We start from the raw sequence: 84620 nt of genomic DNA, 5'->3' as shown, positions 1-84620 counted from the left end.
GTTTCGGCGGGGCGGCCGCGGCCGAGCGGACCGGCGCGGCCTCCTGCGGAGCGGCTGGAGCGGGCGGGGCCGGCGGCGGCGGCGCGGCGGGCGCGTTCGCGGTCGCGGGCGCCGAGATGGGGCCGACCTCGCACCTGACCTGCCACTTCCCGCCGAGGACCTCCGTGAGCGCTTCAGTGAAGACCGTCATCGCGGCGTCCTTCTTCAACGCACCCGCGTGGAACGCGTGCTTGAACGACAGCACCAAAGTGGAACCGTCGACCTCGGCGACCTGCGCCTCCATCAGGAACGCGCCGACGGTGCGCTTACGGTTCTTCGTCGCCTGTTTGATCTGCTCCCATTTGGCGCGGATCTGGCTGACCTCGGGCGACGTCGCCTCCGACGACACGACGGGAGCGGCGGCGACGGGAGCGGCGGATGGCACCGATCGCTCGGGGGACGCGGCGGGCGTCGACGGGGCCGTCGGTGTCGGCCATCCGGTGTCGACCGGCGGAGCGGAAGCGGGTGGTGGCGCGGCGGGCTCGGCCGCCACGGGAGCGGCGGGCGCGGCCGTTGTGGACGCCGGTGGTGTCACGGGCGCGGCCACCGGCGGCGCCACTGCGGCGACCGGCGGAGCGACGACCGCCGGCGCGGCTTGCCCGGCCCACGCCCCGGCCGCCCGCTGCTCGACCTGTTCGAGGCGTTGCAGCAGGCCCGCCGCAGAACCGTCCACGGCGGGCAGGATCGCCTTGGCGCACGCCAACTCCAGCAACAGACGGGGCGCGGTCGTCCCGCGCATCGCCGACAGTGCCTCGTGCGTGATCTCGGCCATCCGGGACAGGGTGGCCGTGCCCATGCGGATCGCCTGGCCCGTCATGCGTTCCAACTGTTCGGAAGGGACGTCGATGAGGCCCTGCCCGGCGGCGTCCGGCACCTGGTTGAGAACGATCAGGTCGCGCAGGCGCTCCAACAGGTCACCCGCGAAACGACGTGGGTCGTGCCCGGCGGCGATCACGCGGTCGACGCACGCCATCGCGGCCGAGCCGTCCATCGCGGCGAGCGCGTCGCACATGTCGTCGAGGAGCCCGGCGTCCGTCACGCCGAGGAGCGCGACGGTGCGCTCGTATGTGACGCCCTCGGGCCCGGCCCCGGCGATCAGCTGGTCGAGGACGGACAGGGTGTCACGGGCGGACCCGCCGCCCGCGCGGATGACGAGCGGGTACACGAGCGGATCGACCGTGACGCCCTCGGACTCGCACAGGCGCTCGCAGAGTCCGCGCATTGCGGCGGGGGGAACGAGGCGGAACGGGTAGTGGTGGGTGCGGGACCGGATGGTCGGGAGGACTTTGTCGGGTTCGGTGGTGGCGAACACGAAGACGACGTACTCGGGAGGTTCCTCGACGAGTTTCAGCAGGGCGTTGAACCCGGCCGAGGAGACCATGTGCGCCTCGTCGATCACGTAGACCTTGAACCGGGAGTTGACGGGCGCGAACACGGCGCGTTCACGTAGTTCGCGGGCGTCGTCGACGCCGCCGTGGGAGGCGGCGTCGATCTCGATGACGTCGATCGACCCGCCACCGCCCGCCGACAGCGCGACGCAGGAGGAGCAGGTGCCGCAGGGCTTGGACGTCGGCCCGTTGACGCAGTTGAGCGATCGGGCCAGGATGCGGGCGCTGGACGTCTTTCCGCACCCGCGCGGACCGGAGAACAGGTACGCGTGATTGAGACGTCCGTTGTCGATGGCCGAGATCAACGGGGTTGTCACGTGTTCTTGGCCGATGACCTCCGCGAAGGTCTGTGGGCGGTACTTGCGGTACAGCGCCAACGACATCAGCTTCACCTCCTCGCTGCGGGATCGATCATAGGGACGGGTTGTGACAGTTCGTGGTGGCGTTCATCGCCCGGCGGCGATGTCGGTCCGGTGCTGGGCGCCGTCGAGGGTGACGCCGTCGACGAGCGCGTACGCGCGGCGGCGGGCGTCGGTGAGGTCGGTGCCGTGTGCGGTGCAGGCGAGGACGCGTCCGCCCGCGGAGACGAGGGTGCCGTCGGCGTCGAGGGCGGTCCCCGCGTGGAGGACGCCGTCGACGTCGGCGCCGGTGATGGGTCGCCCAGTGAGCGGTTTGTCGGGGTAGCCCTCGGACGCGACGACGACGGTGACGGCGGCGCCGTCGTGCCAGTCGAGGGCTGGCTGGTCGGCGAGGCTACCGGTCGCGGCGGCGTACAGCAAGCCGCCGAGCGGGGTCTTGAGCAGGCTCAGGACGGCTTGGATCTCGGGGTCGCCGAAGCGGCAGTTGAACTCGATGACCTTGACGCCGTCCTCGGTCAGGATCAGACCACAGTAGAGGACGCCGACGAATGGGGAGCCGAGCTCGGCGAGTTCGGCGAGCGTCGGTTCGGCGACGGTGGCCATGACGTCGGCGACGAGCCCGTCGGGCGCCCACGTCAGGGGCGTGTAGGCGCCCATGCCCCCGGTGTTGGGCCCTTCGTCGTTGTCGCGGAGGCGTTTGAAGTCCTGCGCGGGGAGCATGGGGACGGCGGTGCGGCCGTCGGTGACGACGAACAGCGAGACCTCGGGGCCGTCGAGGTGTTCCTCGATGACGACGGTTCCGCATTCCGCGGCGTGGGTGAGCGCGGCGGATCGGTCGGTCGTGACGACGACGCCCTTGCCGGCGGCGAGGCCGTCGGCTTTGACGACGTACGGAGCGCCGAACTCGTCGAGGGCGGCTGCCGCGTCGGCGACGTTGTCGCAGTAGTGGGCGCGTGCGGTCGGGACTCCGGCGGCGGACATGACGCGTTTGGCGAACGCCTTCGAGCCTTCGATGGCGGCGGCGTCGCGGCCGGGGCCGAAGCAGGGGATGCCCGCGGCGCGGACGGCGTCGGCCACTCCGGCGACTAGGGGCGCCTCGGGGCCGACGNCGNCNAGGTCGGCGCGCTCGGCGACGGCGAGCGCGGTGACGGCGGCGGGGTCGGTCGCGTCGACGGGTTCGAGGCGGGCGACGGCGGACATTCCCGGGTTTCCGGGGGCGCAGATGAGTTCGTCGACGGACGGATCTTGGGCGAGGGAGCGCGCGAGCGCGTGTTCGCGGCCGCCCGTCCCGATGAGAAGGACTCGCACGCTGATCGAGTCTAGAGGTGTCGAGTTTTCCCAGCCCGTGCGAGGCGCCGGGCCGCGAGGTGGGGGCTGTGAGGGCATGAAAAAACCTCTCACGCACCCGACAGAGCTCGCTTATCCTTGCTGCCTTCCGGCCCTGGGGAGGTTCACGAGGTGACGCCGCGTGAGAGGCCCGCCCAGCCTACCTCAGGGTCGGCCGGGCCTCGTTCGGCCCCGTCGGGTGCGGCGGAACCGGGGAAGGCTGAAGTCGGTTTCAGCCCTCTTTAGCGTGGCTTCAGCACCTCAGGAGTACCGTCCGACCTGGGGAGGAGGCCGGAGGCCCCCGAGAGTGCCCACAAGGGATTGGAGAGTGGTATCGGCCAGTGGCGACCGACCCACGTCACCACCGCGATCGCCGTGGAGTTCCGCCGTCGGGCGGCGCGTTTCGCCACCCTCGAGCCAGTGGACGGGACATGTAGACTTCCTACTTATGAAGGCTGACACGCTGCGCGGACACCTCGATGCGATGCTGCTCGCCGTGCTCAAGAGCGAACCCCTGCACGGTTACGCGATCATCGAAGCGCTCAAGGACCGCAGCGGCGGGGAACTCGACGTGCCGACCGGCACCGTCTATCCGGCCCTGCGCCGTCTGGAACGGGCCGGGTTCCTGAGCAGTTCGTGGAGCAACGTGGGCGGGCGCGAACGACGCACCTACGCGTTGACGAAGAGCGGAGTCGCCGAACTCGCGGCGCGGCGCGACCAGTGGCGGCAGACGGCGGCGACGATCACGGCGGTCCTCGGAACCCGCTGACGGCTCAGCGGCCACCGAACGCCGGGACGGGGCTCGCCCGCACCCAGTCGGTCGTCTCGTCGAGGCGGCGGGCCGAGCGCAGACAGCCGATGACGAGCCACAGCGTGTACATCGACGCGGCCGGCCCGATGAGGCCCTGCACCAACCCGGACGGCGTCGCCACCGCGATCACGTCCCCGCCGAACAGGAGCGACAACGCCGCCCCGGCGACCGCGAAGACGACGAGCTTCACGAGGATCCCCCAAGCGACGAACCGCACACCCCACGCGCGCAACGGCACCCATCGGGTCCCCATCCCGAACAGGACGAGCAGAGCCGCCGCGACCACGCTCAACGACCATCCCCCGATGTCGACGGCGCGCGCCAGGAGGAACGTCCCCTCGGGAGGCATGCGGTCCAATGTGGTGTTCGACCACATGATCCGGTACACGATCTCGCCGACCGGCCCCGTCACGGCCAGAAACCCCAGCGTGAAACGAGCCCTACGCGCGGTCAACTCCTCCTGGTAACCCGCGGCGACCGCACGAACATCACCGAACTCGGCGACGGCCCGCGTCCTCGCCTCGACCGGTGACAATCCCTCGTCCCCGAGGGCGTCGGCCGTATCGCACAGACCGTGCCGGACCTCGCGCAGCATGTCCGCCTTCGCGCGGCGCGGCCCGACGAGCAACCGGCCGAGCCGGTCCACGTGCGCGGTGATCGGATCGACGTCGGTTGACACGAATGACGCTCCTGGAGCGGACGGCCACGCCGGGCGCGGCGGTGAACGGGATCACCTCATAGATATCAGCGCCACGACTCGTGGAGCATCGGGGAACTCCCGGATAAAACACGTAAGAGTCCGGCCGCCCACGAACGCCGCACGCACGAAGAACGGCCATCCACGGAATGTGGATGACCGCTTCGAAGCGTGAGCGCTTAGGCCGCCGGGCCACCGGAGAGGTTGGTGCCGAGGCCGGGGGTGTTGCCGACGGCGTCGTCGCCGTACTCGATGGTCTCGAAGACGCCGTCGCCGTCGGTGTCGGTGAGGATCGAGTCGGGGTTGCCGTCTTCGTCGGCGTCGGTGACGAGGGTGTCGACGAGTCCGTCGGCGTTGGTGTCGGCGGCGAAGGTGTCGAATTCGCCGTCTCCGTCGACGTCGGTGGCGACCGCGTCGACGATTCCGTCGGCGTTGGTGTCTTCGAGGACCTGGTCGACGTCCCCGTCGCCGTCGAGGTCGCTTTCGATGAGGTCGATGTATCCGTCGCCGTCGGTGTCGGTGAGTTCGGAGTCAAGGACGCCGTCGCCGTCGGAGTCGGCGTAGATCTCGGCCACGCCGTCGCCGTCGGTGTCGGTGACGATCGCGTCGGCGTTTCCGTCGTGGTCGGTGTCGACGAGGGTGTCGTCACCGGCCGACATCGTCGCGTCGTCGATGCCATCACCATTCAGGTCGTACGTCGTGTCGTCGTCGTACGTGGTGTCGGTCGGGTCGTCGAAATCGCTCACTGTCATTCTCCCTTTGTGAGTTGCCCTCGTTGTTGTCTGACACCGACATTACGGCCCCCGATGTAGGCGCAACTCCCCAAAGCGTGCCACCTCCGACGGCCCCGACGAACGCGTCCGCGCCCGCCGCGACAGAGGTGGCGCGATACTCGACGGGTGAGTGATCATGAGGAACGCCCCGTCGGTCTGTTGAAGGCGACCATGAGTCCGTCGACGCTGCGGGACACCGGCACGACCCCGGACTACCGCTTCTCGCTCGCCAACGAGCGGACGTTCCTCGCCTGGTTGCGAACGGGCCTCGCGCTCACCGGCGGCGGGCTCGCCGTCGCGCAGTTCCTACCGCCGTTCCGCGTCGACCACCTACGGGAACTCATCGCCGGCGTGCTGATGGCGCTCGGCGCGGCCTGCGCGCTCCGCGCGATCGTGCACTGGGCCGCGTGCGAACGCGCGATGCGGCTCGGGCGGGACCTGCCGTCGTCCCGATTCCCGACGATCCTGGCGATCCTCGTCTTCATCGGCGCGATCATCCTGATCGGCGCGGTCGCGTTCGGACTGTTCTCGCCATGACGGGCCGACGCGACCCCGGTGCGCAGCCCGAACGCACCCGCCTCGCCTGGCGGCGCACGATCCTCGCCGCGACGGTCCTCCTCGTCCTACTGGTCCGGTTCGTCGTCGACGACGGCGTCGACGCGACGGCGGCGGTCCTGATCGGCGGGTCGGGTCTCGTGTGGGTGGCGCTCCTGACGGGCGCGCAACATCGCATTAGGACACTCGCATCCGCTCGGCCTCAGGCGATGTCGTCGCCGTGGCCGCTCGCGGCCACGATCGCCGTCATGACTCTGGCGGCGCTGTCGGCCGCGACCCTGGTCTAGCAGGACGAGCCCCCGATCCGCGTCCTCGCCGAGCGGCCCTCGATGCCGTACGGGGCCGGCGAAACCTTCAGAAGGTGTCGGGGAGCACCAGGACTCGGGGTGCGGTGTAGTCGAGCATCGCCGAGGCGACGCCTTCCCGACCGACGCCGCTCGCCTTGTTGCCTCCGTATGGCATCTGATCTGCGCGAACACTCGGGACGTCGCCGATGACGACGCCGCCGACGTCGAGCGTGCGATGCGCGCGAGCCGCGACGTCCCACCGCCGCGTGAACACGCCCGCCTGAAGACCGAACCGGGACCGGTTGATCGCGGCGAAGCCCTCGTCCAGGTCGCGGTAGGTGTCGACGATCAACACCGGGCCGAAGACCTCCTCGGTCGCCAGCTTGACCGACGGATCGACACCGGACACGACCGTCGGCGCAACCGTCGTACCGCTCCGAGTACCACCACAGTGGATGACGGCACCGTGGTCCGTCGCCTCCGCGAGCCACGACTCGATCCTGCGGGCGGCGTCCTCGTTGATGACGGGCCCGACCTGACACCGATCGTCACGAGGGTCCCCGACGACGAGCCCCGCCACACGTTCGGCGAGCATCGGCAGGAACTCCCCCGCGACCTCCTCCGGGACGAGCACCCGCTGCACCGCGATGCAGCTCTGACCGCCCTGGTAGTTGCCGAACAGCGCGATGCGATCGGCGGCATGGCCGAGATCGTCGTAATCGGGGGCGATCAGCGCGGCGGCGTTGCCGCCGAGTTCCAGGATCACCTGCTTGCGCGGCACTGAGTCCTTTATGGACCACCCGACGGTCTCGGAGCCCGTGAACGACACGATCGGCAGGCGCTCATCGGCGACCACCGCGCTCATCTCGTCGTTCGGCACCGGCAGCACCGACACGGCCCCGTCCGGAAGCCCGACGTCGGACAGGATCTCGCCGAGCAACAGCGCCGACAGCGGCGTCGCCGGAGCGGGCTTGACGATGATCGGCGCGCCGACCGCGAGCGCGGGCGCGACCTTGTGCGCGACGAGGTTGAGCGGGAAGTTGAACGGGGTGATGCCGAGGACGGGCCCGATCGGGAAGCGGCGCACGAGGGCGGCCATCCCGGTGGCGGCGGCGTTGGTGTCGAGGCGTTGCAGTTCGCCGCCGAAACGGCGGGCCTCCTCGGCGGCGAAGCCGAAGGTCGCGACGGCGCGGCCGACTTCGGCGCGGGCCCACTGGACGGGTTTGCCGGACTCGGCGGTGATGACGGACGCGATCCGCTCGGCGTCGGCGGCGATGGCGTCGCTGGCCGCCCGGCAGGCGTCCGCGCGGACCTGGGCGGGGGCCGCCGCGAAGTGTTCGGCGGCGTCGCGGGCGGCCGCGATCGCGCGTTCGCGCTGGTCGGGGGTGGCGTGGCTGTAGGTACCGACGACTTCCCCGTCGTAGGGGTGGCGCACCTCGATGGGCGTCGTGCCGGTCTCCGGTTGTCCCGCGATCCAGAATGGCGTCACCGTCATGGGCGTCAGCTTACGAGAGCCGTATCGGTGGTTGGGCCGGTGTGCGGCGACCTCGCTCCGGCAGGTTTCCGCCCGATCATCCACCGCACCGACACGAACGGGCGACGACCGGAGCGCTCGACGCGCCCGATAATCATCCGGTGAGCACAGTTCCCAATGGACAATTCGACGCCCCGAGCACCGGCCCCATCACTGCGGCGCCCGACGCGCGGAGCTATACGCTGGCGCGCCCGCCGAGTGGCTTCCTCAGCCCGATACTCGGTTTGGCCGGGGTGTTGACCTGCTCGGTCGCGATGCTGCTGCCACCCCTGGCCGTCAGGTTCGAGGGCGAGGGACAGCTGCTGTACGGGCCGATGTTGCTCGACGCCCTCGGCTTGGACGAGGATCACAACCAGTTCGCGGTCGGCCCCGTTCTGATCGCGCTGGTCGTGGCGGTGGCGACCGCCGTCGTGGCCCATGGTCGCCTGCGGGTCGGCGCGCAGTTCGCGGCCGTGGCGCTCGTCGTGCTCGGGGTCGTCGAAGTCCTCGCGCCCATCACGACCTTGAAGGAGAGTCTGGCGCTGTTCATCGAGAGCATGGCCGATGTCGACGGTGAGCGAGTGGAGGACCCCGTGATCGACCACGGGTCCCAGATCCAGACGGCGGTCGTGGGTTATGCGTTGTTGCTGCTCGGCGCGCTGACGGTGCGGACGCCGCGTCGTCCGCGGCCGGTCGCGGAGGACGAGCACGGTCTGACGGTGTCCGCCGACGATTCGATCGAGTCCTGACGCTCGGCATTCGACGAGTGGCTCACCGTCGGCGAATCCCTCGGCGAGGGCGGGCCCCGTCACACCTGCCCGCTCTCGATGTGCGCGCAACCGCCATCATGGGGACATGACGGATCAAACACCACCCCCCGCACAGCAACCCGACCCCGCCGCGCAACACGCGGCCGCTCAAGCCGCCGCCGCGCAGCACGCGCACGCCCAGCAGCAGGCCGCTCACGCGCACGCGACGCAGCAGCACGCCGCCTACACCGGTCAGCACCCGCAGCAGTACGGGCAGCAGGCGTACCCGGCGGCGCCGGCGGGGCCGACCCTGTTCGACAACCTCGGCGTGAGCGTCGTGACCTTCTCGCTGGCGGCGAGCGCGCTGCTGGTGCTGTTCATCAGTCAGCTGCTCGGTCGCGCCGGCAAGGACGGCTCGGACTTCAGCTTCGACGTCAGCCCGCTCAGCGCGACGATCGCGGTGCTCGTGTTGACGGCGCTGGTCCTGTTCACGGACAAGGCGACCCTGGCGTTGCGCGCGATCCTGCTCGGTGTGGGCGTGCTCGTCGTGGGCAACATCTTCGCGGGTCTGATCGCGGACAGCAACGCGGCGGCGACGTACATCATCGCGGCGGTTCTCTACGTGGCGGGCATCGGTCTGTTGACGGCGGCGGGCCTGCTGCCGAAGCCGACCGACGCGCCTAAGCCGGCCCCGGTCGCGACGCAGGCCCAGCCGCAGCAGACCTGGCAGCAGCCTCAGCAGTAGGGCCGTCGTCGGGCAGTGTGTAGACGCGCACGTTGATCGAGGTGCGTTGCTGCAACGCGGCCCGCAGGGCCCTGTGCAGACCATCTTCGAGGTACAACTTGCCGCGCCACGAGACGACGTGCGGGAACAGGTCACCGAAGAACGTCGAGTCCTCGGCGAGAAGGCGGTCCAACTCCAGGACGCGCTTGGTCGTGACGAGTTGGTCGAGCCGCACGGACCGTGGCGGGACGGCCGCCCATTCCTTGAGCGTCAACTGATGCTCAGGGTAGGGGCGTCCGTCCCGCACCTCTTTGAAGATCACTCGTCCCCCTGATTGTTCGATTACGCCACGGTGCGATCGACCGACGTGGCGGCGATCGCGTTCGTCACTTCCTGCGGTGGGGTTTGATGCCCCAGTTCCCCGACCATAGGCCGCCGGGTGGCAGGTTGACGAGGCCCTCACCCGTCTTGAGCGCGTTCGGCGGGCAGCTCAGCGGTTCGATCGCGATCGAGCGTCGACGCCGGGCGACCTCCAAGGTATCGCCGGTGTACACCTGTGCCCAACCGAAGGATTCGTCCATCCAGACGTCGACGCCCCAGCCGTCGCCGTCGGTGAGGCGGACGGCGGCCACACCGGCGCCGTCGCGTTGAAAGTCCGTGAAGGTCGTGTCGAGCACGGTGTCGCCGATCGGGCGGGCCTCCGTGAAGTCGGCGTCCGAGTGGCCTTTCGGAAGCCGCCGTTCGTCGGTGGTCAGGGCGGTCTTGGCTCCGATGGCCAGGCTCCACCGGGGCAGGTCGCCGTGCGGGAGGCGGATGTACGGGTGCACGCCGAGCCCGAACGGGCACGGGGCCTCCCCGACGTTGCTGACGTAGTGCGCGGCGCGCAGACCCCACGGCCCGACCGACCATCGGGTCCGCAGGACGAGGGGGAACGGGTAGCCGGGCTGCGCCGGGAGCTCGCATTCGAGGCTGACCGAGGACGACTCGACCTCGACGGCGCGCCAGCGGAGCCAGCCGACGAGGCCGTGCATCGCGGTGCGGGTGTCGGGTTCGTTCAACGGCAGTTGATACGTCCGTCCGTCGAATGTGTATCGACCGTCGGCCAGGCGACCGGGCCAGGGCGCGAGGATGTGTCCGGCCCAGCCGGGCGCGATCTCGTCCTCGGCGTACCCGTCGACGTACGATTGACCATCCACAGTGAATGATCGTAGGCCGCCGCCGACTCCGACGATCACGGCTTCCCTGCCGCCGTAACCGATGCTCCACTGTTCCCCAGACAACGCCATTACGCGATACTCCGCACGCTCGGTGCCGCGCCGCCCAACGTCATCCGGGCCGGCCGACACGCCATTTGAACATCATCCATCGCACTCGCGAAACGACCACGGCTCGCCGTCGACGCGCCGTCGAACTACCCGCCGGTCCGCCGACCACGATCGTGCCGTGGACGAACGCCGAACCTGCCACGCGAGAGAACCGAACCAGCCCTAACGATAGCCCGAAGCAGGTCCGGTGGGGGAGAGCAGACCTGCCCCCTCCGACAATCCACAAAAGACCGCTCACGGCGAGAGTCGCTCCAGTTCCCATTGACCGGATTGCTTGCGGGCGTAGCGAAGCCGATCATGCAGGCGGTTCGCCCGTCCCTGCCAGAACTCGACGGCGGTCGGAGTCACCAGGTAGCCGCCCCAATGTGGTGGTGGTGGCACCTGTCCACCGGCGAAACGACGGTCCGCGTCGGCGTAGGCGACGTCGAGATCATCTCGTGACCCGATCGGCCGAGACTGACGGCTCGCCCACGCCGCGAGTTGCGCCCCGCGCGGCCGGCGCGCGAAATACCGTTCGGTGCGCGCGCGGTCGACCTTCTCGGCCGTCCCGGTGACGATCACCTGCCGGTGCAGCCGGTACCAACCGAACAACAACGACACGTGCGGGTTGCGCGCCAGCTGGAGACCCTTGGCGGATTCGTAGTTGGTGTAGAACTCGAAGCCCGACTCCTCGAAGCCCTTCAGCAGGACGGTGCGCTGGTGTGGGGCGCCGTCCGTGTCGACCGTCGCGAGGACCATCGCGTTCGGCTCGGGGATGCCGCCGCGCACCGACTCGTCGAACCACCGGCGGAACTGCGCCATCGGATCCGGTTCCAGCGTCATCTCTTCAAAGGCGGGACCCTCGTAGTCGCGGCGGAGCCGCCACGGGTCGAACGCGCTGTCACTGCCACTCACCCCCACAGCCTGCCATCGCGGTCACCCCTTCGCGCACCGATCCGCGCCCCTCCCGCAAAGCCTCCCCGACCCGGCCGGGTCGGGAGATCATGACGGGAACGGTCGACGTCCGACGACGATGACCGTTCCCCGCGCGTTCCTGCGCGGTTGCGGCCTGTCTCACACCGAACGGGCACCGCGCCGCGCCTCGCGTACGGGCAAGATGGTCGACACGACTTGTCACACCGACGCGCACCAGCGGCGGCCAACGCGACGATCACCAGGAGAGTCCACGATGTCTGACTTCACGCCGGGCCTCGAAGGCGTGATCGCCTTCGAAACCGAGATCGCCGAACCCGACCGCGCAGGCGACGCGCTGCGGTATCGCGGCGTCGACATCGAGGACCTCATCGACAGCGTCACCTACGGGCACGTCTGGGGGCTTCTCGTCGACGGGAAGTTCGGCCCCGGCCTGCCGCCTGCGGAGCCGTTCCCCGTCCCCGTCCACACTGGAGACATCCGCGTCGACGTGCAGAGCGCCGTCGCGATGCTCGCCCCCTACTGGGGCCTCGGCCAGCTGCACGACATCAGCGACGAGCAGGCCCGCGCCGACCTCGCCCGCGTGTCCGTCACCGCGTTGTCCTATGTGGCCCAATCGGCGCGGGGCGTGGGTCTGCCCGCCGTCCCACAGAAGGAGATCGACAAGTCGTCCACCATCGCGGAGCGATTCATGCGCCGCTGGCGCGGTAACCCGGATCCGCGACACGTCCAGGCCGTCGACGCCTACTTCATCTCCGCCGCCGAGCACGGCATGAACGCCTCGACGTTCACCTCCCGTGTCGTCGCGTCGACGGGCGCCGACGTCGCCGCGTGCATCTCCGCCGGAATCGGCGCGCTGTCCGGTCCCCTCCACGGCGGGGCGCCGTCGCGCGTCCTGCACTCCCTCAACGAGGTCGAACAGGCGGACGACGCCGACGCGTACGTGCGCGGCGTCCTCGACCGTGGGGAGCGCCTCATGGGCTTCGGGCATCGCGTCTACCGCGCCGAGGACCCGCGCGCGCGGCTCCTGCGGCGCACCGCCCGGCAGCTCGACGCGCCCCGGTACGAGGCCGCGATCGAGCTGGAACGCGCGGCGCTGGCGGCCTTGGCCGAGCGGAAACCCGATCGGGTCCTATCGACGAACGTCGAGTTCTGGTCGGCGGTGGTGCTCGACTTCGCGGAGGTCCCCGCCGACATGTTCACGGCGATGTTCACCTGTGCCCGAGTCGCCGGGTGGAGCGCGCACATCCTCGAACAGAAACGGCTCGGACGGATCGTGCGCCCGTCCGCCGCCTACATCGGTCCCCCGCCGCGCAAACCGGAGACGGTCGAGGGCTGGTCGTCGGTCGTTCGGTGACCAACGGCACGCCGCGTCCATGAACAGCCGAAACACTACCGACATCGTGCCGTTTCATTGATATCGACTGGTATCCGGTTGACGTTGCCTTCTAGGATCGCAAGCCAGGTCGTGTCGCGGAACGGCGCGACCGGGAACGTTGCCCGGCGTCCAATGCCTGGCCGCGTCGACGAGTTCCACGAATCCCCGGGAGGGCACCCTCATGAATCTCCGCAAAGCCGGCCGGCTGGCCGCGTCCGTCGCGATCGCCGCAGGTCTGACGCTCGGCGCCGCCGCGTGCAACGACGACCCCACCAGCGACAACGGTGACAAGGACAACACCACGACGCCGCTCGACCCGCAGGCCGCCGTCGCCGCCGGTTTCGAGAACCTGCAGAGCAAGACCTACTCGATGACGATGACCGCGGGCGACGTGATGTCCGGGACCTTCGACGTCGACATGGCGAACACCGCCATGCAGGGCACCATGACGATGGACGCGGGCGCGACCGACCCGAGCATGGCCGGCATGGGCGAGATGTCGTTCGAGATGATCTCGATCGACAAGGACGTCTGGATCAAGCTCACGGGCGAGGCGTTCGAGGCCGTCGAGGGCATGACCGACTCGTGGCTGCACACCACCGCCGAGAGCGAGGACATGGCGGACATGGCCGAGATGGACATGACCAAGATGACGCAGCAGATGATGGACTCCTTGAAGGACGTCAAGGAGACCGGCGACAACACCTACACGGGCACCGTCGACCCCGCCGCCATGGACGACACCCTCGGCAGCGACGTCGAATCCGACGCCCCGATCGAGGTCACGGTCAAGCTGAACGACGACGGTCTGCTCGAGTCGTTCTCGACGACCCTCCCGAAGGCCATGGAAGGCAAGGACCTGCCGCTGGAGGTCTCCTTCAGCAACTACGGCAAGGCCATGGAGATCGCGGCCCCGCCGGCCGACCAGGTCAAGGAACTCTCCGAACTGCTCGGTGGCGGCACCTTCTAGTCACACCACCGACGCCGCCCGGTTCGCCGGACGCGTGTCGGTCACCACAGGCACCCCCGATGGCCCCGCATCATGTGATGCGGGGCCATCGGCTTTCGCCGTCGACGGCGTGCGAAGATCGTCCGGTCGGCAGCGCCGCCGCGACCCCTTCATCGACATCCACGCCAAAGGAGAGTCCGCGGTGGCTGATATCCGCATACCCGCCGAACTGTTGCCCGCCGACGGCCGTTTCGGCTGCGGCCCGAGCAAGGTGCCGTCGGCCGCAGTGTCGGCCTTGACGGCCGCGGGCGCGTCGTTTCTCGGCACCTCGCACCGACAGGCCCCCGTCAAAGACCAGGTGGGGCGGCTCCGTGCGGGGCTGGCGGACCTGTTCTCGCTGCCCGACGGCTACGAGGTGATCCTCGGCAACGGTGGCACGACGGCGTTCTGGGAGTGCGCCGTCTTCGGCCTGCTCGACGGGTCGACCCAGTTGGCGAGCTTCGGCGAATTCGGTTCGAAGTTCGCGGCGTCGGTCGCCGCCGCTCCGTTCCTTCCGGAACCGACCGTCGTGAAGGCGCCTCCGGGTGAGGCGGCCCTCCTGTACGCCGCGACCGGGACCGACGCCTACGCCACGGTCCACAACGAGACGTCGACGGGTGTCGCCGTGTCGGTGGAGCGGGTCGGGGACGGTCTGATGTTGCACGACGCGACGTCCGCCGCCGGTGGGCTCCCGGTCGACCTGACACAGACCGACGTCTACTACTTCGCGCCGCAGAAGGGCCTCGCGTCCGACGGCGGCCTGTGGATCGCGATCATGTCGCCCGCCGCGTTGGAGCGCGTGGAGCGGGTGAAGGCGTCGGGGCGGTACATTCCGACGTTCCTCGACCTGTCGACGGCGGTCGACAACTCTCGCAAAAACCAGACGTACAACACGCCCTCGCTCGCGACGGTGTTCCTGGCCGCCGAGCAGGTCGACGCGATGAACGCGGCGGGCGGGTTGTCGGCGGCGGTCGACCGCTGCACCGACAGCGCGTCGCGGTTGTACGGCTGGGCCGAGAAGTCCTCCGTGGCGACGCCGTTCGTCACGGACGAGGCGATCCGCTCCAACGTCGTCGGCACGATCGACTTCGTCGACGACGTTGACGCGGCCGTCATCGCGAAGGTGTTGCGCGCCAACGGTGTCGTGGACACGGAACCGTACCGCAAGCTCGGGCGCAACCAGCTGCGCATCGCGATGTACCCGGCAATCGACCCGAACGACATCCAGGCGTTGACGGCCTGCGTCGACTACGTCGTCGATCGACTGTGACGTGACGCCGGGGTCAGCGGGTCGCGGTGTCCGGCCCGCGAACCTCGGCGGTCAACGCGTGGTGTGAGACGGCGCGATATGTCGGGCCGGGGTCGACGGCGTACAGCACACAGCCCGAGACCATCCATGAAGGACCCGAGTACGCGCGCAGCGACATCAGGTCGGCGGCCGACTGGCCGGGGCTGAGCCGATCGCCCGTTCGCGCCAATGTGACATGTGGACGGTACTGCCGTTGGTCGTAGGGAAGACCGCGCGCGCCCAGCTGTGCGCGCAGTTCGGCGACGTGCCCGACGAGCGCCGCGACGTCGCCGTCGACGCCCGCCCAGACGACGCTGTATCGGCCGCGACCGAAACGTCCGGCCCCCGCCAGGGAGAGTCGGAACGCGGTCGTGGTGGCGCACGCGGCGGCGACGGCGGCGGTCGCGAGGGGAATCGCGGCGTCGTCGACCTCGCCGATGAAGGCCGTCGTGATGTGCCACGGCGCCTCGGGGCGTCGTGGGACGGCGTCGAGGTGCAGGCCGGTGATCGCGGTCGCGAGATGGTCCTGGACCGCCTGTGGCGGCAGCAGGGCCACGAACAACCGGCTCGTCGCGCTCACGCGCGGCCCCAGGTGTCATGGCCCGCGTTCGGTCCACGAAGGATCATGCCGGCGGCCTCGAGTTCGCCCTCGACGCGGATCCGCTCCAGATCGAGATCGGTGCCGGTGAGCTGGGTCAGGTACTGCTCGACGCCGAGGGTCGCGCACGCCCGGCGGAGCGCCAGGTCGTACTCGTCGATCAGGATGCCGCGACGCTCGGCCGCACCCGGCGGCGTGCGGACCAGTTCGTCGGCGATGCGGCGGAGCGCGGCGGCGGTCTGTTCGATGGGCCGGTGCGCGGGGGTGCCGGGGCGCAGCCGGGCGACGGTCTGTTCGGCACGGTCGTGGGCCTCGTCGGCGTTGACGACCATCCATGCGATGAGACAGGGCAGGCTGGCCAACGCCACCAGGGCGATGACGACCGCTAGCGCCCGCAAGAACTCCACGACCCGAGGTTAAGGGCTACCCACGGCCGACGGCAAGCGTGTTCAGCGCAACACCGGTCGCAATCACTCCATTGAGTACTCACCAATGTCCATTCGCGATGGATGATCGAGTCCGCCGACCCGGACCCGGGAAACGGCGCCGGTCAGCCGCTGAACGCGCCCAGGAGACCCCGGAAGCGGGCGACGGCCTCCTCGTTACCGGTGACCTCGATGTCGTCGGCGTCGCTGCGACGCCACAACCACAACAGCACCTGGCTCGGCGTGCCGCTGATCATGGCGGTCTCGTCGCCACCGCCCGGGCCGTCCGTCACGTCGACGGTCTTCTCGCTGACCTGGACGGTCCAGACGTGATCATCGGCGCGTACGACGAAGGTGTCGTGACCGGCCTGCGCGAGAGCCTCGCCGAGTTCGGCCGCCCAGTGCTTGCTCGACCAGTCGACGAAGATCCGCAACATCTCGTCGATGCCGTCGACGGCCAGTTCGTCGTCGATGGGGGTGGGCGTCGCCCCGACGGCTATCTCGGCGTCGGCGCGGTGGATCACGGTCTCGTGAGCCATGCGGCGAATCCAGAACCCGACGGTCTGATCCGGGCCGTACCAGGTGTACGTCTCGTCCTGGGCCTGTCGACCGTTGAACTCGACGAGCAGGTTCCCGAGCGCGGTCCGCATCCGCGTCAACGGGGGCGTCGTCGGTTCGACCGTGCGAGGGGGCGGGTTCTGACCGAGCTCCATGCACTGGATCTTGTGCTCGTATACGGCCGCGACGTGGTGCACCAGATCGGCGACGGTCCAGCCGGGGCACGTGGGGACCGCGACGTCGAGGGAGCCGTCGGCGGCCTCCGCCAGCTTCGCCGCGTGAACGGTGAGGTGCGAGGTCAGGCCAGAGAATTCCATGCGGAGAAGTGTGCCAGCCCGATGCGACATACCCGGTCATTGAAGGCCCTGAATGCCGTGGGCATCACCCCCGCGGGTGATCGGGTCACGACTATTCGACGTGACGCGCCATACAAACGATAGCGGTATGCCACTAAAAGGGTTAGGGTCAGAATCGTTTTAGGTCCTTACTTCCCGGGAGGCCGACCCGCAGCTCATGAGACGAACGCTGGCAGACACTTTCGAATCACTCAAAGTTCGCAACTTCCGGCTGTTCGCCACCGGCCAGTTGATATCCCTCGTCGGTCGATGGATGCAGATCATGGCGATCGACTGGTTCGTCCTCGTCATCTCCGGCGACTCGGGCACCGCCCTCGGCCTCGTACTGACCTTCCAGTTCGCGCCCGTCCTCTTCCTCTCCCTGTACGGCGGCAAACTCGCCGACCGTTACGACAAGCGGATGCTGCTGATCGTGGCCAACATCGCATGGATCGCGCTGTCCGGCTCCCTCGCGGTACTCGTCATCGCCGGAAACGCCCAGCTGTGGCACATCTACGTGTTCTCGCTGCTCCTCGGCATCGTCAACGCCCTCGAGACGCCCGTACGACAATCGTTCGTCTCGGAACTCGTCCGCCCCGAACTCCTGCCGAACGCCCTCGCGCTCTCCGCCGCGACGTTCAACGGCTCCCGCATCGTCGGCCCCGCGATCGCCGGCGGACTCGTCGCCCTCTTCGGAGTCGGCTGGGTCATCGCGATCAACTCCGTCGCGTACATCGCGCCACTGATCGGGCTGCTCATGATGACGTCGGCCATGCTGTACCGCTCCACGAGCCGACCCCGCGACACCCGGATCTCCGAAGGCCTGCGCTACACGGCCCGCCGCCCCGACCTGATCCTGCCGCTGGTCCTCATGTTCGTCGTCGGCGGTCTCGGCTTCAACTTCCCGATCACACTGGGCCTTCTCGCGAAGACGGTCTTCGAGACCGGCCCCGAGACCTTCGGCCTCCTGACGACGATGCTCGCCGCCGGCGCGCTCGCCGGCGCCCTCGCCAGCACGAAACGACGCGAACGGCCGAACGTCCACGTCGTCATCGGCGCCGCGGCGGCGTTCGGAGTGCTCGAGACGATCGTGGCGTTCTCCCCGACGTTCTGGGTCGCCGCACTGCTGCTCGTCCCGACCGGTTTCTTCATGGTCTTCACCGCCCAGGCCGCGAACCAACGCGTCCAGCTCGGTGTCAGCCCCCAGTTCCGGGGCCGCGTCATGGCGCTGTACGTCCTCGTCTTCCTCGGTTCGACGCCCATCTTCGCGCCGCTGATCGGCTGGCTCGGCGAAGTCGTCGGCCCGCGCTCCGGCCTGTGGATCGGCGGACTCGGGGTGCTCGTCGCCTCGATCGTGGCGTTCGTCGTCCGTTGCCGGGCACGCGAGGTTCGCATCGAGGTCAACATGCGGCCCCGCCCCGCCGTCCGGCTGATCGAGCCGGTCCGCACCCCCGTGGAACAGGCCGCCTAGGCCGCGGGTGGGGATGCCGCGTCCGTTCGCGTAACACGACGACGGTGCTCCCGACCACCGCCGTCGGCTTCGGGAACACCGTTCACACGACGGAACGCAGGGCCCTCGACGTCGAGTGACGCGCCGCCTCGGGACGTCGGCGACGGGCCAGCCGGTTCAGCGTCCCGTGACGTCTTCGGGAACCCCCGGGCACTCCGGCGGAACTCCCCGACGACCCTCACCCGTCCGTCGCCACGCCGACGTACAGGCCACGCAACAGGTCCGGTTCCAGACGCACCGACAGGCCCGCGTTCTCGAACGCCGACTCGTACTCGTCCACATCGAACATGTACAGCTCGTGGCGTTCCCGGAAGTGCTTGATCCCCGCCGCGTCGCCGATGAGGTGCTGCATGTCGAGGATCGCGATGCGCTCGGCCCGACTCGAATGCGACAGACGCAGGATCGTCTTGTCGTCGCTGACGAACACGTGGTGCGCCAGGTGGCCCTCGATCCAGCCCTTCGGCCAGAACGACGACTCGACGATCACGACCCCGCCGGGGCGCAGGTGCGCCGCCATACTCGCGACGGTCTGCCCGAGGCCGGCGACCGAACCGGAGTAACCGATCGCCGAGAACATGCAGGTGACGACGTCGAAGGTCCGGCCGAGATCGAACGATCGCATGTCACCCACGTGAAACTCCACATCGGGTAGTTTGCGGCGGGCGACCTCGACCATCGGCTTCGACAACTCCACCCCGGCCACGTCGAACCGCCCCACCAGGTGACGCAGGTGCTCCCCGGTGCCGCACGCGACATCGAGGAGACTCGTCGCGCTCGGATTCAACCGGGCGACGACGTCCGCGATCACCTGGGCCTCGGCCACGTAGTCCTTGCCGAGCGAGTGATAGAAGTCGTCGTAAACCCGCGCGGTATCCGGTCCATACATGGGGATCAGCCTAGGGACAGACCGACTCGCACCGGGCACTTCGACCCGCGTGTCGCCGCGCCTCCACACACGACATCGCGCCGCGATCGCAAGGGATCGCGGCGCGGAGGTACGTCGATCGTCAGGTGCTCGTGGACCGGGGCGTCGTGTCCGTTCCGAAGAGGACGTCCTCCCACGCGGGAAGCCGGTTGCGTGGTTTCGTCGCGGTCGCGGCGACGGGGATCTTGCCCTCATCGGGCTCGCCGTCGGAGACCGCGTCGTTGCGACGGGGTCGCAGGACCGCCAGCGACGGCACGCTCGGGGTGTCCTTCACGGGCTCGGACGGTTCCGAACCCGGAAGACCGAGGCCGTGAGCGGTCCGGTTGCGGGTCGGCTCGCCGAGCGGGCGTTCCAGGGCGGCGCGCAACGCGTCCCGCCGAAGCGGATCGGGGCGCGACTCCGTCGACGGCTCCGGTTTCGCGGGCCGCCGGTCGGGCGTCCGGTTGACGCCGTACAACGGGTCACGCGACGGCCGGGCCTGCGGGCTCGACGACCGGGCGTTCGACTCGGTGTCGTTCTTCAACGTCGTCGGCGCCGGTGTCGACAGGAACTGCGACATCTCGTCGTGCGGCGTCACCGACTGACGGGAACGGTCCAGTTCCCACACGGCCTGCGCCGTCGATTTACCGCTCGTCCACGTCGCGGTGACCCGCCACGTGCCGTCGTCTCGGCGCCACGCGTCCCACGAGACCGAGGCCGCGTCGACACCGTGCTGGGCAAGCTTCATGTCGACGACCTCGGACATGCGGGCGCCCCTGTCGGAGGTCGCCAACCGGGCCCGCCGTGCCGCCTGGGCGAGCATCGCCCGCTCCTGCAACACGGGGCCGGCGTACCGCAGCACCTTGTCGACCTGGACACCCGCGCCGCGAGCGATGTCCTCCGCGGACTCACCCGAACGGATCCGGGTCTGGATGTCACGCGGGGACAGGCTCACGCTCGGCTGGCGTGGTTCCGCCGGAGAGGTGGATTCCTTGGCGGCGTTCTCGCCGCGCACCGCCGAATTGACACGTTCGTCCAACGGAAGGCCGAGAAGGCGCCCCAACTCATCGGCCAGGACGAGGGCCTGGCCGTCCTCGGACAGGGCGACGAAGCGTACCGGTCGCATTCCACGCACCCCTTTACGTGCTCGGCTGTACTTCGCGACGAACGGCCGCTGACGCTCCCACCAGCCCCACAAGGCGAACCGGTCGCGGTGAAACCACTCGACACTCTGCTCCACGGTACATGCACTTGCCACATTCGTGCGGGTTCGTTCCACATCAACCACCCGCCCACCGCCAGGTTGTGACCGGTTGACGGATCGATGCCTCGCCCCGAAGAGGTAGATTTGCGGGGTGCCATTGATACCGGACCGGCCGTCCCCCCGGCCGATCGACCTTCCCATGACGCCGCTCGCGATCGGCGGCACGCTGCTGTGGGCGATAGCCGCCGTGATCATGTGGATCAATATGGACACTTTGGACGCGACGGGTCGATCGTGGTGGTTCGACTGCGCGATCTACGGCGCCGCCCTCGGCGTTCCGGGCACGACGGTGATGATCCTGCACGACCGCAAACGCCGCCGTGACCCCGACGCCCACCAGGACTGACCGGTTTCATCCGATCGGGCGACCCGCGCTCAGGCGGGCCGGTTCCGATCGAAGATCATCCGCAACCCCTCCAGGGTCAACATCGGCTCGTGATGCGTGATCGTCGCCGCCTCTCCGATGATCACCGGCGCGAGACCGCCCGTCGCGATGACGGCCGCGACCTCCCCGCCGAGCTCGGTGATGATCCGACTGACGAGCCCGTCGATCTGGCCCGCGAACCCGTAGATTATGCCCGACTGGAGACACTCGACGGTGTTCTTGCCGATGACGTTGCGCGGTTTGACCGGTTCGACCTTCTGCAACTGCGCGGCCCGGGACGCGAGGGCGTCGATCGATATCTCGATGCCCGGCGCGAACGCGCCCCCGAGGAACTCGCCCTTCTCCGAGATGACGTCAACGTTCGTCGATGTTCCGAAGTCGACGATGATGGTGGGTCCGCCGTACATCTGGTACGCGGCGTGCGTGTTGACGATGCGGTCCGCGCCGACCTCGCGGGGGTTGTCGATCGCGAGCTGGACACCGGTGCGGATGCCCGGCGCGACGAGGACCGTCGGCAGCTTCGCGTAGTAGCGCGACAGCATCGTGCGCAGTTCCCGCAGCGCCTGGGGCACGGTCGAGGCGACACTGATGCCGGTCAGCTGGACGTTGTCCGCCGCGAGGAGGCCCTTGAACTTCAGCGCCATCTCGTCGGCGGTCGCTCGCGAGTCGGTCTTGATCCGCCAACTGTGGACGAGCGTCTCACCGTCGAAGGTGGCCAACACGGTGTTGGTGTTGCCGATGTCGACGCACAGCAGCATCGTTGTCTGCCTTTCTCTCGCTACCGAGGGGTTGGCCCCTCTGTCGTCTCTGTCATTCCGAGGGGCGATCGGCCCGCCGCGTTCAGTCCTCGCCCGACCAAGCGGAATCTACTGTGTATCTCGGCCGCCGGTCACGGCACGCGGATGTCGAGCGCGATGTCGAGGATCGGCGAGGAGTGGGTCAGGGCTCCCGCCGAGATGAAGTCGACACCGGTCTCGGCGACGGCGCGGGCCGTCTCCAGGGTGATGTTGCCGGTCGCCTCCAGCTCGGCCCGGCCGCCCACGGCCGCGACGACCTCGCGCAGCACCGGCGGCGGCATGTTGTCCAGGAGCAGGAAGTCCGCCCCCGCCTCGACCGCTTCGATCGCCTCGGCGGGGGTGTCCGCCTCGACCTGGATCGTCACGTCCGGGAAGGCGGCCCGGACAGCCCGGTAGGCGGCGCTCACCGAACCGGCGGCGTACTTGTGGTTGTCCTTGATCATCGCCACGTCGTACAGGCCCATGCGCTTGTTCTCGCCGCCGGCGGCACGCACGGCGTACTTGTCGAGGGCGCGCAGCCCCGGCATCGTCTTGCGGGTGTCGAGGATCGTCGTCTTCGTACCGGCCAGCACGTCGACGAAGCGGCGCGTGTGCGTGGCGACGCCGCTGGCACGCGACAGCAGGTTGAGCATCGTGCGTTCCGCCATGAGCAGGAAACGGACTCCGCCGCCGATCGTGGCGAGGCGGTCGCCCGCGCGGACGGTGGCGCCGTCCTCGACGAGCGCCTCGAACGACCAGGCGGGCTCGTCCGGGTGGATCGCCGCGAGGACGGACCGAGCGACCGGAAGTCCCGCGACGACACCGTCCTCGCGGGCGACGATGTCGGCGGTCGCCGTCGTCATCGCGTCGAAGATCGCCTGGCTGGTGACGTCCCGACGGTCGACGCCGAGGTCCTCGTCGAGGGCGGCGGCGATGATCCGGTCGATGGCGGCCGGGTCGGGCGCGAGCACGACTGCGCGATTCACGGACACGATCGTCTCCTTAGAAGCGTGAGTATGGGTGGACGCTCGACGGGAACACGACTCCGGCCGACGCGTGTCGGCGCGGTGGGTGTTCGGCCCCGCGCGTCACTCGTGGGTCGGTCCCGCGCGGCGGCGGGCGCGACAGGACGGTCGCCGCGTCGGCGACGTCTCGTCCGATCGGCGCCGTCACAGGGCTTCCCACGTGTGGCGCAGTGTCCCGTCGTCGTCGATGGACGCGAGCAGGTGCCCGCGCCACGCGTCGTCGGCGTCGGGGTGGTCCTCGCGCCAGTGGCAGCCGCGCGTCTCGGTGCGCAGGGCCGCCGCGCCGGTGAGGGTCGCGGCGATCGTCAGGAGGTTCGTCGCCTCCCAGCTCGCGACTCGTGGACGCTCACTGAGCGAGGAACCGAGCTCCGTCAACGTCGCGGCGGTCTCGGCGAGGGAGTCCGCGCCGCGCAGGACGCCCGCGCCGCGGCTCATCGAGCGGCGCAGTCGCTCGCTTCCGGTCGTCGAGACGGCGAGACTGTGATCGTCTCCGCCGCCGACGACGACCGGCTCGGCCTGTTTCGGCAGGTCCGCCGTGATCTCCGCGGCGATGCGCCGAGCGAACACGAGACCTTCCAGCAGCGAGTTCGACGCGAGCCGATTCGCTCCGTGGACGCCGGTGCAGGCGACCTCGCCGCAGGCGTACAAGCCCGGCAACGATGTCTGACCGTTGAGGTCGGTTCGGACGCCGCCGGACGCGTAGTGCGCCGCCGGGGCGACCGGGATCAGGGCCGTCACCGGGTCGATCCCCGCGTCGCGGCAGGACGCCACGATCGTCGGGAACCGCGACAGCAGCGTGGCCTCGCCGAGGTGTCGCGCGTCGAGCCACACGCAGTCGGTGTCCTCACGGCGCATCACCGTCGTCGCGGCCTTCGCCACGATGTCGCGCGGCGCCAGCTCGGCGAGCTCGTGCACGTCGGTCATGAACCGACGGCCGACACCGTCCACAAGGTAGGCACCCTCGCCCCGCAGGGCCTCGGAGATCAGGGGCTGCCGATCGCGTTCGCCCGGCAGGTACAGGGCCGTCGGGTGGAACTGCACGAACTCGACGTCGGTGACGATCGCGCCCGCCCGCAACGCCGCCGCCACTCCATCCCCTGTGGATACTGAGGGGTTAGTCGTGGACGCGAAGATCTGGCCCATGCCGCCGGTCGCGAGCACGACGGCCCGCGCCTCGACACCGCCGACACCGTCCTCACGACCCTCGCCGAGCACGTGCAGACTCACGCCACAAACCCGACCCGTCCTGTCCCGCAACAGATCCAGCACCAAAGCGTGCTCGATCATGCGAATCCACGGGTCCCGACGCACCGCCTCGTGCAACGCCCGTTGCACCTCGGCGCCCGTCGCGTCGCCACCCGCGTGCACGATCCGGTTCGCCCGATGCCCGCCCTCGCGGGTCAACATCAGGCTCCCGTCCGCGTGCCGGTCGAAGGCCGCGCCCGTGTGGATCAACTCCCGGACGCGCTCGGGGCCCTCGGTCACCATGACGTCGACGGCCCGCTCGTCGCACAGCCCGACACCCGCGATCATCGTGTCCCGCGCGTGCGCGGCGGGCGTGTCGAGCGGATCGAGCACCGCCGCGATCCCACCCTGCGCCCACCGGGTCGAACCATCGTCGATGTTGACCTTCGTCACGACGGTGACGTGCAGGCCCGCCTCCCGCAGGTACAGAGCCGTCGTCAACCCCGCGACACCGGACCCGATGACACAGACGTCCGTCGTCTCCGTCCAACTCGGGTCGGCCGCCGCCAGCCGACGGGACAGACGCGGCAAGGTCACCGGAGCGGCCTGCCGCGCGGCGGGCGGCGTCATGACACGCTGGCCCGAATGAACGCCGCCAGGTCCGCGGACTGCGCCAACCGCGACGGCTCGTGCAGGTACATCATGTGACCCGACTCGTAGTACTTGAACTCGATGTTGGACGCCAACGACGCCGGAACCCGCAGTTGCGCCATCGTGTGCTCCGCCGCGAAGTGCGGCGTGCCGCCGTCGTAGTAACCGCACGCGACATGAACGCGCAGGTGCGGATTCGCCCGCATCGCCGCCGCGAGCTTGTCCGAGACCAGCACGAAGGTGTTCTCGAACTCCGAATAGGACCACGGGTGCACCGACCGGGACAACACCTCGTACGGCAGGTCGCTCGAGTAACCCAGCTCCGCACGGACATAGTGGTTGAGCGCGGCCGCGTACGGGCCGAGGATCGCGTTGAGGAACGGATCCGACGAGAAGCGCTCGCGGCCGTAGTCGACGTCGTGACCGGTGAACCGGCCGTCGAGGCGGCCCACCACCAGGCCCTGATGCCGCAGCAACTGCGTGTAGTACCGGATGTGCTCCAGTCGCATGTCGACCGAGTCGACGTACTCCTCCGACACGCCCGTCAACGCCGCGACCTTCGCGACGATCTCCGCGCGCTCCTGCGTGGACAGTCGATTGCCGCGCGCCAGCGCCCACGGGTACCGGTCGGCCGCGAACTCCTCCGCCTCGTCCAGGACGTCCCGAAGTGGACGGTCACCGTGCAGGCCGTGGTAGTGCGCAATCGCCGCGTACGTCGGCAGGAACAGGCTGTACGGCAGGTCGTTCGTCGGGGTGAAGTCGATGGTCGCGAAGTCGAGGACCGGCGAGATCAGCATGACGCCGTTGAGGTACATGCTGTACCGCGTCTGGAGGTAGTCGGCGAGGGCCGCCGCGCGGGTCGTCCCGTAGGACTCGCCGGCGAGGAACTTCGGCGACATCCAGCGATTGTTCCGGGTCGTCCACAGTCGAATGACTTCGGCGACGGATTCGACGTCGCCGGTGAACCCGTGGAACGGCTTCGCCTTCTCGCCGTCGACGGCACGCGAGTAGCCGGTCGAGACCGGGTCGATGAAGACGAGGTCGCTGTGCCGCAGCAGGGTCTCCTCGTTGTCGACGAGACCGTACGGCGGGGCGGCCATCGCGCCGACGTCACCGGAGACGACGCGGCGAGGTCCGAGCACGCCCAGGTGCAGCCAGACGCTCGACGACCCGGGGCCGCCGTTGAACGCGAAGGTGACGGGACGCCGGGCGTGCTCCGTCCCTTCGAGCACATAGGACGTTATGGAGAGTTCGGCCTTGGGCTTGTGGCCGTCGGAGGTGTCGTCGGTGAACACCTCCTGGCGCAGGACGATTCGTCCGGAGGTCGCGGTGTAGCGCAGGTCGCCGACGGTGTGGTACGTCTCGACGAGGGCGTCGACCGGTTCGGACGACTTCGCGTCAGAGGAGGTCGCGGCAGGCTGGTCGGTCATAACCGCCGACCCTATGCCACCGACACGCCGCCCGCTACCGCCGTGACGGCGGCGGGCACGGCCAGCGGTGACGGCACCGGATCGCCCGCCATGCCGTCGACGGCGCCGGACGGGTCCTCGCCCAGCTCGATGATGGTGTTGTCGGCGTCGACGTGCACGATTCGCGGCGCGAACTCGCGGGCCTCTCGATCGTCCATCGCCGCATAGGAGATGAGGATCACGAGGTCGTTCGGGTGGATGAGGTGCGCTGCGGCACCGTTGATGCCGATGACGCCGCTGCCGCGTTCCCCGGCGATGACGTAGGTCTCGAGCCGGGCGCCGTTGGTGATGTCGACGATGGCGACCTGTTCGCCGGGCAGCAGGTCGGCGGCGTCCATCAAGTCCTGGTCGACGGTGACGGAGCCGACGTAGTGCAGGTCGGCCTGTGTCACGGTGGCGCGGTGGATCTTGGACTTGAGCATGGTCCTAAACATCGTTCTCTCCCACATGGACGGGGGCGTTGTCGATCAGACGGGTGGTCCCGACGACGGCGGCGATGAGCAGCCGCGCCGGGCCGGACGTGGGCGCGTCACCGAGGTCCAGGGCGCGCACGGTGAGGTAGTCGAGGCGGAGGCCGTCGGTCGCGTCGAGGACCGCTCGGGCCGCGCCCAACGGGTCGGCGGAGCGCTGTGCGGCGTCGATGGCGCGCGGTATCGCGAGGGCGTCGTCGTAGCGGCCGGCCTCGGTCAGGTAGACGTTGCGGCTGGACCGGGCGAGGCCGTTGTCGTCGCGGACGGTCGGCACGCCGATGATCTCGACGTCGAGGTTCAGTTCGTCGACGAGCCGCCGAACGAGCGCCAGCTGCTGGTAGTCCTTCTCACCGAAGCAGGCGAAGTCGGGCTTGACGAGGCCGAACAGTTTCGCCACGACGGTGAGGACGCCGGTGAAGAAGCCGGGCCGGGACGCGCCTTCGAGGATGTCGCCGAGCGGTCCCGGGTCGACGTGGATCTGTTGTGGGGCCGGGTACATCTCGTCGACGGACGGCGCGAACACGATCGCGGCGCCCGCCTCGGCGCACAGGGCTACGTCCGCGTCGAGGTCGCGCGGGTACGTCTCGAAGTCCTCGTTCGGCCCGAACTGGAGCGGGTTGACGAAGACCGACACGACGAGGTGGTCGGCGCGGTCGAGCGCGGCTCGCATGTTGTGCGTATGTCCATCATGGAGCGATCCCATGGTGGGGACGAAGCCGACGGTTCCGGCGAGCCGGGCCCGGGCGGTGGCGAGGTCCGCGATCGTGGTGACGACCTGCGGTGGCGTGTTCATCGGTTGCCTCCTCGAACGCGGTGGGCGAGCGCGCCGAGCAGCGGCTCGGCGGTGTCGGCGGGCAGCCGACCGGAGTCGATGGCGCGGTCGGCGGTGCGCCGCGCCATCGCGATGTAGGGGGCGACGGTGTCGGGGGCGTCGTCGCGGAGCGCGCGCAGATGGGCGGAGACGGTGCCCGCGTCGCCTCGGGCGACGGGGCCGGTGAGGGCGGCGTCGCCGAGCCGGAGGGCGTTGTCGAGGGCCGCCGACAGCAGGGGCGCGATCATGCGCTGCGGGTTTTCGACGCCCGCGGCGGCGAGCTGGTCGATCGCGTCTCCGATGAGCGTGTTGAGGTGATTGGCTCCGTGGCACAGGGCCGCGTGGTACAGCGGGCGTTTCGCCTCGTCGACGAACTCGGGTTCGCCGCCCATCTCGATGACGAGGGCGGCCGCGATGGGGCGGAACTCCTCGGCGGCGGTGACGGCAAAGGTGACGCCGGAGAGTCGGTCGACGTCTTCGGGTCGGCCCGTGAACGTCATCGCCGGGTGGATCGCCATCGTCGCTGCGCCGAGTTCGGCCGCGGGGGCGAGGACGTCCGCGCCGTGGCCGCCGCTGACGTGCGCGATGAGTTGGCCGGCTCGCAGGTGGCCGCCGCTCGCGAGGCCGCGGACCAGGTCGGCGATCTCGTCGTCTGGGACGGCGAGGAGGAGGAGCGACGCGGCGTGGGCCACTTCGTCGGCGGGGAGGATCGCGGCGTCGGGGATGAAGCGGGCCGCCCGGTCGCGGGACGCGCGGGAGACGGCGGTGGTCGCGATGACGCGATGGCCGGCCGTGGAGAGGGCCGCGCCCAGGACGGAACCGACACGGCCGGCGGAAATCACGCCGACGTCGAGTCGGGACGCGTCGCGGGTCGGGCGGTGGTCGGGCGTCATTGCCATGGTCGTGGATCCAGTCCTCGCAGGTGGGTACCGGTCTACTCAAAACGATAGGGGCCGTCGAGGTTGCCCACAACGCGGGATTTGTCACATCGGCGCCCCGGACCCGTCATCATGCGGACACATTCGCCGAATCGGGCGTGATCCCCATGCGCCGCACGGGTCGCACGCGGCACGGCGCCCCACTCCCATCGAGTCCACACAGGATTTTCCACAACCGGCCCGTTGTCCACAGGGCGCCGGGCGACGATTTGACGCTCGGGCGTGGGCTCCGGCTAGGCTCGAGGCCAACTGGGGAGGAGGTTGGAGGCCCCCGGGGAACGCGTCCGCTGAGTTCGGTCTGGCGTGGAACCCCAATCGTCACCTGTGCCACACCCCGACGCGGTACCCGTACCACTCCTCCAACAGAGCCGGGGCCCGCGCATCACCGCAGCGGACGGCGTCCCGGACACGTGCGCACGCCGATCCGGGACCGGGCAAGGGAAACGCCATGCGGCGACTCTGGCGACCGTCCGCTACCGATGAGCCGCAACGAAACCCGTGTGGCCGGCTCAGTGGGCGGTCTCTCCCTCCACCCGATCCAGCCAGTCGCCGATCAGCCGCCCGAACAGATCGGGCTGCTCGATCTGGAGATTGTGACCGGCCGCGTCGAGGATCGCGAAGGTCGCACGCGGGTAGTGCTCCAGCAGTCGATACACGTCCGCGTAGCCGGTGACGTGGTCCTGCCGACCCGTCAGGACGACGCTCGGGCGATCGAACACGCCCGTCTCCGGCCGGGTCGTCAACTCCCAGCCGCGCGCGGCGACGCGCGCGAGCGTCCGCAGATCCGCGACCCGCAGACCCGACACGATCTCGTCCCGGAACCGCCGTGCCGTCTCGGGTGTCCGGACCACCGCCATGTCCAGGTAGTCCGCGACGTCCCGCTGGTCCAGACCCGCCGTCGCGGCCGGGTCCTCCCGGACGACGCGACGATCCGGCAGTGTCCGCCGTTCCCGCACCGCCTCGATCCCCACTGGACAGATCAACGCCAACCCGAGCACCTGTTCCGGTCGCCGGTGCGCGATCGCCCGACTCAGATACCCGCCGTACGACTCCCCGACCAGCAGGAACGACTCACCGGAGAGGCGGGTGTCGATGAATTCCTCGACGGCCGCGAGCACGTCGTCGGAGCTGCCGACGCCGTCGCCCGGTGACGCGCCCATCCCCGGCAGGTCCGGGTACAGGCGCCGATAACCGGGCCGATCCGCGAAAACCGGTTCGAGGCAACCCGTCATGAGTCGGTGGTCCGGCGTCCACCCGTGAATCGCCAGCACCGGAACGCCCTCGCCGTGTTCGGCGTAATGCAGTGTCGTCACGAGCCGGGATCGTAGCCCCCGGCACCGACGATCCGTCGTCCGGCGAAGCCGACGCCAGCAGCTCCGACACGTCCGTGACCGCCGTGACCGCCGCAGGTCGGCTCAACGTCACCGACACGACCACCGACAGCGCTTCCGCGAGCTCCTCCAGGACCTGAAGAGTCGGAACGACCGCGCCCGCCTCCACGGTCACGATCGTCGGACGGGGCATCCCCGTCCGATCCGCGAGTTCCGCGATCGACCAGCCCCTCAACCGGCGAAGCCGCCGCACCTGCGCACCGATCTCCATCGCCAGACGCGCGGCCCGGAACTCCGCGACCCGACCCGTCCGATCGGGATCCCGCTGCCGAACCGTCCGCCACGTGTCATCCGCCCCCATCACGCGACGCTATATCAGTGACGGATTTACATCCATCCGCAATGGATCGTGTGGAGTCGGCACTGGAAGCACGGGCGCAAATTCAGTAAGGTCACATCCGTACCGAAGGAGGAACAATGAGCCGCGAGGACGAGATCCAACTGGTCCGGCAGATCGTCAGCCGCAGCGACGAATCCCACGAGGCGGTCATCGAACGGCTCGGAGGCGAACGGACGCACACGATCCTGCGGGCCGCGCTGCGCGTCGCGGTCGCGTTCCAGTTCCCGCCGGGAACACCACCCGAGATGACCCGCAAGTTCGCCGTGTACGCGAAGGGCCGCTTCCGTCACGCCGACGCCAAAGTGGACGTCTCCGCGTTGGAGGCGGTGCTCAAGGCCGCCCAGAACGGCGGCGAGCCCAGCGAGGTCCACTCCCCCGACACCCTGCTGTCCATGATGTTCCTCGCGACCTACGCGATCATGAGCCGTGCCCGGCTCAACCGCAAGGCGCTCGAGAACTACGTCGAACACGTGCTCATTCAGGCGGGCCCGCCCGCCGACGCGTACACGGCGTAAAAGGCGACGGTCGGCGGCGCGCCGCTCGTCAGTTCGCGGCGACGGGTCCGTCGACGGCGTTCTCGTTGGCGATGACGAGCACCGCCATGTCGTCGCGCGGGTCCTCGCTGGAGTACTGGGCGACGGCGCTGCGCAGCCGCGCGGCGATCGCGCCCGCCGGGAAACCCGCCATCGGACGGAGGCTCCGGCAGATGTTGGAGTGCCCGAACAGCTGTGATCCGTTGCGTCGCTCGGTGACGCCGTCGGTGTAGAACACGAGGGCGTCACCTGGATCGAGCGTGACCGTGGCGGGGTTGATCGCGAGGCTCGGCAGGAGCCCGACTGCGGTCCCCTCCCGTCCGACGTACTCGCAACGCCCGTCAGCGCGCAGGAGCAAGGGCTTCTCGTGACCCGACAGGAACAGTTCGACGTCGACGCGGCCGTCGTCTCGTTGATCGACGCGGGCGGTCGCGACGGTCGCGTACCGACCTTCGTCGGGCTGTTCCAGCAGGGTGTGGTTGAGGAGTTCGAGCGTCCGGCCGACGGGACGCTCGTCGCGAGCCATCACCCGAAGGATGTCGCGGACGAGGCCGGTCAGCGCGGCGGCCTGTGCGCCCTTGCCGCAGACGTCGCCGATGGACGCGCTGTATCGACCCTTGGAGAGCTCGACGACGTCGTAGAAGTCGCCGCCGACATCGGTTCCGGTCGACGCGGGCACGTACTCGGCGGCGAAGCCGAGACCGTGGGCCTTCGGCAGCGCCGACGGCAGCAGCGCGTTCTGGAACGCCTGGGCGATCTGCTGGCGGTCGGAGTGGATGCGGGCGTTGTCGATGGCGAGGGCGGCGCGACGCGCGGCGTCCTGCAGGACCGTGAGGTCGTCCGGCGAGTGTGGACGGTCACCGGGACGTCCGATGGACAGCGCGCCGAGGACGCCTCCGCGCGCGATGAGCGGCAGCAGGACCCCTTCCACCGGTTTCGGCAGGGGCACGGGGCCCCCGACGGCGCGGGCCTCCTCGAGACGTTCGGACACCGGATAGTCGCCGATGCGCTGTTTGAGGCGCGGAAGGGTGCCCTCGTCGGCGTGCGAGAGGGCCGAGAGTTCGAGCTCGTCCCATTCGTTGACGACGTGGATCGCGCACCATTGCCCGAGGCGGGGCACCATGATCTGCGGGATCAGCGCCATCGTCAGGTCGACGTCGAGGGACTGGGCGAGGAGTTCGCCGGCCTCGGCGAGGAAGTGGAGCCAGCCGCGTCGGCGCCGGTCGGTCGAGGTGACCCGATCGGTCTCGATGACGAGGGCGATCCGGTCGGCGGACAGGGCGGCCAGCGAGTTCCAGTGCCGAGGCGCGGGCGCGTCGGGGTGCAGTTCGATGCGGCCCGAGTGCGGACGGTTGACCGGCAGCGGAACGATGACGGGCGCGTGCGGGGAGTCGGTTCCGTACCGGGCGAGCCGCATCTCGCCCTGGCCGTCGCCGGTGTCGAGCCAGACGGTGCCCCCGGACGCGCCGACGACTTCGCACAGGCGCAGCAGCATCTCCGAGACGAGTTGCGACATCGTGAGCCGTTGTCGGAGTTCGTCTCCGATGTGGATGAGCCAGGAGACGCGCTCGGCGGCGCGGGCGGTCGCCTCGACGTCGTCATCGGCGACACTGCCGTTGACGGGGATCGACTCGTCCCGCAACGACGCCTTTGTGGCGACTGTGGACGATTCCCGGTTGTCGAGGCGGAACCAGACGCCCTTGCCCGTGGAGTCGTGGCTCGTGCCCCACGAGGACGCGAACTGGTCGACGAGGAGCAGTCCACGGCCGTGCTCGGCCATCTCGTCGGGGGGTGTGAGGGTGGTCGGCTCTATCGGTCCACTGGCATAGTCGGTTACCGTTACTGTGACCCCGGAGTCATCGGCTGCGACATCGACATCGATGTCGGTGCCGGCGTGAATGACACCGTTCGTGGCGAGCTCGGTGGTGAGAAGCAATGCCTCGTCCATGAGGTCGGTGAGTCCTACCTCGGCGAGCACTTCCCGCACCACCGCGCGAGCAGCGGCGGGTGACCGGTGGTTGGCCGGAAGACGAAGCCTCCTACGTGCGCGAACAGACACACCTAGCAGTCTCTCTCACCGCCGCAAACCGCGTGCGGGGGAGGTGACATCGAATACTTAAAGTAATCGTGTCCACGCATGCGGTTATATGACGATTGGGGAACGAGGTCACCCATGACAGCCACCCAGACCGCCCAAGCGGAGCACTCGCTCCTGGAATCGCTCGCGGAAGCGCTGGGCCGCATGGAAAGTGGGGACTTCACCGTCCGTCTTCCACGCGGTGAGGGCCTCGCCGGCGAAGTCGTGGACCGATTCAACGCGGTCGCGGAGCGCTCCGACCGGCACACCCGGGAACTGAAGCTGATCAACCGCGTCGTCGGCCGGGAGGGCCGCCTCACGGAACGCCTCGACGTCGAGCACCTCGACGGGGCGTGGCAGGAGGGCGCGCAGGCGGTCAACCAGCTCCTCGACGAGGTCGTTCGGCCGACGTCGGAGATCGCGCGCGTCATCAACGCCGTCGCCGAGGGCGACCTGACGCAGCGGGCGCGGTTGGAGATCGACGGGCGTCCGCTGCTGGGCGAGTTCTACGACGTCGGCGCGACCGTCAACCGCATGGTGGCGTTGCTCGAGTCGTTCGCCGACGAGGTGACGCGCGTCGCGCGCGAGGTCGGCACCGACGGGAAACTCGGCGGTCAGGCCGACGTCCAGGGTGTGTCGGGCCGGTGGCGGGGCCTCACCGATTCGGTGAACACGATGGCGTCGAACCTGACGAACCAGGTGCGGTCGATCGCGAAGGTGACGAACGCGATCGCCGCCGGTGACCTCAGTCAGTCCGTTGACGTCGACGCGAAAGGCGAGGTCGCGGAGCTCGCCGAGACGATCAACTCGTTGACGCGCACGCTTCAGGTGTTCGCCGGGGAGGTCACCCGCGTCGCCCGCGAGGTCGGCACCGACGGAAAGCTCGGCGGCCAAGCGGACGTCCCCGGTGTGTCGGGAACGTGGAAGGACCTGACCGAATCGGTCAACATGATGGCGTCGAACCTGACGGACCAGGTCCGAAACATCGCGCAGGTCGCGACGGCGGTGGCGCAGGGCGACCTGTCGCAGAAGATCTCGGTGACGGCGCAGGGCGAGATCCTGGAGCTGAAACAGACGCTCAATACGATGGTCGACCAGCTGTCGGCGTTCGCCGGTGAGGTCACCCGCGTCGCCCGCGAGGTCGGTACCGAGGGCCGACTCGGCGGTCAGGCCCAGGTGTACGGCGTCGCGGGAACATGGCGGGACCTGACGGAGAACGTCAACCAGTTGGCCCGCAACCTGACCGACCAGGTGCGTGGGATCGCGCAGGTCACGAAGGCCGTCGTCCAGGGCGACCTGTCGCAGAAGATCACCGTCGACGCGCAGGGCGAGGTCGCGGCCCTGAAGAACACCGTCAACACGATGGTCGACCAGCTGTCGTCCTTCGGTGACGAGGTGACGCGGCTCGCCCGCGAGGTCGGCATGCAGGGTCGTCTCGGCGGTCAGGCGAACGTCCGCGGGGTCTCCGGCATCTGGAAGGACCTGACCGACAACGTCAACCTGATGGCGTTCAACCTGACCGAGCAGGTCCGCAACATCTACTCGGTGGCTACGGCCGTCGCCGACGGCGACCTGTCCCAGAAGATCACCGTCGACGCCTCCGGTGAGGTCCTCGAACTCAAACAGACCATGAACACGATGGTGGATCAGCTTTCCCGGTTCGCCGACGAGGTCACCCGCGTCGCCCGCGAGGTCGGCACCGACGGAAAGCTCGGCGGCCAGGCGGTGGTCCGGGACGCCTCCGGCATCTGGGCCGACCTGACGGAGAACGTCAACTCGATGGCCTCGAACCTGACCGCTCAGGTCCGCAACATCTCCGCCGTCGCGACCGCCGTCGTCGAGGGCGACCTCGGTCAGAAGATCACCGTCGACGCCCAAGGCGAGATCCTCCAACTGAAGAACACCGTCAACACGATGGTCGACCAGCTGTCGGCGTTCGCCGGGGAGGTCACCCGCGTCGCCAGGGAGGTCGGCACCGAAGGCCGACTCGGCGGTCAGGCCGACGTCCGGGGCGTCTCCGGGACGTGGCGCGACTTGACCGACAACGTCAACTCGATGGCGTCGAACCTGACCAACCAGGTCCGCAACATCGCGCAGGTCACGAAGGCCGTCCACCAGGGCGACCTGTCCCAGAAGATCACCGTCGACGCGCAGGGCGAGATCCTGGAGTTGAAGGACACCGTCAACACGATGGTGGACCAGCTGTCCCGGTTCGCCGACGAGGTCACCCGCGTCGCCCGCGAGGTCGGCACCGAGGGCAAGCTCGGCGGCCAGGCCGACGTCCGCGGCGTGTCCGGCACGTGGCGGGCGCTGACCGACAACGTCAACAAGCTCGCGACGACCCTGACGAACCAGCTGCGGTCGATCGCCGAGGTCGCCGACGCCGTCGCCCGAGGCGACCTGACGCAGTCGATCGACGTCGAGGCGATGGGCGAGGTCGCGGACCTGCGCGAGAGCATCAACCAGATGATCGCCGCGCTGCGCGAGACGACGACGAAGAACGCCGACCAGGACTGGATGAACTCCAACCTCGCCCGCGTCTCCGGTCTGCTCCAGGGACAGCGCGACATGAGCGAGGTCTGCCGGATGATCATGACCGAGGTGACCCCTCTCGTGGAGGCGCAGACCGGCACCTTCTTCACCAAGGAGACCAAAGAGGACGGAACGGAGCGCTTCGTCCTGTCGGGCTTCTACGGCTACGCCCCGCCGCTCGAGCACGTCATGTACGCGCCCGGTGAGGGCCTCGTCGGGCAGGCGGCGGCGAGCCGACGGCCGATCCGCGTCTCCGACATCCCGGACGGCTATCTGACGATCCGCTCCGGCCTCGGCGAGGCGACGCCCGCCGACCTCATCATCCTGCCGATCCAGTTCGAGGGCGAGCAGCTCGGCGTCATCGAGTTCGCGTCGTTCCACCGCTTCTCGCACCTGCACATCTCGTTCCTGGAGCGACTCGTCGCCAACATCGGGACGACGCTCAACAACATCGTCGCCAACGGCCGCACCGAGGCGCTGTTGACCGAGTCGCGGCGCCTCACGAACGACCTTCAGGAACAGTCGAACGAACTCCAGCGCGCGAACGAGGAGCTCGAGGAGAAGGCCCGGCAGCTGTCGGAGCAGAACCGCGAGATCGAGATCAAGAACCGCGACGTGGAGACCGCTCGGATCGGTCTGGAGGAGAAGGCCGAACAGCTCGCCCAGGCGTCGCGGTACAAGAGCGAGTTCCTCGCCAACATCAGCCATGAGCTGCGCACCCCGCTGAACTCGCTGTTGTTGCTGGCGCGGCTGCTCGCCGAGAACACGGAGCAGAACCTGACGACGAAGCAGATCGACTTCGCCAAAACCATCCACAGTGCCGGATCGGATCTGTTGCGGCTCATCGACGACATCCTCGACCTGTCGAAGATCGAGGCGGGACGCATGGACGTCGACCCGCACCCGGTGGCCTTCGACGAGCTCGCCGGGCACGCGGAGCAGACGTTCCGCACCCAGGCGGAGGAGAAGAGCCTCGAGTTCGTCGTGCAGACGGCCGCCGACCTGCCCGAGACCTTCATGACGGACTCGCAGAAGCTCCAGCAGGTCCTGCGGAACCTCCTGTCGAACGCGGTCAAGTTCACCAGCGAGGGCAGCGTCACGCTGAACATCGCCAAGGCGAACCCGGACATGGTGTTCGGCATCAACACCCTCGACAACGCGCCGGTCGTCTACAGCTTCTCCGTCACCGACACCGGGATCGGCGTCTCCGACGACAAGCTCGCGTTGATCTTCGAGCCCTTCCAGCAGGCCGACGGCGGTACGAGCCGCAAGTACGGCGGCACCGGCCTCGGACTGTCGATCAGCCGGTCCTACGCGGAGCTGCTCGGCGGGACGATCACCGCCGACACCCGGCCCGGTGTCGGTTCGACGTTCACGCTGTACGTCCCGGAGACGACCGAACCGTCGACCACGGGCCCGTCGCTCGACACCCTCGAACTCCCGACGGTCGACGACGTCGACGACGACATCTGGGCGAACCGGCCGATCCTTCGACCCGTGCCGCCCGTCGAGTCCGACATCGAACCGCGCAAGGCCGAGGCCCTCGACGGAGTGACCGTCCTGATCATCGACGACGACGTCCGCAACGTCTTCGCGTTGACGGCGGCCCTCGAGATGCACGGCATCGGGGTCCTGTACGCGGAGAACGGCTCCGACGGCATCGCCCGGCTCACCGAGGCCGAGACCGTCGACATCGTCCTCATGGACTCGATGATGCCCAATATGGATGGGAACGAGACGACGCGGGCGATCCGGCGCATCCCCCGTTTCGAGCATCTCCCGATCGTCTTCCTGAGCGCCAAAGCGATGGACGCCGACCGCGACGCGAGTTTCGAGGCCGGTGCCACCGCGTACCTGACGAAGCCCGTCGACATTGACGAACTGCTCAACATGATGGCCTACTGGATCACGAGCGGTCACGACAACACGAACGCCATCGGCGAGGAGGAAGAGGCATGAGTTCACCACGTCAGGCGAAGGTCCTGCTCGTGGACGACCGGCGCGAGAACCTGGTGGCGCTGGAGGCGATTCTGCAGGGCCTGCAGGTGTCATCGGTCGCGGTGACGTCCGGCGAAGGCGCCCTGAAGAAGCTCCTGACCGAGGAGTTCGCCGTCATCCTGCTCGACGCCCAGATGCCGGGCATGGACGGTTTCGAGACCGCGACCGCGATCAAACAGCGCGAACGGACCCGGCACACGCCGATCATCTTCCTCACCGCCGCCGAAGGCGACTCGCAGATGGCGTTCCGCGGCTACGCGGCCGGCGCCGTCGACTTCATCACCAAACCGTTCGACCCGTGGGCGCTGCGGGCGAAGGTCATGATCTTTGTGGACCTGTGGGATCACAAGGAGAAGCTCAACGTCGAGGCCGCCCGCCTGCGCGCCGTCGAGCAGGAACGCGACAGATTGCGCACGCTGGCGTCGCGCGCGTCGCGTGTCCTTCGCGAGGGGACCGGGGACCGCCCGCCACAGCACGTCGCCACCGCGCTGGACCTGTTGGCGGAGGCCGACAACGACGACTAGGAACGGCGATCGTGTGTCGAGGGTCACCCGGCGGCGGCGGCCCGACGGCACGCGGTCGTAGCGCAACCTTCCCAATGGGTAAATCGTTTAGCACGCCTGTCGGCTACCCTTGGGCTTGTGACACGCCCGGATTTGGACATCTCCGTGCGTCACGAATCGGACAGAGCGGTCGTGACGTTGACAGGTGAACTCGACATCGGCACCGCGCCACGCCTGACCGCGGCCGTCGAGAAGGCACTCGAGGCGAAGCCGGTGCGGGTGGTGCTCGACATGTCCGCCGTCAGCTTCTGCGACTCGCAGGGCCTCGGCACGCTCGTCGTGCTCAACCGCGCGGCGACGCGCGCCCGCTCCGTTCTCGTCCTCGGTGACGTGACCGAGTTCCTCGACCGCCTACTGCACGTGACGGGCCTGCATCAGGCGTTCACCATCGGACCCGTCAACGGCGACGGCACGACCTGAGCCGAGCGGCCCCGCCTCGTCCCGCTCGCCTGCGGCCCAACGGTTTCGACTCAAACCAACCATGTTCTTCAATGTTTGCCCAGCGTGGTCGTCAGCACGATGCCCGTCGTCGACCGACCCCGGGGGGCGATTCGGCGCGGGCGAACCGCACCAGCCATGCTGAACCGCATGACTGGGTACAGGCGATTGGTCGGGGTGATCGTGGGCGGCGTGGCGCTCGTCGCCGCCGGGATCGCTTTCATCACAACGGGTGACGACGAACCCACGCCCCCGCCCGTCATGTCCCCACTGTGGAACTTCTCCGAGGCTCCCGACACACCGTCCTCCGCGCTCGGGGTGAACGACGTCGTCATCGCCGACAACACGCGCAGCCACACCGTGCACGACGCGGCCAGCGGAGAGGAACTCTGGTCGACAGACGCGCCGCTGCGCGACGTCTGGATCGCCGAAGAGGTGATCGTCGGCATCGACGAGACGAGCGAGCCCGACGACTTCCGGGCCGTCGTCGCCGACCTGCACACGGGCGAGCCGCGATTCACGATCGAGACGACCGAACGCGGCCGCCCCTACGATCTCTGGGTCACCGGCGGCATCCTCATCGTCCTGTTGACGATCGACGTCGACGGGAAGCACACCGAGCAGACCCTGGACGGCGTCGACCTCGCGACGGGCGAGACGCTGTGGAGCACTCCCGTGGCGGTCGACGAACGGCACGTCATCGCCGTGTCCGGCGCGATCGACCCCGACACGGACGACCCCGACCCCGAGGCCCAGATCGCCGACTCCGCCGCCGTCTTCCTCGACGCGACCGTCGACGCGAAGGGCAGAACCACGACGGCGACCGTGCGCGACGGCCTCACCGGCGAACCGGTGCGCGACGTCCCGTCCCCGGGCGACACCGCCGCCGCCTTCGGCCAGGACCTGATGGTCACGGCCTACGGCACCCTGATCACGTCCGTCTACGGCGAGATCGGCGAGTGCCCCAACGCCCTGTACGCCTTCGGTATCGGCCACGACGAGACGGCCGTGACGCCGTTGCCGCCGCCCGTCGACGACTCGGGCGTCTGCTCCGCGATGTACCTGGACGGGGACCGGCTGGCCGCGCGCGACCCACAGGGGCACCCCACCGTCTACGACCTGACGAGCGGCGAAGCCCTGTGGCAGGCGTCGATCGACGGAACGGTCTGGGGTCTGACCGGCGACACGGTGCTGTTCGACGACGGCACCACCCTGCGCGCCGTGGACCTGATCACCAAGATCGCGCTGTGGACGATCGAGGTCGTCCCGGTGTCCGTGCTCGTCGCCGACAATGTCGCCATCGTCAGTGGACTGTCAGAGGTCACGACGGTGAGTCTGACGACCGGGAAGACCCGATGGGTGCTGCCCGACGCCCGCGCGCTCACGCCATTGCCGAACGCGGTCCTCGCGCAGGTGTCGACACCGAATCGCACGTACCTCGCGGTCGTCCCGCTCGAAGAGTGATCGTTCGGCCTTGCGTCCCACGGCGACAATCGCCGGATGACACGGAAAGCGGGAATCAGCGGGGCCCTGGCGATCCTGGTGGTCGTCATCGTCATCGGGTATCTCGTCGTTGACCAGGGCGGAGCGGATGGCTCTCCCCCTGTCGCCGAACCGTTGTGGGAGCGAGGGGCCTCGCCGTTCGACACGTTCCAAACCGGTCGCGGCGTGCTGTTGCGCCTGCCGAACGACCCCGACGCCGAACACTCCGGCGAGCTGATCGACATCGAGTCCGGCGACACCCTGTGGACGGTCGACTCCGAGTCCACCGGTCTCACCTTGACGGGAGACCTGCTCCTCACCGAGCAGGCCGAGACGGTCACCGCCTTCGACGCCGTCTCCGGCGACGAACGGTTCAGGGTCGAGGAGGACGCCCACACCGTCGAGCGGTGGTACACGGCGGAGAACCGCCTGGTGGTCACCACCTCCGACTCCACGAAGAACGGTCGACTCGAACTCGCCGCGTACGAGCTCGACACCGGCGAGCGACTGTGGCGGCGCGACACGTCCGTCCTCGAGAGCCGGGCACTGGTCGTTCCCTCGACGGGCGGGGCGCTGTTCACCGTGGCGGGACATGGGAGAGGTCCGCGCGGGGAACCGATCTCCACGTGGGAGGTCACCGAGTTCGACCCCGCGACCGGCGACGAAGTCGGCGACGTGCCGCCACCGGACGGGTTCGATCCGGAGGCCGTCCGCTCGAGTCAGGACATCACGGCCGTCGGTTCGGTGGTCGTGTTCCCGGTGTACGACAACGAGAACCGGTGCCCGGTCGCGGCGCACGTCTGGGATTCCGCGACGAGACGCGCCACGACCTTGACAGTGGACACACCGGCCGCCTCGGACTGTCCGGGCTCGCACGTCGACGGGACCCGGTTGGCGACCGTCGCCGCGAACGGCCACCCGGTCGTGTACGACGTGACGACGGGTCGGCTCGTCTGGGAGTCATCGGTTCCCGGAACGATCGGCGGATTCGTCGACGGCGTCCTTCACCTCGATGACGACGACGGCGGGTGGCTCGTCGACTTCGAGACCGATCGCCGATTCGACACCGGGGAGCCGATGGTGGCTCTCGCGGCGGGCGTCGACGACGTCATCGTGTTGACGACCCACGAGCGGGTCAAGGCACTCGATCGGGCCACGGGGGACACCCGTTGGCAGTCTCCGGGCCGGGCCGTCGCCGTCGTCGGCGGGGTCGTTCTCGTGGTGACCGACGATGGTCCGACCCGGTTGTCCGCCGTACCCGTCTAGACCGTCGCCGTGCTCTCCGCTTGGTTGGTTAAACGTCTCGCTTGGTTGGTTAAACGTCTCGCTTGGTTGGGCAAATGTTCGAATTAGGCGCGTTTTCGCAATTTGCCCAACCAAGCGGAACTTTTGCCCAACCAAGCGGAGTTCGGGGTGGACGGTTGCGCGGCGCGAGTCGACCCGAGGTGACCAGCGGGTGGGACTCTCGGTGGTCGATTCGCGTTTCGCCTGTTAGCCTTCTGCCCATGCGCTCGCTACTGCTCACCAAGCGGCGCGCGATCGACTTCTGCCTGATCGCCGCGTCCCTGTGTCGTCCTTAACCGGCGACCTTTCAGCGCGCGCGGATTCGCCCACAGTGGCGGTTCATCTCCGTCGGTGATCCTCGAATCGGTACCGGCCTTCGGCCGTCCGACGAGCGTACCCACCGATTATCCACAGTGATCACCCGCGGGTGGCGCGCGGTCACGGTCGCCCTTGGCATTCCCATTCCCATTGCCCAACGGCACCATTTCCAAGGAGCAACCCGCATGAGCCGTGACACCGTTCTGGTCTCGCCCGCCTGGGCAGAGTCCAACATAGACGCCGACGGCGTCGTCTTCGTCGAGGTCGACGAGGACACCGCCGCCTACGACACGGGACACATTCGAGGCGCCGTCAAACTCGACTGGCGCACCGACCTGCAAGACCCGGTCCGACGCGACTTCGTCGACGCCGAGCAGTTCTCGAAACTACTGTCGGAGCGCGGCATCTCGCGCGATGACACCGTCGTCCTCTACGGAGGCAACAACAACTGGTTCGCCGCGTACGCGTACTGGTACTTCAAGCTGTACGGCCACACCGATGTGCGACTGCTCGACGGCGGCCGCAAGAAGTGGGAACTCGACGCGCGCGAGCTCACCACGGACGCCCCGAACCGACCCACGACGTCCTATGTGGCATCCGCTCAGGATCTGTCGATCCGGGCGTTCCGCGACGACGTCCTCGACGCGATCGGCGCGGCCAACCTGGTCGACGTCCGCTCGCCAGACGAGTACGCGGGCCGTCTGCTCGCGCCGGCGCACCTGCCGCAGGAGCAGTCCCAGCGACCCGGCCACGTGCCCACCGCGATCAGCGTTCCGTGGAGCAAGGCGGCCAACGAGGACGGCACCTTCAAGTCCAATGAGGAACTGGCGACGCTGTACGGAGGCGCCGGGCTCGACACGTCCCGTCCCACGATCGCCTACTGCCGTATCGGCGAGCGCTCCTCGCACACCTGGTTCGTGCTGCGTGAGCTGCTCGGCCACACCGATGTCCGCAACTACGACGGTTCGTGGACCGAGTACGGCTCGCTCGTGGGCGTGCCGGTCGCGGTCGGCGACGAGCCCGGAAAGGCGGCCTGACATGACCGCGAATGTGACGACGACGGCGGCCGGTTGCGGCGCGCCCGCTCAGACGGGTTCGCTGCCCGCGTCGGTCGATCTGGCGACGGAGACGGTCGTGTCGGGGCGGGTCCTCGACGCCGCCGAGCGGCCCGTCGAGGGCGCGTACGTGCGCCTGCTGGACGCCTCGGGCGAGTTCACGGCCGAGGTCGTGACCGCCGACGGCGGGGTGTTCCGTTTTTTCGCGGCGCCGGGCGACTGGACGCTGCGGGCGCTGTCACGCTCGGGCGAGGCCACGGTCTCCGTCGGCGCGTCGGTCGGTCTCAATGACGTGACGGTGTCCGTGTCCCGCTGACCCGACACCACCACCACGACGAAGGCCCGGCGAGTGTGGGATGCCCGCCGGGCCTTAGTCGTGCGCGCGCCCGGCTTTCGCGACGACGCGCACGAGGTCAGCGGCGCGGGTCGGCGAGCTTCGGGCCGACGCGAGGAGGCTCCCGCATACGACCGGTATGCGGGAGCCTCCTCGAGTGGAACCGTGCGGGCGGGTCGCCCTCTAGTCCTTCTTGTCGAGATAGCTGTCGTCGACGTACTTGGACGGGTCGAAGTCCGAGATGTCCTTACCGGACACTTCGGCGCTGATCTTCGCGATGTTGACGAGCCCCTCCTCGTTGGTGGACAGGTCCGGCGAGAAGATCTCGTTGGAGTGGATGAAGTCGTACGCGGCCGTCGCGGCGGCGTCGTCCACGTCGGCGTACTCCTTGAGCACGCGCACCGACTCGTCCTTGTTGGCCGCGTCGGCGAAGAACTTCGCGGCGTCGGCGAGCCCCTGTGTGAAGCCGGTCGCGGCCTCGGGGTTCTCCTTGGCCCACGGGCCGTTGACGATCGACGGCGTCTCCAGCCAGAACTCGTCGTACCAGCCGAGCATCGTCGCGCCCGATTCCTCGGCGAGCGTGTCGAACGGCGGGATCAGGAGGGCGCCCTGCACCTGCTCGTTCTCCATCGCGACGACGCGGTCGCTCGAGTTGGCGATGGCGACCGGCGTCAGGCTCTCCGGGTCGACGCCCGCCTGCTGGAGCATGTAGACCATCAGCTCGTAGGTGCCGCCTTCGACGGCGCCCGCGGTGACCTGCGCGCCTTCGAGGTCGGAGATCTCGTCGACGCCGGGAGCGCCGTACAGACGCAGCGCCGCCTTCTGGAGCAGCGTTCCGGTGATCGCGATGTCGGCGCCTTCGTCGACGGCCTTGATCACGTTGTCGCCCAAGGCGATGCCGGCGTCGGCGGAGCCCGACGCGACGGCCTGCACGAGGGCTCCTGAGTTCTGGACCTGGATGTCCTCCACGGTGATCCCGTGGTCGGCGTAGAAGCCCTGGTCCTTGGCAATGGCGTGCAGCCATTGGAGCGATCCGGGGCCGAGCACCGCGACGCTGACCGTCTTGGTGTCGCCGCCGGTGTCGTCCGATCCGCACGCGGCCAACGGCAAGGCGAGTGTGGCCGCCAGCGCCGCGGTGAGTATTGTCCGTCGTTTCGTCATGTCGGTTCCTTGCGAAGAGTTGGTGGGCCCCTTGGTCGTCGCGTCAGTTCAGCCCGAGGCTGCCGCGGACTTCGTCCTCGATGAGCGACCAGATGTGATCGACGATCCGGCCGAACTGAGGTGTGCGTTTCACCGGGAGTTCGCGGGGCCGATCGAAGGGCACCGGAACGATCTCGCGGACTGTCCCCGGTCGGGCGGACAGGACCACGACCCGGTCGGCGAGGTAGACGGCCTCGTCGATCTGGTGGGTGATGAAGACGACCGTCTTGCGGTCGGCGGACCAAATGCGCAGCAACTCGGCTGACATGATCTCGCGGGTCTGCGCGTCGAGGGCCGCGAACGGTTCGTCGAGCAGGAGCACCTGCGGGTCGACGGCGAGGGCGCGGGCGATGTTGACGCGCTGCCGCATCCCGCCGGAGAGTTGCCGTGGGTACAGGTTGGCGGCGTCGGCGAGTCCGACGGCCTCCAGCCCCTTCATGGCGACTTCCCTGGCGTGGGCGCGGCGCTGTCCGGAGAGCACGAGGCCGTAGGCGACGTTGTCGAGCACGGTGGACCAGGGCAGGAGGTTGTCCGATTGGAACACCATGGCCCGGTCGCTGCTGGGTCCGGTGACGAGGCGGCCTCCGGACGTGATCGTTCCGGCCGTGGGTTTGAGGAGCCCGTCGAGCAGCCGCAGCAGCGTCGACTTGCCGGAGCCGGAGGCGCCGACGACGCACACGAACTCGCCCGGTTCGACCTCCAGGTCGAGGTTTCGCAGCGCCTCCACCGGCTCCCGGCGCGGCGGAGTGAAGATCAGGTCGACGCCGTCGACCACGATCCGTCCTGGATCGACGTCGTTCATGAGTCCTCCCTCCATGGGGCGAGTCGTTTCTCCAACGCCGTCAGACCGAACGACGCGACGAGGCCGACGGCGCCGAGCACGACGACGTAGCCGAGCAGGCGCGCGGTCTGGTAGGACTGGGCGGCGGCCGCGATGGCGAAGCCGAATCCGGACACCGCGCCGAAGAACTCCGCGACGATGACGCCGACGAGCGCTCGGGCGAACGCGACGCGGACGCCGCTGACGAGGAACGGAACCGAGTGCGGGATCGTCACGGTTCGCAGTACCTGGATGCGGGTCGCGCCGTAGGAGCGCGCCGTCTCGATCAGGTTCGGTTCGGCGCTGCGCAGTCCGGCGTCGGTGTTCGTGATGACGGGGAAGATCGCCATGAGGATGACGACGGCGACCTTGCTGGCGACGCCGAAGCCGAGGCCGGCAGTGAACAGCGGCGCCAGGGCGACGATCGGCAGTGAGTACAGCGCGGTCAGGATCGGGTCGAGGGTCTGCCGGACGGGCTTGCTTCCGGCGAGGATCGCGCCGATGGCGAAACCGCCGAAGACGGCCAGCGGGAACGCGATCGCGAGTTCGAGCATCGTCGTGGCGAGGTTCTTGGTGAACGCGCCCGACTCGATCTCGGTGTAGAGGGCCGTCGCGACTTCCGTCACCGGCACCAGGAGGAGCCGGTTGTCGATCAGGTAGGTCGCCGCGAGTTGCCACACGCCGAGGAAGAGGGTCAGCGACAGGACGAGGCGGGTCGCCGACGCTCCTCGCGTCGATCCACCGAGCCAGGCGAAGACCCCTACTCCTCGCCGCTCATCGGTTCGTGTCATCGGCGGCGCCCGTCAGCACGGCGGGTCTGCGTGCCGCAGCCCGGTTCTCCGGTGACGCGGCCGTCGGCGAAGACGGTCTTGCCGCCGACGAAGGTCCGCACGGGCATGCCGGTGTAGACCTCGCCCGCGTACGGCGTGTACCCGATCTTGCTGAGCACCTCGTCGTCGGTGACGGTCTCGGTCTTCTCGGTGTCGACGAGGACGAGGTCGGCGTCGGCTCCGACGGCGATCTCACCCTTGCCCTCAAGGTCGAAGAGTTTGGCGGGGGCGGTGGAGCAGGCCTCGACGACGCGTTCGAGGGAGAGCCGTCCGTGGTGGGCGGCGTCGAGCAGCATGCGGGCGTAGAACTGTGTCGACGGTGTGCCGGTGTTGGCCTTCCAGCCGTCGGTCCAGCCGATCTCCTTCTCCTCCCGCGTGTGCGGCGCGTGGTCGGTGGACACGAGGTCGATCGTGCCGTCGCGGAGGCCGTTCCACAGTGCCTCGTGGTGCTGTTCGGGCACCCAGTAGGACAGGGCGTACGAGCCGAGCCGTTCGATGTTCTCCCAACGGTGCCCGAGGAACAGCGCCCACGGGTTGATTTCGGCGGTTACCCGCTGTCCGCGTCGTTTCGCCTGGGCGATGAGCTGGACGCTGCGTTCGGTCTGGACGTGCAGCAGGTGCAGGTGGACGCCCGTGGCCTCCTGGAGGCGCAGGAGGGTCGCGATGGCGCTGTCCCAGATGAGTCCATTGTGGGCGGCGTAGGCGCGGGCGTACGCGAGGGCGTCGCGTTCTCCACGATCCCAGAATCCCTTTTCAATGTGGTCCATGAGCGCCTGGTCGTGTGGGTGGACCATGAGCGCGACGTCGGCTGCGGCGCATGCCTCCATGATCGCCATAAGCTGTCCATGATCATGCACTCCGATGCCCGGCATGTGCGGGTAGTCACGGCCCGTGTCGACGACCATGAACACCTTGAACGCCGCGACGCCCATCTCCGCGATGCGGGGGATCTGCTCCAGGTCGGTTCCGGCGGCGTTGACGTTCCAGTTGACGATCGCGCTCGACCGGTACAGGCCGAACATGTCCTCGACGACCTCGGCGGTGTTCGGCACGGGGTAGACGTTCGGCATCGCGAAGGTCGTGGTGACGCCTCCGGCCGCGCACGCGGCGGTCGCGCTGGCGATGTCCTCCTTGTGCGTGAAGCCGGGCTCGCGGTGGTGACTGTGCACGTCGATGAACCCCGGCATCAGGGTCAGTCCCGTGGCGTCGACGGTCTCGGCCGCGTCCAACGACTCACCAGGCATCACGAGCGCGGCGATCCTGCCGTCGCGGATGGCGACGTCGGCCGCGCGGACGCCATGGGCGTTCGCGATTCTCGCTCCGGTAATCGCTGTATCGAAGGCCATAACAGGTGCTCCTAGCTGGCGTTCCCACTGAGGGTGACGATTGATGCGTGGAACACTATATGACGGATCTGTTAGAACATAGGGTATGAGTGATTCGATATCCGCAACTGGTGATGTCACCTTGCGCGACCTTCAGACGTTCATCTCGGTCGCGACGACTGGAAGTTTCCGCTCGGCCGCCCAACGGATGTATACGTCGCAACCAGCCGTCTCCCGAGCGATCGCCCGCCTGGAACGCGCCGTCGGAGCCGAACTCCTCGAACGCGGTCCGCGCGGCGCCCGCCTCACCGCGGCCGGGGCGATCGCGGCCGAACACGCGCACCGAGTCGCCGCGACCCTGTCGGCGCTGCGCACCGACCTCGCCGAAGGACAGCGGTCCCACATCCGGCTGGGCGCCGCCGCGACCGCCGCCGGGTCGTATCTGGCCCCGTTCCTGGCCGAATGGATCCCCGCGCACCCGACCGTCCGCGTCGAGGTGCTGGAGGACGGCGCCGTCAAACTCCGCGAACGCCTCGCCGTCGGCGAGTGCGACCTCGCGATCGTCCCGCTCCCCGTGAGCGGCGAACTCGAGGCGATTCCACTCGCCCACCTGACGGTCTGCGCCTTCTTCCCGCAGGGCCACACGCTCGACACCGGGCAACCGACGATCGCCGTCGAGGAACTCATCCCCTACCCGCTGGTCGTCAACAACACCAACTTCATCGCGGGTCGACTCTTCGAGCAGGAATGCGAGGCCGCCGGGCTGTACCCGCGCATCCTGTACCGGTCGAACGTCGGCCAGACGCTCGCCGCGCTCGCCGAGGCGGGGCTCGGCGTCGCCGTCTTCGGGGACACCGTCGACCTGCGCGGCTTCGACCTGGAGTCCCGCAGCGTCCGGATCGAGAACGGGCAGCGCATGGGCCGGGAGCTGGCCGTGGCCTGGCATCGCACCGAGACGCCAGAGTGGATGCGCCAGTTCGCCTCCGACCTGGCCCAGTTCCAGCACCGCCGCACCGAGACGGAATGACGGGCGAGCCGTCGTCAGGCGTCGAGGCGCGCTTCGAGCCGGTCGGCGGCGCTCAGCCGAGACGGGCGAGATCGCGGGCCAGGTGGGACCGGCGGAGACCCCGGGCGCGCAGTCGGCGGGTGTCGGCGCGGTTGTCGTACATCAGCTGGACGTGGAAGTAGTTGACGTGCTCGAGCGCGGCGAAGGCGGCGAACGCGAGACCTGGGATCGTCGCCGCTCCCGGGTCCCGTTCGGTCGCGGTCGCCGTCCAGGCCAGCACGGCCGCGAGCACGACGGGGTTGGCCAGACGCAACGCCGCGAAGACGCGAACGCCAGGAGGTAGCGGCGCACCGGTCGACAGTTGCCGCAGCTTCGCGGTCCAGTACCCGGCGCCCTCAAGGAGAAGCAGCGCGAACACCGCGAAGCCGGCGAGGTTCACCGCCGTCACGGGCAGCCCGACGACGCCGAACCAGATCGCCCACTGGAGCGGGATGTTGACGAGCTCGCCCACCAGGAGGGATCGCAGACGTCGTCGAATCCGGGACCGAACACTCATGCGCGCACTATCGCACGCGTCCAGGTCGCGTCGACTCGGCGCCGATCCCGGAGACACTATGGACGATCATGGGCGCCGGCGCACGTCCCGACGGCTCGGACTCGCGACCGACATCGCGACGCGACCGTCGACTCGTCCGACCGCCGATCCGACTCGTGACGGCGGCCGTCCGACCCGCCGACACGTGCCCGCGAGTTTCGGCCCGACCGGTCACGGGTGCCCGGCGTGGGCCGCGTGGCGGGGGGTGCGCATAGTAGGGGGGTGATGAACCTCAAGCCGCTGCCGAGACGTGTCTGGGGTGCCATGCGGCGCCGGAAGATCACCGTCGCGATCGCGGCATGGGGTCTGCTCGTCGCGATATTGGCGTTCACGGCGCCGTCGGTGACGGTCGCCGAGCAGTCGCCACTCGCGCGAGCGTTGCCCGTGGTCAACGAGGCCTCGACTCTCGCCGTGTCGGCCCTGTCGAACGACGGCGAGGCGTTCACCGTCGGCGCGTTGGTCTTCGACGGCGACTGCTCGATCACCCTGGTGCGGTCCGGTCATCGATACACGCGCAGTATCACGGCCCACGTCGACTCGGCCGAGGTCGCGCCGACCGCGCACCGGCTCGCGAAGACGTTGAAGAAGAAGTACCCGCTCGTCAAGGGCGGCACGGACAAGCGGCCGCGATACTCGGCGATCGTCGACGAGTACGTCGCGTTGGAGCTGTCGACCGACGACAACACCGTCACCTGGAAGTCCGAGACCGGCTGCCGCCCCGACAGCGACACGACGGCCGTGCTGCAACCGCCGTTCAACCACCCGGCGGAGGCCGCGACGGCGATGGACCTGCTCGGCGTCATTAGTCCATCATGGACAATCGGCGAGGTGTCCTGTCTCGGTGACGGCGGCACCGTCGCCCGGACCGCGTGGGCGACCGGTCGTCTTCCCGACGACGCGGACGCCGACATCGCGGCCGTCGTCGAGCGTCTGCCGGGCGACGCGATCGTCCGCGTCGCGAAAGAGAAGCACGTGTCGTACCTGTGGCAGGGCCGCTCGCTGACGGTCTCCCTGACCGGTCGCGTCGTCACCGCGAGCGCGACCCAGGCCTGCCCGTCAGCCTGATCACTCGAACGATCGCCGCGTCGAGTCCTGTCGCACCCATGTCCCATCATCGACGCGAAGGCGCCGGTGAGCGATCACTGGCGCGGATACGCAATTCGGACAGAAGGAACGGGCTCATGGGAATCGTGACGGCGTCGTTGTCGATATCGGTGGACGGATATGTCGGCTCCGCCGACGAGGGGCAGTGGTGGCCGGTCCACGAACGCCTCCACCAATGGGTCTTCGACCTGCGAAGCTGGCGCGCGCGGCAGGGCATGGACGGCGGCGTCGACTCGGTGTCGTCCCAAATCGTCGAGGACGAGTTCGCCAACGCGGGCGCCTACGTGATGGGTCGCGACATGTTCGACTTCGGTGAGGAGCCGTGGGGCGACGATCCGCCGTTCCGGGCGCCGGTGTTCGTGGTGACGCACCGGGAGAGGGAGACGCTGCGTCGTCAAGGCGGCACCACTTTCACCTTCGTCACCGACGGGGTCGCGGCGGCGATCGAGCGCGCCCGGGCCTCCGCCGGCGATCGCGACGTTCGGCTGTCGGGAGGCGCGAGCGTCGTCCGTCAGGCGATCGCTGCCGGACTGCTCGACGAGCTGAATCTGCATCAGACGCCCGTCCTCCTCGGTGCGGGCGTCCGACTGTGGGACGACATCGGTCCGCAGTGGAGGGAAATGGAGCCGACGCGGGCCGTCGCCGGTGACGGCGTGACCCATCTGACGTACCGGTTCACCCGCGACGCCTGATTCGGTCGAGCCGCCGCGGACGCCGACGGTCGTGGCGCTCGTTCAGCGCTCGACGTCGGCGTGCAGGGTGCGGTAGATGTCCTCGGTGCCGAGCGCGCCGAGCGTCCGGTCGCCGTCGCGAACGGCGACGAAACCGGTGTCGCCGTCGAGCAGGGCCGACAGCGCCTCGCGCAGGGTCGCCGTCAGCGGGACCTCCGGGTGGTTCCCGGGCGGCACCTCGACGAGTTCGTCCGCCGACACGGAGGTGACGGACAGCCGTTTCACGCCACGGTCGGACCCGACGAAGTCGGCGACGAACGGGCTCGCCGGTTCGGCGAGGATCTGGGCGGGGGTCCCGTACTGCTCCAGGGTCGCGTGCTGTGACAGGACGGCGATCTTGTCGCCGAGCCGGATCGCCTCATCGACGTCATGCGTCACGAAGACGATCGTCTTGCCGACGTCGGCCTGCAACCGCAGGAACTCCTCCTGGAGACGGCCGCGCGCGATCGGGTCGACCGCCGAGAACGGCTCGTCCATGAGCAGCACGACCGGGTCGGCCGCGAGCGCCCTGGCGACGCCGACGCGCTGCCGCTGACCGCCCGACAACTGGTGGGGGTAGCGCTCGCCGAAGGTCTCGACGTCGAGCCCGACGAGCTCGAGGAGTTCCGCGACCCGATCCGCGACGCGGCGTTTCGACCAGCCGAGCAGGCGCGGGACCGTGCCGACGTTGGCGCTGATCGTCTGGTGCGGGAAGAGACCGACGTGCTGGATGACGTAGCCGATCGTGCGGCGCAGCAGCACCGGGTCGGTCGCCATGACGTCGCGATCCCCGACGTGGATGGCTCCGCCGCTCGGTTCCAGCAGACGATTGATCATGCGGAGCACAGTGGACTTTCCGCAGCCGGACGGACCGACGAGGGCGACGAGTTCCCCGGCCGTGATGTCCAGACTCAGGTTCTCGACGGCGACGACATCCCCGTCGTACACCTTGGACACCCCGTCGAGTCTGATCGGCGCGGCGGTAGCGGCAGACATCCCTCGACCTTATCGTGATCGTCGCGTCCCCATCTCCCCGAGACGGGAGACCCCTCCCCCGAGGCCATCCACGTCGGTCGATTCATCGGACTCGGTCGCGCGACGGTCGGCCCGCTTCGCGTCCGCCCGGCCGACCGCTGCCGACGAAGGCGCCGGTCAAGCCGTACGGCGGACGTCACCGTGACAGTGGACCGATGATGGTGGAGGGACGCACCGCCACCGACCGAGCCGACGGCGACCCTCACCCGACGCCACCGACCTGTACGGTGGCGTCATGTCGGTATCGATCGGGCTGAATGATCCACGCAATCCGTGGTTCTCGTGGTCCTATGTCGAGTCGAACGCGTCGGTCCTCCTCGACGCGCTCGCCGAACACGTCCGCCTGACGGTGATATCGGTGCTCATAGCGGCCGTGATCGCGATCCCGCTCGGCATCCTCGCGGCCCGGTCCCGCTCGGCCTCCACCGCGATCCTGTCGGTGTCCGGCGTGCTCTACACGCTCCCGTCGCTGGCGGTGTTCGCGCTGCTCGTCCCGTTCATGGGATTGTCGGAGGCGCCCGTCGTGATCGGTCTCGTCATGTACGCGCTGCTGATCCTGGTCCGCGCGACCCTGACGGGGCTCCGCCAGGTGCCCATCGAGGTGATCGACGCGGCCGGCGGCATGGGATACGACCGACGTCAGCTCCTGTCGCGCGTCCGACTCCCACTGGCCCTGCCATCGGTGATGACGGGCCTCCGAATCGCCACCGTCTCGACCGTCGCGCTCGTGACGGTGGGCGCGGTCGTCGGGCACGGCGGCCTCGGCGGGCTGATCCTCACCGGTTTCCGCAACAACCTGTACAAGCCGCAGATCGTCACCGCGACCATCATGTGCGTCCTCCTGGCGCTCGTCTTCGAGGTGCTGCTGGCGCTCGCGACGCGAGCCATGACCCCGTGGACGAGGCGGTGACGGCGTGAACGCTTTGACCGAAGCCTTCGTCTGGCTCAACGACCCGCTCAACTGGACCAACCCCGGCGGCATCCTCGACCTCCTCGGCCAGCACCTCTACCTGTCCGGCCTGTCGGTACTGCTCGGCTGCGTCATCGCGTGGCCGATCGGACTGTGGCTCGGACACACCGGGCGCGGCGGCGCGGGGACCGTCGTCGTCGCGAACCTCACCAGAGCCATCCCCACGCTCGCCCTGCTGAGCCTGTTCCCGTTGACGGCCTTGGGTTTCGGAACATGGTCGGTCGTCATCCCGCTGTCGGTGTTCGCGATCCCGCCCCTGCTGGCGACCGCGTACACCGGAATGCGCTCCGTCGACGCCGACGTCCGCGACGCCGCGACGGGCATGGGACTGTCGCCCGTCCAAGTCCTGACCCGCGTGGAGTTCCCGCTCGCGATCCCGCAACTGGCCAGCGGCTTCCGCACGGCCGCGGTCCAGGTCGTGGCGACCGCGACGCTCGCCGCGCTCGTCAACGGCGGGGGCCTCGGCGTCATCATCAACCGCGGCTTCGGCCAGTCGATCGCCGCCGGTGGCGGTCTCATCCTCGCGGGCGGCATCCTCGTCGCGTTGCTCGCCCTCATCATCGAGGGAGTCCTAGCGCTCGCCGAGAAGTACGTGACCCCGCGCCCGCTGCGGACCTGACCACCGGTCGCCCCTTGAGCATCCTCATCGGACTCGACGCCTCGATCCGCTGACCGACCCGTCGCGACGTCGGCGAATCTCACGATCCCCGGGAGACGAACCGAACGCCGTCCATCGTCGCCAACGGCCACAACGCATCCGACCGCCACCGTGGCCGTCCGTCGCCCCTGCGGCGCACGGCACACACAAAGTCGTGCCCCGTTCGATCGCCTCACCGCATAGGGTGGACCGATGACCCCCAAGAGGATGAAGACTCTGGCCATTCTTCCGGCCGCGGGCCTGCTGGCACTCGGCCTGGCCGCGTGCGGTGACGCCGGGTCGTCGGGCACGACGGCCCCCGAAGACGTCGAGGGCGCCGGGTGCGCGCCCATCGCGGGCGACACCCTGATCGCACTGGAAGACGACAAGAACCTCCAAAACGCCGACAACATCGTCGCCGCGTTCAACGCCGACGCGGCCGACCCGGCGGCGGTCGCGGCACTCGACAACGTCGCGGCCGAACTGACGACCGAGGCGCTCATCGAGCTGAACAAGGCCGTCGACATCGACCGGATGTCCCCCAGCGAGGCTGCCGAGCGCTTCGTCGAGCAGTACGCGCTCACCGACGACCTGGAGAAGGGCTCCGGCGACTTCAACGTCGGCCACGCGAACTTCTCCGAGTCGCAGACCCTCGCCACGGTCTACCAGATCGTGCTGGAAGCGGCCGGCTTCGATGTTGAACTCACCGACGTCGGCAACCGCGAGGTGTACGAACCGGCGCTCGAGTCCGGCGAGTTCGACGTGATCCCGGAGTACGCCGCGACGCTCGCGGAGTTCCTCAACACCGCCGCCAACGGCGGCGACGCGGAGCCGATCGCGTCCCCCGACATCAAGGCCACCATGGACGCCGCCCGGCCCGTCGCCGAGGAACGCGGTCTGGTCCTCGGTGAGGCCTCCAGCGCCGCCAACCAGAACGCCTACGCCGTCACCACCGCCTTCGCCGACGAGCACGGCGTCCGCACCCTGTCGGAGTTCGCGGAGAAGTGCAGCGGCAAGGACACCGTCCTCGGTGGACCGCCGGAGTGCCCGGACCGCCCGTTCTGCCAGCCCGGCCTCGAAGAGGTGTACGGCATCCAGGTCGGCCAGTTCGAGCCGCTCGACATCGGGACCCTGAGCAAGCAGGCGCTCGCCTCGGGCACCGTGACGATCTCGGCGGTCCTGTCGACCGACGGCAGTCTCGCCGACGGCGCGACCGTCAACCCGGACGAGACCCCCGAATCCGACTGACCGTTCGACATCGAACCCCGCTCGGCCGTGGTCGAGCGGGGTTCGTCACGTTTGGACACGTGCCGTTGTTCCGCGATTCGTCGAACCGGTCGAGCGTTACCGCGTGTGACGACCATTCCCAATGAGAGTATTCGGATCCAGACTCTCAGCAAAAATTAAATCGCTACATTTACATTCTTATTGACGTTCGTGGACTATCGCGGCATTCTGGCATTTCCTTTAGTGTTCAACGATTCTCACAATAGGGAGTGTCCATGCCTCAGCACTCGCGCCGCGCATTCCTCGCGGCGGCGGTCGCGATCCCCACGACGGCGACGGTGGTCGGCCTGACCAGCGGCACCGCCCAGGCGGAGTACGCCTTTCCTCGCAAACTCAGAGAGGGCACGTCCGGTTCGGACGTGAAGCAATTGCAGATCCGGGTCGCGGGCTATCCGGGATACAACTCGGTGATCTCCATCGACGGCGAATTCGGCCCGAAGACCAAGGCGGCCGTCAAGCGATTCCAGGCGGCCTATGGACTGGCGGCGGACGGAGTCGCCGGGCCGGCCTCGTTCAAGAAGATCTACTCACTTCAAAGCGCTGACAACACGCCGATCCACTTCACCTACGGGGAACTCAACAAGTGCAACAGCAGTTGGGGCGGCGGTAGGGTCTCGGCGGCGACGGCCAAGTCGAGCGCGTTCCGTCTGATGTGGAAGCTGGAGGCCCTGCGGCACGCCCTCGGCGATCGTCCGATCACGATCAGCAGCGGCTTCCGCAGCGTCTCGTGCAACAACGCCGTCGGCGGCCACTCCTCCAGCCGCCACCTGTACGGCGACGCGGCGGACCTGACCGGTTCCCACTCGCTGTGCACTCTGGCCAAACGGGCCCGGTATCACGGATTCCGCAACATCCTCGGCCCCGGCTTCGACGGGCACGGGGACCACGTCCACGTCGCCAGCGGCGGAAGCACCTGGTCGGCCCCGAACTGCGGCGTCTAGAAGCGGGAGCCGCGAGTCCGCTCCCGCGGTGAACGGGATCCGGGTGGACGCGTTGCGTTGTCGGCCATGCCTTCCGGCGGGCGTTCACGCACGACGTCGATGAGCCGACCGGGCCCGATGCGGCTGGAGCGGGTCGAAACGGCCGGGCCGCGAGCGTCGGGGACCGGCACCCCGGCGCCCGAAGTCGGGATCACGGCGTGGCCACGCCCCGTCGACCGTCGGCGCCCCGGCGGCCGTGGGCGGCGATCAGGGCGCGGTCGAGAGCGGGAGCTGCTCGGTGTCTCGCGGGTCGAGAAGGCGGACGTCGCCTCGGTCGACGGACGCGAACAGCGCGACCGTCGCGGCGTCCTTTCCGACGTGTCCCTCGGTGCGGATCAACTGCTCGGCGAGGAACGGCCGCAGCGCCGCGCCGGGAATCGCGGCCGGGATCGCGCCGCCGGTGGGAAACGTCAGCAGGACCATGCCGTAATGCCGCCGCAGGCCGGGCCGCAACGTCGGCTGGAAGTACGGGACGTCGACGGCCACGCCGCCGTTGCGGGCGTAGAACCGCAGCCGGCCGGTCGGGTCCCCGTACGCCTCGGTCGGCTCGTACGCGGCGGGGTGCTCGGCCTCCGCGAGGATCAGCCTCGGTCGATACCGGGCGTGCCAGGTCGCCAGCGCCTCCCGCAGCAGCGGAGCCCCGATGCCGCCGCCACGTCGACCGCCCGTGACGGCGAGGTAGGCGAGCAGGACCGTGTCGCTGTGCGGCAGGTGTTCGGCGACGGCCGTCGCGAGTGGTGAACCGTCGCGGTCGACGACGGCGAGCGCGTGCGCCGCCCCGTCGTCGAGGGCCGCGGCCAGGCCCGCGGACGTCAGGAGCTCGGTCGGCGGGAACGCGGGGGCTAGGACCCACCGATACACGTCGGCCCAGAGCGGCCCCGATGTATCGATGTGGACGATCCGCACGTGGCTGTCGGTGGTCACAGCGTCGCAGCCTACCGCCGCCGACGCGGTCCGCGGTGGTCGCGAGGGCCGGTGTCGCCGACCGGCGCTACTTGTCGATGTCGCCGACGACGAAGAACATCGAGCCGAGGATCGCGACCAGGTCCGGCACGAGGCAGCCGACGAGCACGGTCGACAGCGCCGCGACGTTGGCGTACGAGGCGGTCCGCAGCTTCAACCGCCACGGGGTCTTGTCGCCGCGCGACACGAGGTAGTAGCCGTTGACGCCGAGCGGGTTCTCCGTCCAGGTGTAGCCGTGGCCCTCGGGTGCCTTCACGACCTTGGGCAGGCGGACGTTGACGGGGCCGCCGATCGTCGCGACCCGGCGGAGGCTCTCCTCCGCGAGGTCCAGTGAGACGTACACCTGGTCGAGGAGGCATTCGAAGCGGGCGTGGCAGTCACCGGCGGTCCGGGTCACGACCGGGACGTCGAGCTCGCCGTACGCGAGGTACGGCTCGTCCCGGCGCAGGTCGAAGTCCAGTCCGGAAGCGCGGCCGACGGGGCCGGAGACGCCGANGCCNNNGGCGGTNCGGGCGAGGAATATCTCGTTGCGCCGGATGAGGTCGTCCAGTTTGGTCATTCCGGCGCGCACGTCGTCGACGGCGCGCAGCGCCCGCGTGACCCAGCCGGACGGGACCTCCTCCTTCAGTCCGCCGATCCTGTTGTACATGTAGTGGATCCGGCCGCCACTGGCCTCCTCGAAGACCCGTTGGAGCTTCTCGCGTTCGTCGAAGGCGTAGAACATCGGCGTGATCGCGCCGATCTCCAGTGGGTACGAGCCGAGGAACATCAGGTGATTGAGGACCCTGTTCATCTCGGACAGCGCGGTGCGCAGCCACGTCGCGCGTTCGGGGACCTCGATGCCCATGGCGCGTTCGACGGCGAGGGCGACGCCGACCTCGGAGCAGAACGCCGACAACCAGTCGTGCCGGTTCGCGAGCATCAGTATCTGCCGATAGTCGCGCACCTCGAAGAGCTTCTCGGCTCCCCGGTGCATGTACCCGATGACGGGCTCGCACGAGGTGACGCGTTCGCCGTCCACAGTGAGTTTGAGGCGAAGGACGCCGTGCGTGGACGGGTGCTGCGGCCCGATGTTGAGCACCATGTCGGCGAACTCTCCGACGCCCGATCCCACACCGACGGTCAACTCGCTCATGCCCATATCGTGTCACGCCCCGACGAGATTCGGGCGGGTCGCCGCCGCGCCACGTCAGCTCCATAGGGGATCGTCACGGTCGGGACGTCACCGCAGGCCGAGCGCCGAACCGTCGACACCGACGGTGCGCCACGTCCACAGGTGCCCGCCGAGCCCGGCCGGGTCGAGCAGCGTCGCGGTGCTCGACGCGGCTCCGAGTGCCCGCAGGTACGTCAGCGGGTCGCGCTCGGCGAGCGCACGGTCGGGCCGTCGGCCGTCGACGCCGAGCGCGAGCAGAGCCTCCCGTTGCCGCAGTGGCGGTTCCGCGCCGAGCGAGTCCATCGCGACGTGGACCGTCAGATCGCGGGAGCCGTCGGGGATCGGCGCGACCTCGCGTCCGTCAGCGAAGGCCGCCACCCAGGCGTCGGGCGGACGGGTGTCCCTTGTATGTCCATAGTCGATGGCGACGGCGGCGCCGCGTCGCAGTCGCCCGGTCAGGCCCGTCCACGCCGCGTCGCGTGGCGCGCCGATCGCGGCGACCCGGCCGGGTTCGGACAGCGGCCACCAGCGTTCCAGCCAGCGCGCGTCCGCGCGGTCCACGGCCTCTCCCGGGCCGGTCGCGCCGCTCTCCGGGTCCACGTGTTGGTACCGATAGGTCCCCGCCGCGTCCCGTTCCGCCAGGTCACAAGGGACGACGTCGAGCAGTTCGCACGCGAGGACCAGGCCCGTCACCTCCTCCGGAACGGTGTCGGCCCAAGCGATCCGCGCGTCGAGCCCGGCCGGGCGGGGCCTGACATCGACGGCGATCGGCGCGAGCCGCCCGGTCCGGTCCCGCTCCGTCAACGCGCTGAGCAGCTCCCCGGAACCGGCGCCGACGTCGACGACCATCAGCGGGTCCGGGTGCCCCAAGGCCGCGTCGATCCGTCCGATGAGGACATCGATGGCGGCGGCGAACACGGGATGCTGGGAACTCGTCGCGAAATGCCCGGCCGGAGCGTGGACGCGGTAGAAGCCGCCCGGCCCGTACAGGGCGTCCCGCATCGCCACCGACCAGCGCACCCGAGTCATGGCGGCAGTCTCCCACGCGCTCCGGCACCGGGACTGCCCCGGATCGTGAACACCACAATGGAATGGTCGACCCGTGACACCGCCAAAACGACTTGCGCCGCCCCTCGACGGCGCTCGACACTGACGCCATGACCGACTACGTCATCCGACCCGCCGACCCCGCAACCGACGCGGCACCCGCCTCCGCCATCACCGCCAAGGCCTTCCCGTACCTCCTCCAGGACGCCACGTCGACGGCCCACCGCATGGGCGACACCCGCAACCAGCCGATGCGCCACGTCGCCGAGATCGACGGGGACGTCGTCGCCTACGCCTCGACCGCGGTCGCCGCGGAGAGCGCCCGCCCCGGAACCGTGGCCCTGTCGCTCCTCGTCGCCGAGGAACACAGGGGCAAAGGCATCGGTTCGGCCCTGCTCGCCCGGCTCGAAGACCACTGGACGGCGATCGGCGCCACGAACGTCGTCGCCCGCGCGACCACCCCGGAGGCCATCCGATTCGGCGAGCGGCACGGCTTCGCGGCCTCCCGCACCGAACGCATCTCACACGTCGCGCTCGCGGACGTGCCGGATCCCCTGCCGATTCCCGAGCCGTACACGCTGCGGTACTACGAGGACGTCGAGCGGGAGGACCTGTACGTCATCGACGGCAAGGTCGTCGGCGACATCCCGTCCGACGGCGGTTGGGCCATGCCGAGCTTCGAGGAGTGGTCGGAGATCTATCTGACGGATCCGCGCCTGGCTCCCGAGCTCACCGCGATCATCTACGACGGCGACGATCCCGTCGCGGTGTCCTGGTTGGAGCGTATCGGCGATCGGGTGTGGTCGGCCCTCTGCGGCACCGACCCCGCGTACCGGGGCAGGGGGCTGGCGAAGGTCGCGAAGACGCACTCGTTGCGCCGGGCGCTCGAACGCGGCGCCGTCGACGCGTACACCAACAACGACGGGACGAACGCCCCGATGCTCGCCGTGAACACCTGGCTGGGGTACCGGCTCTACATCGAACAGCGCACCCTGGTCCGCGAACTCGGATGTTGACCGCGCGCTGAGAAGCGGTGGGGTCGTGAGGGGACGACCCCACCGTCTAACGCTCGGGCCATTCGTGGACGGGCGTGTTCGTCGACGAGTACCGCAGATACCGACGCATCATCGCGTGCAGTGCCGCGTCACGGTCGAGCCCGTCGCGTTCCTCGAAGGACCGCACGCAGCGGTCCTGCCAGACGGCGCCGTTCACTCCGGTGGAGCACCGTCCATAAATGATCGACAGGAACCGGTCGCGATCACGCCGGTCCGTTCCGAGTCGATCGAGACCGTTGGCCGCCAATGGAAGCAGCGTCTCGGCGATGAGTCGCCGCGCGTCCACCCGACCGATGCCCGGCCACTCCAGTACGGAGCCGAGTCCGTACCGGGCGGCGGTGTAGAAATTGTCCCGCGCCTGGGCGAACGTCATTGTCGCCTCGATCGGGGTATCGGCGGCGGCCACCTCGGTGACGAGACCGAGGAAGAACGCCAGGTTCGCGCAGATGTCCGCCGGGGTCGGCCCGGCCGGGAGCACGCGGTTCTCCACTCGCAGGTGCGGCCCCGACGCGGTGACGTCGTAGACGGGCCGGTTCCAGCGGTAGATGGTGCCGTTGTGCAGCCGCAGCTCTCCCAGTTGGGGAACGCCGCCGCGGTCCAGCACCGTGAACGGGTCCTCCGCCTCCAGGATCGACAGCAGCGCCGGGAAGAACCGCAGGTTCTCCTCGAACAGGTCGCCGACGTCGCCGATCCACGCCTCCCCGAACCACGTTCGGGGCCGGACGCCCTGCTCGCGAAGCTCGCGTGGTCGGGTGTCGGTCGCCTGTTCGAACAGGACGATGCGGGTCTCGTCCCACAGTCTCGATCCGAACAGGTAGGGCGAGTTCGCCCCCGCCGCCAGTTGGGCGGCGGCGATCGCCTGCGCCGCGTTCCAATACCTCGGGAACTGGCCCGGCGTCAACTGCAGGTGGTATTGCACGCTCGTGTTGACCGACTCCGCCGCGATCGAGCCGTAATGGGACTGCACACGTTCGACCCCTTCGATGTCCAACGCGATCTCCTCGCCGCGCGCGGCGAGGATCCGCTCGTTCAGCAGCCGATACCGACCGCTGTGGGACAGGACGTCGGGGCCGGCCTGCTCGGAACGCACCGTCGGCAGCATTCCGATGAGCGCGAGGCTGGCGTGCACCTTGGCGGCGTGCTCGTCGATGCGGTGCAGCCAGTCGCGCAGGACGCGCTCGTACGAACTGAGACCGTCTCCGTTGACGGTCCGAGGCGTGAGGTTGAGCTCCAGATTGAACTTGCCGAGTTCCGGTTGCACCGAACCGGTCTCGTTCGCCATGTCGTGCGCGAGCGCGGACAGGACTTCGGCGTTGCGCATCGCCGGGTCACAGTCCTCCGTGACCAGGTTCAGCTCGAGCTCAAGCCCAGTTAAAGTCCGTTCGGTGTCGAAACGGTCCTCATCGATCAGCACGCGAAGCGCGTCCACGCAGCGGCGCAACTTCGTGCGGAAATGGCGTCGATCGACGTAGCTAAACGCGTTAATCGATACTTCCTCGCCCATCCGGGGTCCTCCACGGGGTTGACGTAGTAGACACCAACGGTAGAGCGGGAAGTGACGCTCCGGCTACCTACCCAGGGTGGGGTCGAATGAGACTATGGACGAGTCATGGACGAACACGGAGCGTCCATATCTGAGTAAGCACAATGGCTCGATCCACATCGCTACGTCCATATTTCGCGGATAAGCGCTGCGTGCGCCTTACGTGCCCGATTCGCTCAGCAGGAGCGTATTCCCACAATATTCGTCCATTGTCTCCATGACATGGCACATCGGAGTGACGAGTTCTGTCGGTATTGCGACATTGACTGGACAGGCGACCGTTCATGATCTATCGGCCGCACCGGTCCCGCCGCCCCGTCGCGCGGAAGAACGCGCCGGAACTCCCCTGCCGCGAACACGCGTGGGGGCCCGCCNNNGNCCGGCGGGCCCGCCTGTCCGGNGGGCCCCCACGGCGGCTCGACTAGGCGGTCACGCTCGGCCGGGACGTCTCGGTCCAGACCCGCACGATGTCGCGAACGGACAGGACGCCGACGACGTCGTGATCCTCGATGACGACGAGGTGGCGGAATCCGCCGCGCACCATCGCGGCGGCGGCCTCCTGCAAGGTCCAGGACGGGTCGGCGTACACGAGATCGCGCGTCAGGTGCGACGAGACGTGCTCGACGTCGACGTCGCCGCCCGCTCCGACGCACGCCATGATGTCGCGTTCGGTCAGGATGCCGTGTCCCTCCCCGTCCGGGTCGATGACGACGGCGGCACCGACCCGCCGTTCGGTCATGAGCGCGGCCGCCTGCCGCAGTGAGTGGGCGGGACCCACCGACAACACTCGAGTACTCATCGCTTCTCTGACCTGCATACCCGCCACCTCACATCTCTTGACAGCGATCACACCGCCGGCCGATCGCCACACGGTGTGCCCCGTTCGTTCATGATCCCGGTCACAGGCGAGGTACGCAATCTTTTCGCGGGGACCGTTTCCGTCGAATCGGCCCGACGGCCTGGCCGCGACTCGTTCACGCCTGCCGGAGGCGGGCGCGGCGAGGGTGGATCGTGCGCGTGGCGCGGCGGGGTGGTTGGATTGGTGCCCTTGGCCCGCTTGGGAGTTCCCGGGCACCGAGGGAAGCCCCACCAACGGCGCGGTTCGCGTCGGCGGCCGTGGCATCCAGTCCTGATGTCGTCGAGTCGTCGGAACGGAAACATGAGTACGCAACCCCCCGCGCCCCGGTACGGCGACTTCCTGGCCGCCAACCGTGGCGGCAACCTGTTCACGCTTCACGTCAATCAGCGCGTCGGCGCCGTGTTCGCCTCGCTCGGATACCGGTTCGGGCTGGCACCGACGGTGTTGACGCTGGTCAACCTCGTCTTCTCGGTCGGCGGCGCCGTCGCGGTGATCGCCGTGGCGGGGCCCGCGTCGCGCGGGGAGCTGCCGTGGTGGCCGGTCGCGCTGCTCGCGGCGGTGTGCTGGCAGATCGCGTACTCGCTGGACTGCGCGGACGGCCAACTGGCCCGGGTCGCGGGCTCCGGTTCGCCCGCCGGGAAGCGCATCGACATCCTGTGCGACGTCGTCAGTCAGACGACCTTCGTCGCGGCGATCGTCACGGTCGTGACGACGTACCACCCGGACACCCCCACGTGGTTCATCGGCGGATTCTGTGCCCTGTGGATGGTCAACCTGGTGACGTCGATCCTGCAGACCGGGGAGAGCTCCGGTTCGATAGTGAAGTCCCGCAACCTGGTGGTCGAGCTCGTCAAATGCATCCGCGACACCGGGGTCATCGTACTCGCGGCGCCGCTCCTGCTCATTATCGCGCCACAGTGGATGTTGTGGTTCGCGGTGTTCTTCGCGGTGACGAACGGCCTGTTCCTCGCGGCCAGCATCGCCGTCACCGCGCGCGCCGCGCTGCGGCACTGACCTCCTCGTACACCGCGAGTTGCCGCTCCAGGCCGATGCCCGGCGCGAACTCGGCGAGGTACCGCGCCCGCGCGACCTCCGTCAAGGCCGGGGCGTCGGCGCGCAACGCCGTCAGGCCGTCCGCGACGGCGCCCGCGTCGGCCGTCACCGCGAGCCCCGCGTCGCCGATCATGTGCGGCGGCCCGCCGAGGTTCGTCGTCAGCACCGGCCGGGCGTTGGCGAGGGCCTCGATGACGACGGTCGGCAGCACGTCCGCGCACAGGGACGTCGTCACGAGGAACGCGGCGGCCCGAATCGCCTCGGTCACGGCGTCGTGCGGCAACGGCCCCCGGTAGACGACGTCGCCGCGACGGTCGGCGAACTCCGCGACGCGTGGGGCCAGCGGCCCGTCACCGACGATCGTGAGCGTCCCGGCGTGCCCCTCGGGGAGTCGCCGCCAGGCGTCGAGCAGCAGGTCGACGCCCTTCTCCTCCGACAACCGGCCGACGAAGACGGCGCCGTCCCCGACGACGTCGTGTTCACCGGGGTCGGGAATCGAGTTCGGCTTCACCGTGATCGCCTCGTCGGCGATCCCGTAGCCGCGCAGATGAGCGGCGATGTCGCCGGTCAACGCGATGAACCGGTCCACGCTGCGCCACAGCGGACGAGACACGGTCAGGGTCGTCGCCATGACGACGCTCTGCGCGCGCGAACCGCGATAGCAGGCGTGCACGATCGCGGGCGTCGGAAAAGCACGGCCCCGGCAGTCGTGGCACAGGTGACCGTCGCGGAAGTACAGGCCGTTGACGCACACCTGCCGAAAGTTATGGACCGTGTGCACGACCGGCACCCCGTGCTCGTGCGCGGTCTCGATGATCGACGGCGACAGCAGCGGGTACGGATTGTGCAGGTGCAGCACGTCGGGGCGCTCACGCGTCAGCAACTCCGCCAGCTCGCGCTTCGCCGAACCGTTCCGGATCGGCGACGTCACCAGCGCGGCCTTGCCGACCGGCGACAACGCGCCGATGTCGTCGCTGTCGCGCAAAAACGGCAGGACCGTCACCCCCGCGTCCGTCAACTGCGCGATGTCCCGGTCGACGACGGAGTTCTCCCCCGACGGCTGCGCCGAGGAGTACCGGTTGTGCGCGATGACGACCTTCACTGTTGCTCCGTTCGCGGGGATCGGAGGTCCATGCTCGCAGACGACACCGCGAACGACCACGTCACGGCGGTCGACGACCACCCCACGGAGGCGAAACCACTGCTACCTGGCCCGTATCATCCGATCGCCTCGATCGCCGCCCCGAACGGGGGGTGACGTTTCATGGCAGACTAAAGTGCATTCGTGCGCGCGACGCGGACTCGTCGCATCATCGTGACCGGCGGCAGGCCACTGAACATGCGCCTACGGCTATTAAGGATGTGTGGTGACGACTAGCCTGCAGCGTCCGGAGATCGGGCGCCGCCTGACCGAGACACGGGTGAATGTGGACGTCGAACCGGTGACCAGCGGGGTCCCCAGGTCGGCGTGGACGCGAAGCGCCCGGGCCTCCACGTGGCACCGTCCTTATGCGCTACTACTCCTCGTCCTCGACTTCTTCGGCGCGGTCGCCGCGTCCGCGACCGCGGTCGCGTTCACCGCGCACCCGACCGCCGGCTTCACTCAATGGCAGCCGAAACTCGGCTCCGTCGTCGACCCGCTGTTCTTCGTCATCGCCTACTGGGTCCTGCCGCTGCTGTGGCTGTTCGTCCTGTGGGGCAACGGCGCCTACGACCGGCGCTACCTCGGCATCGGCACCGACGAGTTCAAACGCGTCGTCCGCGCCAGCGTCACCGTCGTCTCGATCGTGTCCGTGCTGGCGTTGATGGTGAAGGTCGACGTGTCCCGGCTGTCGGTGTTCACGGCCCTCATCGCGACGCTCGTCTACATCTCCCTCTTCCGCTTCGTCGCGCGGCGCCTCCTGTACGTCCTGCGGCAACGCGGCCACGCCGTCCAACGCCTCCTCCTCGTCGGCTCCTACCCGGAGGCGCTCGAGGTGTACCGCGCCGTCACCCGCGCGTCCCAGGCCGGGCTCATCCCCGTCGGGATCTACCTGACCGAGGGCGCCGCCTCCGTGCGCGGCCTGCACACGCCCATCCCGACCTTCGCGAAACGCGACGTCGTCTCCCTCGCGGCGGATCTCGACGCCGACACGATCGCCGTCTGCGGCAACGCCAGCGCCGAACCCGGCGAGCTCCGTCGACTCGCGTGGCAGCTCGAGGGCACCGGTCGCGACCTCGTCGTCGCCCCCCAGCTCACCGACATCGCCGGCCCCCGCGTCCACATCCGTCCCGTCGAGGGCCTGCCGCTGCTGCACGTCGAGGAGCCGACGCTCGCGGGCGTCGCCTGGCTCGTCAAGAGCATGATCGACCGGACCGCCGCCGCGATCGGCCTGCTCCTGCTGTCGCCCGTGCTCATCGCCATCGCGATCTCGATCCGCATGACCAGCCCCGGCCCCGTCTTCTTCCGCCAGCCCCGTGTCGGCATGGAAGGCAAAACCTTCAAATGCTGGAAGTTCCGGACCATGTACATCGACGCCGAAGAACGACAGGCGGCGCTGATGATGCAGAACGAGTCCGACGGGCTCCTGTTCAAGATCAAGAACGACCCCCGCGTCACCTCCGCCGGACGGTTCCTGCGCGGCACGTCCCTCGACGAGCTCCCCCAGCTCATCAACGTCCTCAAGGGAGAAATGTCGCTGGTCGGGCCGCGCCCCCTGCCCGCCGAGAACGGCGACTTCCTCGGCGACGTCCGCCGCCGTCTCCTCGTCCGCCCCGGCATCACCGGGCTGTGGCAGGTGTCCGGACGATCCGACCTGTCCTGGGACGACGCCGTCCGCCTCGACCTGTACTACGTGGACAACTGGTCACTCGCCACCGACCTCCAGATCCTCATGCGCACCGTCGCCGTCGTACTCCGCCGGAAGGGCGCCTACTGACGTCGCGTCCGGTCGGCTAGTCGAAAGAACGCCCGGCGACCGGCCACCGGTCATTACCCTGGACGGATGAGCAACTCACGTTCGGGTACCGGACGCGGCCGCACCCCGTCCCGCCGCATCGGCACCACCGCGGCCGAACGCCGTGGCAGCACCGCGCGCGACACGAACGGCAAAACCTACCGGGGCGGACGCGGACCGGGCCGCACCGGCCGCCGACGCAGCGTCGTCGTCGCCCTCGCCGTCTCGCTCGCGCTCACCCTGTGCGGGATCGGCGTCTTCGCGTACGCCGCGAACCTCAGCGGCGGACTGGACCGCTTCGACGCGTTCAACGGCCTCGACGACCGGCCCGACAAAGTCGTCGACGGCAGCCTCAACGTCCTCGTCCTCGGCAGCGACTCCCGCAACCCCGACTCCGCCGAAGGCAGCCGCGCCGACACGATCATGATGCTGCACATCCCCGCCGACGGCCGCAAGGCGTACATCATCTCGCTGCCCCGCGACCTGTGGGTTCCGATCCCACCCTCCGGGAACGGCTCCTACGGCGGAGGAGAGGACAAACTCAACTCCGCCATGTCCCACGGCGGCATCCCGCTCATGGTGTCGACCGTCGAGAACTACTCGGGCGTACGCGTCGACCACGTCATCGAGATCGACTTCGAAGGCCTGAAAGCCGTCGTCGACGCGCTCGGCGGCGTCACCATGGACGTCGAGATGGACTTCACGTCGATCCACAAGCCGTACCGCGAGTTCACCGCCGGAGACCAGACCATGGACGGCACGACCGCGCTCGACTACGTCCGCCAACGCAAGCAGTTCCCCGACGGCGACTTCGCGCGCATGCGACACCAGCAGGAACTCCTCATGGCGATGATGGACAAGGCCACCAGCGCCGGAATCATCGGCGACCCGAGCTCCGTCAGCGCGTTCCTCGAGTCGACCATCGACGCGATGAAGGTCGACGAGGGCTTCGACCTCATCGCGACCGCGCTCCAGTTCTCCGACCTGCGCTCCAACGACCTCGTGTTCATGACCCTGCCGAACAAGGACACCGGCTGGGTCGGCGACGAGAACGTGGTCCTCCGCGACGACGAGCTCGCCCCGACGATGTTCGCCGCGCTCCGCGACGACGAGCTCGCCGGCTGGGTGAAGAAGCATCCCGACGCCGTGAAATGACGCGTTCGCGGTATGCGGGTCGATCGGCCGATTCTTCGGAGCCGGTCGGCCCCCGCCGCCCGCACGACGTGACGCCTGTTACTACTGTGCCGTCTAGACTGTCAGGTCTGCCTCGCCTCGGACGCCACACCTCGGCTCCACAGCAGCAAAGGACGACACGGTGACCAAAAGAAGAGGGACCCGCCGCGCCACGAAGCGCCGGTCCCCGGTGTGGGCAAAGATCTTCGTCGGCTTCGGCTCCATCCTGATGGTCGTGTCCGCCGCGACCGTCGGCTACGCGAACATCATGCTCAACCAGGTCAACAACTCCGTCACGAACGAGAACCTGCTCGGCAACGACGCCGAACCCGGCGACGACATCGTCGGCCCCCTGAACTTCCTCATGATCGGCGCGGACCTGCGCCCCACGGACAACCGCGAACACGCCCTCGCCGACACGATCATGATCCTGCACATCAACGAGAGCCTGACGGCGGCGAACATCATCTCGATCCCACGCGACCTGCGCGTGACGATCCAGGACTGCGGCACGCTGTACACGAGCCCCTGTGAGACGAAGATCAACGACGCCTACCCGGCCGGGGGACCGTCGGTGAAGGGCTCGGTGCAGAACCTCGCGAAGACCGTCACCGACGTGACGGGAGTCGAGTTCGACGGCGCGGCGATCGTCAACTTCGAAGGCTTCATCGACGTCGTGAAGACGCTCGGATCGGTCGAGCTGTGCGTGCCGTTCGAGATGACGGTCGCGCACCCGAAGGGGAAGGTGTTCCCGAAGGGGTGCGCCGACTACGGCTACAAGGACGCGTTGTCGCTGGTGCGGGAGCGGTACGCGTACGTCCCCGAGAACCCCGAGGTACCCGCCGACTGGGGTTACTACGACTACGGTCGCCAGCACATGCAGCAGCACTTCATCAAGCAGTTGCTGAAAGAGGCGAACGACCAGGGCTACATCTCGGACCCGACGAAGGTCGGCTCGCTGATCCAGGAGATCGGCGACCAGCTGGTGTTGGACCTCGGTGGGCACACACCCGTCGACTTCGCGTTCGCGCTCCGCGGCATTCAACCGTCCAAATTGGTCAATATTCGGGTGCCGTCGGAGCCCGCCGAGATCGACGACGTGTCATATGTCGTCATCCAACCTGGCGAGCAGCAGGCGAAGTCGCAGGCCCTGTTCAAGGCGATCCGGTCCGACCAGCTGGACACGTGGGTGGCGGCCAACCCCGACTGGATCAACGGCGAGGATTGACCCGCCCGACCGCGTCCGCGCGGGCCGCCCATGACGGTGGGCCGCGTCAGGATCGTTCGAGGGGTCGGCCGAAACGACGACTCCATCCCCCGTCGAACTCCCCCTCGGGGGCCTCCAACCTCCGCCCCATTGGTATCGAGCCTAGCCGCCGCTCACGCATGGGCGTCAAACCGCGCCGCGCGAAGCTGTGGACAACCACCACATTGTGGATAACCCACTGTGGATAATTCGGTCGCGGTGTTCCGGGCGGCCGGTTCACGTCGTCAACAGCACCTTGCCGACGTGCCCGCCCGCCTCGATGAACCGGTGCGCCTCCGCCGCCTCCGCCAGCGGCAACCGCTGCGCGACAACGGGTCGAATCGTGCCCGACGCGAGCAGCGGCCACACGTCCTGCTCGACCCCCGCGATCACCGAGATGCGTTCCGTCAGGGGACGGCCCCGCAGCCCCGTCCCATGCAGCGTCGCGCACTTCCCGAGCAGCGCACCGAGGTTGAGCTTCGTCGTCGCGCCGCCCTGCAGGCCGATCGTGAGGATGCGACCGTTGCGATCCAACGCCGCGATGTTCCTGTCCAGATAGGACGCACCCATGTTGTCGAGGATGATGTCGACCCCGCCGAGTTCACGGCAGGCCTCGACGAAGTCCTCGTCCCGGTAGTCGACGACGACATCCGCGCCGAGCTCCATCACCGCGTCCCGGTTGCCGGCACGCGTCGTCGTCACGATGCTCGCCGCCCCGAACGCGCGCGCGAACTGGATCGCGAACGTCCCGATCCCGCCGGAACCGCCGTGGACGAGCAGACGATCACCCGCGCGAATCCGGGCCACGTCGACGAGGTTCGACCAGACGGTCGCCGCGACCTCCGGCAGCCCAGCGGCGTCCACCAGAGGAACACCCGCAGGTACAGGCAGCACCAGACCGGCGTCGACCACGACCTTCGTCGCGTAACCGCCGCCCGGCAGCAGCGCGCACACCTCGTCGCCGACCCGCCAGCGATGCGCCTCGCTCCCGACCGCCGCGATCGTGCCGGAGCACTCGAGCCCCGGATGTTCGGGGGCACCCGGCGGAGGCGGATAGTGGCCCTGGCGTTGCAGCAGATCCGCCCGGTTCACGCCGGCGGCGGCGACCTCGATGACGACGTCACCGGCGCCGTACTCCGGATCGTCCAACTCCGCGACGGTCAGCACGTCCGGCCCGCCAGGTTCCGTGATCAGGATCGCGTCCATAACGGCCCATCCTAGGCGCCGCCGCTCACCGAACCGGGCTCCGGCGAGCGCGGCCCCGTGTTTCCGGGGGTCGACGCGTCGGCTTCGTCTGCCCCACGCGGAAAGTGGCGCGAGCGGTATCGTTGCTGCGATGTCCGAGTCACATACCCCCGCCCCCGGCCGTTTTCGTTGCTGCGGCGTCCTCATCGACGGCTACGCCCCCGCGAGCGCCGTGAACGCCCTGCTCGACTCACGGCACGGCACGGCACGGCAGACGCATCTGTGCAACGCGTTCACGTTGTCGTTGGCGCTGCGCGACGACGAGTACCGGGGGATGCTCAACGACGCCGACATCAACTTCTCGGACGGGCATTACCTGGCGAAGGTCGGGTTGAAGCGGGGCGAGTCCGCGATGACGGAGCGGGTCTACGGCCCGGACCTGATGTTCAACACGATGGACGCGGGGCGTGAGCGTGGGCTTCGGCATTACCTGTACGGGGCGTCGCCGGAGACGGTCGCGAAGCTGAAGGTGGAGTTGGAGGCGAAGCTTCCGGGGGTGGACATCGTCGCCGCGGAGTCGCCGCCGTTTCGGCCGCTGACCTCGGAGGAGGCGACCGAGTTGGAGAAGCGTGTCGCCGAGGCCGCGCCGGACGTGTTCTGGGTGGGTTTGGGGACGCCGCGGCAGGACCAGTTCGTTCACGAGTACGCGGACCGGTTGGCGTGCACGCTGGTGCCGGTCGGGGCGGCGTTCGACTTCTGGTCGGGCAACAAGCCGATGGCGCCGAAGTTCGTGCAGAAGAACGGCTTGGAGTGGGCGTATCGGCTCGCGACGGAGCCGCGTCGGTTGTGGAAGCGGTACCTCGTCGGGAACACGATGTTCGTGTACGGCGTGATGACGGATCGCCGTCGCAACTCCCGCGAGTCCTGAACCCCGGTGGGGCCCGCCTGGCGCGGGAGGGTCGAGGCGCGTCTGGGTGAGAATCCGTTCTGACGTGACGCCCGCCATCGAGAGGGGCCACGAGGTGGCTCTCGTCCTCGCGGGAGTGACCGCGCGGGCGTACGACGGTCGGGTGGCGGTTCGTCGTCCACCACCCGAGGCGTCCACGTCCGGCTAGCGGCGGTAGTCGTCCTGGTGGTCGAGGAACCACTCGTACGTTGACTTCAGGCCCGCGTCGAGATCGATCGACGGGCTCCAGCCGAGAGCGCGGAGTTTGCCGGAGTCCATGAGTTTCCGATACACGCCGTCCTTTTTGGAACGATCGTTGACGAGTCGGCCCTCGAAGCCGACGACGGCGGCGATCTTCGCGGACAGTTCGTTGATCGTCAGATCCGCGCCGGAACCGATGTTGACGTGCGTGTCGCCGTCATAGCGGCGCAGGCAGTACAGGACGGCGTCGGCGAGGTCGTCGACGTGCAGATACTCCCGCAGCGGCTCACCCGAGCCGTAGACCGTGAAGGTCTCGTCGCCGGCCGCCTTCGCCTCGTGCATGCGACGCATGATCATCGGCAGCGCGTGGCCGCCCGGAATCGTGAAGTTGTCGCCAGGCCCGTACAGGTTCGACGGCATGAGGGAGATGAACGAGGCACCGTACTGCTCGCGCAGCGCCTTCACCTGGAGCACGCCCGTGATCTTCGCGATCGCGTACCCGAAGTTCGTCGGTTCGAGCGCTCCCGTCAACAGCGCGTCCTCCGTGATCGGCTGCTCCGCGTGCGCGGGGTAGATGCAACTCGACCCGAGGAACGCGAGGCGTTTCACCTCGTTGCGCGCGGCGGCGTCGAGAAGGTTCACCTGCATACGGAGGTTCTCCGACAGGAAGTCCGCGTTCGCGGCGGCGTTGCCGAAGACACCTCCGACCTTCGCGGCTGCGGCGACGACGTAGTCGGGGCGCTCGGTGGCGAAGAAGTCCATGACGGCGGCGCGATCGGTCAGATCCAGCTCCGCGCTCGCCCGCCCGATCAGGTTCGTGAACCCGGCGGCCTCGAACCGCCGCCACACCGCCGAACCGACCAGACCCCGGTGTCCGGAGACGTAGATCTTGGCGTCGGTGGGGATCTCGTGACGGAACCCGTCGTTCATCGCTACTCCTGTCGCTGAAGGCACTTCGAGCATAGAGCGTGCGCCGTCCGACGGCGTGTCCGTGCCCGCAGTCGCGCCCGCTCGCTGAGCAGAGGCGGTGGTCACGAGGCGGTTAAGATCGGCGTCTGACCACTCCCGCCAAGCGAAGAGGAATCGATGAGCGGCAACCCCACGAAGACGGCACTGATCACCGGCATCAGCGGCCAGGACGGCTCCTACCTGGCGGAACTGCTGCTCGACAAGGGATATGAGGTGCACGGCATCGTCCGGCGCTCGTCGACGATCAACACGTCGCGGCTCGATGAGATCTACCAGGACCCGCACGAGTCGAACCGGCGCCTCTTCCTGCACTACGGCGACATCACCGACGCCAGCATGCTCACGAACATCGTCCGGGACGTCGCCCCGGACGAGGTCTACAACCTCGCGGCGCAGAGCCACGTCCGCGTCAGCTTCGACATCCCCGACTACACGGGCGACGTGACCGCGCTCGGCACGATCCGTCTGTTGGAAGCGATTCGCGCGGCGGGCGTCGAGACCCGCTTCTACCAGGCGTCGACGTCGGAACTGTTCGGGTCGACGCCGCCGCCGCAGAACGAGTCGACGACGTTCCACCCGCGCAGTCCCTACGGTGTCGCGAAGATCTACGCGTACTGGGCCACGATCAACTATCGGGAGGCCTACGGCCTGCACGCGTCGAACGGGATCCTCTTCAACCACGAGTCGCCGCGCCGGGGCGAGACCTTCGTGACGCGCAAGATCACGCGCGCCGTCGCCCGGATCTCGGCGGGCATCCAGGACCACATCTTCATGGGCAACCTCGACGCCGTGCGGGACTGGGGTTACGCCCCCGAGTACGTCGAATGCATGTGGCGGATGTTGCAACAGGACACCGCCGACGACTACGTTCTCGCGACCGGCGAGGGCGCGACGATCCGGGACTTCCTGACGGTCGCGTTCGAGCACGCGGGCCTCAACTGGCACGACCACGTCCGCCACGACGACCGCCACGAACGTCCCTCTGAAGTGGACGCCTTGATCGGTGACGCGACGAAGGCCCGCGAGAAGCTCGGCTGGGAGGCGAAGACCCATTGGCGCGAACTCGCGAAGCTCATGGTCGACGCCGACCGCGAGATCCTCGACGACCAGCTCTCCGGCCGCCACGTGAAGGCCGAGCACGTCTAAAGATCCACAATGTCTAATCCTGACCAACGGCTTGGACCGTTACAAAGTACGCCCTCAGTCTGATATGGACTGGGGGCGTACTGTCGTTCAGGACTGCCTTGACGCGGGAACAGAAGTGGGACCCTCGGTGGTGAGCACGCCTAGACTGGAAGGTTCAGGGCATCGGCTTGTTCGTTCCCGTTTCGATGGGGGAAGCCGAAAGGCGAAAGGGGACCGCATGTACGACGACGAGGACGCGTACTTCCACGGGGATGACGACGTGCCGTCGGTCGGCGTCCTACGCCCCGGAACCGTGCGACCGGGGTCGGCGACACCGCCGCCCGTCATTCCGGCGGGACGTGGATGGCGAGTGCGCACCAAGGACCAACGTGGGAAAACGGTCATCCTCCAGATCGCGGCATGGGTCGCCGACGAGGACGGTGACGTCTTTCCCTGGGTCGTGACCCCGGACAGGCGGGAGATATGCGAGGTGGACTACGACTACGTCATCCTCCAGCCCGGGGAACCCGACGACGCGGCGGTCGGCCACGGCTGTTGACGCCAGGAAGCGTCCGCCCCGTTCGGCCAGTTGCCTCATCGTGAACGCAACGCGCCCAATGCTTCCAGGCACCACCGAGACGAACGGACCGTTCGCCGACGAGGACCGCCCGAGCCTTAGGACGCGACTTCCGCCGGGACGAAACGGCGACCCCTGGTGGGCGAGTGCTTCCGGGGCAATGAAACGGTGCCGCGTCCAGGACCGTCGCCGAGACTCGGAGGCGCTCTCGGAACCGCCGTTCTTCCGGTGGACGGGTTGAGGCGGGCACATACGACGACTCCCCGGAAGCGGAACCGAGCATCTCGGTCCAGCCGCCGGGGAGCGGTTCGTGCCATGTGGGTCGGGGTGGGTGTCGTGGGTTGTCGGGACAAGCGGTCAGGCGGACGGGTCGCGGTTGTAGAGCTTGCGCGCCCAGAAGTAGCTGCCGACCACGGTGACGACGCACCAGGCGACCGCCTGCCAGGCGCTGTCGCCGATCGGGGTGTCCATGATCAAGCCACGGATCGTCTCGATGATCGGGGTGAACGGTTGGTACTCGGCGAACCAGCGCAGCACGGTCGGCATCGACTCGGTGGGGACGAAGCCGCTTCCGAGGAAGGGCAGCAGCACCAGCGGCATCAGTACGTTGCTGGCGGTCTCGACGCTCTTGCAGACCATGCCCAGCGCGACCGCCAACCAGACGAGGGCGAGCGACAGCAACAGGAGGAAGCCGGTCAGGGCGAGCCACTCGACGGGGCCGGCGGCGGGGCGGAACCCGATCAGCAGGGCGACGCCCAGGACGACCGCGATGCTGAGCATCGTCTGGATCAGGCTGCCGATGACATGCCCGATCAGGACGGAGGTTCGGGCGATGGCCATGGTGCGGAACCGGGCGACGATGCCCTCGGTCATGTCCATCGCCACCGATATCGACGTGCCCTGGATCGCGCTGGTCACGGTCATGAGCAGGATCGCGGGGGTCACGTAGGCGATGTAGTCGGCGCGGCCGCCCCCCGCGCCGCTGATTCCGGCGCCGAGGGTCTCTCCGAAGACATAGACGAAGAGCAACAGGAAGACGATCGGCATCCCGATGAGGAGCACGGTCATGGACGGGTAGCGCATCCAGCGTTTCAGGTTGCGCCGCAACATGGTCTTGGAGTCGCGCATGGCGAGGGTCATCGTGCTCATCGGTGGGCTGCTTTCGGCTGGTCGGTACGTCCGGTGAGGGCGAGGAAGACGTCGTCGAGGTCGGGGGTGTGGACGGACAGTTCGGCCGGTTCGACGCCGACGGCGTCGAGTCGGTCCAAAATGGTACGAAGGGATCTGACGCCGCCGTCGCCGGGCACCTGCAGACTGAACGTCTCGGCGTCGTACGACGTCTCCCCGAGGGCGCCGACCGCGGCGTCCAGGTCGGTCGCGTCCGCGAACCGCAGGTTGACGTGCCCCCCGGGGATGAGCCGCTTGAGTTCGGCGGGGGTTCCCAGGGCGACGATCCTGCCGTGGTCGAGCAGCGCGATCCTGTCGGCGAGCTGGTCGGCCTCTTCCAGGTACTGGGTGGTCAGGAAGATCGTGACGCCGTCGGACACCAGTTCACGGATGATGTCCCACATGGCACGGCGGCTTCGCGGGTCGAGGCCGGTCGTGGGTTCGTCGAGGAAGACGATGCGCGGATTGCCGACCAGGCCCATCGCCAGGTCGAGTTTTCGCCGCATGCCACCGGAGTAGGTGGAGGCGGGTCTCTTGGCGGCCTCGGTCAGGTCGAAACGCTCGATGAGTCGGGCCGCCCGGGAGCGGCCTTCACGACGGCTCAGATGGTGCAGGTCGGACATCAGGAGCAGGTTCTCCTCACCGGTGAGGAGGTTGTCCACTGCGGAGAACTGCCCGGTCACACCGATGGCGGCGCGGACCGCGTCGGGTTCGGTCGCCAGGTCGTGTCCGGCGACGCGGACGTCGCCACCGTCCGCGCCGATCAAAGTGGACAGGATCTGCACGGCGGTGGTCTTTCCCGCGCCGTTGGGTCCCAGCAGCGAGAAGATCTTCCCCACCGGAACGTGCAGGTCGATGCCGTCGAGTACGAGCTTGTCGCCGTAGGACTTGCGCAGCCCGGTGGCGGAGATCGCGGTTGTCATGTCAATGCCTCTCTTGTGGTCGGGTCAGGACCGACGGATCACGATGTCGCCGTACGAGCTGCGGGCCCGCACCTTGACGGTGGACTCTCCGGGGCCGGGTTCGCCGGCGCCGTCCAACTGTTTGCGCACGGTGCCGAAACTCGTGTGGGCGTCAAGCCACGCGGCGGTGCCCTCGGCGACGCCGAGCTGGATCTCGCCCATCGCGGTCTTGAGTTCCACGACGCCCTGGCGCACCTCGTCGACGCGGATGTTGCCGTGCGCGGTGACCGCATCGACGTCGCCGAGAGCGCGGTCGACCACGATGTCCCCATTGGATGAACGCAGCCTGGCAGAGCCGCCGATGTCACCGATGACGACGGATCCGTTGGAGTTCTTGGCGTCCACGGTGCCGGTCACCTGGCCGATCCGCAGCTGTCCCGTACTGGTGGACAGCTTCGCGTCGCCATCGACCTCGTCGACGAGGATGTCGCCGAACACCTTCAACTTCACCGAACCGGCCTGGTTCAGATGGACGTGGCCGACCCCGGACCTGAACTCGCACCTGCCGAGCCGACCGGTGGCCTTCAAGTTGATGACGGCTCCGACTCCGGATCCGAACACGCTGGACCCGGTCGGCATCGTGATGGACACGTCGACCGAGCGGCTCTTGTTGCTCCAGCCGACATACTTGCGAAAACCCGGACCCTTGACGGTCATGGTGTCGCCGGACAGCTCGACCCGGGTCTCCGCCGCGGCTTCCACATCGGACGCGTTGTCGGGGTTCGTGGGGTCCACGTTGACGACCGTGTCGGCGCGGTCCTCGGCGGTGATGGTCACGTTGGCGACCATCAGGTCGATCTCGACGTTGATCGGTTTGGGCGTTGCGAACGTAGGCATTGTCTTCTCTTTTCGAAGTTCGTGAGGCGTGAGCGATGTCAGTGGCTGCGGTTGTGGCTGTGGCTGTGGCTGCGGTTGTGGCTGTGGCTGTGGCTGCGGTTGTGGTTGTGGCGCTAACGCACCCATCCGGTGAACCGGTTGGTGCCCGAGGAGGTCGGGCGTGGCGAGGAGGATTCGCGACCGCGTGAGTCCAGGACGATCGCCGCCGCCCGCACGAGCCAGGCGTTGACGGATCGGCCCTCCCGGTCGGCGTCCTCTTCGATGCGGGCCTTGAGTTGTTCGGACAGTCGCAGGTTGATCCGCGACATCGGTCCGTCGTCGATGTCCGATGGCACCACCTTGGCGCCATCTGGCTCAGTCGGCTCGACGGCCGCCGGAGTCGGCTGCTCGGACATCGGCGGGGTGACGACGAAGGACGGCTCTCCGCCGCGCAGTCGCACCTCGACCGAGCCGGGAGCCAGGTCGATGGTGATGTCGTCGGCCGCCGTGGACAGGGCGTTCAGCAACATCAGCCGAATCGTCGGTGTCAACGCCGAGGCCATCCGCTCCGCGACCGCGCGATTCTCGCCGTCCGGATCGGCGGCCACCGCGAGTTCCCGGCGAACGCTCTCGATAAATGGTGTCAAGTCCATGGCACCATGATGGCACAACTTTGGCACCATTGCAAGCGGGGGTGGCACCAAAGCGGCTCATTGACTGAATCCCCAGGTGAGAGGCGGAGCGATTGGGCACATCGAGCCGACCCAGGGGAACCGATGGGACCGGCCGCGTCACTCACGCGACCCGACGGGGCACCGCTCCGGTGCCGCGATGGCATCGCCGGGTCTTCGACTCGCCGGCGATGCCGATCTAGATGGTCGGCGCCACTACGGCCGTTCTCACCAGCCGGTCACCGCACCAGCCAACGCCGCCAAGTCATGTCACGCGAGACCCCCCGTTCGGCGACGACGTCCGGAATCCCGGCGAGCGCCACGCGCCGCTATCGTGGATCCATGGCGTCCGTCAAGCAATTCCAAGTCACCTTCGACTGCGCGGACCCTCAGCGCGTCGCTCGGTTCTGGCGCGAGGTCTTGGGCTACGTCGTGCCTCCCCCACCGGGGGGCTTCGACACTTGGGACGATTACGATCGCTCGCTGCCGCCCGAGCGTCAGGGCGCCGGGTTCGTCTGCGTCGATCCCACGGGTGTGGGTCCGCGGCTGTACTTCCAGCGCGTTCCCGAAGGCAAAGTCGTCAAGAACCGGGTGCACCTCGACGTGCGCGTCGGCACCGGGCTCGTGGGCGAGGAGCGTCTCGCCGCGCTCGAGGCCGAGTGCGCGCGACTGGTCCCGCTCGGCGCCGTCCGCGGGCAACTCCTGCTCGCCGACGAGGAGAACGAGTCGTGCCTCCCGATGCAGGACGTCGAGGGCAACGAGTTCTGTCTCGACTGAGAGGCCCCGAACGCGTCCGGTCCGCCCGACCCCCCTGATGACACGGAGTTGATCTCAGGCGGGTCTCTCGCCGCATTGCGACGATGCCGGATCCGCGAGGTGGGTGCCTCGGACGGGGCGCACCCTGCCGATTCATCGGCCCTCCACCGCACTCCACGCGTCCGACCTAAAGCGACTATGCGACGGTCCACCTTGCGAATGCCATGGACCGGCGCCCGGTTCGTCGGTAGGGTGTGGCGAGCACCGACGTCGAGGGATCCGTTACCGCCCTGGATGTTCGGCGCCCGCATCGCACCCCGGAGAGAGGCGGACCCCATGGACGATCTTCACTCACGAATGACGCCGAGACCACATGGGATCGTCGCGTCGACGCGACTGGCGGCTCTCGCCGTCGTCGGCCTCCTCGCGTTGACGTCGTGCGCGTCGGCGTCCGCGGCCTTCGTCGAGGCTCCGGACGACCCGGTCTTCACGGCCCTGTACCTGGAGGACGCTCCCCCCGAATCGGACGAGATCAGCGAGGCCTGCGAGGCCCTGTTGGCCACTTTCGAGGACGTCCTCTTGGAACGGTCTGATTTCGCGTCCAGCATCTATCTCGCCTTCCCGATCGAGGAGGACGACGACCACTGTCTCATCTCGTACGAGATGACGGGCTTCCGGTTCCTGTTGCGGCTGGGCGTGAACCCACTCCCGGACGACGCTCGGGAGGAGTACCGGTCGGTCCTGTCCGACTCCGGGCCACTCGACGTCTGCGAGTTCTACGAGGACATCGGCGCGGACGAGCTGATGCGGCCCGACGACTTCGGGACCTTCGTCGCGGAGTCGTCCGAGGCGGAGCTTTCCGAGGACGGACGGTCCTGCGGCTTCCTCGTGGAGGCGCCCGACACGCTTCGACTCCAGACGGTTTACCTCACGCGGTCCACGCAGATCGCGGTCGCGACGACGTTGTTCGCCGACCCCGTCCGGAAGCTTCACCACAGCGAGTTCGACGACCTGACCGACGTCTTCCTGGAGAAGGTCGTCGACTCCCTCTGACCCCGTCCGGCGTTCCGTCGAGTTCGGCATGCGTCGACGGACACCGTTGATCCTCCGAGAACGAAGGTGCCCCATGACATCCCGAACGTCTCACCTCCTCGTCGCCGCCGTCGTCGCATTCGGCCTCACGTCCTGTGGCGAGGCCGACGACGCGTCACCGACCCCGAAGTCGACCTACGCCGTCCGGGACGACCCATTCGAAGGCCCGCCGCCGGACGCCGAGGAGATCGACGCACTGTGCAACGCCGTCGCGCTGGCAACGGAGGAGGTCGTCCTCGATCAGCGAATCGAGCTGGTTCCGATGCTCACGACGCTCGAACACCTCGACGCCAAGACCGAACGTTCCGAGGACGACGACAGGAAGGAGGACTGCGCCGTCACCTTCTACCTGGGCCAGCAAGGGATCGCGATCAAACTGGGGGTCAACCCCCTCTCCGAAGAGGCCCTCGCGGAGAAGGAGTCGATGGACGTCTGCGAACTCCACGGCGAGTTCAGCGACTCCCGGAACGAACGGCCGAGAGCCGTCTTCGGGGCCGACTCGACAGTGGAGTCCACCGACGATCGGGAGTACTGCCGCTCACCCGCGTATCAACTCGATGGGGGGATCGTGCTGGACACGGTGTTCGTCACCCACGCCGCCCACGTCACGACGCGATTCATGATCGTCGAGGCTCGCGCATGGTCCTCTCCCGGCACCCCCGAGTACGGCGCCGACCTGGACGTGGTGACGACCCAGGTCATGGAGAAGCTCGTAGGACTGATCTGACCGAACCGCCCGCCCCTCCTGATCTTGTGAAGTGATGTGCCGCATGACATGCAGAATCCTGAAGTCCATCGCAGTGGGAACGATCGCGGCGGTGTCCGTCACGGCTTGCCAATCTCCCGACCGACTGCTGGACGACCCCGAGGCTTTCGACACGATGTGCGACGACGTGCGGGAGACCGTTCAGCGCGTCGTCGACGACGGGACCGTCACGTCCGAGCACTACGAGGTCCGCCCGGCAGTGGCGGAGCTCCAGTCGTACGCGCTCGACGACGAGGGCTGCGTCGTCTCCGTCTCGTGGTTGAAGAACTACACGATCACGGTCCGAGTGGGGCTCCACTCGACCTACACCAGCCTCGGCAAGGACCCGGAGGGGGACATCTGCGCCGGCCACTACAACGCCCAACTGTCCATGGGGACGGTCCCGCCGGACGTGCTCGAACTGCGGAAGATGGACGACGACGAGTTCTGTCAGGGCGCCAATTTCACGGAGACACCGATGACGGTGGCCCAATCCGTCACCTTCGACCGCGACCTGCTGATGTCGGAGGTGGTCTTCTACGAGGGGATCGAGAAGGACCCGCCGTTGACGACGTACGCCGACGACCTCGCGGCCGTTGCGGACGCGGTCATGGCGACTATCTTCGAGAACGTCTGACCGCGCTGACCAGGGCGAACAAGACTTTATGCACCAGCAGCACCAGGGATACGGTCAGAGCCTTCCAAGCACGGTGAGTCGTCACGCATCGTCCCGATCGTGCCCTCTGAATCGGCGACCGTCGACTGTCGCGGGTCGTGGTCCACTTTCGCTGGACACCTTCCGCGAGACTGGCCCACAGATAGTCGCCGTCGCCGCATCGAACCACACTCAACCGCACAACACCCCCATGTCCATGTGGGACATAGGGGGTGTGTCTCTGCTGGCGGTGACCGTGAATTGCGGGGTGTTGGCGGAGGCGGTGGGATTCGAACCCACGAGACGTGTCACCACGCCTGGCAGTTTTCAAGACTGCTGCACTAGTCCACTATGCGACGCCTCCCGGGGCGGACCGCGAGTCAATGTACCAAACGGCCGCCACTCGATCACGCGCCGAGGACGGCTCACTCCGCCGGATAGTCCTCATGGGACTCGGGAACGGCGCGGGACTGATCGATGACGTCGGCCTCGTCCGCCTCCATCGGCAACTCGTCGGGCACGTCATCGGTGTCGTCCTCGGCCACGCGGCGGTCGTCCGCGTCGCTCCGCTCCTCCGCCACGTCCTCGTCGTTCCGGTCGTCGTCACCCCATGTGTCGAATGCCATAACCGCCACGGTACGCGGCGAAACCTCGAAGGCGGGGGCCGCCGACAGGATCCGATGAAGCAGAATGCCAGGTGGGACAGTGCCGTCTTTGCCACTTCACACTTCGACGTTAGGAGCGGAAATGCCCATCGCGACACCCGAGGTATACGCGGAGATGCTCGACCGCGCCAAAGACGGCGCGTTCGCGTACCCGGCGATCAACGTTTCGTCCTCCCAGACCCTCAACGCCGCGCTCGCGGGATTCGCCGAAGCCGAGAGCGACGGCATCATCCAGGTCTCCACGGGCGGCGCCGAGTACTTCTCCGGCCCGACCGTCAAGGACATGGTGACCGGATCGGTCGCCTTCGCCGCGTTCGCCGCCGAGGTCGCCAAGAAGTACCCGGTCAACATCGCGCTGCACACCGACCACTGCCCGAAGAACAAGCTCGACGGTTTCGTCCGTCCGCTGCTCGACATCTCCGCAGAACGCGTCAAGGCCGGACAGGCACCGCTGTTCCAGTCGCACATGTGGGACGGCTCCGCCGTGCCGCTGGCGGAGAACCTCACGATCGCCGAGGAACTCCTCGCGAAGGCCGTCGCCGCGAAGATCATCCTCGAAATCGAGGTCGGCGTCGTCGGGGGCGAGGAGGACGGCATCGTCGGCGCGATCGACGAGAAGCTGTACACCACCGTCGAAGACGGCCTGGCGACCGCCGCCGCGCTCGGTGTCGGCGACAAGGGCCGGTACATGACGGCGCTGACCTTCGGCAACGTCCACGGTGTGTACAAGCCGGGCAACGTCAAACTCCGCCCCGAGATCCTGAAGGACATTCAGGAGGCCGTCGGCGCGAAGTACGGCAAGGACAAGCCGTTCGACTTGGTGTTCCACGGCGGTTCCGGTTCGCTTCTGGAAGAGATCCGCTCCGCCGTCGACCACGGCGTGGTGAAGATGAACGTCGACACGGACACCCAGTACGCGTTCACGCGGCCCGTCGTCGATCACATGTTCCGCAACTACGAGGGCGTGTTGAAGATCGACGGCGAGGTCGGGGACAAGAAGAAGTACGACCCGCGCGCCTACGGCAAGGCCGCGGAGGCGGGCATGGCCGCGCGCGTCGTCAAGGCCTGCGAGGACCTGCGGTCCGTTGGCACCAAACTGAAGTAACGAACGCACGGAGGGCCGGGGCACCACGGTGCCCCGGCCCTTCGTCGTGTCGGCGACGACGTTGCTCCGAAGTGGACTGACGCCGAGCCCGCCGACCGACTTGGCGGGCGNCGCGACTCCGATCGTCGCACCGCCCTCGTCAGTCGAGGCCGCCCGCGAGCGGCATGCCGCGCCACTGTTCGATCGACGGCTTCAATCCTTCGGCAAGGATCGGCAGTTCGTCGACGAGCGTCAGGCACGCGACGACCTGCAGCATCCGCAAGGACTCCATGACCGCCAACAGTTTCCGGTCGACGGGTCGAGAACCCTTCGCCGTCGCCGCGGCGTCGTAGGCGGCGATCGCCTCGTCCCCGGTCAGGGTCAGATCCCACTCGATCGGCCCGACGGTGACGTCCTCGAAGTCGGAGAACAACGGGCCCGAGGTCGTCTCGATCAGGTTGAACGGCGGCGAGTCGCCGTGAATCGTCTGGACGGACGCGTCCGGGAACACCGCCAGCAGGCCCTCGGCGGACGACACGACGGGCTTGAGGATCCGCCATTCCCGCCACGCCCGCTCCAGGTCGTCGGCGTCGATCAGGTCCGGGTTCTCCGACAGTTCCGTCAGGCACGGCTCGATGCTCGCGGCGGGCGACAGGAACGGCAGGTGGCCGCCGTCGTAGTCGCGCAGGATCGCGTGCAACGTGGCCGTCGAGGCGGTGTTGCGGATGTAGTCGGGTTCGGCACCGTGGTCCTGCTCGACCCACTGCCAGAACGTCATGGAGAGCCCGTCGACGTCGACGGGCTCTCGCGGGACGAGCGGGCTGGGGCCGATCGCGGGGTGCCCGTTCTCGACGAGCCACGACGCCACGCCCAGCTCGTCCCGCTGACGTCGCTGCTGCCGTTCCACCGGCCGCGCGCTCTTCGGCAGCACGGTCGGAATTCGGACGACGACAGGGGACGGAGCAAGGTGGACGACGACGGAGAACACGTCGTAGATGACCGAGGCGTCGGAAACGGACAGGCCGAGGTCCCGGCCGATCGTCACCGCGGCATCGAGTGCTTGCTGGGTACGGGGCGGGAGTGTTGGGGTCGTTTCAGACATGACGGGCATTGTGTCAGATTGTCCGACGTGTCCAACGTCGCCGCGCGCCCTCCTCAGGCGTCGCGGCGGTCGATCACCGTATCGATGACGCCGTCGCCCGTGGAGTCGATCTCGATCAGATCGGGAACGCCATCACCATCCACATCGGTCTCAAGACGGTCGGGGACGCCGTCGCCGTCGGAGTCGACGACCTTCGTGCGGAAGGTGCTGTCGCCGTCGAGATCGGCGTAGATCTCGCCTTCCGGGGTGACCATCGCGTCGAACTTGCCGTCGTCGTTGTAGTCGATGTACGTCGTCTCACCGATCTTGGTGGTCTCGTCGGGGACGCCGTCCCCGTTGAGGTCGTACACCGGTCCGGTCGGCTGCTCGGCCATTGTGGTCTCCCGTCGCTGAGGGTGTCGAAGGCCGACCCTATCGCGTCCTCGCCAGTGACGAGAAGTCGCGAACGCGCCGCCGTCATTCCGTTCGAATGTCATACCCCGGTGGGATAGTCACCTGGTCGAACCGCACGTGGCGAAGGGGTAATCATGGCTAGTCAGGTTCCGCCGACGACGGACGAACGCGACAATCTGCTGAAGTACGTGGCGCAGCAGCGCGACACGTTCCGGTATGTCGCGCACGGCCTGTCCGACGAGCAGGCCCGCTTGCGCCCTACGGTCGGCGAGCTGAGCATCGGCGGTCTGATCAAGCACGTCGCCACCATGGAGCGGGGCTGGATCGCCGTGGTGAAGGGTGAACCGGAGGTCTCCGACGAGAACGAGTTCACGATGCTGCCGGAGGAGACGCTCGCCGGGCTGCTCGCGGAGCTCGAGAAGGTCGGCGAGCAGACGAAGGCGGTCGTCCTGCGTCTGCCGATGGATCACCCGGTCCCCATCGACAAGAGCGTTCCGTGGAATCCGCAGGACGTGGACGCGTGGTCCCTGCGGTGGGTGTTGGGGCACCTGATCGAGGAGCTGGCCCGGCACGCGGGCCACGCCGACATCGTGCGTGAGGCGATCGACGGTAAGACGATGTACGAACTACAGGCGATGGCGGACGGCTGGCACGAGCAGTACCTCGCGATGATCGCCAACTGGGGCAAGAAGGACTGAACCCGACTGGGGCGGGGCGGGTGCTCGGCGGTGTGTTCCGCCGGGCGCCCGCTTTTTCGTTGGCGTGCCTTGTCCGCTCGGGTCGGTCGACGGTCCCGTCCTCGACGAGTCGCCCGGCCCGGCTCGGGTTCGGGGGAACGACGAAACGACCGCGCCTCGTCGTCGCGCCGGGAGCCGGGGGCCGTCGAGTCGGCGAGGGTCGATCGCCGCCAGGTCACGCGTGGGGACGGAAGATGCGGCGGGGGCGGCGCGGATGTTCGTCGACGGCGGNGCGGACGNGGGCCGTCGAGTCGCTGATGGACGGTTCGGGGGCGGGTGCGGCGTCGTCGTTGAGGATGGCCTCGTCCAGGGTGGCGATCGTGTCGCCGAGCGCGCGCACCAGATAGTCCATTATCGACATACGCGGCTTCCTTACTTTGGGAGTCAACGTCATCACAGTTCAGCACATCGCCGGAGCACCGTCAATACGCGCGTACTGTCCGGTACGCGACAGGGCCGCCTGATATCTCCACCATGGACGCGG

Annotated in this window: 84 protein-coding genes, 1 tRNA gene, 1 other RNA gene and 3 pseudogenes; 41 read left to right on the top strand and 48 right to left on the bottom strand. The window is 68.5% G+C overall.

Annotated features, from left to right (window positions below):
* From ACM9NP_RS08405 to ffs, 4 genes and pseudogenes are all read right to left on the bottom strand, one after another.
* A partial coding sequence (locus ACM9NP_RS08405) for a DNA polymerase III subunit gamma and tau (protein ID WP_415646056.1) occupies positions 1 to 1810 on the bottom strand: 1810 nt, incomplete at its 3' end.
* A 63-nt stretch (positions 1811 to 1873) separates the two neighbouring features.
* Positions 1874 to 2894: pseudogene (gene purD / locus ACM9NP_RS08400) on the bottom strand (phosphoribosylamine--glycine ligase); the annotation flags it as partial.
* 6 nt (positions 2895 to 2900) lie between these two features.
* Positions 2901 to 3094: phosphoribosylamine--glycine ligase N-terminal domain-containing protein (locus tag ACM9NP_RS08395; protein WP_415646055.1), on the bottom strand; the 194-nt coding region annotated here is incomplete at its 3' end.
* 77 nt (positions 3095 to 3171) lie between these two features.
* Positions 3172 to 3267: signal recognition particle sRNA small type (gene ffs / locus ACM9NP_RS08390), an RNA gene on the bottom strand.
* Between the two features lie 293 nt (positions 3268 to 3560).
* Here ffs and ACM9NP_RS08385 point away from each other — a divergent pair.
* Positions 3561 to 3881 (top strand): PadR family transcriptional regulator, encoded by a 321-nt coding sequence (locus ACM9NP_RS08385; RefSeq protein ID WP_415646054.1) that lies wholly within the window; start codon positions 3561 to 3563, stop codon positions 3879 to 3881.
* A 4-nt stretch (positions 3882 to 3885) separates the two neighbouring features.
* Here ACM9NP_RS08385 and ACM9NP_RS08380 read toward each other — a convergent pair whose 3' ends face one another.
* Positions 3886 to 4602: a permease prefix domain 1-containing protein gene (locus ACM9NP_RS08380; protein ID WP_415646053.1), complete on the bottom strand. Its 717-nt coding sequence runs from the start codon at positions 4600 to 4602 to the stop codon at positions 3886 to 3888.
* Between the two features lie 197 nt (positions 4603 to 4799).
* Positions 4800 to 5366 (bottom strand): hypothetical protein, encoded by a 567-nt coding sequence (locus ACM9NP_RS08375; RefSeq protein WP_415646052.1) that lies wholly within the window; start codon positions 5364 to 5366, stop codon positions 4800 to 4802.
* 198 nt (positions 5367 to 5564) lie between these two features.
* Between ACM9NP_RS08375 and ACM9NP_RS08370 the strand changes: the two genes are divergently transcribed.
* Both ACM9NP_RS08370 and ACM9NP_RS08365 read left to right on the top strand, forming a co-directional pair.
* Positions 5565 to 5930, top strand: coding sequence for a YidH family protein (locus tag ACM9NP_RS08370; protein ID WP_415646059.1), 366 nt, complete (start codon positions 5565 to 5567; stop codon positions 5928 to 5930).
* Positions 5927 to 6235: a DUF202 domain-containing protein gene (locus tag ACM9NP_RS08365; RefSeq protein ID WP_415646051.1), complete on the top strand. Its 309-nt coding sequence runs from the start codon at positions 5927 to 5929 to the stop codon at positions 6233 to 6235. The genes ACM9NP_RS08370 and ACM9NP_RS08365 overlap by 4 nt, the downstream gene beginning before the upstream one ends.
* A 67-nt stretch (positions 6236 to 6302) precedes the next feature.
* Here ACM9NP_RS08365 and ACM9NP_RS08360 read toward each other — a convergent pair whose 3' ends face one another.
* Complete coding sequence (locus tag ACM9NP_RS08360; RefSeq protein ID WP_415646050.1) at positions 6303 to 7730, bottom strand: aldehyde dehydrogenase family protein; 1428 nt, start codon at positions 7728 to 7730, stop codon at positions 6303 to 6305.
* A 140-nt stretch (positions 7731 to 7870) separates the two neighbouring features.
* Here ACM9NP_RS08360 and ACM9NP_RS08355 point away from each other — a divergent pair, with 140 nt between their 5' ends.
* Together ACM9NP_RS08355 and ACM9NP_RS08350 are read left to right on the top strand one after the other, a co-directional pair.
* A complete protein-coding gene (locus tag ACM9NP_RS08355) occupies positions 7871 to 8497 on the top strand; it encodes a hypothetical protein (RefSeq protein ID WP_415646049.1) in 627 nt (208 codons plus the stop codon).
* A 106-nt stretch (positions 8498 to 8603) separates the two neighbouring features.
* Positions 8604 to 9242, top strand: a complete 639-nt coding sequence (locus ACM9NP_RS08350; protein ID WP_415646048.1) for a hypothetical protein — start codon at positions 8604 to 8606, stop codon at positions 9240 to 9242.
* On the opposite strand, the gene ACM9NP_RS08345 is transcribed toward ACM9NP_RS08350, so the two are convergent.
* The 3 genes from ACM9NP_RS08345 to pdxH form a co-directional block, all read right to left on the bottom strand.
* Positions 9178 to 9543: a type II toxin-antitoxin system VapB family antitoxin gene (locus ACM9NP_RS08345; RefSeq protein WP_415646047.1), complete on the bottom strand. Its 366-nt coding sequence runs from the start codon at positions 9541 to 9543 to the stop codon at positions 9178 to 9180. The two genes, ACM9NP_RS08350 and ACM9NP_RS08345, sit on opposite strands and share 65 nt — an antisense overlap.
* Before the next feature lie 64 nt (positions 9544 to 9607).
* Positions 9608 to 10507 carry an aldose 1-epimerase family protein gene (locus ACM9NP_RS08340; protein ID WP_415646046.1) on the bottom strand — a complete coding sequence of 300 codons (900 nt, stop codon included), beginning with the start codon at positions 10505 to 10507 and terminating at the stop codon, positions 9608 to 9610.
* A gap of 273 nt (positions 10508 to 10780) precedes the next feature.
* The gene (gene pdxH, locus ACM9NP_RS08335; protein WP_415646045.1) at positions 10781 to 11440 is read right to left on the bottom strand and encodes a pyridoxamine 5'-phosphate oxidase; all 660 of its coding nucleotides are present in this window, start codon (positions 11438 to 11440) and stop codon (positions 10781 to 10783) included.
* Between the two features lie 274 nt (positions 11441 to 11714).
* On the opposite strand from pdxH, the gene ACM9NP_RS08330 reads away from it, so the two are divergent.
* From ACM9NP_RS08330 to serC, 3 genes are all read left to right on the top strand, one after another.
* Positions 11715 to 12815, top strand: coding sequence for a citrate synthase 2 (locus ACM9NP_RS08330; RefSeq protein ID WP_415646044.1), 1101 nt, complete (start codon positions 11715 to 11717; stop codon positions 12813 to 12815).
* 202 nt (positions 12816 to 13017) lie between these two features.
* Positions 13018 to 13806 (top strand): hypothetical protein, encoded by a 789-nt coding sequence (locus tag ACM9NP_RS08325; RefSeq protein WP_415646043.1) that lies wholly within the window; start codon positions 13018 to 13020, stop codon positions 13804 to 13806.
* A 181-nt stretch (positions 13807 to 13987) separates the two neighbouring features.
* Positions 13988 to 15094, top strand: a complete 1107-nt coding sequence (gene serC, locus ACM9NP_RS08320; protein ID WP_415646042.1) for a phosphoserine transaminase — start codon at positions 13988 to 13990, stop codon at positions 15092 to 15094.
* Positions 15095 to 15107: 13 nt separating this feature from the next.
* Here serC and thpR read toward each other — a convergent pair whose 3' ends face one another.
* From thpR to ACM9NP_RS08305, 3 genes are all read right to left on the bottom strand, one after another.
* The gene (thpR, locus tag ACM9NP_RS08315) at positions 15108 to 15692 is read right to left on the bottom strand and encodes an RNA 2',3'-cyclic phosphodiesterase (protein WP_415646041.1); all 585 of its coding nucleotides are present in this window, start codon (positions 15690 to 15692) and stop codon (positions 15108 to 15110) included.
* On the bottom strand, positions 15689 to 16117 hold the full coding sequence (locus ACM9NP_RS08310) for a hypothetical protein (protein WP_415646040.1): 429 nt from the start codon (positions 16115 to 16117) through the stop codon (positions 15689 to 15691). The genes thpR and ACM9NP_RS08310 overlap by 4 nt, the downstream gene beginning before the upstream one ends.
* Positions 16118 to 16260: 143 nt before the next feature.
* A complete protein-coding gene (locus tag ACM9NP_RS08305) occupies positions 16261 to 17010 on the bottom strand; it encodes a maleylpyruvate isomerase family mycothiol-dependent enzyme (RefSeq protein ID WP_415646039.1) in 750 nt (249 codons plus the stop codon).
* 196 nt (positions 17011 to 17206) lie between these two features.
* On the opposite strand from ACM9NP_RS08305, the gene ACM9NP_RS08300 reads away from it, so the two are divergent.
* Positions 17207 to 18499 carry an MFS transporter gene (locus tag ACM9NP_RS08300; RefSeq protein WP_415646038.1) on the top strand — a complete coding sequence of 431 codons (1293 nt, stop codon included), beginning with the start codon at positions 17207 to 17209 and terminating at the stop codon, positions 18497 to 18499.
* Between the two features lie 217 nt (positions 18500 to 18716).
* Here the strand turns inward: ACM9NP_RS08300 and ACM9NP_RS08295 are convergent, their stop codons facing one another.
* Together ACM9NP_RS08295 and sepH are read right to left on the bottom strand one after the other, a co-directional pair.
* Complete coding sequence (locus ACM9NP_RS08295) at positions 18717 to 19424, bottom strand: class I SAM-dependent methyltransferase (RefSeq protein WP_415646037.1); 708 nt, start codon at positions 19422 to 19424, stop codon at positions 18717 to 18719.
* Positions 19425 to 19545: 121 nt separating this feature from the next.
* Positions 19546 to 20568 (bottom strand): septation protein SepH, encoded by a 1023-nt coding sequence (gene sepH, locus ACM9NP_RS08290; protein ID WP_415646036.1) that lies wholly within the window; start codon positions 20566 to 20568, stop codon positions 19546 to 19548.
* Positions 20569 to 20797: 229 nt separating this feature from the next.
* On the opposite strand from sepH, the gene ACM9NP_RS08285 reads away from it, so the two are divergent.
* Entirely contained in the window at positions 20798 to 21052 is a 255-nt protein-coding gene (locus ACM9NP_RS08285) for a DUF2530 domain-containing protein (protein WP_415646035.1), read from the top strand.
* Between the two features lie 29 nt (positions 21053 to 21081).
* Here the strand turns inward: ACM9NP_RS08285 and ACM9NP_RS08280 are convergent, their stop codons facing one another.
* The 9 genes and pseudogenes from ACM9NP_RS08280 to ACM9NP_RS08240 all read right to left on the bottom strand — a co-directional run.
* Positions 21082 to 21849, bottom strand: coding sequence for a type III pantothenate kinase (locus ACM9NP_RS08280; RefSeq protein WP_415646034.1), 768 nt, complete (start codon positions 21847 to 21849; stop codon positions 21082 to 21084).
* A gap of 131 nt (positions 21850 to 21980) precedes the next feature.
* On the bottom strand, positions 21981 to 22853 hold the full coding sequence (nadC, locus tag ACM9NP_RS08275; RefSeq protein ID WP_415646058.1) for a carboxylating nicotinate-nucleotide diphosphorylase: 873 nt from the start codon (positions 22851 to 22853) through the stop codon (positions 21981 to 21983).
* A 183-nt stretch (positions 22854 to 23036) separates the two neighbouring features.
* On the bottom strand, positions 23037 to 24707 hold the full coding sequence (locus ACM9NP_RS08270; protein WP_415646033.1) for an L-aspartate oxidase: 1671 nt from the start codon (positions 24705 to 24707) through the stop codon (positions 23037 to 23039).
* Entirely contained in the window at positions 24704 to 26158 is a 1455-nt protein-coding gene (locus ACM9NP_RS08265) for a S10 family peptidase (protein WP_415646032.1), read from the bottom strand. Before ACM9NP_RS08265 ends, ACM9NP_RS08270 begins: the two co-directional genes overlap by 4 nt.
* An 11-nt stretch (positions 26159 to 26169) precedes the next feature.
* A complete protein-coding gene (panD, locus tag ACM9NP_RS08260; protein ID WP_415646031.1) occupies positions 26170 to 26631 on the bottom strand; it encodes an aspartate 1-decarboxylase in 462 nt (153 codons plus the stop codon).
* A complete protein-coding gene (gene panC, locus ACM9NP_RS08255) occupies positions 26624 to 27460 on the bottom strand; it encodes a pantoate--beta-alanine ligase (protein ID WP_415646030.1) in 837 nt (278 codons plus the stop codon). Before panC ends, panD begins: the two co-directional genes overlap by 8 nt.
* Positions 27457 to 28377, bottom strand: a complete 921-nt coding sequence (locus ACM9NP_RS08250; RefSeq protein WP_415646029.1) for a Rossmann-like and DUF2520 domain-containing protein — start codon at positions 28375 to 28377, stop codon at positions 27457 to 27459. Before ACM9NP_RS08250 ends, panC begins: the two co-directional genes overlap by 4 nt.
* Before the next feature lie 548 nt (positions 28378 to 28925).
* Positions 28926 to 29729 (bottom strand): alpha/beta fold hydrolase, encoded by an 804-nt coding sequence (locus ACM9NP_RS08245; protein ID WP_415646028.1) that lies wholly within the window; start codon positions 29727 to 29729, stop codon positions 28926 to 28928.
* A 133-nt stretch (positions 29730 to 29862) separates the two neighbouring features.
* Positions 29863 to 30018, bottom strand: a pseudogene (locus ACM9NP_RS08240) (helix-turn-helix domain-containing protein); the annotation flags it as partial.
* Positions 30019 to 30224: 206 nt separating this feature from the next.
* Between ACM9NP_RS08240 and ACM9NP_RS08235 the strand changes: the two are divergent.
* Positions 30225 to 30662, top strand: coding sequence for a hypothetical protein (locus tag ACM9NP_RS08235; RefSeq protein ID WP_415646027.1), 438 nt, complete (start codon positions 30225 to 30227; stop codon positions 30660 to 30662).
* A gap of 28 nt (positions 30663 to 30690) precedes the next feature.
* On the opposite strand, the gene ACM9NP_RS08230 is transcribed toward ACM9NP_RS08235, so the two are convergent.
* Positions 30691 to 32739 (bottom strand): SpoIIE family protein phosphatase, encoded by a 2049-nt coding sequence (locus ACM9NP_RS08230; RefSeq protein WP_415646026.1) that lies wholly within the window; start codon positions 32737 to 32739, stop codon positions 30691 to 30693.
* Between the two features lie 114 nt (positions 32740 to 32853).
* On the opposite strand from ACM9NP_RS08230, the gene ACM9NP_RS08225 reads away from it, so the two are divergent.
* The 7 genes from ACM9NP_RS08225 to ACM9NP_RS08195 all read left to right on the top strand — a co-directional run bounded on the left by ACM9NP_RS08225 (position 32854) and on the right by ACM9NP_RS08195 (position 42743).
* Entirely contained in the window at positions 32854 to 37248 is a 4395-nt protein-coding gene (locus tag ACM9NP_RS08225; protein ID WP_415646025.1) for a hybrid sensor histidine kinase/response regulator, read from the top strand.
* A complete protein-coding gene (locus ACM9NP_RS08220; RefSeq protein WP_415646024.1) occupies positions 37245 to 37811 on the top strand; it encodes a response regulator in 567 nt (188 codons plus the stop codon). Before ACM9NP_RS08225 ends, ACM9NP_RS08220 begins: the two co-directional genes overlap by 4 nt.
* A 117-nt stretch (positions 37812 to 37928) precedes the next feature.
* Positions 37929 to 38270: an STAS domain-containing protein gene (locus tag ACM9NP_RS08215; protein WP_415646023.1), complete on the top strand. Its 342-nt coding sequence runs from the start codon at positions 37929 to 37931 to the stop codon at positions 38268 to 38270.
* Between the two features lie 168 nt (positions 38271 to 38438).
* Entirely contained in the window at positions 38439 to 39752 is a 1314-nt protein-coding gene (locus ACM9NP_RS08210) for an outer membrane protein assembly factor BamB family protein (RefSeq protein ID WP_415646022.1), read from the top strand.
* 36 nt (positions 39753 to 39788) lie between these two features.
* Entirely contained in the window at positions 39789 to 41036 is a 1248-nt protein-coding gene (locus ACM9NP_RS08205) for an outer membrane protein assembly factor BamB family protein (RefSeq protein ID WP_415646021.1), read from the top strand.
* 521 nt (positions 41037 to 41557) lie between these two features.
* Positions 41558 to 42409 carry a sulfurtransferase gene (locus ACM9NP_RS08200; RefSeq protein ID WP_415646020.1) on the top strand — a complete coding sequence of 284 codons (852 nt, stop codon included), beginning with the start codon at positions 41558 to 41560 and terminating at the stop codon, positions 42407 to 42409.
* Between the two features lies 1 nt (position 42410).
* Complete coding sequence (locus ACM9NP_RS08195; RefSeq protein WP_415646019.1) at positions 42411 to 42743, top strand: DUF1416 domain-containing protein; 333 nt, start codon at positions 42411 to 42413, stop codon at positions 42741 to 42743.
* A gap of 201 nt (positions 42744 to 42944) precedes the next feature.
* On the opposite strand, the gene ACM9NP_RS08190 is transcribed toward ACM9NP_RS08195, so the two are convergent.
* Genes ACM9NP_RS08190 through ACM9NP_RS08175 form a run of 4 tightly spaced genes read right to left on the bottom strand, consistent with a single transcriptional unit; the run spans position 42945 to position 46957 of the window.
* Positions 42945 to 43922, bottom strand: a complete 978-nt coding sequence (locus tag ACM9NP_RS08190) for an ABC transporter substrate-binding protein (protein WP_415646018.1) — start codon at positions 43920 to 43922, stop codon at positions 42945 to 42947.
* A 43-nt stretch (positions 43923 to 43965) separates the two neighbouring features.
* A complete protein-coding gene (locus ACM9NP_RS08185; protein WP_415646017.1) occupies positions 43966 to 44763 on the bottom strand; it encodes an ABC transporter ATP-binding protein in 798 nt (265 codons plus the stop codon).
* Positions 44760 to 45572 carry an ABC transporter permease gene (locus tag ACM9NP_RS08180; protein WP_415646016.1) on the bottom strand — a complete coding sequence of 271 codons (813 nt, stop codon included), beginning with the start codon at positions 45570 to 45572 and terminating at the stop codon, positions 44760 to 44762. Before ACM9NP_RS08180 ends, ACM9NP_RS08185 begins: the two co-directional genes overlap by 4 nt.
* Positions 45569 to 46957, bottom strand: coding sequence for a dihydroorotase (locus ACM9NP_RS08175; RefSeq protein WP_415646015.1), 1389 nt, complete (start codon positions 46955 to 46957; stop codon positions 45569 to 45571). Before ACM9NP_RS08175 ends, ACM9NP_RS08180 begins: the two co-directional genes overlap by 4 nt.
* 85 nt (positions 46958 to 47042) lie before the next feature.
* On the opposite strand from ACM9NP_RS08175, the gene ACM9NP_RS08170 reads away from it, so the two are divergent.
* Positions 47043 to 47963, top strand: a complete 921-nt coding sequence (locus ACM9NP_RS08170; protein ID WP_415646014.1) for a LysR family transcriptional regulator — start codon at positions 47043 to 47045, stop codon at positions 47961 to 47963.
* A 52-nt stretch (positions 47964 to 48015) separates the two neighbouring features.
* Here ACM9NP_RS08170 and ACM9NP_RS08165 read toward each other — a convergent pair whose 3' ends face one another.
* Positions 48016 to 48498 (bottom strand): hypothetical protein, encoded by a 483-nt coding sequence (locus ACM9NP_RS08165; RefSeq protein WP_415646013.1) that lies wholly within the window; start codon positions 48496 to 48498, stop codon positions 48016 to 48018.
* A 261-nt stretch (positions 48499 to 48759) separates the two neighbouring features.
* Here ACM9NP_RS08165 and ACM9NP_RS08160 point away from each other — a divergent pair, with 261 nt between their 5' ends.
* Positions 48760 to 49602 (top strand): hypothetical protein, encoded by an 843-nt coding sequence (locus ACM9NP_RS08160; RefSeq protein ID WP_415646012.1) that lies wholly within the window; start codon positions 48760 to 48762, stop codon positions 49600 to 49602.
* Between the two features lie 116 nt (positions 49603 to 49718).
* Positions 49719 to 50333, top strand: a complete 615-nt coding sequence (locus ACM9NP_RS08155) for a dihydrofolate reductase family protein (protein WP_415646011.1) — start codon at positions 49719 to 49721, stop codon at positions 50331 to 50333.
* Between the two features lie 42 nt (positions 50334 to 50375).
* Here the strand turns inward: ACM9NP_RS08155 and ACM9NP_RS08150 are convergent, their stop codons facing one another.
* Positions 50376 to 51347, bottom strand: coding sequence for an ABC transporter ATP-binding protein (locus tag ACM9NP_RS08150; protein WP_415646010.1), 972 nt, complete (start codon positions 51345 to 51347; stop codon positions 50376 to 50378).
* 274 nt (positions 51348 to 51621) lie between these two features.
* On the opposite strand from ACM9NP_RS08150, the gene ACM9NP_RS08145 reads away from it, so the two are divergent.
* From ACM9NP_RS08145 to ACM9NP_RS08130, 4 genes are all read left to right on the top strand, one after another.
* Positions 51622 to 52296 carry an ABC transporter permease gene (locus ACM9NP_RS08145; protein WP_415646009.1) on the top strand — a complete coding sequence of 225 codons (675 nt, stop codon included), beginning with the start codon at positions 51622 to 51624 and terminating at the stop codon, positions 52294 to 52296.
* Between the two features lie 4 nt (positions 52297 to 52300).
* Positions 52301 to 52975 (top strand): ABC transporter permease, encoded by a 675-nt coding sequence (locus ACM9NP_RS08140; protein WP_415646008.1) that lies wholly within the window; start codon positions 52301 to 52303, stop codon positions 52973 to 52975.
* Between the two features lie 231 nt (positions 52976 to 53206).
* Positions 53207 to 54241, top strand: a complete 1035-nt coding sequence (locus ACM9NP_RS08135; RefSeq protein ID WP_415646007.1) for a glycine betaine ABC transporter substrate-binding protein — start codon at positions 53207 to 53209, stop codon at positions 54239 to 54241.
* A gap of 254 nt (positions 54242 to 54495) precedes the next feature.
* Entirely contained in the window at positions 54496 to 55221 is a 726-nt protein-coding gene (locus ACM9NP_RS08130; protein WP_415646006.1) for a D-Ala-D-Ala carboxypeptidase family metallohydrolase, read from the top strand.
* A gap of 246 nt (positions 55222 to 55467) precedes the next feature.
* Here the strand turns inward: ACM9NP_RS08130 and ACM9NP_RS08125 are convergent, their stop codons facing one another.
* The 4 genes and pseudogenes from ACM9NP_RS08125 to ACM9NP_RS08110 form a co-directional block, all read right to left on the bottom strand.
* Complete coding sequence (locus ACM9NP_RS08125) at positions 55468 to 56184, bottom strand: N-acetyltransferase (protein ID WP_415646005.1); 717 nt, start codon at positions 56182 to 56184, stop codon at positions 55468 to 55470.
* 67 nt (positions 56185 to 56251) lie between these two features.
* Positions 56252 to 56718, bottom strand: a pseudogene (locus ACM9NP_RS08120) (NADH-quinone oxidoreductase subunit D-related protein); the annotation flags it as partial.
* A 14-nt stretch (positions 56719 to 56732) separates the two neighbouring features.
* A partial coding sequence (locus ACM9NP_RS08115; protein ID WP_462933504.1) for an NADH-quinone oxidoreductase subunit D-related protein occupies positions 56733 to 57358 on the bottom strand: 626 nt, incomplete at its 3' end.
* Between the two features lie 87 nt (positions 57359 to 57445).
* Positions 57446 to 58405, bottom strand: a complete 960-nt coding sequence (locus tag ACM9NP_RS08110; protein WP_415646004.1) for an SAM-dependent methyltransferase — start codon at positions 58403 to 58405, stop codon at positions 57446 to 57448.
* A 128-nt stretch (positions 58406 to 58533) separates the two neighbouring features.
* Here ACM9NP_RS08110 and ACM9NP_RS08105 point away from each other — a divergent pair, with 128 nt between their 5' ends.
* Positions 58534 to 59439 (top strand): GNAT family N-acetyltransferase, encoded by a 906-nt coding sequence (locus ACM9NP_RS08105; protein WP_415646003.1) that lies wholly within the window; start codon positions 58534 to 58536, stop codon positions 59437 to 59439.
* Positions 59440 to 59485: 46 nt separating this feature from the next.
* On the opposite strand, the gene ACM9NP_RS08100 is transcribed toward ACM9NP_RS08105, so the two are convergent.
* Together ACM9NP_RS08100 and ACM9NP_RS08095 are read right to left on the bottom strand one after the other, a co-directional pair.
* Entirely contained in the window at positions 59486 to 60982 is a 1497-nt protein-coding gene (locus tag ACM9NP_RS08100; RefSeq protein ID WP_415646002.1) for a glutamate--cysteine ligase, read from the bottom strand.
* A gap of 460 nt (positions 60983 to 61442) precedes the next feature.
* The gene (locus tag ACM9NP_RS08095) at positions 61443 to 61838 is read right to left on the bottom strand and encodes a CBS domain-containing protein (protein WP_415646001.1); all 396 of its coding nucleotides are present in this window, start codon (positions 61836 to 61838) and stop codon (positions 61443 to 61445) included.
* Positions 61839 to 62180: 342 nt separating this feature from the next.
* On the opposite strand from ACM9NP_RS08095, the gene ACM9NP_RS08090 reads away from it, so the two are divergent.
* A complete protein-coding gene (locus ACM9NP_RS08090) occupies positions 62181 to 62894 on the top strand; it encodes a CDP-alcohol phosphatidyltransferase family protein (RefSeq protein ID WP_415646000.1) in 714 nt (237 codons plus the stop codon).
* Here the strand turns inward: ACM9NP_RS08090 and ACM9NP_RS08085 are convergent.
* On the bottom strand, positions 62866 to 64035 hold the full coding sequence (locus tag ACM9NP_RS08085; RefSeq protein WP_415645999.1) for a glycosyltransferase: 1170 nt from the start codon (positions 64033 to 64035) through the stop codon (positions 62866 to 62868). The two genes, ACM9NP_RS08090 and ACM9NP_RS08085, sit on opposite strands and share 29 nt — an antisense overlap.
* A gap of 30 nt (positions 64036 to 64065) precedes the next feature.
* Between ACM9NP_RS08085 and ACM9NP_RS08080 the strand changes: the two genes are divergently transcribed.
* From ACM9NP_RS08080 to ACM9NP_RS08065, 4 genes are all read left to right on the top strand, one after another.
* Positions 64066 to 64191, top strand: coding sequence for a hypothetical protein (locus ACM9NP_RS08080; protein ID WP_415645998.1), 126 nt, complete (start codon positions 64066 to 64068; stop codon positions 64189 to 64191).
* Between the two features lie 109 nt (positions 64192 to 64300).
* Positions 64301 to 65851 (top strand): sugar transferase, encoded by a 1551-nt coding sequence (locus tag ACM9NP_RS08075; protein ID WP_415645997.1) that lies wholly within the window; start codon positions 64301 to 64303, stop codon positions 65849 to 65851.
* A gap of 66 nt (positions 65852 to 65917) precedes the next feature.
* Positions 65918 to 67024 (top strand): LCP family protein, encoded by a 1107-nt coding sequence (locus ACM9NP_RS08070; protein WP_415645996.1) that lies wholly within the window; start codon positions 65918 to 65920, stop codon positions 67022 to 67024.
* Positions 67025 to 67184: 160 nt separating this feature from the next.
* Entirely contained in the window at positions 67185 to 68270 is a 1086-nt protein-coding gene (locus tag ACM9NP_RS08065) for an LCP family protein (RefSeq protein WP_415645995.1), read from the top strand.
* Between the two features lie 255 nt (positions 68271 to 68525).
* Here the strand turns inward: ACM9NP_RS08065 and ACM9NP_RS08060 are convergent, their stop codons facing one another.
* Positions 68526 to 69494: an NAD(P)H-quinone oxidoreductase gene (locus ACM9NP_RS08060; protein WP_415645994.1), complete on the bottom strand. Its 969-nt coding sequence runs from the start codon at positions 69492 to 69494 to the stop codon at positions 68526 to 68528.
* A 130-nt stretch (positions 69495 to 69624) separates the two neighbouring features.
* Between ACM9NP_RS08060 and ACM9NP_RS08055 the strand changes: the two genes are divergently transcribed.
* On the top strand, positions 69625 to 70401 hold the full coding sequence (locus tag ACM9NP_RS08055) for a WecB/TagA/CpsF family glycosyltransferase (protein ID WP_415645993.1): 777 nt from the start codon (positions 69625 to 69627) through the stop codon (positions 70399 to 70401).
* A gap of 46 nt (positions 70402 to 70447) precedes the next feature.
* Positions 70448 to 70588: a hypothetical protein gene (locus ACM9NP_RS08050; protein WP_415645992.1), complete on the top strand. Its 141-nt coding sequence runs from the start codon at positions 70448 to 70450 to the stop codon at positions 70586 to 70588.
* Here ACM9NP_RS08050 and ACM9NP_RS08045 read toward each other — a convergent pair.
* A complete protein-coding gene (locus ACM9NP_RS08045; RefSeq protein WP_415645991.1) occupies positions 70585 to 71550 on the bottom strand; it encodes a GDP-L-fucose synthase family protein in 966 nt (321 codons plus the stop codon). The genes ACM9NP_RS08050 and ACM9NP_RS08045 overlap by 4 nt on opposite strands.
* 156 nt (positions 71551 to 71706) lie before the next feature.
* Between ACM9NP_RS08045 and gmd the strand changes: the two genes are divergently transcribed.
* Both gmd and ACM9NP_RS08035 read left to right on the top strand, forming a co-directional pair.
* Positions 71707 to 72735, top strand: a complete 1029-nt coding sequence (gmd, locus tag ACM9NP_RS08040) for a GDP-mannose 4,6-dehydratase (RefSeq protein ID WP_415645990.1) — start codon at positions 71707 to 71709, stop codon at positions 72733 to 72735.
* 217 nt (positions 72736 to 72952) lie between these two features.
* Positions 72953 to 73273: a hypothetical protein gene (locus tag ACM9NP_RS08035; protein ID WP_415645989.1), complete on the top strand. Its 321-nt coding sequence runs from the start codon at positions 72953 to 72955 to the stop codon at positions 73271 to 73273.
* Positions 73274 to 73648: 375 nt separating this feature from the next.
* On the opposite strand, the gene ACM9NP_RS08030 is transcribed toward ACM9NP_RS08035, so the two are convergent.
* From ACM9NP_RS08030 to ACM9NP_RS08015, 4 genes are all read right to left on the bottom strand, one after another.
* Positions 73649 to 74440, bottom strand: a complete 792-nt coding sequence (locus tag ACM9NP_RS08030) for an ABC transporter permease (protein WP_415645988.1) — start codon at positions 74438 to 74440, stop codon at positions 73649 to 73651.
* Positions 74437 to 75381, bottom strand: coding sequence for an ATP-binding cassette domain-containing protein (locus tag ACM9NP_RS08025; RefSeq protein ID WP_415645987.1), 945 nt, complete (start codon positions 75379 to 75381; stop codon positions 74437 to 74439). The genes ACM9NP_RS08030 and ACM9NP_RS08025 overlap by 4 nt, the downstream gene beginning before the upstream one ends.
* A gap of 24 nt (positions 75382 to 75405) precedes the next feature.
* Positions 75406 to 76257 (bottom strand): DUF4097 family beta strand repeat-containing protein, encoded by an 852-nt coding sequence (locus ACM9NP_RS08020; protein ID WP_415645986.1) that lies wholly within the window; start codon positions 76255 to 76257, stop codon positions 75406 to 75408.
* Positions 76258 to 76370: 113 nt separating this feature from the next.
* Positions 76371 to 76889 (bottom strand): ribbon-helix-helix protein, CopG family, encoded by a 519-nt coding sequence (locus ACM9NP_RS08015; protein ID WP_415645985.1) that lies wholly within the window; start codon positions 76887 to 76889, stop codon positions 76371 to 76373.
* Positions 76890 to 77249: 360 nt separating this feature from the next.
* On the opposite strand from ACM9NP_RS08015, the gene ACM9NP_RS08010 reads away from it, so the two are divergent.
* The 4 genes from ACM9NP_RS08010 to ACM9NP_RS07995 all read left to right on the top strand — a co-directional run bounded on the left by ACM9NP_RS08010 (position 77250) and on the right by ACM9NP_RS07995 (position 80137).
* Complete coding sequence (locus ACM9NP_RS08010; protein WP_415645984.1) at positions 77250 to 77684, top strand: VOC family protein; 435 nt, start codon at positions 77250 to 77252, stop codon at positions 77682 to 77684.
* 315 nt (positions 77685 to 77999) lie between these two features.
* Positions 78000 to 78716: a hypothetical protein gene (locus tag ACM9NP_RS08005; RefSeq protein ID WP_415645983.1), complete on the top strand. Its 717-nt coding sequence runs from the start codon at positions 78000 to 78002 to the stop codon at positions 78714 to 78716.
* A gap of 73 nt (positions 78717 to 78789) precedes the next feature.
* Entirely contained in the window at positions 78790 to 79482 is a 693-nt protein-coding gene (locus ACM9NP_RS08000; protein ID WP_415645982.1) for a hypothetical protein, read from the top strand.
* A 43-nt stretch (positions 79483 to 79525) separates the two neighbouring features.
* Entirely contained in the window at positions 79526 to 80137 is a 612-nt protein-coding gene (locus ACM9NP_RS07995; RefSeq protein WP_415645981.1) for a hypothetical protein, read from the top strand.
* Positions 80138 to 80427: 290 nt separating this feature from the next.
* Here the strand turns inward: ACM9NP_RS07995 and ACM9NP_RS07990 are convergent.
* Positions 80428 to 80519, bottom strand: a tRNA-Ser gene (locus ACM9NP_RS07990).
* A 61-nt stretch (positions 80520 to 80580) separates the two neighbouring features.
* Positions 80581 to 80781 carry a hypothetical protein gene (locus tag ACM9NP_RS07985; RefSeq protein WP_415645980.1) on the bottom strand — a complete coding sequence of 67 codons (201 nt, stop codon included), beginning with the start codon at positions 80779 to 80781 and terminating at the stop codon, positions 80581 to 80583.
* Positions 80782 to 80902: 121 nt separating this feature from the next.
* On the opposite strand from ACM9NP_RS07985, the gene fbaA reads away from it, so the two are divergent.
* Entirely contained in the window at positions 80903 to 81925 is a 1023-nt protein-coding gene (gene fbaA, locus ACM9NP_RS07980) for a class II fructose-bisphosphate aldolase (protein ID WP_415645979.1), read from the top strand.
* 139 nt (positions 81926 to 82064) lie between these two features.
* Here the strand turns inward: fbaA and ACM9NP_RS07975 are convergent, their stop codons facing one another.
* Complete coding sequence (locus ACM9NP_RS07975) at positions 82065 to 83006, bottom strand: phosphotransferase (protein ID WP_415645978.1); 942 nt, start codon at positions 83004 to 83006, stop codon at positions 82065 to 82067.
* Positions 83007 to 83059: 53 nt separating this feature from the next.
* Entirely contained in the window at positions 83060 to 83380 is a 321-nt protein-coding gene (locus ACM9NP_RS07970) for a hypothetical protein (RefSeq protein WP_415645977.1), read from the bottom strand.
* Positions 83381 to 83533: 153 nt separating this feature from the next.
* On the opposite strand from ACM9NP_RS07970, the gene ACM9NP_RS07965 reads away from it, so the two are divergent.
* Positions 83534 to 84097: a DinB family protein gene (locus tag ACM9NP_RS07965; protein WP_415645976.1), complete on the top strand. Its 564-nt coding sequence runs from the start codon at positions 83534 to 83536 to the stop codon at positions 84095 to 84097.
* The last annotated feature ends 523 nt before the right edge of the window (positions 84098 to 84620 follow it).

This window comes from Stackebrandtia soli (assembly GCF_965137155.1).
GTDB classification, from domain to species: Bacteria; Actinomycetota; Actinomycetes; order Mycobacteriales; family Micromonosporaceae; genus Stackebrandtia; species Stackebrandtia soli.
Note: the sequence above shows the minus strand (reverse complement) of the source record. Positions and strands in the feature narration are given on the sequence as shown.

Coding starts and splice junctions, on each gene's coding strand:
- ACM9NP_RS08385 (WP_415646054.1), top strand. CDS start 3,561: ATGAAGGCTGACACGCTGCGCGGACACCTCGATGCGATGCTGCTCGCC.
- ACM9NP_RS08370 (WP_415646059.1), top strand. CDS start 5,565: ATGAGTCCGTCGACGCTGCGGGACACCGGCACGACCCCGGACTACCGC.
- ACM9NP_RS08365 (WP_415646051.1), top strand. CDS start 5,927: ATGACGGGCCGACGCGACCCCGGTGCGCAGCCCGAACGCACCCGCCTC.
- ACM9NP_RS08360 (WP_415646050.1), bottom strand. CDS start 7,730: ATGACGGTGACGCCATTCTGGATCGCGGGACAACCGGAGACCGGCACG.
- ACM9NP_RS08350 (WP_415646048.1), top strand. CDS start 8,604: ATGACGGATCAAACACCACCCCCCGCACAGCAACCCGACCCCGCCGCG.
- ACM9NP_RS08340 (WP_415646046.1), bottom strand. CDS start 10,507: ATGGCGTTGTCTGGGGAACAGTGGAGCATCGGTTACGGCGGCAGGGAA.
- ACM9NP_RS08330 (WP_415646044.1), top strand. CDS start 11,715: ATGTCTGACTTCACGCCGGGCCTCGAAGGCGTGATCGCCTTCGAAACC.
- ACM9NP_RS08325 (WP_415646043.1), top strand. CDS start 13,018: ATGAATCTCCGCAAAGCCGGCCGGCTGGCCGCGTCCGTCGCGATCGCC.
- ACM9NP_RS08305 (WP_415646039.1), bottom strand. CDS start 17,010: ATGGAATTCTCTGGCCTGACCTCGCACCTCACCGTTCACGCGGCGAAG.
- ACM9NP_RS08300 (WP_415646038.1), top strand. CDS start 17,207: ATGAGACGAACGCTGGCAGACACTTTCGAATCACTCAAAGTTCGCAAC.
- ACM9NP_RS08295 (WP_415646037.1), bottom strand. CDS start 19,424: ATGTATGGACCGGATACCGCGCGGGTTTACGACGACTTCTATCACTCG.
- sepH (WP_415646036.1), bottom strand. CDS start 20,568: ATGCGACCGGTACGCTTCGTCGCCCTGTCCGAGGACGGCCAGGCCCTC.
- ACM9NP_RS08280 (WP_415646034.1), bottom strand. CDS start 21,849: ATGCTGCTGTGCGTCGACATCGGCAACACCAACACCGTGTTGGCCACC.
- ACM9NP_RS08270 (WP_415646033.1), bottom strand. CDS start 24,707: ATGACGCCGCCCGCCGCGCGGCAGGCCGCTCCGGTGACCTTGCCGCGT.
- ACM9NP_RS08265 (WP_415646032.1), bottom strand. CDS start 26,158: ATGACCGACCAGCCTGCCGCGACCTCCTCTGACGCGAAGTCGTCCGAA.
- panD (WP_415646031.1), bottom strand. CDS start 26,631: ATGTTTAGGACCATGCTCAAGTCCAAGATCCACCGCGCCACCGTGACA.
- panC (WP_415646030.1), bottom strand. CDS start 27,460: ATGAACACGCCACCGCAGGTCGTCACCACGATCGCGGACCTCGCCACC.
- ACM9NP_RS08250 (WP_415646029.1), bottom strand. CDS start 28,377: ATGGCAATGACGCCCGACCACCGCCCGACCCGCGACGCGTCCCGACTC.
- ACM9NP_RS08235 (WP_415646027.1), top strand. CDS start 30,225: ATGAGCCGCGAGGACGAGATCCAACTGGTCCGGCAGATCGTCAGCCGC.
- ACM9NP_RS08225 (WP_415646025.1), top strand. CDS start 32,854: ATGACAGCCACCCAGACCGCCCAAGCGGAGCACTCGCTCCTGGAATCG.
- ACM9NP_RS08220 (WP_415646024.1), top strand. CDS start 37,245: ATGAGTTCACCACGTCAGGCGAAGGTCCTGCTCGTGGACGACCGGCGC.
- ACM9NP_RS08210 (WP_415646022.1), top strand. CDS start 38,439: ATGACTGGGTACAGGCGATTGGTCGGGGTGATCGTGGGCGGCGTGGCG.
- ACM9NP_RS08205 (WP_415646021.1), top strand. CDS start 39,789: ATGACACGGAAAGCGGGAATCAGCGGGGCCCTGGCGATCCTGGTGGTC.
- ACM9NP_RS08200 (WP_415646020.1), top strand. CDS start 41,558: ATGAGCCGTGACACCGTTCTGGTCTCGCCCGCCTGGGCAGAGTCCAAC.
- ACM9NP_RS08195 (WP_415646019.1), top strand. CDS start 42,411: ATGACCGCGAATGTGACGACGACGGCGGCCGGTTGCGGCGCGCCCGCT.
- ACM9NP_RS08190 (WP_415646018.1), bottom strand. CDS start 43,922: ATGACGAAACGACGGACAATACTCACCGCGGCGCTGGCGGCCACACTC.
- ACM9NP_RS08185 (WP_415646017.1), bottom strand. CDS start 44,763: ATGAACGACGTCGATCCAGGACGGATCGTGGTCGACGGCGTCGACCTG.
- ACM9NP_RS08180 (WP_415646016.1), bottom strand. CDS start 45,572: ATGACACGAACCGATGAGCGGCGAGGAGTAGGGGTCTTCGCCTGGCTC.
- ACM9NP_RS08175 (WP_415646015.1), bottom strand. CDS start 46,957: ATGGCCTTCGATACAGCGATTACCGGAGCGAGAATCGCGAACGCCCAT.
- ACM9NP_RS08170 (WP_415646014.1), top strand. CDS start 47,043: ATGAGTGATTCGATATCCGCAACTGGTGATGTCACCTTGCGCGACCTT.
- ACM9NP_RS08165 (WP_415646013.1), bottom strand. CDS start 48,498: ATGAGTGTTCGGTCCCGGATTCGACGACGTCTGCGATCCCTCCTGGTG.
- ACM9NP_RS08155 (WP_415646011.1), top strand. CDS start 49,719: ATGGGAATCGTGACGGCGTCGTTGTCGATATCGGTGGACGGATATGTC.
- ACM9NP_RS08150 (WP_415646010.1), bottom strand. CDS start 51,347: ATGTCTGCCGCTACCGCCGCGCCGATCAGACTCGACGGGGTGTCCAAG.
- ACM9NP_RS08145 (WP_415646009.1), top strand. CDS start 51,622: ATGTCGGTATCGATCGGGCTGAATGATCCACGCAATCCGTGGTTCTCG.
- ACM9NP_RS08135 (WP_415646007.1), top strand. CDS start 53,207: ATGACCCCCAAGAGGATGAAGACTCTGGCCATTCTTCCGGCCGCGGGC.
- ACM9NP_RS08130 (WP_415646006.1), top strand. CDS start 54,496: ATGCCTCAGCACTCGCGCCGCGCATTCCTCGCGGCGGCGGTCGCGATC.
- ACM9NP_RS08110 (WP_415646004.1), bottom strand. CDS start 58,405: ATGACTCGGGTGCGCTGGTCGGTGGCGATGCGGGACGCCCTGTACGGG.
- ACM9NP_RS08105 (WP_415646003.1), top strand. CDS start 58,534: ATGACCGACTACGTCATCCGACCCGCCGACCCCGCAACCGACGCGGCA.
- ACM9NP_RS08100 (WP_415646002.1), bottom strand. CDS start 60,982: ATGGGCGAGGAAGTATCGATTAACGCGTTTAGCTACGTCGATCGACGC.
- ACM9NP_RS08095 (WP_415646001.1), bottom strand. CDS start 61,838: ATGCAGGTCAGAGAAGCGATGAGTACTCGAGTGTTGTCGGTGGGTCCC.
- ACM9NP_RS08090 (WP_415646000.1), top strand. CDS start 62,181: ATGAGTACGCAACCCCCCGCGCCCCGGTACGGCGACTTCCTGGCCGCC.
- ACM9NP_RS08080 (WP_415645998.1), top strand. CDS start 64,066: ATGCTCGCAGACGACACCGCGAACGACCACGTCACGGCGGTCGACGAC.
- ACM9NP_RS08070 (WP_415645996.1), top strand. CDS start 65,918: ATGAGCAACTCACGTTCGGGTACCGGACGCGGCCGCACCCCGTCCCGC.
- ACM9NP_RS08060 (WP_415645994.1), bottom strand. CDS start 69,494: ATGGACGCGATCCTGATCACGGAACCTGGCGGGCCGGACGTGCTGACC.
- ACM9NP_RS08055 (WP_415645993.1), top strand. CDS start 69,625: ATGTCCGAGTCACATACCCCCGCCCCCGGCCGTTTTCGTTGCTGCGGC.
- ACM9NP_RS08045 (WP_415645991.1), bottom strand. CDS start 71,550: ATGAACGACGGGTTCCGTCACGAGATCCCCACCGACGCCAAGATCTAC.
- gmd (WP_415645990.1), top strand. CDS start 71,707: ATGAGCGGCAACCCCACGAAGACGGCACTGATCACCGGCATCAGCGGC.
- ACM9NP_RS08035 (WP_415645989.1), top strand. CDS start 72,953: ATGTACGACGACGAGGACGCGTACTTCCACGGGGATGACGACGTGCCG.
- ACM9NP_RS08030 (WP_415645988.1), bottom strand. CDS start 74,440: ATGAGCACGATGACCCTCGCCATGCGCGACTCCAAGACCATGTTGCGG.
- ACM9NP_RS08025 (WP_415645987.1), bottom strand. CDS start 75,381: ATGACAACCGCGATCTCCGCCACCGGGCTGCGCAAGTCCTACGGCGAC.
- ACM9NP_RS08020 (WP_415645986.1), bottom strand. CDS start 76,257: ATGCCTACGTTCGCAACGCCCAAACCGATCAACGTCGAGATCGACCTG.
- ACM9NP_RS08015 (WP_415645985.1), bottom strand. CDS start 76,889: ATGGACTTGACACCATTTATCGAGAGCGTTCGCCGGGAACTCGCGGTG.
- ACM9NP_RS08010 (WP_415645984.1), top strand. CDS start 77,250: ATGGCGTCCGTCAAGCAATTCCAAGTCACCTTCGACTGCGCGGACCCT.
- ACM9NP_RS08005 (WP_415645983.1), top strand. CDS start 78,000: ATGGACGATCTTCACTCACGAATGACGCCGAGACCACATGGGATCGTC.
- ACM9NP_RS08000 (WP_415645982.1), top strand. CDS start 78,790: ATGACATCCCGAACGTCTCACCTCCTCGTCGCCGCCGTCGTCGCATTC.
- ACM9NP_RS07995 (WP_415645981.1), top strand. CDS start 79,526: ATGACATGCAGAATCCTGAAGTCCATCGCAGTGGGAACGATCGCGGCG.
- ACM9NP_RS07985 (WP_415645980.1), bottom strand. CDS start 80,781: ATGGCATTCGACACATGGGGTGACGACGACCGGAACGACGAGGACGTG.
- fbaA (WP_415645979.1), top strand. CDS start 80,903: ATGCCCATCGCGACACCCGAGGTATACGCGGAGATGCTCGACCGCGCC.
- ACM9NP_RS07975 (WP_415645978.1), bottom strand. CDS start 83,006: ATGTCTGAAACGACCCCAACACTCCCGCCCCGTACCCAGCAAGCACTC.
- ACM9NP_RS07970 (WP_415645977.1), bottom strand. CDS start 83,380: ATGGCCGAGCAGCCGACCGGACCGGTGTACGACCTCAACGGGGACGGC.
- ACM9NP_RS07965 (WP_415645976.1), top strand. CDS start 83,534: ATGGCTAGTCAGGTTCCGCCGACGACGGACGAACGCGACAATCTGCTG.